Here is a 115,343-nt window from a genome sequence, read left to right on the forward strand (position 1 = left end):
CGCGAACGCGCCCTGCAATGAGATTGCTCCGCAGCGCCGGGGTCCTCCTTGGCATTCTGCTTTTCCTCGGCGCTCATGCCGCGGATCGCCCGAACATCATCTTCATCCTGACTGACGATCTCGGCTACGGGGACCTCAGCTGTTTCGGACAAACACGATTCAAGACCTCAGCCCTCGATCGCATGGCGGCCGAAGGCACCCGGTTGACAAACCACTACGCCGGCGCCCCCGTCTGCGCACCCTCCCGCGCCTCCCTGCTCCTCGGCGTCCATCAGGGCCATGCCAATGTTCGCGACAACCAGTTCGACAAGGCCCTGGAGAACAACCACACACTCGCCACCGTTCTCCGTCAGGCGGGCTACGCAACGATGGCGATCGGCAAGTGGGGGCTCCACGGCCAGCCCGTCGGTGGCGGCCCGACCGGCGCCGATCCCCACGCGCCCGCCCATCCGCTCAACCGGGGCTTCGATCACTTCTATGGTGTGCTTCGCCACATCGACGGACACGAACACTACCCGAAGGAAGCTCCCTACTTTGCAGCCAAGGCGAAAGTCCGTGGTCCGGTTTTCGTCTGGGACGACCGAACCGACGTCAGGTCCGACCTCGACCGTTGTTACACAACCGATCTCTTCACGGCCCGGGCGAAAAAATACATCAGCGAGCACGCGGCCGCGTCACGCGAGAAACCGTTCTTTCTCTACCTCGCGTACGACACGCCACATGCGGTGCTCGAACTGCCGACTCAGGCCTACCCCGCGGGCGGCGGACAGAAGGGAGGGCTTCAATGGCTGGGCAAGCCCGGCCACATGATCAACACGGCCACCGGCACAGTGGACTCGTGGACCAATCCTGAATTTCTCCCTGCCCGCACAGGGCAACCGTGGCCTGAGGTTTATCAGCGCCAGGCCACAAGCGTGCGCAGGATCGATGACTGTGTCGGGGATATTCTGCAGCTTCTCGCTGACCTCCACATCGACTCTCAAACGCTGGTGGTGTTCTCGTCCGACAACGGTCCCGAGACGGAATCCATGCTGCCCGGGCAGCCCTTCACGCCGGAGTTTTTCCGCAGCTACGCTCCCTTCGACGGCATCAAGCGCGACCTCTGGGAAGGCGGTTCGCGCGTGCCCACGATCGCGCGCTGGCCAGCCCACATTCCAGCGGGGCGGGTCGTTGCGGAACCGAGCGCGCAATGGGACTGGCTGCCCACCTTTGCCGTGGCAGCGGGGATGCCTCCGCCTGCGCGAGCCGATGGCATTTCGCTCCTGCCCGCGCTCGCGGGTATCAAACACCCAAGTTCAACCCGCGCGCTCTATTTCGAGTACTTCGTCACCGGCACCACGCCCGGCTACGCGGACTTTGATCCTTCGCACCGCAACCGCCACCGCAATCAAATGCAGGCTGTCCGGCTGGGCGATCTGATCGGAGTCCGCTACGACGTGAAGACCCCGGCCGATCCGTTCGAGATATACGACCTCACCTCGGATCCCAGGGAAACCAGGAATCTCGCCAACAATCCCGAAAACGCGGCCATGCAGGCGCGCCTGCATGCGATTGCGCTGGGTTCGCGACGTCCCGACCCCGCTGCACCTCGGCCCTACGATTCCGCACTCATTCCTGCAGTCGACGCTTCAGCGCCGCGTCAGGGACTGGAATGGAATGCGTACAAAGGCGACTTTCCCTGGCTGCCCGATTTCAATGCATTGAAGCCCGTGGCATCCGGACGCGCGTCCCGCGCCGATCCTGATGCTGGAGAAATCACCGATGGGGACGGCGTGCTGTTCACGGGATTTCTAAAGGTTCCGGAAGACGGCGAGTACACCTTTCACCTCGCATCAAACAGCAAGGCGCTGCTGCGTCTGCACGACGCGACCGTCATCGACGCCGACTACGGCTATGAATCAGGTGCGGAAAAGAGCGCGACGGTTCGTCTTGCGGCCGGCCTCCACCCCATCCGCCTTTCCTGCCTGCGCAGCGCCCTTGGCCTCTCGCGGTTTCGGCTGAAGTGGAGCGGCCCAGGCTTTTCCTCGCAGACCATTCCCGACTCGACCTGGTGTACGCCTTGACGGAGCATGCGTGCAGTGTGAGTTGGATGTTCCGTCGCACTGCAGAACTTTCCTCACATCAGCCGTTCGGAATGTCGGGCTCCGTGAGATTGGCGAGCTGCACGAGTGATTCCTGCCAGCCAAGATAACACATTTCCGCCGGTATCACCGCGGGCACTCCCGCCTGTTCGATGCTCACGTCAGTGCCGCACAACACCTTCTTGAGCGCCACTGTGACAACTATTTCACCGGGAAGATTCGGGTCGTCGAAGGTGTCGGTGTAGCGGAGTTTCTCACCCGGGACGAGTTCCAGGTACCGTCCGCCGAATGAGTGGCCATGGCCGGTGCCAAAGTTGGTGAATGACATCCGGAAGCTGCCGCCGACCTTGGGATCGATCGAATGAACCTTGCAGGTGAAGCCAAAGGGAGGAAGCCATTTGGCGAGTGCATCGGCATCGAGGAAGGCCTTGTAGATCTTCTCGGGACTCGAGCGCATGACGCGGTGCAGGCGGATGGTGTGAGTTTTTGCGGACATCGGGTTGGTTGTTCGAAGGGTTGATTTGAATCGTTCACTGTCTCAACGAACGGTGCTCTCGGAATCAGACACGCGTCGCGCCAATGGCAGCGTTCAATCGGGAACCATCACATACAGCCCTGGCAAACAGGCGGCCCGGATCAGGCGTCGACGACGGCCTTGAAGCCGCCGTAGAGCATGCGTTTGCAGTCAAACGGCGCCTTCTTCGGATCGCACATCGCGGCCACGCGCGGATCCTTCATGAAGGCCGCGTTCACCTTGTCGCGATGGGCGCGCGACTTGTACACGATGTAGGAAAAGACAACGGTCTCGCCGGGCTTTGCGCGGATGCCCTTTGGAAACGCCAGGGCGAAACTGATGGCAAGATCGTCGCCAACACACTCCTTGTATTCGAGCGCGCCAAGTTCGCGGAACACCTTGGACGCCTTCCTGGCCAGGGCGAAATACTCCTTCAGTTTTTGCTTCCTGACAGGGATGACAAATCCATCGACATACTTTGGCATGGGATCAAGAGATTGAGGATTGAAGAGAGAGGATTGATGTTGGGAGAAGCGTCTACTTCGCCTCGACGAGCGACTTGAGACTGGCGAGTCCCTCCTCATAGTCGCCGCCGATCATCTTGTCCATGCTCATGAAGACACACATGAGCTTGCCTATAAATTTATTGGGACCGGACATGCTCCAGGTCAGGACTGTTGCGCTACCTTGTGGCACGAGGGTGAATTCTGTCACGCATTGGGACTCCCATGGCTTGAGGAATTCCAGCCGGATTCGAATGAGATCCGACGGACGACTCGCCGCGATCGTCATCCGCCGGATCCGACCTCTTGTTGCCCTCCATCCATAGATGCGCGCCAATGCCGGACGCCGGTCCCTCGAATGTGCGCTTCATGGCTGGGTCCAGCTTTTCCCATGGCGACCAGGCCTGCCAGTGGTGAAAGTCGTTTATCTCGGCAAATATGGCGGAGGCCGGCGCGGCAATTGTCGCGCTGCGTGAAACGCGGAATTCCGCGGGCTGAAAGGCGGCGAGCGCCAGAATGATCACAACAATCGCCGCGAGGGCGAGCAGGATGACTTTAAGCATTGGGGGACGTGGGGGGAGCTTGAGTGGATCTAGACCGACACCCCCGACAGATCAAGCAGCACCGGCAAGTGCCAGAATGGGCCATGGGTTGTGCGGTCAATGAGTTCAACGAAGCACACTGCTCCTTCCGGACACGGGGATTGAAGATTGTCCAGTCTTGAGCTTGGCTCATGACCAGCCAAGCCGCGATGGTTCGACCCAGAAACACATCCCACCATTCGACCCCTCGGTCCGCAAATCAGCCACTTTTCACGCCGGTGTCCAATTTGCCTGCCAATGTTCGTTGGAGGATTTGAAGCAACTCTCCAAACCATCATTGACCCATGTCCTCAAAAGCAACTCCCCTGCCCTACATGCTCTTCTTCCGGAACTCCGGTCCGGAAACGCACGCCCACCTTTCGGCGGAACAACGCCAGCAACTGATCACGCGATGGAACGCCTGGTTCGAGGGGCTCGTCGCCGAAGGCAAGGCGACCGAAGGCCAGCCGCTGGAACTGGATACACGCATTGTCTCCGGGAACGGCGGAACGCGTGTGGTGGACGGTCCGTTTCCCGAGGCCAAGGAAGCCATCGGCGGTTATGTGAAACTCTTGGTCACCAGCCTTGACGAGGCCACCGAAATAGCCCGGCGCCACCCCGGGCTCGCCTACGGGCTGATCATTGAGGTGCGCCAGCTGACGCCCACCTGCCATCTCGGAGTGAATACCAAGCCCAGCGACTCCGAGAAAGTGCTCGTGCACAGTTGAGTTGCCGGATTCGAAGTCCTTCCACTCCACACTTCCGGCGCATGCCAGACCCAGTGATTTCCGCGACGGATCTGCCGCGCCCGCCGCCGGCGGGCGCCCAACCGGCGCAACTCGTCGAGCATTTCTTCCGGCACGAAACCGGGCGTCTTCACGGGGCGTTGGTACGCCTGCTGGGCGTGCACAACCTGTCCCTAGCCGAGGACATCACCCAGGAGGCAATGCTGCGTGCATTGCGGACTTGGTCAATGGGCGGCATTCCGCCCAATCCTTCCGCCTGGATCACTCAGGTGGCAATGAATCTGGCGAGAGACCACCTGCGCCACCACCGCATGGCGTTCGGAAAGGAACAGGCCATCATCACCCACCACGAGCAGACAATCCCACGCCCGGCGGTCGCGGGGGATTCCGCGCACGCAATCAGCGACGACACCCTGAGGCTCATGTTCGTTTGCTGTCATCCATCCATCGCTCCCGACGCACAGGTCATTCTCGCCCTGAAGGTGCTCTGCGGTTTCGGCACCTCCGAAATCGCCCGCGCCTTTCTCAGCAGCGAGGCCGCGATCGAAAAGCAGATCACCCGCACAAAACAACGCATCCATGATGCAGGCATCGGCTTCGACGTACCGGAAGGCGAGGACCTCACGCCGCGACTGAACGGCGTGCTGGCGTCCATTTATCTGCTTTTCAACGAAGGTCACAAGGCCACCGCCGGCGACAACCTTCTGCGTGAGGAGCTCTGTCACGAGGCCATGCGCCTGCTGTCCCTGCTCCTCGCTCACCCCGCGGGCAAGGTGCCTCGCGCACACGCATTGATGGCCCTGATGCTGCTGACGGCGGCCCGTTTCCCCTCCCGCCTCGACGAACACGGCGCGCTGCTGCGGCTGCATGACCAGGACCGTTCGAAATGGGACCACCGCATGATCGAGCAAGGCCTGCTGCACCTTGCCGCGGCAGCCGATGGCACCGACCTGAGCGAATACCACCTTCAGGCCGGCATCGCCGCCATTCACTGCCTTGCACCTGATTACGCCTCGACCGACTGGGCCCGCATCCTGCGCCATTACGACGAACTCCAGCGCATCAAGCCTTCACCCATCGTCGCGCTGAATCGCGCCGTCGCTGTCGCCCACCTGCATGGCCCGCAGGCGGGGCTCGACGCCATTGAAGGTATTCCCGGCCGCGAGAAAATCGAGTCGCACTACCTGTACCACGCCGTCCGGGGCGAACTCCATTGGCGCCTCAAAGACGAGTCCGCCGCGGCCGCCTGTTTTCGCCGCGCCCTCGCCCTCGCCCATGTGGGACCTGAACAAACCTACCTTACACGCATGCTCGAACGATCCGTCGACGACGCCACGTCGTCCGCGAGTTAGCCAAAGAAGCCCGTCTTGACGGCGTACATTCTTCGGCAATCTTTACCGACATGACGTTGCTCCAGTTGAAGCAGGAGATCTCGCGCCTTTCGCTGCGTGAACGGCGCGAGTTGAACGCTTACATGATTCGCTTGCGGCACGAACGGCCAGAATGGAAGAAGATGGCTACCCGTCGGATGCGCGACATGGACGCCGGAAAGAAGGTCTCCATTGCCGAGTTGGAACGCCGGGTGGCAACCCGTGGGTAATACGGGTTACAAGCCTGTGTTTTCCGAGGGAGCCGCGGACTACTTGCTCCACCTTCCCAAGCGCCGTCAGCGCCAGGTCATGGATCTGGTTTGTCAGCTGGCGGATCACCCGCACGTTCGCAGCGACTACTCGACGCCCGATGAATCCGGTCGACCGATTGAAAACTTGATGATCGACAACTACGTTTTTGCCTACTGGTTGGACCACGGTGAGCGTGAGATTCGAATCATCGATATCGATGACGCGTCGTAGGCCGGCAAGGTGCTGGAGGTCGCGACATCAATGCCGAATCAATGACTCACACCTTGGCCAACTCATGCTTGTACCTGTCATGGTGGCGCAGCCATTCCATGCCGTTCATGCCCTCCTCGTCGCGTCCTTTCGGAACAAGATCAAGCAGGTGGTAGGTGGCGAATATGACCTCCACGCCGCGGAAATAGGTGGAGTAGGTGTGATAGATCGCGCCGTCGTCACCTCGTGCAAAGACACTAATCCCGGGCATTTCCTCGGCGTCGCGCACCTCCTGCTGCGCGAAGTTGTAGTACACCCTACCAGAGGCGGCCAGCTTCGGATCAAACGACACATGATAGTCAAAATTGAAATCAGTGCCATGCGATGAGACCCAGTTTACATTCCACCCCATGCGTTTCTTGAACGGCAGGATTTCAGAAATCGGCGCATGGGAAATGGCCGCAAACGACACATCCCGGGCGGCCAGATGCGTAGTCGTGGAAACGAAATGATCCATCATGAACGAGCAACTCGGACACCCTTCCTTCCAGCCAGGCCCAAACATGAAATGCTGGACGATCAACTGGCTTCGGTTCGTGAACAAGTCCGAGAGAGTGACGCGCCTTCTGGAGGATGCGAATGTGTATTCCTTGTCGACTCTCACCCACGGAAGCTTGCGGCGGCGCTCGGCGATCCTGTCCTGCAGGCGGGTGAGCTTTTTCTCTTCGCGTAAAAGCGCGCGACGGGCGGCAAGCCACTGCACCGGGGTGGCTGTTCTTGAATTAAGGGACTTCTGAGAGGACATGATGTCTAAGGGTTGAGCACTCACCTGAACTGATTCGCGAGGCGCCGCTCGTACTCGGGCTGCAACCGCGCGTGTGTCGCCCAAAAGGGCGGGGGCAGATTTCCTTCAAGCAGCGCGGTGAGCAGCGCAACGTGCGTATGCCAGCCGGACGCGTAGTTGCTCAGATCGGGCAGATCCTCCCCTTTCGCACGATGCGTCAGGACGAGCAGGACGCTTCCGCCCTGCGGCGTGAGCTCAAAGGTCACCTCCGAATCATCTCCGCCGAACGTGAAGACCAGCAGCCGCGGCGGCTCGCAGCGCAGAACGCGGCCCTCGAAGGTCACCCCGGGGTCCTGAACCTGCCTGTACCGCTCCGGCGGAGTCTCGCCCGGCGACAGGTTCGCGTGGCGCATGGCAAACACGATCCTTCCACCTGCGCGAAGCTCGGTGATTCCCCCGGCTATCCAGCGGGCCCGCTTCTCAGGATCGGTCAGGTACTGCCAGACGCGTTCGATCGGACCGGGTAGCAGACGTGTCAGACGAACCTCGCCCCGGTCGATGAATTCGCCGTGAGCGTCGTTGTTGGGGTCACTCTCGCTGTTGGATTTCGATTTCATGATTTGGTCTTCCTTTTCTGACGCTCGTCCTCGGCCCTCAGTTCGCGCTCGAGGGCATCGAGCCGCCGGCTCCAGAAGGAGCGCGTCTTCTCAATCCAGGCGTCCACCTTGTCCAGGCCCTCGGGATTGAGCGACTGGATGCGCAGCTGCCCCTCGTCCCGGGTCGTCACCAGCCCCGCCTCCCGGAGCACCTTGAGATGCTGCGAAATCGCGGGCGCGCTGACGTCGAACTCCTTCACCAGTTCGCCCGCAGTGCGGTCGCTCCGGGCAAGGAGTTCGACAATGCGGCGTCGCGTGGGATCGGCCAGGGCTTCAAGACTGAGCATGCCGATATAATTCAAACATTACTTAATTAAGCAATCACTAAATTAAACGTCGCATGAACTCCAAATGCCCGAAGCCTTCCAGGACAAGTGCCTCGGGGATCGTTTGAATCCCATGCTTCAGGACGTGGTTGGCACCGGGCTCTGTTCAGCCTTCCTGGATGGCAACCGCCAGCTTCCGTCCCGAACTGACCAGCCACTTCAGTAATGAAGCCGAATCTGCGCGATGAACAGCTGGCGCCCCGCCATCTTGTAAACGATGCGATGCTCTCCATCGATCCGCCGGGACCACCAGCCACGGAGGGCATGTTTCAACGGCTCCGGCTTGCCGATGCCATCAAAAGGCGAGCGGCAGATTTCTTTCACGAGCTGATTGACCCGCCGAAGTTGCTTCGGATTTGTCTGCTGCCAATGCAGGTAGTCCTCCCAAGCCTGCTCGGAAAACACCAGCTCCATGAAGTCGGCCCGGCAGGCGTCAAGCCTCCATCAACCTGCGTGTCCTGCCCTTGCCAGCTTCAAGCTGCTGGATGGCGCTCAGGATTCTGCGTGCATTGGCCGGGCTGCGCATCAGGTAGGCGGTTTCTTCCAGAGCCCTGTATTCATCGAGCGACAACATGACCACCGCCTGATCGCGATTGCGAGTGATGACAACAGGCTCGCAGCTCTCGCAGACCCTGTCCATCGTAGCCGCCAGATTTTCCCGCGCCATTGTATAGGTGATCGGCCTCATATGGACAGGAAGTTGTCCAGAAGAGAAAGCAAGTCAAGCCATGTGCGGCTTCCCGGACACCCTACTCCACGAGAAACTTGTAGATCGTGGTCGTCTGGTAGCGTTCGCCCGGACGCAGGATCGTAGAGGGAAAATCGGGGTGATTGGGCGAGTCGGGGTAGTGCTGCGTTTCCAGACACAGTCCGCCGCGCGGTTGATAGGGCTTCCCGGATTTTCCGACCTTTTTCGGAGTCAGATGATTGCCACTGTAGAACTGGACTCCCGGCTCCTCCGTCCACACTTCCATGAGGCGGCCCGACTTCGGCTCGTGCACGCGGGCCGCAAGCCTCAGGTCACCGGGCTTTCCATCGATCACCCAGTTGTGATCGTAACCGCCGCCGAACCCAAGCTGTGGATGCGCTTCATTGATTCGCTCGCCGATGGCGTGCGGGGTCGTGAAGTCCATCGGCGTGCCGGCCACCGGAGCCAGTTCTCCCGTCGGGATCAAACCCGCATTCACCGGCGTGTAACGCTTTGCGTGGAGCGTGAGCACATGATCCAGAATGTCCCCGCGCCCCTCTCCCTTCAAATTGAAGTACGAGTGCTGCGTCAGATTGACCGGCGTGGCCTTGTCGGTTGTCGCCGCGTACTCGATCTTCAGCGCATTGTCGTTGCCGAGCCAGTAGTGGATAGTGACATCGAGATTGCCTGGATAACTTTCCTCCCCGTCGCGACTGAGATAGTGCAGCCGAAGACCCGGGACATTGTCCCGGAGCAGCGGCTCCGCCCGCCACAGCACCTTGTCGAATCCGGTTTTCCCTCCGTGGAGGTGACACGGGATTCCGCCGGGCTCATTGTTGGTCACCAACTCATAGGTGCGGCCATCAAGCGTGAACCTGCCGTGGGCGATGCGATTGCCATATCGGCCGACGATAGCACCGAAAAACGGGGAACCCCGAACGTATTCCTCCACGGAGTTCAGTCCCAGCACAACATCGTCGAGATGACCGTTGCGATCCGGCACCAGCAGACGAACAAGGATGCCTCCGTAGTTGCTGATGTCCGCGCGAACGCCGTTCGCGTTGACCAAGGTGTACAAGGCGGCCTCGCGACCGTCGCCCAGTTTGCCAAACGAATTCATGGTGATCGAAGAAGTCCCTGCGGATGCCCCCGAGACCGGGAGCATGGCGCAGGAGACGATGAGAAAACGAGTGAAGATTGACATGATGAATGAAGAAAAGGCACTGGTTTCAATGACTTCACGCAGCGCGTCTCGATCCTTCACCTGGAATGCAAAAGCATCCAGTCATAGAGATCCTGGCCGGCATAGACCCGCCTCCAGACATCATGGCCCATGTCGGCCTCGATGGTGAATCGCACGTCGTTGTGACCGAGCTTCTCGAGTTCATTCAGCGCCGCATAAAAATAGACCAGCTTCACCGTCGTGTCCCGCCCGCCCGCAAAGACCCACAGGGGCGTCTTCACCAGTGACGGCGCAACCGCCCTCGTGCCAAATCCCGCCACGGGCGCAATGGCCGCGAATCGATCCGGGTGGAGCGATGCCAGCCTCCAGGTGCCAAAGCCTCCAAGGCTTATGCCGGTGAGATAGACGCGGTTTCGATCGCCCTTGTATCGGACAAGGACGTCGTCGAGGATGTCCATGACGTCGTCTGCAAGAAGGCTCCATCCCTTGCCGGAGGTCAACGGATCACCCAACCCAGCTGGAATCCCGTCCGGCTTCCCCTCCGGAATTTCCTCCGCAGGCCGCCCCTGCATGATATCACTGCCTCTGTAGTGCGGTGGATAGGGATGACGCCCGGAGGCCAGTTGCCGTGGAATGTCGGCCGGTTTTCGATTCTTGATGTAGCTGACCTCGCCCTGGTCCTGCATGGGCATCTGCGGCGAAATGATGATGAACGGGAGATCACGACGCTGACACCAGGCTTCAAAGAGCGGCCCATGCATGAGGAGGTAGTCGAGGTCACCATCTCCATCGCCACGTTCCCCATTCCCGTGCAGAAAAAGGATGACCGGCCAATGAGCACGTTCTTCATGCCTAGGCGGCAGGTAGAGCAGGTATCCTCGCTCGGCGTTCAAGGCCGCACTGTGGTATCTGGGGCGGAGCAATTGTGGCTCGGACGACGCAGCAGCGAGACAGAGGATTACGTGACAAACCAACAGAGCGAGCGTGCATCCTTTCATTGGACAATGAGCGGGTGAGGGCCTGGCGATGCAGGGGCTGTTTATGGAAAAGGGGGCACTCCTGACTGGCGAAGCCGCGACCGGTTGGCAAACGAAACAAATCCCCGGAGGGAATGCGTTCATTCGGTTTGCGCTTCAATCGCACATACCTAATTCAGTTTGAAACGCCACACATCGCCTCCGCAGAAGCATCATCCATGTCCAGCCAAACCATCGAGAACGTCGTCATCATAGGTACCGGCTGCGCCGGTCTCACCGCCGCCATCTACGCGGCACGAGCCAGCCTCAACCCGCTCGTCCTCGAAGGACCTCAGCCCGGCGGCCAGCTTACCACGACAAGCGAGGTCGAAAACTATCCCGGTTTCCCCAATGGCGTGGATGGATTCGAGCTCACCCAAAACATGCGGGAGCAGGCCGCCCGCTTCGGTGCCCGTTATGAACAGGCGCTTGTGACCAGCGTTGATTTCTCCGCCCAGCCCCGACGCCTCGTTCTGGGCGACCGCACGCTGCTCGCGAAGACCGTCATCATTGCGACCGGGGCATCGCCCCGCATGACCGGCATTCCCGGCGAGAAGGAACTTTTTGGGGGCAAGGGTGTGACAACCTGTGCGACCTGCGACGGAGCGTTCTACCGCAACATGGAGGTTGCCGTGATCGGCGGTGGTGACAGCGCGGCCGAAGAGGCGCTCTTTCTGACCCGCTTCGCCAGCAGGGTTTATCTGGTTCACCGCCGGGGCGAATTGCGCGCATCAAAGATCATGGCTGAACGCGCCACGACGCACGAGAAAATCGAGATGGTCTGGAATTCTGTGCCTCTTGAGGCCTTGGGTGTGGCGGAGGGTGCGGTCAGCGGGTTGAAGGTTCGGCATGTTGAGACCGGTGCGGAGCGCGTACTTCCGGTCAAGGGCATCTTTGTTGCCATCGGCCACATCCCCAACAGCAAGGTGTTCACCCCGGCCCTGGAGGTGGACGAGAACGGTTATTTCAAGCCACAGCCCGGATCCCAGGTGCGAACCCGGGTACCGGGGGTGTATGTGGCTGGCGACTGCTCCGACCATGTCTATCGACAGGCGATCACCGCCGCAGGCATGGGATGCCAGGCCGCCATCGAGGCCGAACGCTGGCTCGCCGAACACGGTGCCTGAGCGCTGAGGCCCGGCCGACTCACCGGAATCGAGATTCGGCACCTCGATTTCAATCAACCCGGTCGGTTGCAATAGCCTGTCCCTATTGGGAGCTCGTTTGCTCGAGCAACCGACCAATAATTAGAATTATTCTAATTATTGCTTGCAACTTAGACCCAGTCTCATCCATTGCTGGAGTCAATCTATGATTCCTTCGGCCCAGATCACTCCAGATTCCCTGTCACAACGATTGGCTGGCAGCGGTCTTCGAAACACGCCCCAACGGGAAATGGTCTATGATATTCTGATCAAACGCCGGGATCACCCCACTGCCGATGAGGTTTTTGCCCGGGTTAAGGCCGAAATGCCCACGATCTCATTGGCAACCGTTTACAACTGTCTCGAGGCCTTGGTCCAATGCAGTCTGATTCGACAGGTCAATTTTGAGCGCGGACCCACGCGCTATTGCCCGAATCTTCACCCGCACGCCCACTTTCACGATGAAGCCTCGGGATCGACCTACGATGTCGATCTTCCCCCGGGTATCGTTGAACAGCTCAAGGCACTTCTGCCGCATAGCTATGCCGTGTCGGACGTCGAGATCATGTTTCGAGGCAAGACTCACGCCCAGCATCTCGCTCCTACCGACACTCCTTCCAACTGATCCGGCACCCATTTCCACACTCATTACTTCATGTCCTCACTAGAAATTCGCGACCTCCACGTAGCCATCGGCGAAAAGTCGATAGTCAAAGGCCTGTCCCTGACCATCAACCGGGGCGAGGTCCATGCCATCATGGGTCCGAACGGAACCGGCAAGTCCACACTCGCCAAGGCAATCGCCGGTCATCCGGACTACGCCATCACGCAGGGCGATGTCCTGCTCGACGGCAAATCCATCCTCGAACAGGAGCCCGATGAACGCGCACGCGCGGGAATCTTTCTCGCGTTCCAGTATCCTTCTGAAATTCCGGGCGTATCCATCGCCAATTTCCTTCGCGCCGCCGTTCAAGCTCGCATGGGCGAGGACGAGGAGCTCGACGCCACCGCCTACTACAAGCGCCTCTACCAGAAGATGGACCTCCTCAAGATCGACCGGAAGTTCACCTCACGCTCGGTCAACGAGGGTTTCTCCGGCGGTGAGAAGAAGCGCTGCGAAATCCTCCAGATGGCCATGCTCGAGCCCAAGTTTGCCCTGATGGATGAAACCGACTCCGGCCTCGACATCGACGCCCTGCGCATCGTCGCCGATGGCGTCAATACGCTCCGCGGCCCCGGTCTGGGAGTCCTCCTCATCACCCACTACCAGCGCCTCCTCAACCACATCGTGCCCGATTTCGTCCATGTGATGTACGACGGGCGCATCGTGAAAAGCGGCGACAAGTCGCTCGCTCTCGAGCTCGAATCGCGCGGCTACGACTGGGTCAAGCAGGAGCTGGCCATCGCCTGACAATCAGGCGCCGCCACCCGCCAGTCCGTTCCATCTCCTGAATTCCACACTTACTCTAGGCTGCCATGAAAACTCCCACCGACCTGGAAACCGAACCCGCCGAAACGGTCATCGAAAACCCGACCGTCGGCATTGATCAGGCCGTAGGTGACTTCAAGTACGACATTTACTACAAATACGACGCCGGTGTCGGTCTGAGCGAAAACACCGTGCGCTACATCAGCGCCATCAAGAAGGAGGCTCCCTGGATTCTCGACTTCCGGCTGGCCGCTCTGAAGACCTTCCTCGCCAAGCCCATGCCCACGCACTGGGCCACCAGCGACCTTCTCAACGTCGAATTCGACAGAATCCGTTACTATCTTTCCCAAGGGCAGAAGCCCAAGCGCACCTGGGACGAGGTCCCCGATGACATCAAGCGGACCTTCGAGCGCCTCGGCGTCCCCGAACAGGAGCGCAAGTTCCTCGCCGGTGTCGAGGCCCAGTTCGATAGCGAAGCCGCGTACTCCAACATCAAGGACATCGTCGCCAAGCAGGGAGTCATCTTCCTCAACTCAACAGCCGCCCTGCGCGAGCACCCGGAGTTGTTCCGAAAATTTTTCGGCAAGGTCATCCCGACAGGCGACAACAAATTCTCCGCGCTCAACAGCGCCGTGTTCTCGGGCGGATCGTTCATCTACGTGCCCAAGGGCGTGAAAGTCGCCCAGCCCCTCCAGGCCTATTTTCGCATCAATGCGGAGAACTTCGGCCAGTTCGAACGCACGCTCATCATCGCCGACGAGGGCAGCGAGGTGACCTACATGGAGGGATGCACCGCGCCGAAGTTCTCCACCTCCACTCTTCACAGCGCCGTCGTCGAGCTCGTCGCTCTGAAGGGCGCGAAGATCCAGTACATCACCGTCCAAAACTGGGCCCCCAACGTTTTCAACCTGGTGACCAAGCGCGGCGTCGCCCACGAGAACGCCGAAATCAAGTGGATCGACTGCAACATCGGCAGCCGCCTCACGATGAAGTATCCCGGCGTGGTCCTCAAGGGACGCAGGGCCCGCGGCGAGGTCATCTCCATCGCGCTCGCCAACGACGGCCAGCACCAGGACACCGGCGCCAAGATGATCCACGCCGCCGACGAGACGACGTCGACCATCATCTCCAAGTCGATCTCCGTGGGCCAGGGTCGCTCCACCTACCGCGGCCAGGTCCACATCGGCAAGCATCTCAAGAACTGCAAGAACAACACCGAGTGCGACGCGCTGCTGATCAACACCAACAGCCGCACGGACACCTACCCGGCCATCACCGTCAGGGGCGACTCCCACGCCGTGCAGCACGAGGCAAGCGTCTCCAAGGTCAATGAGGAGCAGATCTTCTACATGCAGCAGCGCGGCCTGACCGAGGCGCAGGCCATGAGCCTCGCGGTCAACGGATTTGTCAACGACCTGGTGCGTCAGTTCCCGATGGAGTACAGCGTCGAGCTCAAGCGTCTCATCGACCTCGAAATGGAGGGCTCCGTCGGCTGACGCACACCCATGAACACATCCCTTTCTCCCTCTCCCACTCCCAACCTTGTCGGCGACTTCACGAGCGAGCGATTCAACGCTCATCTCGCAAGCCTTCCCTCCTCGGTTCCCGCCTGGTGGATAGACCGCAAGCGCAGCGCCTACTCGGTCTTTGCCTCCCTGCCGATGCCCCCGCGGACGGACGAGTCCTGGCGCTTCAGCAGCCGCGAGCACCTGACGCTGTCCGGCTTCTCCTCCAGCTCGGCGGTCTCCGGCGGCTCGACCAAGGCATCCAGTATCCAAATAGAGGATACGGCGGCCCAGTTGACCTTCACCGATGGAAGACTCACCGGACGCACTCCGCTCGCGGCGGGCCCTGCCTCCTCGGGCATCATCGTTGCAACGATCCTCGAGGGTCTGACGACCCATTCGGAGCTGCTGCGCAAGCACTTCATGGCGCAGCCGCAGAAGCTCGGCTCTGAAAAGTTCGCCGCGCTGCACACCGCATTCATTCCCGACGGCGCCTTCATCTACGTCCCACGTGGCGTCGAGTTGAAGTCGCCCATTGTGGTGACCCACGCGTCCACCGGAGCCGGATCCGCCGTTTTTCCGCACACACTCGTGATCGCGGAGGAAAACTCCAAGGTGACGGTTGTCGACGTGTTCGTGACGGCAGACGGCGACTCCTCTCCCAAGCCCGCCAACCCCGCCGTCTCATTCGATGCCTTTGCCTGCGGGGCGAACGACCTCTACGCCGGACACGGTGCCACCCTCACCTACGTCGCCGCACAGCTTTGGTCGTACAACACGCTCTCCTTCCAGCTCAACTCCACCCTCGTTCGCCGCGACGCGCGCGTGCAGTCGCTCAACCTCCACCTCGGCGGAAAACAGGCGCGCCACGAATCGCTCTCCCAGCTTCAGGCACCCGGTGCGCTTTCCGAGATGCTCGCGATCACGGTGGCCTCGGGCGACCAGGAGTTCGATCAGCGCACGCTTCAGATTCATCAGGCGCCAAACACCAAGAGTGACCTCCTCTACAAGAACGCCCTTCTGGATACAGCGAAGACGATCTTCTCCGGGCTGATAGTGGTGGATCCGGATGCCCAGAAGACCGACGCCTATCAGAGCAACCGCAATCTCATGCTCTCCGACAGCGCGGACGCCAACAGCCTTCCCGGTCTCGAAATCCAGGCCAACGACGTGAGGTGCACGCATGGCGCAACAACCAGCCAGGTCGATCCGGCGCAGCTTTTCTATCTCGAATCCCGCGGCATCACCCCGGTGGTTGCGAGGGAGCTGCTCGTCTTCGGTTTCTTCGAGGAGGTCCTGAACCGCCTCGAGAACGAGAAGCTTCACGCCGTCCTGATCAAGCTGATCGAGCTGCATTTTCGCAGCGCCTTCAACCAGCCCAAGCATTAGCAACAGCCAGACCATGTCCAAGGCCAGCAAGGAACGCACACTGTCCCGAGAAGTCATCGCCACCCAGATCCCCAGCGGCGACAAGCAGATCCTGCCCGCAGGCACGCGCCTGTTCATCCACCAGACGCTCGGTGGAAGCTACACTGTGCAAACCGACTTCGGGCTCTTTCGCATCGATGGCAGGGATGGCGACTCCATTGGCGAGGCGGTTGCCGCCGGCGCGGTTGCCGCAACTCCATTGACCGACGGCGCCCCGGATCCCGCCGCCGTCTGGGATCAATTGAAGAATGTCTATGACCCGGAAATACCGGTGAACATCGTCGATCTTGGCCTCATCTATTCGATGGACATCGAGAAGATCGAGGAAGGCCAGGGCGGTTATCGAGTGAGCGTTGCCATGACCCTGACCGCACCCGGCTGCGGCATGGGCCCGGCAATCGCTGAGGATGCAAAGACCAAGGTGCTGCTCGTCCCCGGCGTCGCCGATGCCGTGGTCAACATCACCTGGGAGCCACCCTGGAACCAGTCCATGATCAGCGAAGAGGGCAAGATGAAGCTCGGCCTGATCTGAGCTGGCCCTGCTGCCCGCCCCGACCCGGTTTTCGCGGGCGAGACCGCCCAACCCTGGAAATCCGCGGAGTTACGGATTGCCTGAAGGCTGGCATGCCTACACCGATGAAGCTGTGTCGCCTGCAGACCCGTCCCCCTGCTCCGCAACGCAACTGCAACCACAAGCTTCAAAGATGATCCCCAGCCGCCCTGCCGCCACGCCTCTGAACTTGTTGCCCATTGCCGCGCCTGCATCGGTGCTGTCGCGCCAATCATAGCGCAGCCCCTGTGCCGGCATCATCAATCAAAGCTTTCGATTCACCGACGTGAACATCCTGTTCGTCAACTACGGCGACTTCACCACCAACAGCGTCAACCACATCTCAGCTTTCGCACGAAAGCTGACCGAGGCGGGGCACGCTTGCATCGTCGCCGTGCCTGCGGGAAAGGAAACGCTTTCAGTCGTTCGCGAGCCGGAGTTCGGCGCTGCGACATTCGACGAACTGCTCGAGAATCCGGCCCGGTTTCCCGACGGCCGCGCCGCTGACATCGTGCACGCCTGGACGCCGCGCGAAGTCGTTCGCCGTTTTGTCATTGCCTACAAGAGGCGCGTCCCCTCCCGGCTCGTTGTGCACCTCGAGGACAACGAGGAATACCTGGTTGAATCGTACATGCAGACTCCCATCGGGGAACTGCGTGAATCGCTGGAGTCGGAGTACACCAAACCACTCGTCTCGGGACTGCCGCATCCGCTGCGCTACCGCACGCTGCTGCGCCTCGCCGACGGCGTTTCTGTCATTGTGGATACGCTGCGCCAGTTTGTTCCCGTGGGCACGCCTGTCCTGACGCTGCCTCCCGGCGTCGACTTCGCTTTCCATCGTCCCACCCCCCCGAGCGCGGCGCTCAAAACGGAGCTTGGCCTTGGCACCGAAGAAAAGATCATCGTCTTCACGGGCAGCAACACCTTCGCCAACGAGAGCGAAATCCTCGACCTCTACCTCGCGGTCAAACTGCTCAACGAACAGGGCACCGCCACGCGGCTCATTCGCACCGGGTTCAACAGCCCGCAATTCATTGAAGCGCTCCCCGCTGGCTGGCAGGACTGGACCATTGATCTGGGTTTCATCGAAAAGGCACGCCTGCCCGGATTGCTCGCATTGAGTGATGTCCTGGTGCAACCGGGGCATCCCGGGCGTTTCAACGATTTCCGCCTCCCGTCAAAACTTCCCGAATACCTGGCTAGCGGTCGGCCGGTCATCACGATCGCATCCAATATCGGACTCGAGCTTCAGGACGGAAAAAACTCCATCCTTCTCTCGGATGCCACTCCGCAGTCCATCGCCGATGCCTGCAGACGCGTCTTCGAGGATCCGCGGTCCGCGGCGACAATCGGCGCCGGCGGCGTCACCTTCGCAAGGGAGCGATTCGATCTCACGAAAAACTCCCGGCGCCTCGAGCAGTTCTATGCCGAACTCGCGGCGCGGCCGATAAAGCCTGCGTGGACGGCGGTCACCGACGGCGGCGATGTCACGCTCCTGGCCCGGAATCTTCAGGATCAGCTCGCTTCGCTGGCGGCACCAGCCACTCCGCTCTGGAGCGACATCATCGCTCTGACCGCGGATTTCACCCGGCTCTCGCGCCAGCTCGAGGTGTCGGTTGAACAATCCGAGCAGACCCTGCGCGCAGCCTGCGATCAGTTGGAGCGCGACCGCGACGAATGGAAGCGCGGCTGGATGCTGACGGACCAGCATGCCAAAAATGTCGAGGCGACGCTTCACGCGACACAGACGCACGTCGAGAATCTCGAGAAGACCCACGCTGCGCTGAAGCACGACCACAATCGCGGGAATGCGCATCGCGAACAAACCGAAACCCTGCTGCGTTCCGCGCGCGCCCAGGCGCGGGCATTTGAAGCCGCGCTGGTCAATTCTGAAAAGCGTCTCAGCGAGAGTGCAGTCGAGCTGACGCAGCTGAAAGAGCGCGTGGAAGCCACGGAGAATCACGCCAGGAACCTCGAGAACGCCCTCGCCCTGACCCGCGAGCATCTGGCCCAGAATGACCAGTGGAGGCAGCGGATCGAAGCGGAACTCACATCCGCGCACGGCAGGATCGTCGCACTCGACGGATCGCTGGCCAGGACCAGCTACGAGCTGACGCAGACGCGCGCTCGGGCGCTCGCGCTGGGGGAGCGCTCTCGAAGCGAGATCGCCCAGCTCAGGGAGTCCATCCAGCGCGGCGCGGACCTGGTTGCGCAGCGCGAGGCGAAGATCCGCGCCATGCAGTCGTCTTTCTCCTGGCGTGCCACCGCGCCATTGCGCGCGCTGCGGCGACTGGTCGTCGATCCCCTCCGGAAACGGAAACCGAAGCACCCCGCCGCTGCGGCTGCCGCCATCCCCGACAGCACGCTCGCCTTCAACCCGGGTGACTTCACCGAGCCCATCACATCGTTTCATTTCAGCGTCGATTATCCCCAGGCCTGGAGTTTCTCGATCAGCAGGATCGTCGTGCGCGGATGGTGCCTCACCCGCCAGCCAGTTCCGCTCAAGAAGGTGCGCGCAAGGATCGGCAGCCGTGTGCATGAGGGCGTCTATGGACTCAAGCGCATGGATGTCCTCGCGGCGATGCGCGATCTCCCCCAGGCGGAATACTGCGGATTCAAGATCGATGTGGCACTGGAGGAAGCCGACCAGGAAATCGTGCTCGAAGTGGCCGACGAGCATGGCGCCTGGCACCGCTTCTTTTCAACGGAGCTGAAGGTTGGCCCCCAGCATGGCCAGCCGGAGTTGACGAGTTACGAGCGGTGGGCCGCGACCTACGACACGCACACGCGCGAATCGCTGGAGGGATTGCGCAGGCATGTCGATTCCCTCGCCGCCCGGCCGCTCATTTCGATCGTCATGCCGGTCTACCACCAGAAGCCCGAGGACGAAAAGTGGCTCCGCCAGGCAATCGGGAGCGTGATCAACCAGGCGTATCCACACTGGGAACTCTGCATCGCGGACGATGCCTCGCCGGCTGCACACGTTAAGCCGCTGCTCGAAGCGTTTTCGAGAAACGATCCCAGGATCAGAACGGTTTTTCGCTCGCAAAATGGCCACATTTCAGCGGCCTCAAACTCCGCCCTGGAGATCGCCACCGGGGAATTTGTCGCGCTGCTTGATCACGACGACGAGCTTGCGCCGCATGCACTCTATGAAGTGGCCGCCCTGCTGTCGGCGCGACCCGACACCGATCTGGTTTACAGTGATGAAGACAAGATCGATGAGGAAGGCCGCCGGCATGAACCGTATTTCAAGCCCGACTTCCTCCCCGATCTCTTCGTCGGTCAGAACTACCTTTCACACCTCTCCGTGTACCGGACGGACATCGTGCGGGCAGTCGGCGGATTCCGAGCCGGCTACGAGGGAAGCCAGGACTGGGACCTCGCCCTTCGCGTCACCGAACGCAGCTCCCCGGGCCGCATCCGGCATATTCCCAAGGTGCTCTACCACTGGCGCGCCATTCCGGGTTCAACCGCCATGCTGCTGAGCGAGAAGAATTACCCGATTGAGGCCGCGCGCCGTGCCCTGGCCGACCATTTCTCCCGCATCGGTGAATCAGTCGAGCTGAGTCCCGTTCCCGGCGACCACTGGCGCGCGAAGCGGACAATTCCAGACCCCGCTCCGCTCGTCTCGCTCATCATCCCGTCGCGCAACAGCCTCAAGCTCCTGTCGCGCTGCGTCGACACGATCCTCGCCAAAACCGATTATCCGAACTTCGAAATCCTGATCGTCGACAACGGATCTGACGATTCCGATACCCTGGCCTATCTCCGAAAAATCGCCCGCGAAAACGTGTCGGTGCTCCGCTACGACACACCCTTCAACTACTCCGCGATCAACAACCATGGAGTGAAGCACGCGCGCGGTGAAATCATCGGCCTGCTCAACAACGATCTTGAGGTCATCCACGGCGACTGGCTGCGGGAGATGGTCAGCCAGGTCGTTCGCCCCGCGATCGGATGTGTCGGCGCCATGCTCTACTACCCCAACGAGACAATCCAGCACGCCGGGGTGATTGTGGGACTCGGTGGCGTGGCCGGCCACGGTTTCCGCGATTATCCGCGCGGCACTGAAGGTCGTTTCAATCGTGCACGCCTGGTGCAGAATTACAGTTCAGTCACCGCCGCGTGCCTGCTCGTGCGCCGGTCCGTCTTCGAACAGGTCGGAGGTCTGGACGAAGGCCTGGCCGTTGCGTTCAACGACATCGACTTCTGCCTGAATGTGCAGGCGGCGGGTTACCGCAACCTTTGGACGCCATTCGCCGAACTCTACCACCATGAGAGCGCAAGCCGCGGCGCCGAGGACACGCCTGAAAAGCACGAGCGTTTCCGTCGCGAAGTGGAAACCATGCTCCAGCGGTGGAAGGCGCAGATCGAGCACGATCCGGCCTACAATCCCAACCTGACGCTGGAGCTCACCGACTTCTCGCTGGCGGCGCCGCCGAGAAACTGGGCTCCCTGAGAGAAGCCCCGACCGCGCTCAGATCCGGTTGTCCTTGATGTAGGGATCCTCGAGCAGGGCGTCGATGCCCCGGGCAGCGATGAACTCCTTGAGCACGGGATCGTCTCCATGGCGCTTCTTGGCGTTCTCCAGGAGAGCGCGCGCATCCTTCTCGCGATCAAGCAGAAGAAGGATGTGGAATTGGGGAATGAGGTTCACGATGTTTTTCGACTTGTCGTAGCGATCCTCATGTATCGCCAGCGCCTTCCTGTAGCTCGCCTTGGCATCGCTCGAATTGTTCAGCCGTTTCTGGGTCGCCCCAAGATCAACCCACCACTCCGGAATGTCACTGCGCAGCTTGGTCGCCTTGGTCAGCGACTCGACAGCCCGGGGATAGTCCTTCATCTGCAGGGCAAACGCCGCGTCCTCCACCAGGCCCTGGGCTTCGGCCGCCACGGCACGGGAGACCTCTTTCGGCTGTGGCATGGAGCTTCCGGCAGCCTCAGTCTCTTTGCTGCACGCGGTGGCACCCATCAGCATGACGAGTGCAACACCAAGGGCGCGGAATACGCTGCGACAGTGTTCAATCAGGAAAGGTTTCATGGAAACCTCCCAGACTAGAGGGCTGGTTCGAGTTTTGGAAAGCTTCAAAAAGAGCCTGTTCAAAACGTGCTGCACCACGAATCGCGCAATCCACGCACCCACCCTCCGTTGGAGGGGCGCGCATCGTCGTGCCCAGGGGACGTATGTCGCAAAACACCGCCAGTTCAACGCCCCCTCGGCAACGCACAATTTGATTTTCAAGTTGTACGAAAATGCCTCAGCCCCAAAGGGGAGAAACAACCCCAGGCCATGGCAACGCCATGGGTCAAACATGCAGCCAGGATCCGGAGTCCTGAAAGGGCGCCCCAAGGCCCGACCGCATCGCAAACCTCAACTCTCCCCTCATTCGACCAACGGACATCTCGGCGACTCCAAACAATTGGCAAAGCACGCCTGTAACTCTTGTCGGGAATTCCCGTAGAACGCGGTGACTGGAATCCACGCTTTCGTCTCACCCCTCGCTTGGCAACGACCCGTCCCTCCTCCCGCCCTTTCCCGCTCACTCTTCCCATGAAACCAATCCGTTTGATCATCGTATTGCTCCTTGCGACAGCGGGGGTCGCCCGTTCCGCCCTGGCTCAGGGTCTTCCGAAAATCAAGGCGTTCTCCCAAAGTCGCAACGTTGTCCTGACCGGTGGCGAGATGTCACTCAACGTCCTGGCCGAAGGACAAGGACCCCTGCACTATCAATGGGAACACAATGGCAGGAAAATACCCGGCGCCACCCTGCCCACACTGACAATCGCGGCTGCGAAGGCGGAGATCGATACCGGCTGGTACCGGGCAACCGTCTCCAACCCCTACGGCTCGGTGTTGAGCAAGGTCGCTTTTGTCAATGTGACGGTCACCCACCCGCAATTCACGATTCTGCCGGAAAATTCGCCCATCAAACTTCGCCTCCCGCCCGATCTAGCCGCAGTCACCGCGATTGCCGTGGGTGAAAAACATGCCCTGGCTCTTCTGCCGGATGGCATCGTGCGGGCTTGGGGCATGAACGACATAGGACAACTGAATGTTCCTGCAGGGTTGGACAACGTCGTGGCGGTGGCCGCGTGCAACCAGACATCCTTTGCCCTGCGGTCGGACGGAACCGTCGTGGGCTGGACTGTCGGCTGGGACAGATTGCCCATTCCAACGAATTCGTCGAACGTGGTGCAACTCTCCGCCGGTCAGGCGCATCTTCTGCTTCTCACTTCGGAGAATCGCGTGCTCGCCTGGGGCTGGAATGGAGTGGGACAAACTGAAATCCCCAAAGACATGGGCAAGGTCATCGGCGTCGGAGCAAGTTACAACACCTCCTTCACATGGACCGAGGCCGGAAAGGTCTACGGGTGGGGAGACAACGTGTTTGCCCAGATTTCCGACGCCATGCGATCGATCCCCGAAGGCAGGCAATTGATTTCGATCGGCGGTGGTGAGGACTTCTGTCTGGGCCTGCTCGACAATGGTCAGGTTGTCGGCTGGGGACGCGGTTACTCCCATGCAGAACGGCATCCTTTGAAACCCGAGGAAAAAGCGATAGCCATAAAGGCAGGGCTGTGGAGTGGAGTCGCGTTGCTGGAGGATGAGACCGCCGTCGTGTGGGGGCAGGTGGACAAGCAGGTGATTGATCCCATGAAAACACGCATCGCGGATGCGCATCTGATCGATAACAGCGACGACACCATTGTCATTGTCACAGCCGACCCATCCAACGCCCCCTTCCCGCTTCACGCCGGATTCAGCGCGGATCCGCTTTCTCAAATCGTTCCCGCGCACTCCCGGGTCAAACTGACGGTCGGGCCGGGTGCCTCAGCTCAAAGCTACCAGTGGATGAAAAACGGACTACCGATCTCTGGAGCAAACTCAGCCTCACTTTCCGTTTCGATGGAATCTTCCGACGACGAAGGCATCTTCCGCTGCGTGGTGGGCAGCGGCAAGGATGCAATCACGAGCCATGAGGCAGTGGTTCGATTGACGGAACCTGAACCTCCCAGCCGCCTGACAAACTTTTCAGTCCGTGGTCGTTTGGGCAGTGATTCGGAGACCCTCAACCTCGGGCTGGCTCTGGCAGGAGATTCAACCGGTGCCGGAGGCAAACAACTGCTTGTGCGGGCCGTGGGCCCCTCACTCAGCCAGTTCGGTCTGACGCAGGTAGCGGGTGATCCTGCAGTGGAATTGATCTCCGCGGGAAAACTCCTGGCCGGCAACGATGACTGGAAGAGCGACGCCGGTCCTCCCAATTTCTGGAGAGCGCTGGGCGCATTCGATCTCCTGCCTGGATCCAAGGATGCGCTTGTATTCGGGGACTATGGCGGAGTTGGAACGTACTCGGTTGTGATCAGAAACCGCGGCTCGGCAGGCGGAATTGGGTTGGGAGAAGTCTACTTGGCAAACTCATCGGGCCAGCCGCAAAGCCAGCTCCCGCGCATGATCAATCTCTCCGCCCGCGGACTCGCTGGACGCGGTGAAAATCAGATCATCGTCGGATTCGTCATCGCTGGCACGCTCTCAAAAAACATCCTGGTCACGGGGATCGGGAGTCCACTTGCGCAGTATGGAATCGCGAACCCGTTAACAGACCCGCACATCGTGATTTTCAAGGGCGGCTATCAGGTATTGGCCGAGAGCGACAACTGGTCGACCGAATCGGACCGTGCCATACTCGGACAACTCTTGCCGTCCGTGGGGTCACTGGCTGCGGTCGGCGAAAAGAATGCAGCCTTGGCGATCACCCTTCCTCCCGGAGCCTACACCGTGCTGTTGAACGGGGTCGGAGATGGAACCGGGGTGGGTCTTGTTGAAGTTTTCGAGATTCCCTGAACGAAGTCCGAAACTCAACTGAACGTACGCACCATGCCGGAGCCATCCGCGAACCAATGATTTTCAGACGAAACTCCCGGTTTCGAAAATCATTGAACGGCAAACCTGTCGCGACTAAGCCTTGCGCCATGTCCGCGCCGGATCCCCCCGCTGACAGCCAGGCGCCGCGCTCGTCGCAGTTTCCGAGCACGCATTGGTCGGTCGTGCTGCAGGCGGGACTTGACGATACGGACGAAGCCGACTCCGCCTTGGATTCGCTCTGTCGACTGTATTGATTTCCCCTCTACAGTTATGTCCGGCGAACGGGGCGGACTCATCATGAAGCCGAGGATCTGGTCCAAGCTTTCTTCACGCACCTGATCGCCACCGCCGCTCTGGCGCGGGCCTGTCCCACGCGCGGGCGTTTCCGCACCTTTCTGCTCACGGCCTTGCGAAACTTCCTCACCACCGAGTGGCATCGGGCCAACGCCATCCGCCGCGGCGGCGGAACGCGGCAGGTGCCAATCCCGTCCTGCGGCGGCGACAGTCGATTCTCCCGGGAAGTCGTCGATGCAAGCCTGACACCCGAGCAATCATACGACCGTCAATGGGCCCTGGAAATGATCGAGCACGTGGTGGCGGACCTCCGCGCCGAGTACGAGTCCAGCGGTCGAGGCGGGCTCTACCATTCCCTTGCTCCACTCGTGTGGGGCGGAGGTCCCAGCCTTCCGGTATCGACCCAGGCCGCTTCGCTCCGACTTTCAGAGTCCGCGTTCAAGGTCGCCCTCCTTTGGTCGAATCCACGGACGTCACTGCCGCGGGAGCAGCGCAGACTCCTCCGGGGGCCCGCGCCCACATTCAGCCGCGGCCGCCATTTCCCGCCAGTCGTTGGCCTGCAATTTTCATTAATTTTCAGAATGATTCTTGCAGCGGAACCCATAGGATGGATTTTTGACCTATGACCAAGACCTACCGCGCCGCTCTTGTTGGCACTGGTTCCATTGGAGACGCCCATGTCCGGGCGGTTGAGTCCACACACGGACGGGTTGTTCTCGAGGCCGCGGTCGACATCGACCCCGTCCGCGTGGGCGATTTCGGGAAACGTCACAAGATCCCGCACACCTACACCGACTACCAGGTGATGCTGCGCGAGTTGAAGCCGGATATTGTCATGATCGCGACGCCCCCGTCGCAGCACATGCCCATGAGCATAGCCGCCATGGAAGCAGGAGCCTGGGTTTTCTGTGAAAAACCCCTGTGCGGTTCGCTGGCGGAACTGGATGCCATCCAGGCTGCCGAGAAAAAGACCGGTTGTTACACCGCGTGCATTTTCCAGATGCGGTTTGCCTCCTCGACCGCTCATGTCCGCCGCCTCGCCGACCTAGGCCAGCTCGGGCGTCCGCTGGTCGGTGTCTGCAACACGCTCTGGTATCGCGACCCCGCGTACTACGCCGTCCCGTGGCGCGGACGCTGGGAAACCGAGCTCGGCGGTCCCACCATGGGGCTCGGCATCCACGCCATGGACCACCTGCTGCACCTCTTCGGAGACTGGAAGGAACTGCGCGCAATCGCCGCGACACTCGACCGCGCAATCGAGGTTGAGGATGTCTCCATGGCCCTCGTCACATTCGCAAACGGTGCCGTCGCCTCCATAGTGAACAGCGCTCTCAGCCCCAGGCAGGAGACGTATCTGCGACTCGACTACCAGCGTGCAACGCTGGAGCTCACCCACCTTTACGGCTACACGCGCGACAACTGGAAGATGACTCCCGTGCCCGCCACCCAGGACGACGGTCTCATGCAGGCCTGGCAGAGTTTTCCGCCGGACGTGGGTTCCACCCACGGCGCTCAGCTCAACGCCTTCGTTGCCAGCCGCGACGCCGGCCGTCAGCCACTGACGTCCGGGGAGGAAGCCCGCAAGACCCTCGAACTGCTGACAGCCATCTACAAGTCCGCATTCACCGGTGAAATCGTTGCCCGCGGATCGATCCGCCCGGGCGATTCATTCTACACCGCGCTGCACGGAAACCGCGCCCCCGCGCGGAGCAAGAACCAGCCGCCCTCAATCCACTAATCACTCCAATCATGAAGGCTCTGATCACCCTCATCCTCTTTCCCCTGTTCGCCACGCTCGCACTTGCACAGGCCCCGTTTCCCGGCCTGAAGGAGGTGATGACCGAGTCGGAATGGAAGCGAGCCGGGCTCGATCGCCTGACTCCCGACGAAATCGGGGTGATCGACGCCGCGATCATTCGCCACCAGCGCCTGACGACCTCCAATCTCCTGCCCGCCATCACCGAGGCCCGAAAGAAGGCGGAGGAGGAAACGGTGGTCATCGCGCCCATGCCGGGCAAGGCGCAGGGCTGGGCTGAGCGCATGGGCCTGCCCTTCAGCGGCGCGGACTGGAGGTCGCAGCCCGCCCTGAAAGCCAAAGTGGTCTCCATGGAGGGAGCCAACCGCTTCCGCCTCGATAACAATCAAGTTTGGGAGGGACAGGAGCCGATCACCTACGAGCTGGTCGGAAGGAGCATCGAAATTCAAGCCCGCCCTGCAGGCAATTTCGCCCTGATCGTCGATGGAATCAACACAACGCTCCGTGTTCGCCGGATTCACTGAAAATCGCATGCTTTCGATCGAAAGCGATCAACTGATCGCGGAAATCCTGGATCCATCGACCAATCGCGACAGGCTTGGAACGCGTTATTGCGCGGGTGGCTATGTCTGGCAGGTCCGCAGCCGGATCTCCGGGCCGTTGTTCACGGGTCCTCAATGGCCATCCCCGACTCCCACGACCTTCAATGGCCAGGGTCTGCCCGAATCGTTCCGGCACCACAGCCGCAACGGGCGGTCGCTGACCTGGAACGGCGACAGGGGCATCGCTCTGGGAATTGGAGAACTCGCCCGAAGCTCAGCCGGTGAAATTGAACTCGTCTCCCCCTGTGTCTGGTCAAACAACCGTGACGCCTCGCGAGTCGACTTTCACACCGAACACGCCGCCGCAGGCTTTCACTACGACTTGGTGCGCACCGTGCAGTTGTCCGGTCGGTCGCTCACCTCGACATCCCAGCTCACCAATCTCTCGGAAACGCCGCTCGAACTGGAATGGTTTGCACACCCGTTCTTCGCGCTGTCCGACCGCCTGATCGAGGTGCGGCTCCCGGAGCAGACCAGACTAGCCGAGAACCCCGGCTTTTCCCTCGCCGGACGGGAGCTCCGACTGAAGCGCCGCTTCGAGCACGAACGAGACGGACACATGGACTTGCTTCACCTCCCGGCGGGTGCGCACCTCGACGCCACACTCAGTCATCCGCGGCTCGAATTCGTTCAAGTGTCGACAGATTTCCCCCCGAGTGAAACGGTCATCTGGGGAAACGACGCCACATTCTCCATCGAGCCCTACAGGAGCATTCGCCTTGCGCACGGCGAAACGCAGTCCTGGTCGATATCCTACCGAATGGGAATGGAGAAGCGGGCCGCGCCCTGAGGAGGCAGGGCGCGAAGTGCGAACTACCTCACGCCTGAGCGCGCCGGCGCGACGAGGAGCTCGTCGATCGAGTCGCCCGGCGCCAGCGCGCGCACAGATCCCTCGCGATAGAGCCAGCCAAGACCGACGGAAAACGTCACCTTGCCGCGATGCAGCCGTGCGAATGACGCATTGCCAAGAGCCAGCACCGACTCTCCTGGATTGAACGCCAGATAGCCCCTGATCTTGGCGGAACGTCCAGAGAACTCCGCCTTCTCCGCCGGGGCAGGATGATGCGGATTGATGACCGCTGGAAATATCCCCAGCGCATTGCGCGTGGGAACATCCGCCACGGGAAAGTCATTCGTCGTGCCGATCAGCAGGCCCGCCACATTCGCGCCCGCACTCGTCCCGCAGTACGGAATCCCGGCGAGCGTTCGTTCCCGCAGGACCTGCAGCTGACCGGTTCGATAGAGTTCGGCGAGCAGGACAAAAGTCTCCCCTCCCCCGACAAAAATTCCGTCAGCGGATTTCAAAAGCGCTATCTGGCCCTTCGCGTCATGGCGGTGCAGGGACTCCGCCTCAAACGGGCCGAGGTGGGCAAACGCCTCCTTCAACCGGGCCTCCATGCGATCGCGGTCCTTTGGAAGCGAGGCATGCAGGACCAGCGCTATCTTCCGGCAGCCGGCATAATGCTCCCGCATGATGGCAAGCGACGGGTCTCCAAAGTGATTCCCGTTCATCATGCTTCCGCCGCAGACCAGGACCGACGCCCGTTCGCTCGTGAAAAACGTGGCGCGAGGCGCGGCGATGACCGCTGCCGCCAGCATCAGGAATGCGAATCCGGCGGGACAAATCTTCTGTTTCATGAGAATTCCTCCGCTCCTTCAGCTTCCAATCAGCAGCACTCCCTTGAAGAAGAGCAGGATGCCGCCGACCAGCGCGCAGCACCCGAGAAATCCAAGAAAGTCCTGCCGGTTCCATTTCGTAAACTCCCAGTTGGTCCGGGGAAAAAGCTTCTGATGATCGAAGCGCGTCGGGTTCGCATACGACGCCTCCACCGCTGCGGCATCCTCCTCCAGTGTCGCACCCACCGGAGTCTTTAGACGCACATAAAACCGGTCGAGCCGGGACTTCTCCGTGGGCCGCGTCAGCAGACTGATCACCAGCAGCGTGAAAATGGGGAACAGTGCGTCCACCAGATAGCGGGTCGTGAGCAGTTGCGCCGGCGAGAATCCGGCGACGTCGAATCCGAGTAGTCTCACCAGATAGACCTCGACAAAAAACAGCCCGCGTCCCGTTCGCGGTGAACTGAGGTCCTTCGGATCGAGGTGCACGACGCCCTCTTCAAAATAGATGGAAACCGGATCCATGCGCTGCTGGCGCGTCACCGTTTCGCCCTCGCGGGCCGCCCGACCCGCGGCGACGTCCTCAGCCGACGCATGCACCTGGACCGTCACCACTCGCTCCCGCGTCATCGCGGTCAGGGACTCCGAGCGGGCGAGCGCCGGAATGCTTGGCACAACCCACGGAATGACCGCAACCAGCACGATCGTCGAAACCACCTGGATGCGAACCGCGGTCTCCGTCAGGCGCCGCCAGATGAACATCAGCGTGATCGGCACGCCCCAGATCACCAGAAGCACGATGGCAAATTTTAAAAGTGCGATCACGCTGTTCAAATACAGCCCCACCGCAACCCCCGCGCCCAGCACTACAGGGACCGTCAATCGCGCAACGACCATGTAATGCCTGGTGGATTTTCCCGGAAACATCGGCTCATACAGATTTTTCACGACCAGTCCGGACAGAACGACCGACAAGGCGCCAAGCAGCGCGAGTTTGCCGCCCAGAATTCCGATGATCATCACGCCGATCAACCCGACCGGAAGCAGCGCGCTGGTCAGAAGTCCCCAAGCCTGATCCGGATCCGAGAGGCCGGGGCCGAACAAGGCGAGGGCGATCAGTCCGCAGTAGCACCACGCGATCGTCACAAAGCGCTTGCTGAAGCCGCCTGTCACCGCGCCGAGCCGTGCGGCCAGTTCGTTCTTCGCCGAGCCCGCGATGGTCATGTTGGCCTGTGACCCGACGATGCCGACGAACTGGACAAACAGGAGCGCGGCGATCGAATACCAGGTGTATTCGCTCCGGCCTCCCCCGCCGAAGAGATTGAGCATGACCGCCGGCACCTTTTCATGCAGCGCATCCGCCCCCCCCAGCTTGAAGAGACCAAAGGGTATCAGAATTATGGATATGAGGATGACCAGCACCGCCTGCATCGCATCGACAACCGCCGACGCCTTGAGCCCCCCCAGCATCACAAATGTCGCCACCAGCACGGTCGATATCAGATAAAACGTCACCGGGTGCAGATACGTCACGTAGGGCTGGAGTTCACCACGGTCATAGTAGCCCTTGAGCACCTCATAGCGTGCGCTCTTTTCCTCCGGCAGCACAGATGCCTGGCGCAGCTTGCGCAATTCGCTGAACTCATGAAAGTCGCTGACCCGCTGGCTCTCGACCACGGAATAGATCGCGGGATCCTTCACCATCAGCGGCTGAAGCGTCTTCAGGGCGACAACGTTTCCGCCGGCAATGCTGACGATCGCCATCATGATGGTGGTGACGGCATAGAGCGTGGCCAGGAAGCGGCACCCGAACCGATCGTCGAACAACTCCGCCGTCGTGGTGAGCCGCACCCGCCGAAACCACACGTTCGTGAACCAGTAGTACGGCGTGAGGAAGAGCGTGATGAGCGTCAGCCAGGCGCCGCCCACTCCCTGCCGATAGACCGAACTCGCCGTCGTCGTGGCCTGCCCGGGATCGGTCATGTTTCCGAAGCTCAGGAAGAATTGAAACCACTTGCCCAGCGAGCGTCCGCCCAGGAAGAAATCGCTCTCGCCCTTCACCCCGTGGGCAAAAAGCTTTCCGATCAGGAGCACGGCGATGATGTAGGCGACGATGACCAGCGCGTCGAAAAGGTGGAGACCGAGGACTGTCATGGAGGGAGTGATTTTGGGGGTTGAAACGAAATATCTATGGCAGCGGAACGCCGATTACGGAAAATTCCAGGTGCCGCTGCCTTTCATGCGCCGCTCGAGACCAAACCGGGTGAACAGGGCCTCGGTGTCCTCTGACGCGCGGCGAAAGGGCTTGAGCTCGGTGTCATTCACGAGCGCAAGAACAGCGTCGGTTATGATCTCGGTCGACTCCACAACGACTTTCTCCGGCAGCTTGTCGATCGTGTCGGCAAAATCATGATAGTAACGGACAGATTCCCGGTCGATTGGAGCGTTGAACGTCACCGCCCTCACACCCGCCAGTTGGTATGGCGTATGGTCGCTCCCGAGCCAGTTCACATTTTCCACGCCTTTTGGAAGCTTCCTTGCACGGTTGTTCTGAAAGCGTTCGAGCGCCGGCACCAGACTGTCGTCGCCCAGTGCGTTGATCCCGATCGGAACACCCACCATGTCGAGATTCACCATCGCAATGACCGGATCGTCACCGAGCTGTTTCGCCGCGTGACGCGATCCCCAGAGTGCCATCTCCTCGCCATTGAACCACACGAGCTCCACGGTGCGCGCCAGCGGCAGACCCTTCAGGGCATGGGCAAGCGCATACACCTGCGCGATTCCCAATCCATTGTCGATCGCCCCTTGTCCGAGGTCCCAGCTGTCGAAATGGGCGCCGACAATGACCTTGTCCGCGGTTCTGCCTTCCAGTCTCACCACGAGATTGGCGGTCTTCACATTCACGCACCGGGATGTCGCTTCCACCCTGACCCTGACCGGCTGTTTGCGCGCGAGCAGGCGTCCGATCCAGAGCCCCTCCTCCTGCGTGATGGTAAACACGGGAAGCGGCAGAGCCTCTCCCACCGCGGAGCCGGTGCGCGTCAGCAGCTGCCCGCCATTTTCTCGGTTGATGAACAGTATCGCACGAAGCCCGCGCTGGCTGGCGATTGAAACAATCTCCCGCGCCTGGAGCGGCGTTCCTGCTGACAGCAGTCCCACCTTGCCCGATGACCCGGCTGGATATTCGTACGCGGCACCATTGCCAATATCGACAACATCCGCGTCAAACGGTGAAGTCGGATTTGTGTAGGAGAGCGCCGCCACCCGGAGCGATCGTTTGAAGGGATTGAGCAGCGTCACAGAATCACTGCGGCGCTCCCAGCCCGGCATTGAAAACCACTGGTACTCAGGTTTGAGCCCAAGCGCCGCCAACTCCTCCGCAAGACGCTCCAATGCCCGCATGTTCTGGCGGGAGCCAACCAGGCGTCCTCCGTAGTCATCGCACAATTTCACGAGCATCGCAAGGCCCGCACGCGCGGATGCATCCCATCGCGACTCGCCGGCCGGCGCGGAACCTCCGTGAAGAGACAGCGCCGTCAGCAGCAGTGTGAATTGAAGCAGTGTTCGTCTTGACATGCGCTAGTGGCTGGATGCGTCGGACCTGCCGGGAATCACCCTGTCAACGATCGACAGCGTGTTGAAATCAAGGATGCGTTCGAGTTCTCCGTGCGTGATGGCCAGCCGTCGCGATCCCTTTTCCGCATTGAGATAAGGGCCCTCGAACAGCTTCCACTTGGAGTAATCAACGCGCCTCCCGTCCACCGAGGGATCCTGCCCGTACGTGAAGCGGAGCACATGGCCGCGAAGCGACTTGAATGTCACGCTCGGCGTGGGCTCGAGTTTGAACGACAGCGGAAGCGCGCGGATCGCCGCCTCAAAATCGGCGAAGCTCTTGAACTCATCCGCACTCGCGGCCTGCACAATCGTGCCGTTCTTCAAATGCGAACTGACCAGGCGGCGGTCCCCCTTGTCCTTGTCCTTCGCCCAGGACCAGGTGGTTCCCCACTCATAGGGTGCCAGCGGGCGGTAGGCGAGGTAAGTGTTGCCTCCCTGGGCAAAGATCCATCCCGAGGAGTCCTCCGTCACGTTCTTCAGATCCTTGGAGAAGAACCCGTTGATGTGCCCGAAACGCGTGCCCGGCGGAATGTCATAGAGCGCAATCACCGTGTCCAGATCCTGGAACACCCGCTCAAAACGGGAGCTGCCCAGGAGCTTGTCCGGCGAATCGTACGAAGGCTTGTTCTCCCGCGTCACGCCACGCGTCATCCAGTCCGGCATCTCCGCAAAGTACATCTGCATGTCCTGCGAGGATGAAATGGGATGCATGGAGAACATCGTGTTGTTCACCCCGCGCGGATCCGGCACCGCCCAGGTGACATCCCACACATGCGCCTGAATCGGATCGGTGATGCCACCCTGATACGAACCCACGGCATAGTCCCGGCGCATGTAGTTCGTCTTGTACACGGGGGCATAGTCGACATCGCTGAAGCGCCAGCGGCGGCGGCTGCGCTTCAGGTCGCGCTGAATGTAGTCGCGATCGCGATCCACGGCAATGCGATAGATCACCTCTGGCAGGGTGTAGCTCTTCGCCACCGCCGCAAAATAGACTCCCCAGCCTCCATAGTTTGCGGGAGGCGGCGTGTTGCCGAACATCAGCCAGCTGAAAAACGATGCCAGCGCGTTCCAGCGCTCCGTCACAGAGACATCATCCGTGCGCGCATTGGCCCCCCGCAGCACGCCATTGAGCGTGCTGGCCGCATGGTCGGCCATGATCCAGTCGATCATCATGTGACCGCGGATCCTCATTTCAGGATCCTTCGCCCACGCGGTGAGAAAGAGCATCGGAATCATGTACTCCCCGATGTAGTGCGTCGGATTGAACTCACCCTGACCCAGCGTCGTCGCGAGATTCATCCAGTGAATCAGGTAGGCCTTCGACTCAGCGAAATTTTCCTCCGATGACTTGCCCGAATACCAGGTCGATCCTGCTTCGTTGGGATAGAGCTCCGACATCAGGTACAGCGAAGTGTAGTACATCGCCCAGTGATTCTCGGTGTCGCCCCGCATCTGAAGCTGCCTGCTCCAGGCCGTGCGAATCGACGCCCGGGCTTCTGTCGAAAGCTTGTCATTCCCAAGGCAGGCCACGGCCACGGCGGGAAACATCCAGAACGGACCGGTCCCGGGGTCCTTCATCAGCTCAATGACACGCGCCGAGCAGAGATCGAGATCCTCGTTCCTCACGAGTTTCACGCAAATGGCCGCCATGTCCATGGTGGCGGGGTTCTTGCGATCCACCAGGCCCGCGCGCCAGTTCAGGACTTCATCGACGCGTTTTACGTAGGCCTCCCGGCGGTAGTCCTCGCGCGCAACAACCGCCCTCGACGGCACGGGGCCGGCGTAGGAAGGCTGCGCGAGCGCGTTCGAGGAAGAAAATGCCGCGAGCGCGGCAAGCACGGCCGATCCCGCGCATGAACTGAGAATGGAGGCACGCACGGACATCACTTTCGGTGAAACAGAAGTCTTCATTTTTTTGCTCCCTTCGCGACATACTCAAAGTTGTAAACGGTGCCGCCATCGATGCCGTCGAACCTCCAGGTCCGGCCAAAATCATCCGACGCATAGAGTCCGCGCCGCCAGATGTTGAAGTACAGCCTGCCGTTGTCCGGATCGACACTGACACGGAACGCACCGTCCACAGAATCCAGACCCTGGTTGCGCACCGTCCAGGATTTTCCCGCATCCTCGGTTGTGAGGATGCCATACTTCCATCCGCACACCGCCCAGCGCGCGGCATTCGTCGGATCGAAGGCCACGCTGTACCAGGCATTCTCGTTCGAGAGGCCGTTGATTCGACTCCAGCTTCGCCCGCCGTCCCTGGAAATGAGCACGCCATCGACCTGCGTGGCCGCCAGCCAGAGCTTCGGATCATGGGGCGACTGCTGGATCTCGGTGACTGTTGTTTCCGTGACATGCACCCTGCGCCACTTGCCGGCGCCATTATCCGTCAGATAGATACCCGATTCGCAGCCCGCGAGCACACGTCCCGCCTTCGTGCGATCCACCTTGATCGTCTGCGTGTATTTCCCGCGCGCAGGCAAACCCTTCTCGCGACGCACCCAGGTGGCGCCTCTGTCATTCGAAACCGCGATACCATCCGGCAGCGCGAGATAGACGTCGTCGGGGGAATTCACATCCACGCAGACATCCTTCGGCTCCGTCATGTCCCAGCTCGTGCTGATGCGCCAGGAGTCCCCCCCGTCGGTCGTCTGCACGCAGCCGTTGATCGTGGCGGTGTAGAACACCCTGCGATCCCGCGGATCGAACGAAATCGAGAAGATCTGCGGGTAGTTCACCCCGAAGTGCTCATAGGTTCCCGCATCGGTCCTTCGATAGAGTCCGCTGAAGGTGACCAGTTTCGCACCGACAATGTAGTCGCGGTTGACCGACGCGCAGAGATACATGTCGTGCCCGCCCGGGGCCGCCGACAACGGAGTCTCCAGGCCCGCCAGGCACAGGGCGGCGAGCACCGCCGCGCAGCCGGACCGCCGAATCGACGGAAACCGGCCTTTCTCATTCGGGTGAAGTTTACGGATTGCCGCTCGCAGCACGCGAGGTAGTGGTGAACACATGATCATAAAGACGTTCAGGATTGCGGGTTTGACGGCGGTTCTCGCGGCGCTGGCGCTCAGCGCCTCCGCTCAGACACCGGAGGAAAAGCTGGCCGGAATGAATCTCACGCTGCCGGCGCCGAATCGCTCGATTGCGAACTACGTGCCGGCCGTGCGCACGGGCAATCTGCTTTTCCTCGCAGGTCAGCTCGGACGCGACGCCGCGGGCAAGGTCGTCGTCGGCAAGGTGGGCGCAAGCGTCGACGAAGCCACCGCCGTCGAGGCCGCCCGCGGAGCCGCGCTTGCTTTGATCTCCACGCTGAAAGCCGAGCTCGGCGACCTCAGGCGGGTGAAGCGCATCGTCAGGGTCGGCGGATTCGTGAACTGCGCCGATGACTTCACCCGCCAGTCGGGCGTGATCAACGGATGCTCCGACCTGCTCGTCGCCGTCTTCGGCGATGCCGGACGGCACGCAAGGGTCTCCATTGGCTCCAACTCGCTTCCACTCGGCGCGGTCGTTGAAGTTGAGATGATCGCCGAAGTCTCGAACTGACACCCCTTCAACGCCAGCCGCGCGGCCGGAGCCGCAGACATGGGGGAGAGGCTTCGATTGCATGGTGAATCTCACAGCGTTCGCACAAACGCCCGCACTCCCTCGACCACGCGGTCGCACTCATTCGCATTGTTGAAGACGTGGGTCGATACCCGCACCGCCTGAAGGCCGTCCTCGGTCACCGGCCGGCAGCGGAGCTGATGGTGGTTGAGCAGGTATGAAAATACCGCGGCAGCCGTCGTTCCCTCCACGGCAAACGTGGTGATGGACGCCCGCAGCTCCGGCATCGCCGGAGTGAGCACCTTCACCCGCTGAATCCCCTCCAGGCCGTGGTGAACCCGTCGGGCCAGCGCGGTTCCGTAGTCCAGGATGCGCTGGCGTCCGATTTCATCCTGGAAACGCATCGCCTCGGCGAGGGCCACGATCGACGCCGAGTTTCGAGTGCCGTACTCGTGCCGCCTCACACCTTCGACATAGACGAGTTTCCCCGAGAAACTGAAATCATCGCTCGTATAGGCTCCGACAAAGGTGGGAGCCACCTCCTCGATGCGATCGCGCCGTATGAACAGCAGCCCCGTCTCACGCGGCGCACCAATCCACTTGTGCCCGCTCGTAGCATAGGAGTCACAGCCGATTTCCCGCAGCGAAAAGTTCAGCATTCCGGCCGACTGCGCGCCGTCGACATGGAACCAGCACCCCTTCTCGCGGGCCAGTTTGGCAATCCCCTTAACCGGCATGACAATCCCCGTGGGGGCCGTCACATGACTGATCTGAATGACCCGCGTACGCGGACCGATCAGCGCGGAAATCCTTTCCAGATTTCCCTCCGCAGACAAGGCGTCCGGTTCGAACGTGCGCACGACAATTCCCTGCTGGCGCGCGCGGTTGAGCCAGGGAATCGATCCTCCCGGATGCGCATGGGATTCAAAGATCACCTCGTCTCCGGCCTTCAGTTCCAGCCCGCACGCCACGATTGAGTTTCCCTCCGTCGTGTTGCGCACAAAGCAGACTTCGTCTCCAGTGACACCCAGAAAAGCCGCCGCCACCTTGCGCGCCGGCTCGTGCAGGGTGTGTCCCGTCTCCACCTTCAACTCCAGGTCCGCGGTCACCTGCCTGTATTTCTCATGAATGGGAAGCGATGCCGGGCCGAGTCCGCCGCAGTTCAGATAGGCAAAATCACCGTGGCGCCCATACAAGGCTCGCACTCGTTCCCAATACGCATCCGGTTTCCCGGAATCGAACGGCGCCAGCTTCAGGTTCTTCGTCGACGGAGCGGACCGCGCCGCTTTGACCACGGATGTCGTGGACACGCCCAGTGCCGCAGCCCCGAGTCCTTTCAGGAATTCTTTTCTACCGAGTCTCATAAATCGGAAAACGTCAGCGTGTGATCCACGTTCAGAAGCCCTCCGGAAGGAAGAGGGAGAACCTCATCAAAATGGAGCGGCAGTGCGGCCAAGGGATAACTCCGCCTTACAAAAAGATGCAAGGGCCCATTGCCATTCTCAAATCGGACGGAAACCCGGTTGAGCGTCTCGTCCCGCTGTCCGCGCCACTCCATCCAGCGCAGCGGCATCCCGTGAACAGCGGCCTCGCCTTCGCGCCCGCCCTCCGCGAAAATGCCGATGGAGGCATCGCCATGGTCGTCGAGCAGTTCCCTCGCCCCACGAAACTGCAGGCCGCTGTAGTGCGACCCGGTCAATCCTTCGGGCGCGCGATAATGTCCCAGCGCCAGCTCGCGGCCTGAGACATTTGTCAGCGCCGCCTGCCAACGCAATGACCAGGCCGTGTCATTCACGCGACTGAACCGCAGGGACCGCTCCTCCCGCAAAAGCACCTCGCCGTCGTGCCCGGCCCTCCAAAGAAGCGCATGCGCGATCCGCTCCGGGCTCCGCTCCACCCAGGCCTCATGCACCTGGCTGCCCTGATCGCCGCGATGCACATAGCCGTCCGCCTTGCGATAACTCGGGCCTCCCCAGAAATTGTGACCCGATACGGAGGTCAGCGTGAAGCTCAGAGCGTGATGCCAGGGATGATCGTTCGGACGAAACACCGTGAGGCATTCGCCGCGCAGTGTCCGAACCGGATGCGCAAACGGCCGCGGCGCCTCCGTGGGCGGCGTCTCGGGCACGACGACATATCGAAGCAGCAAACCGCCCCCCCGCTGGTGAAGCTCCACCGATTTCCCATCCGGCGGAACAATCAGCTCGAAGGCATGGCTCATGTCAGGCTCACCTCGAACTTTCGTCGGCCGCCGTCGGACTCAAAACGTGCGCCACCTGGAAGTCGCAGATTCACTGGAATCCCTTCGGGTGACCGAATCTCCAGCGCAAAGTTTCCGCCTTCCATCCTCCAGGAAACCTCGACCATGCCCTTCGGCGTGCAGACGGAACCCGAGGCATGCTTCAGCCCACAGAGGTGCGGAGTCACCTCAATGACCGCAAAGCCCGGCTTGGCCGGCGTCACACCCAGAATCCGGGTCGCGAATTCAATCGCCGGATGGGCGCTCCACGCATGGCAAAGCGACCGCCAGTAGCTGTTTTCCTCCACAAACGTATCGAGCCCGTAGTCGATCATCTCATGCCACGGCCCGAGAAACTCCGGCATGCGATCATACACGCCGCTGATGGCGAATGCCCGAAACACCGCGTGCCAGCAGAAGAATGAACCGGGCGCCAGCTTCGGATCCGTCGGAAACCGCTTCAGCAGGCGCTCCCTCTGCTTCGGTCCAGCGGCGCCACAGACAACAGCCCATGCATTGCCATACTGGCTCACCTCCGGTCCACCGGGCCTGTCAAAATAGAGTCCCTCTTCTTCCGACCAGAATCGTTCGTGCACGACACTGCGCAGCGCCGCCGCCTCGGTCGCACACCCATTGGCCTCTCCCTCCCGACCCACGAGCCGCAGCAGATCCGCGGTCTCATCGAGCGCCACAATGTACTGCGCGGAGATGATGCACGTGGCGCCGGTGTCCGCACCCGGCACTACTCCGCGCGGCCACCAGGGACACCAGTCCGTGATGTTCCAGAACGGCAGTTTCGACGGCAGCCCATCGGCGTCACCATGCCTCTCAAACCACGCGAGCACCGCACGCACCCCGGGCAGCAGCTCGCGCAAGGTCTCGAGATCGCCCGTCAGGTACACGTAGTCCCGAAAGGTCGTTATCCAATGGAGCGACCACGACGGTATCACCTGCAGCAGTCGGGATGGATAGCGGCTGTGGGTCAGCCCTTCGGGCAGCCGCGACCAGTCGAAATGGTAAAGGGACTGCCGCGTGAGCGAGCCATCTCCCGAAGCCAGCAGCCCGACCTTCGAGGTGATCATCGTGTCACCCGCGTACTGCATCTGCTCATAATGCGGGCAGTCCTCAAAGGTCTCGTGCGAACACAGGCGCATGGTCGCAAGCGAGGCCTTCCAGATCTTGTCGAGCCGAGGATCCGAACAGGTGAAGCTCGCCCGGATCCTGTAGGGAAACGCCGTGAAGCGATGGTTCACCCCGCGAATGTGCAGCGGCTCATCGCCCGTGGTCACTGCAACGCTCATGTAGCGAAACGCCCGCCAGTGCCAGGGTTCGTAGGCTTCCTCCGCTGCACCTCCACGAGGTTCCCACACATCCGACCAGCCGCTGATCCGACCGCGACGGTCGAAAGTCCAGCCCGTGGATTCGTCGGCGAAGTGGGAGGCGAGATTGGCCAGCGATTGGGGGCGACCCAGCAGCGTGGCACCCGGCGTTCCCCACGGAAGCCTCAGCGCCTCGGCATACGTCAGCCGAACCACCGCGCCCGCACCGCCACTGGCCACGAGCTGCGGATATGCCGTTGTCAGTTCGCCGGCATCGAGAATGACCTCGACGGTCTGTCGCGGTTGAATCGTGACCCCGCCGCTCCCCCGCCCCAGCATGCCCCACTCCCCCGGCGGATTGCCGCCTCCCGGAAGGAAAGCATCCACGAAGGCCTTGGGCTCATGCTCCTCCAGGGGCGCAATCATGCGCGGCATGAGTCCGTAGGGACTGGTCGGATCGCGGCGATTCTCGATGCGTTCCGCCAGAAAGAGCGTCGTCGCTTCAGGCCAGCCCGTTGCGTCGAAACCGCGGTCGTTCCACCCAACCGGGAGCTCCCGCGAAACCAATCGCTCAAAGTACCCGTGGTATCCCTCAAACCGAGTGTTGTCGTTCTGAAAGCGGTACGCCGTGTCCACCTTGACCCGCCAGCCGGCAAGTCCGGTGTCGATCCGCTCCACCACGCCATCCGCACTCACTCGATCACCCTCCAGCAGAAATCCGCCCGCATAGGTCATGATCGCGCAAGGCGCGCCAAGCGCGGTTGGACGATGCGCGACGCGCGACATGTCAAACACGATCGCCGCGATGACATTGTCCCCGTCGCGCAGACACCCGCTCAAATCCACGCTTTCATAGAAATGGTGGTGAATGTCACCCCGGGCAGGACCGCGCGCCACACGCTCCCCGTTGCAATACAGAATCAACCGGCTGTCCGCGGACACATGCACCGTCAGCTTGTCCCCCGTCCGGGCCTGAAAAGAACGCCGGAAAAGGCGCACTTGATAGTGCGATGGCGAGGACGCCCCCACCGGCGGCACAGCGTGCGTACCCTCGGCGGACCAGATCCAGGATGAACGTTGAATGAACGGAAGGGGAGACATGGCAGGGGATGCGTTGAAACCGGCAGCCAATGACAACCGGTTCGGCAATGGTCCGATGAAAATGGGCTGGCCATCTGTGATTTTTCAACATCTGTTTTCAGATATTTTCAGTCACTCCATGAAAATTGTTTCAGAACCACCCCGTTTGATCGTCTGTGCCACACCCTGGTCCATGGTGGGACAGCCTTCACCGCGTCGGGAATGGAAAATGCCCCGGCAGTTGCTCGAAATGAAGAGGGAGGGATTCGACGGCGTCTGCGCTTTCGTTTCCCCGGAAATGGCCGCCGAGGCAAACCGGCTCGGCCTGCTCATGATGAGCGGCTTCGACTGTGGTGATCTCGCGGTTGCCCGGACCAAACTCGAATCCCAGCGGGCACTCGGAATTCGTTTCATCAACATCCAGTTGCTGGATCATGACACCCCTCCCGCCAAAGCCGCCGCGATGGCAGTCCGGCTGATCGCACTCTCCAAACGCATGGGCCTGTCCGTGCATATCGAGGTCCACCGCGACACCGCGACGGAAACACCCGAAAAATTCTCGGAAATCAACGACCTGTATACAAGGGAAACCGGCGAAATCATGCCGGTAACCTGGGACCACTCCCATTTCGCCGTTTCGAAGCACATTTTGCCGCGGGATTACTCCGCCCGCCTGCTCCTCTGGCCCAAGTCCATCCAGCATTCCCAGATGTTCCACCTGCGACCATTCAACAGCCAGCATTGCCAGGTGCCCGTCACCAACGGCATGGGTCGCCTGACCCCGGAATTTGTGGACTATATCGCGTTCGTAGAGGACCTCTTCGCACTCTGGCTCCAAGGTCCCCGACCGGGAAACACCCTATGGATCTGCCCGGAACTGGGAACCACCGTCGGCTACAATGTCAGCACAAATCCACCCGTCTGGCCGGACGCCGTGCGCTCCAGAAAAGAAATCCTCCTCGCGTGGCAGCGCGCCCGTAAGCGCGTGTCCGGAAAAAAGCAATCTTCCTGAATTTTGCTGAAAATCACTTGACCTCCACGCATTCCGTTTCATTAGGCTTACTGAAATTCTCAGTAGTGGCAACACCCCATCGATGCTGATCACAGAGATAGCCCATAAAGCACAGGTTTCACCCGCCACGGTGTCCCGTGCCATCAACCAGCCCGAGCTCGTCGCCGCCGAGAGCCTCGCGCGGATTCGCGCGGTCATGCAGCAGCACAATTACGTGCCGGCACCGCTCAACCGCCGCCGGGGACCCAAGGCTCGCCTGCCCGAGCAGCGTCGCATCGGCGTCTGGTTTGTCGGTGCCAAGGCCAACAATCCCAGCCTGAACTGGTTCCAGGACCAGTTGCTGCAGGTTCAGTCCACCGATCCCCGGTATCGTGTGGACCTTCGGGTGCTTTTTTCAAACAGCCCGTCCGAACTTCCCAGGGTTCTCGTCGGTGAGCGACTCGACGGCGTGATTATTCAGGGAATGGAGCCATCCCCGGAGTGCATGGCACAGATGGCCACCCTTCCCCATGTATGGTTCATGACCCGGCGCTCGACGTCGTTCATGGGGGACTACGTCGAGCCCAACAACGAGGAAAACGGCCGCATGGCGGCGGACTACCTCCGGCAGCGCGGACACAAGACGGTCGCGGTCATTTCAACCGACCCTGAATACAGCGCCATCGCCCGCCGTGCGAATGCTTTCTCCGCCCGGGCAAAGGAGCTGGGCATGACGCTCCACACCATCCTGGGCGCGCCAAATCCCGGAGTGAGCTACCTCGAATTCACCCCGCTCCACACGGAAAGCGCCGAGCTCGTTCGCCGGCTTCTGGCCTGCACGCCCAAGGCCACCGGCCTCTACCTGCCGGTCGATCATTTCTGCGGCGCGTTTTTCCGCGCACTGCGCGAAGCGGGAAAGAATCCCGAACGCGATTTCGACACGATCCTCGGCAACTACAACCCGATGATCTATCACAATCTCGACCACCACCCGGCGGCGATCGACATCAACCTTCCGCTTCTTGTGAGAAAAGTCATCGATCACCTCCTCTGGAGAATCGAGAACCGGGATGTCGGCGGCCGCATCGGCCTGACCATCTCGCCAAAGCTGATTTCCCGCGGGGACTCGTCCGCCGCTTCATCCAAACAACAATAAACATCGACGCACAGAGAAACGACGCAAAACTTTCCGCTTGGGAGCGTCACACGCGCCCAAAGACAGGAAACTCCAACATAACCAAAATCATGAATCAATACCCGCATACCCGACTTGACCGCGCCAGAACGCTTCTGGCGACCGGTCTGACGGCATTGCTTGTCGCCACCACCGCGTCTGGACAGACACCAAGTCCGGACGCCGTTCGTCGGCTCCAGGAGGAGAACGCCGCCCTGCGCAAGCGTCTCGCCGAAGCCGAAACCCAGCCCGCGGTCCAACAGGCGGGTTCCGGTGTCCGTCCTGCCCGCAGCACGGAATCGGCTCCCTTGGACACCATCGTTCTCTCGCCCTTCGAGGTCTCGAGCGAGCGTGACTTCGGATACCTGAAAACCAATGCCGCCACGGCAACCCGTATCGGCATGAGGATTCAGGACGTCCCGATGAACATCAATGTGATGAGCGAGGATTTCATCAAGGACGCCGGTCTTCTGAAGGTGATGGACATCTTCCGCTACACGGCGTCCGGTGCTCCTGACGGCCGTTTCGCAATGCGCCGCCCGGCGAATAGCGCCACCCCGCAGGGCTCGTTCACCATGCGTGGGTTCACGGTCAACACCCTTCTGCGCAACGGCGTGTTTCGTTACACCTCGTGGAACCTCGACAACGTTGATCGCGTTGAAATCGTCAAGGGTCCCGCGGCCGTCTTCTTCGGCCAAGGCTATCCCGGCGGCGTCATTAACTACGTCACCAAAAAGCCTTCGTTCAACCACATCCCGACCAACATCAGCTACCAAGTCGACAACAACTGGGGCGAAAAGGTCACGGTGGATACCAACGTGAATCTCGGCGAAAAGGCCGCATTCCGCGTTGTGGGTGCCTGGCAGGCCCTTGGTGGCGACCGCAGGGGAGAATTCGATGACAACTTCAATTTCACGCCGAGCCTGACGCTCAACCCGTTCAAGAGCGGCAAGTTGAAAATCAACTTGGAGATGGAGTATCTCAATGAGCGCTTCAACTACAATGACGGCGGCTGGATCTATCCACAGGGATGGTTCGATGCCTACAAGAATCCATCCACGGCGCTCCTGACTGCGGCAGGCAACATCACGGCCGACGCTTATCGGACCCGTATCTTTGCCAACCTCGGCCAATACATGGCCGACTACCGCAATTCAATCGGAGATCCGACCATCCCGCTCTACACATCCAGCGTCATCCAACCCTATGCCACCATCACGAACAAGGCTGGCAACAGGGTGGTGGACAAGCGGTTCAACTTCTCCAATTCCGGTGCATACACCCACAATGAAGTGGAAACCTTCCAAGCCACGGTCGACTTCGCCCCTGTGGACTGGCTCGATATCCGCTACGTTTTTACGCGTGACAACGATCGTTACGACAGCATCGAAGGTGGTAATGCCGCGAACGCTGACGGCGTGACATGGAACGCCGCATCCGGTGGCAACGGTGCCGGCTACTACCTGCGTGCCAACAACCACCAGCTCGACGCCGTCCTGAAGGGCGATTTCTTCGGGACGAAAAACAAGCTCATCCTTGGCGGAGTGCTTTACAGCCCGTTCCAGCAATACATGGCGACCGCCGGTGCGGTCTACTATGCTGTTCCCGGTTACAACTATCCGACCAACAACCCGAACAACCTTCCCAATCCGGGAATCATGGTTCCCAACGCTCAATACCTGACCAACCGCAACGGGCAGATCCTCACCGCCCAGCAGGTCTATTCGCAATGGGATCCGGGCATCCTGGTCAATCCCCCGGTCAGCAAGATCTACAATATCACGCGCAACCTGCTCGATGGTTACAACGATCGGCGCAATGCTTGGTATGCAAACTGGCAGATCACGGCCCTCGACGACAAGCTGACCGGCATCCTCGGCTACCGCAAGGAAACCGCCAAGTACCGCGGTCAGTGGCTCGTGGCCAATGATCCGTGGTTCATCCCACCGCCAAGTGCTCCATTCAATCAAAGCGCTTATCCACCGTCAGTCTGGAATTACAGCCCGGCCTATTCCGCAAGCAACTTCCAGACGACCTCCGGGGATGCCTACATGGTAGGCGCGACATACGCCATCACAAAGCAGATCTCCGTGTATGGCACGGTCTCCTCAACGTTCCGTATCAATACAGGCCGCAAGGGTGACTTCAGCGCCATTGCCAGCACGCCCGATGAAATCATCAACGCCCTGCTCGCGAACAATCCAGGTGGATACACTTGGAAAGGCCATAGGATCACCTCGCTGCAAACCGGCTTGGATGCATTCAACGCCGAAGGTGTGTTGGACAATATTCCAAATGAAAGCGGCAAGAACTACGAGGTTGGTGTCAAGATCTCAACCGATGACAACAGGCTCGTCGGCACCTTCTCCCTATTCAAGGGTGAGCGCAAGAACCAGAAGATCGACGATGGTATTGCTCAGGCCAATACCCAGGAGCCCCTGAACTACTCGCCCTCGCCATTCGCCCTTGGCTCAGTGTTCAACCCCAACGGTGCCGGTGCCCGTGTGTTCCGCTGGCGCACCGTGGGCTTGAAGAACGAAGTCGAAGGTGCCGAGTTTGACATCACTTGGACTCCGATCCGTAACTTCCAGCTCATCGCCAATGGCGCATGGCTCTGGGATGCACACACCGTGTCCAGCCCATCGTATGCAAAACCCGGCTCCACCGCCTACAACGCCTACTCGGTCTTGAACAAGGCTAACTCGGACATCATCTATAACAGTCGCCTCGTCAATGTGCCTGAGTACCGCCTCAACCTCTGGGGCAAATACACGTTCGACGATGGTGCCGTCCGCGGCCTGAGCACTGCACTCGGTGCACGATACGCCTCCAAGGAGGTCGTCTCCCAGTCGGTTGACTGGAATCCCCTCAAGGGCGGCTTCCAAGCTGGCAACTACGTGGTGTTCGACGCGAATATCAGCTACCCGTGGGAACTGTTCGGCTACAAGCTAAGCACCTCGTTGGGTATCAATAACCTGCTCGACAAGACCTACTACGAAGGCACCTACGTCCCCTCGGATCCCCGCACCTGGCTGATCCGGACGACTGTCACCTTCTAAACTGTCCTACATGACTCTTTAGACGCAAGGGCGGAGGCATGGCCTCCGCCCTTTTTTCAATCCGGCTCCGTCCTCTCGCATTCGAGCTCAGCGTACATTCAGTCTCGCCGGGACCCTTTGGCAACCGTCTTGAATGCGTCAGATGGAGGTCATGACATCAATCCGCAGCATGTAGCGGGTGCATCTACCGGGTTGCAGTCTTGGCATGTCTTAAACGCAGCTTTGACCCCGGGCATTCCCGAAAGAAATCCCGAATAATCCCGACTTCTCGCGGTCCAATCACCTACCAACCGCCACCCCCCTCCATGCTTCGGCTGCATAGCTTGTCTCTTTCGCTGCTCCTTCTGCTGCCACTCGCGGATTCCATCGCAAGGAGACCCCTTTCGCCCGCAGATGACGATTCATGGCGTTCACTGGCATCCACCACCCTCACACGTGACGGAGCATGGCTGGCCTACTCCTACATGCCCCAGGTCGGCGACGGCGAAATCGTGCTGCGCCGGCTGGCCGACGGACACGAACAGCGCGTGCCCATCGGTGCGCTTCCTCCAGCTCCCACGACTCCAAATGAGGAAAATCCCGAACGCCCTGCCCCGCGTCGCGAGGCGACGATCACCTTCACGAGCGACGGCCGTTTCGCCGTGGCAACGCGGTTTCCCGACCTGTCCGCCACGCTCGCCGCAAAACGCGCCAAAAAGAAGCCCGACGAACTCCCCCGCGAGGGAATCGTCATAATCAATCTCGAAACGGCTGAAGCGACGCGCATCGACGACGTGAAGAGTTTCCAGGTTCCGGCAAAGGGCGGCTCATGGCTCGCCTACCTGAAGAACGCTCCACCCGATTCCACCCGCACCAAGGACGGGGATTCAGACGACACTTCCGAAACCAAGAAGGACGGCGCAAAGAAGACGGGCACTGACCTCGTTTTGCACGACCTCGTCGCCGGCACCGAACGCACTTTCCCTCACGTGCTCGAATACTCCCTCGCACGCGACGGCCACACATTGATCTATGCCGTCGCTTCAAAGACACCTGGAGAAAACGGCGTCTATTGTGTGACCCCAGGCGACGCCACCGAGCCCATCGCGCTGGCACGCGGACCAAGCCGCTACGAAAAACTCACCTGGGATCGCAAACAGACCCGCCTTGCTTTTCTCACCAACCGCGCGGAAGCCGACAAGGAGCACCCGCGCTTCACCGCATGGCTCTGGCAGCGCGGAGCGAATGCCGCTGCAGCAGTGGCGGGCCCATCAACTCCCGGTCTGCCCGCAGGCTGGATAGTCAGCGAGAACGCCAGCCCTTCCTTCGCATTCAACGGCTCCAAACTTCTGATCTCCACGGTGCCGGCTCTTCCGGAGCCCGACAAACGCCTCTCTGAATTGCTCGACGAGGAAAAAGTCACGGCCGATCTCTGGCGTTGGAACGACGACTATATTCAGCCGCTGCAAAAGGCCCGCGCCGCGCGCGAACGCAAGCGGGCCTACGTCGGCGCCTGGGACCTTGCCGAAAGTCGCTTCACCCAACTCGCCGACGAAACCCTCGCAACCGTCACCCTTTGCGACGACGGTTCCCGCGCATTCGGTCACGACGACCGCGCCTACCGCCGTCGCTACGACTACGACGGCACCTGCCAGGATGCCTGGCTGGTGGACACATCAACCGGCCGGCGCAGGCTCATCGCACGGGAACTCGGAGAACGATCCACGCTCTACTGGTCTCCCTCCGGCCGCTGGATCGTTTGGTTCGCCAACCGCCAGTGGTTCGCCTTCGACACTTCCAAGGCAAACGTTGCACCGCTCACCGCAAATCTTCCCGTCGCCTTCCACGACGAACTCGCCGACATGCCAGGTGAGCCGCCGTCCTACGGTTTTGGCGGATGGACGAAGGACGGCGGCTCCGTGCTCCTCTACGATCGTTTCGATCTCTGGCAGGTGTTCCCCGACGGCCGTCCGGCGAGAAACATCACAGCCGGCTACGGCCGCGCCCAGAGGATTCAATTGCGCCTGCAAAACATCGAGCCTGTCGACCCCGATGACGATGAACACGGCGTCGATCCCGCCAAACCCATCATCCTGCGCGGAGAAAGCGAAGTCACCCGAGCAACCGGATTCCTTCGCACAACCTTCACCGCCACCTCCGCGCCTGAACGGCTCCTGTGGGAGGACAAGAACCTCAGCTACGTCGGCCGCGCCGCGGACACCGACACCCTCCTGCTGACCGCCTCGCGCTTCGACGAATTTCCCGACCTGTTGACCACAACCTCTGACTTTGCCTCGCCCGCGAAGGTGTCCAACGGCGGCGCACAACTGGAAACCTTTGCCTGGGGCAGCGCGGAGCTGATGACCTACCGCAACGCTGATGGCATCGAACTCTCAGCCGCGCTCTACAAACCCGCCGACTTCGATCCTTCGAAAAAGTACCCGCTCATCGTCTACATCTATGAGCGCCTGTCGCAGATCGTGCATGTCTTCACACCCCCCGCGCCCAGTCAGCTCGTCAATCCCACGATCTACACCAGCAACGGCTACCTCGTGCTCATGCCGGACATCGCCTACTCCGTCGGTCAACCCGGATCGAGCGCCGTAAAATGCGTGCTTCCCGCTGTCGAAGCCACCCTCGCGCGGGGCTTCCTCGACGAACATGCCATCGGCATCCAGGGCCACTCCTGGGGCGGCTACCAGATCGCCTACCTGGTGACGCAGACGGGGCTCTTCCGCGCCGCTGCCGCAGGCGCGGTCGTCTCCAACATGACAAGCGCGTACTCCGGCATTCGCTGGGCCTCGGGCCGCGCCCGCCAGTTTCAGTATGAGAAAACCCAGAGCCGGATAGGCCGGCCTTTGAACGAGGCTCCCCAGCTTTATCTCGAAAATTCCCCGCTTTTCGGCGCCGACCGCATAACCACGCCGCTGCTCCTGCTGCACAACGACCACGACGACGCCGTTCCCTGGCAGCAGGGCATCGAGTTCTTCCTCGCCCTGCGCCGCCTCGGCAAGGAGGCCTACCTTTTCAACTACAACAATGCCCTCCACGGCCTGCGCCGCCGCGCCGATCAGGTGGACTACGGAAAACGGCTGCGGCAGTTCTTCGATCACTTTCTCAAGGGCGCACCCGCACCGGAATGGATGACCAGGGGCATTCCCTACCTCGATCGGGACGCCGAAAAGCTACGATTCCGCGACGCGCCATGACACCGATTTTCACAATGCCTCGATCACGTCTCCTCCTATTGCTCGGTTTCCTCCTGCCTATCGCCTCCTTCGCCGCCTCGCCGCTCGACGGCCGCTGGCGGCTAGACACCGCGCGCAGCTCCGCGCTCGACGGCTGGAGCCAGTGGGATCTCGTCATCACAAGCGAGGATCCGCGCGTGAACCTGCGGCATGACATGCAATGGCGGACCACGCGGTACTCCGCCACCAATACAATCGACACCACGAAAGACGAAAACATCGCCGGATTCTTTCGGGTAGAACAGCGCCACATGGCGCTCTATCCCGCGAAGGGAGGCAAAACCACGGTGCGCGCCGCATGGATCGACAGCGGCCGCACGCTTCGCCTCGAAGCCGATACGCCGGTCGAAATCTCCCAGGGCGAGGCCATGATGCGCATCTACAGCGAATACCGGCTGCTTGAAGGCGGCCAGTCGCTCGTCCTCATCGAGCTTCACAGCTCGCGCCCCCAGCCGCTCGTGTACCGCTTCACCAAGGTCAACCCGGAGAAATAAGCCATGCGCCGTCTGCTTGTCATCGCCCTTCTCTCAATCTGCACCAGCCTTCCCGCCGCACAGGCCGAGCGCCCCGCGTACGTCATGCACTGGGACCTCGACTGGAAAGTCGCCGGCGGGCTCCCGGAGAAAGTCATGCTGCTCAGCCTGCAGGGGCTCGCCAACCGGCAGTCACCCCAGCTCTACGTCGTCCATCCTCCCGAATACCAATGGGAGATCACCGCGCCGCTTTTCTCCTTCTACGAGCGCAAGCACGGCGTGAAGTTCACCGAGCTCAAGACCGCGGCCGACGCACTCACCCGGTTCGCCAGCGCCGCACGCGGCTACGTCGTCTGGGATCCCGCGGTCCCGGCGACAATGAACGTTGCCTTCACAATCGCCGGGCTCGACGACGCACTCGTTGTCACTCCGGCATTGATCACGGCCGCCGAGAGCCACGGCCTTCAGAAGATCGACGACCTGCGCGGTCGGTATGACGGCCAGAGCGACGCCGAGATCTACGGCGACGCTGCGCGCCGCTACTGGGCGCGCTGCAATCACGACGCCTTCATGCTCATGGGCGGCCACGCCGGCGCCGTGCGCATGCCCGGCATGGCGGACTGGGGCGTGCGGCAGCGCATGTTCTTCAGCGATCTCTCCGCCAATCCCAAACACGCGGAGGAACTCGCCCTGGCGCAAAAGCTCCTCACCCAGCTCAACGACGGCGCGACCGTCTTCGGCTGGCACTCGTACGGAAAGGACACCGAGGAGCAATGGACCACGCTGCTGTCCAGCTACGGCCTGAAGATGGAGGGACTCCACAATCTGCCCAACCTCTCCTTCAACTGCCAGTTCACCTTCACGCCCGGCTTCAAGTTCACCAACAACCACAACGTCGCAAGGAACGCCCGGCTCGTGGCTGAACAAAAGGTCTACCTCTCGTTCGTCCAGTCCGACAGCATCGGCATCGGCGTGTGGACCAAGCCGGGCCGGGGGAAACTCCCCTTCGCCTGGCAGGTCACCATGAACTGGACGAAGTTCTCACCCGCCGCGCTCGAATACTTTCATGAGAGCGCCACGCCGAATGACTACTTCATCGGCGGACTCAGCGGACCCGGCTACATGTATCCCAACCACATTCCCGCGGACAAGTTTCCCGGTCTCATGCGTGAGGCGCGCAGGCTCATGGCCGAGCTCGACGAGCAGGCGCTGGAGATCATGGACAATTCCGCCGCCGATGGAAATGTCGGCAACGCCGATCTTACCAGGGAAACCGTCGACCGCTACTACGCCGCATTTCCCGATGTCATCGGCTTCATCAACGGCTACGGTCCGGCGCGCACGCGCGACCTGCGCGACACGCGGCCGATGATCTCGTACGAGTACTACATCGACCCGCGCCGCCCCAGGTCCGAGGTTGCGGCCGATCTCAACGAGCTCATCGCCCTCAACGCGAAGCGCCCCTACTTCCTTCTCGTTCACGTCCGCGAATCCAACGACGTCAACAGCCTCGTCGAGGTCGTGAAGCAGCTCGACGGTCCCGTCGAGATCGTTCCACTGGATGTCTTTCTCAAGCTCGCCGCGAGCAGCAAGACCTACACCACCCGCTACCAGGACCCCGAGGATCCGAAGCATTTTGAAGGCTATCGCAAGTAATCCTGTTTCCCCCCGAACAACATGAGCTCCTCCCGTCGCACGTTCCTCAGAAACTCCGCGGTCATCACCGCTTCGCTCCCCCTCGCCCGCCTCAATCTGCCCGCCGCTGAATCCGAATCGACCGCTCCGTCATCCACCCGGGGACTGCTGTTCGACGAGTCGGACCTGCCGCGCATCCGCGCCAACACCCGCCACCCGCGCTTCACCAGCCTCTGGGCTGAATTGACGGGTGCGGACCTCGCGGCGGACACCGAATTTCTAAAGAATCAGGTGCGCTTCAACAACCACGTCGCCGACATGATGCGCTGCCGGCTGATTGCCGAGCGGTCCTCCTTCGTGTATGCCGTCAACCAGGATCCAGCGCACCTTGCCGTGGCAAAGCTCGCGATCGGCAAGATCATAGAGTATCCAAAATGGGACTACTTCCTGGAGGGCGGAAAAACCGTCATGGGTCTGCAGCGCGCTCCTGAAGCGACCATTTGCCTCGCCTACGCCCTGGATTTCCTCCGCGGCGCGCTCACCGAAAAGGAGATCGCCGACATCGAGCATGCCATCGCGACAAAGGGCGCGCCGGCCTGCTTCACCACGCTCTACGGCATGAAGTTCCCCGACCGCGTCAAGGGCTGGGGCTTCGATCCGGAGGATGACTATCCTCAGGCCTTTCGCGTCAGCCTCGCACGCTGGCCGCTCATCCTGAACGCCACCAACCTGAAGATCATCCCCGTCGCAGCCCTCGGCATCGCCGCGACCCTGCTGCACGGCCGCCACCCGCAGGCGACACAATGGCTCGACATGGCCCGCTCGAGCGCCAAGGCGTTCTCCACAATGTACGGCTCCGACGGCGCGTACGATGAGGGCGCCAGCTACTGGGGATACACCACGATGCACCTGGCGCTCTTCGCCGAGACACTCTGGCGGCGGCTCGGCATCGACGACCGCAATCTCATCAACTACCCCGGCACCATCCGCTACGCGCTCGCCTTCTCCATGCCGACCAAGGGTGGAGGGTTCAACCCCGCACGCTCTCCAAACAACATCGTCACCCCAACGCTGAAGGTCGATCCCGCTAAGGATATCGTCAATTTCAGCGATGCACTCACCACCAGCGACTTTGCAATCGCCTCCTGGGTCAGCCGCACCCACCACGATCCCCTCGCCCAATACTGCGCGCTGAACATCGGGGCGATGACCTCGCACTTCGGCTTCATCTGGTTCGACGCCAAGGCCCCCTCCCGTCCGCCCGAGCCAGCGCTGCTGAACATCCGGCTTTCCAACGACATTGTGATCTCGCGAACCGGCTGGACCGCCAGCGACTGCGTCGTCGCGCTGCGCAGCGGCGGCCCGGGAAACCACGAGCACGCAGACCGCAACAGCGTCATCTTCATGGCGTACGGCGAACGTCTCTTTCACGATCCCTTCCGCGCCGGCTACTCCTACACCATCCCGCGCTGGAAGCTGCGCCTCACGGCTGCCCACACCGCCGTCCTGCTCAACGGCCAGGGACACCAGTACCACGACGGCCACGAGGGCACCAACGCGTCCTGGGCCTGGGCGCATGTCCAGTCCTTCATGACCGGACCCGACTGGATGACGGTCACGAGCGACGCCACGGAGGCCTATTCCCTCGTCCTGCCCGAGGTGCAGCGCATCGATCGCACCCTCGTCTACCTCAAGCCGGACGTGCTGCTCATGCTGGATCGCGTCACGCTTTCCAAGGCCGAGCCTGTGCAGCTCCGTTATCAGGTTTACAACGACGAGGGCAATGGCTCCGCCACCGCCAGCGGCAGCTCCTTCCGCATAACACGCCCGTTCGCCAGCCTTGACGCCAGTGTTCACTCCCGCGGGTCGATCGCCTGCTCTTCTCTCAGGCTCGACCTGCCGGAGTCCGAGGGCGTGTTTCCCTTCGTCGAGGCGGTCTCGGCACCCGCAACCTCGCACGTCCTCCTCACCGTCGCCGCCGCGCAGCCAACCGGCGACAAGCACCCGTCCGAAAAGCTTCGTGCCGTCGAGGAACGCGGGATCTGGCGGGTGACGGGATCCCATCGCGGTCGCAGGATCGACGTGACCATCGACCCTGCAACCACGCTCCCGGTCATAACCATCGCCTGATCCAGGCGGACCGTATCCGCCAAGGCACTACAATCCAAAACATTCGTACAGGAAATCAACGACCATCATGTCCCGTCCCCCCCTCTCGTCCTCCGTCAAAATGCTCGCCGGCCGTCCGACGCTGCTGATCAACGGCGTCGCGCACGCCCCGCTGATCTACGCGCTGACCGACTGCCCCGGCGGCCGCCGCTCGTGGGAGGAGGTCCCCGGTCGCAATATTGAGCTCTTCGGACAGCAGGGCGTCGACCTCGTGGAGCTTGACCTGTGGATCGACGACATGCTCGCCGGTCCCGGGGCGGCGCTCGACTTCACGATCGCACGGAAACAAGTGGCTGGCGCTCTCGAGCGGAATCCCAAGGCAGCCGTCATGTTCCGGCTTCACCCCAACGCCCCGCGCTGGTGGATCGAGCAGAACCCCGACGAGTGCGTGGGCTACGCTGACGGACCGGTTGAGGAGCCCGCGCCCTGGGGACTGCAACGCCCCATCGCCACGGACGGCGGCAGGCCGGCGCGCGCGAGTTTTGCCTCGCGCAAGTGGCTCGACTGGGCGAACGGACACCTCGCGGACTTCTGCCGTCAGTTTGGCGCGACGCCCGAGGGAGGAGCCGTTTTCGGCATCCACCTCGCCTACGGTCTCTATGGCGAATGGCACCAGTTCGGCTTCCTGCATCACGACCCCGACACCGGCGTCGCCGCCACGCAGTCCTTCCGCGCCTGGCTGCGCAATCGCTACCAGTCGGATGAAAAACTTGCGCTCGCATGGAATCGCCCCGGCCAGCGGATCGATGCCGTCGTTCCGCCGGACTCGCCGTCCCGCGAGCAGGCCGACCTGGGTCCGCTGCGCGATCCACGCACGCGCCGCGACTTGATCGACTACTTTACCTGGCTGCATTCCACAATGGCGGACGCGCTTCTCGATCTCGCCACCACGGTGAAACGCTCGTGGCCGCGTCCGATTGTCACGGCAGCGTTTCAGGGCTACTTCTACGGCCAGTTTGCCCGCAACGCCGCCGGCAGCCACCTCGCCCACGACAAGGTCCTCGCCTCGCCGCACCTGGACTGTCTCTGCTCGCCCGCATCCTACACCACCTCCGTGCGCGCCATGGGCGGTTCCGGTCACGGCCGCGGGATCACGGGCGCGGTGCGTCGCGCGGGAAAACTCTGGCTCGACGAGAACGACCACGGCACCTCGCCTGTCGGCTGTCCCTGGGACCGCAGCCTGCGCTCCACCATCGAGGACGACATCGCCTTCCTCCGCCGCAACTCCATCATGCCGGTGCTGCGCGGTGGCGGCCAGTGGTGGTTCGATTTCGGGATCATTGGAGGCACGCCCGATTTCGTCGGCTACGGCAATGTCGGCTGGTGGGACCACCCCCGTTTCGCGGCGGAAATCAAGCTCATCCGCCAGATAGCGCAGGCGCGCCACGGGCAGCCCTTCCATCGTCCGACCGATGTCCTGGTGATCCATGATCCCTGGTCGTTCTGCCATACCGTGGCCAGACGCTGGTCGCTCGAGGGCTTCAAGTTCGGCGACCAGCCTCCCGTTGGACCAAATCCCTTCACCGGGCGCGGCATGGACGGCCTGCTTGAGGGACTCTATCGCTCGGGCCTCATGTTTGACGAGGCGCTGATAGGCGAGCTGGCCACGATCGATCTCTCCGCCTACAGGCTCGTGATTTTCGGTTCGACCGTCGTGCTCGACGACGAGCAGCGCAAACTCATCCTTGCCCGCGTGGCTGGAAGCGGCCGCCATGTTGTCCTGACCGGCTATGTCGGATGGAGCAACGGGAACGAAATCGGCGCACATCTGGCCACAGCCGTCAGCGGCATTCTCACCTCCGGCCGCGAACTCGCCGAGCCAACCTCGCGTCTCTCACTCGACGGCGCGGCCGAGGACCAGACGCTCGAACCGCCCAAGTTCGTGCCCGCCTACGACGTTCCCGAAAGCCACGTTGCGGGCCGCTGGTCCGACGGAAGCGCAAGCGCGGCCTGGCGCGAGGAAGCCGGGGTCACCTGGTGGTCGTTCGGCATCTGCCCCAATTCGCCGGGTGTCCTGCGTGCACTGGGACGCCGCGCCGGCTGCCATGTGATGAACGATCACGACGACGCTACAATTCACGGCGATGGGCTGCTCATGGTGCACACGGCGGACGGCGGCGCACGCACGCTGCGACTTCCCAACGGCAAGATCCTTCCAATCACCCTGCCTCCGCGCAGCACCACAATCTTCGACGCCCACTCCGGAGCCGTTCTCCTCGGAAACTGACAACACCGCTGCGACCGCGCGCCACCCGGCGCCGTCACCGCGCCTTCCCGGCCCACTCACATGCATTTCCTCAACTTGTACCGAAGCCTCCAGCTTCTCCTGTTCGCCTCCCTGGCCCCTTGCCTGCAGGCGGCAGTTGCGTCGCCGCTTTCCGGTTCGTGGCGCATCGATCCAACGCAGAGCACCGATCTCAGCCCATGGAAGGAGTACGACCTGACGATTCTGATCGCCGGGAAATCGGCGACTGTTGAGCGCCGGTTCGCCAACGGCCGTCGCGTGTTCGAGGACAAGGCCGCCTTTCCGACCACCGGAAAGCTAGTCACCCTGCCCTTCAACTACTGGCCGGACAACCGACACCTGGGAGCCGCCGTCAGCGGCGGAAAGAAGAAGCGCGTGTCGGCGCACTGGGTCGACGACGGGCGAATCCTGCGGGTGACCTCGGACTTCGTCCTCAGCACGCAGCAGGGTGATCGTGCGCTCAACGTGCTCAGCGACTACAAGGTCTCGATCAACGGCGAGGAACTCACGCTCACCGAACTCCGAAGCACCCGGGACCGGCCGATCGTCTACGTCTTCAAGCGCGTCGCCTCCTCACAAACCAACCAGTCCGCGCCATGAATCGACCGACCTTCCTTCGCCTCTGTCTCACAACCGCGCTTTTCGCAGCCACCTGGTCCTGCTTCGGCCAGCACGCCCCGCACCGCGTCGATCGCGCCCCCGCGTCGGCGACCATCGTGCCGCTCTCCGGGAACTGGCGTCTCGACGGCGACCTCCCGGTGCACACGCTGCTGATTTCGCTGCAGGGACTCGCCAACCGAGAATCGCCCCGCCTCTATCTCGAATATCCCGCCGACTGGCAGTGGGAGATCGTCAGGCCGCTGGAAGGATTCCTCGAACGCCGTCACGGCATGAAGTTCGACCGGCTTGGACTCGATGACGCTGACGCCGCGCTTTCAAAGTTCGCCCGCCATGCAAAGGGCTGCGTCGTCTGGGACAGGAATGTGCGCACATCCCTGATTGTCGCCTTCACGATTGCCGGCGTCGAGGATCTGCTCGTCGTGAACGAGGATCTGCTGCCGCTCGCGGCGAAACACGGCCTGAAGCCCGTCGTCGATCTGCGCGGCCGCTTCACCGGCCAGCCCGATCATGTCATCTACGCCAGCGTGTATGACGAGTACGGTGCGCGCTGCTCGCGCGACTACTACGTCGTGATGGGCGGACATTCCGGCATGGAGATGCAGCCAGGCATCGCCGATTTCGGCATCCAACAGCGCGCATTCTTCGCCGACCTCTCGGCAAATCCAAAACACCCCGATGAGCTGGCTTTGCTGAAAAAGTTTCTCGGCGCCCAGAACCCGGCCAGCGTCGTGCTGGGATGGCACTCCTACGCCAAGGACACCGAAGGCCAGCACACGACCCTGACGAGCAATTTCGGCCTGATCATGGAGGGACTCCACAACCTGCCGAATGTCTCGTTCACGTCGCAGATTCCCCTCACGCCGGACTTCCATTTCGCGAACAACAATCATGTCAAGGCCGACACGGTTCTGAAGGCAGACAAGAAAGTCTATATCTGCGCCGTCTCCACGGACTCCATGGGCATAGGCGCATGGACCAAGCCCGGCCGTGGAAAAATTCCCTACAACTGGCAGGTGTTGATGAACTGGATCTGGATCAATCCCCCGGCGCTCCAGTACTTCTACGAGAGCAAGACTCCGAACGACTACTTCATCGGCGGACTCTCCGGTCCCGGCTACATGTATCCCCAGGCCATTCCGGTCGACAAGTTTCCCGCACTCATGGCCAAGGCGCGGAATCTGATGTCGCAGCTCGACCTGCACGTCATGGAGATCATGGACTACTCCGAGGGCAATCGTCATGTCGGCAACACCGACCTGCCGAAGGAACTCGTCGACCGCTACTACCAGCAGTTCCCCGATGTGTTCGGCTTCATCAACGGCTACGGATCCGCCCACACCTTCGATCTGAGGAATGGAAAACCGTTTCTGAGCTACGACTACTACCTCGACGTCTCCCGTCCGCTGGAGGAGGCCGCGGCGGATCTTGAGGAGCTGATCCGCATGAATCCGAAGCGGCCCTACTTCCTGCTCATGCATGTGCGGGAAACCAACACGGTCGAAAAGGTCGCCGACATCTTCGGGCGTCTGTCGGAAAAACCGGAAGTGGTGCCGCTCGACACGTTCCTCAAGCTCGCCGCGAGCGACAAGACCTACAAGACGCACTTCCAGGAACCCGGTGATCCCATCGATCACAATCCCTGAACCGGCACCCAACAGCATCCTGCTCTGACGTCCCCCTTTCATCATCCCTCGCTCCGCCACACCCCGCCATCCCCATGCCGACCTTCAATACGGTCAATGCCTACGACTACGCATTGATCGGCCTCTACTTCGCGATCGTGATTTTCGTGGGTTTCTATGCCGCTCGAAAAAACCGCGGCACCGACGACTACTTCAAGGCGGGTGGGCAGATCCCGTGGGTGCTCGCCGGCCTTTCCAACTGGGTCTCCGGCTTCTCGGCATTCATGTTCGTCGCAGCCGCGGGCTTCACCTACAAGACCGGCATAGGCGCGGCCCTCGTCTTCACGATGGCAACGTGGGCCTACATCGTCGGCTACTTCTACTTCGCGCGGATCTGGCGCCGCGCAAGGCTCGATTCACCGCTGCAGTTTCTGACGCGCCGTTACTCCCCGTCGACGACCTACTTCTACTCGGTCACGGCAATCGTTCCCCAGGTCGTCGGCATCGGACAGGGACTCTACATCCTGTGCATCTTCATTTCGACCGCGCTCGGTTTCGGCGGACGCGAATTCAATGTGCTCGGATTCGAGCTCAGCGGACTTCAACTCTCCATTCTCTGCACCGGCGTGATCATGGTGGTCTACACGGTGGTCGGCGGGCTTTGGGCGGCTGTTCTCTCGGATGCCGTGCAATCCATCATCATCCTCGTCATGACGGTCATCATCTTTCCCGTTTCCTACAGCTACCTCGGCTCCGGACATGGCGGTGGCATCCTGAAGGGATTCGAGCGTCTGATTGCCGAGGTGCCTGAGGGCTTCTTCACCCTGCAAGGGAACGCTGCCGACCCCTGGTTCCTTCTCGGCTTCTTCATCAACTGCATGCTCGGCTACAATGTCGCCTGGCATCTCGGGCAGCGCTACTACAGCGTGCCGGATGAACAGGGTGCGCGAAAGATGGCGCTGCTCTGCGCCGTGCTTTCCCTGCTCGGCCCGCTTCTCTGGATCCTCCCGGTCCTCGCAGCACGCGTCATCTTTCCCGACATCGGCAAGCTGTGGCCAACGCTCAGCGATCCCTCGGAGGCCTCCTACGTTTCCCTCGCCCTGCTGCTGCTTCCCCACGGGCTGATCGGCTTTGTGGTTTCCGCTGTGCTTTCAGCCACGCTCGGACAGGCCAACGATGCGTTCAACTGGCTCGCCGCGACAACCACGCGCGACATCTATGTCCCGCTCCACAAGCGTTGGAAGGGCACCACGCCCGGCGACCGCAATCAACTGCGTGTCGCCCAGGCCACGATGGCCGTCGTCGGCATACTCGGCATCGCCGTGGCGTTCTACATTCCCCGCTACGGCGGTGCGTTTGATTTCGCACTGCAGTACTATTCGCTCACGGCGGCATTCATGATGCCCGTCGCCCTCGGCATGATCTTCCGCAAGACCCCCTGGTGGTCCGGCATGGCTTCCTGCAGCGCCGCGCTGATCGTCGCCATCACGCTCATGCTCCTCGGCGTCTGGAAGGAGAACCCGCTCGCGAGAAACATACTCTGCGAGGCCGTGGTCACCTCGCTCGTCTTCGGGATCTCGGCGCGCTGGTATCGAGCCGAGGATCCCCGCCACGCCGAGCTGCAGCGACTCGACGCCGACCTGCGAACTCCCGTGCCACCGGTGCCTCACCATTCGTCCGGCAGCCTCTCCGTCTATGGCGTCATAGGCGTCACCTCCCTCGTGCTCGGCGGCGTCCTGATCGCGTGCACCTTCCTCCCTTCCTCGGAACTGGCACCCGCGCGGCACAATCTTGTTGCGGGACTGCTCCTCGTCGCCACGGTTGGCTGCGCCGCCCGGCCGCCTCGGGCGGGCGACACCATCGTGACATGGCCGCGATTTCCCTTTCCACCGACTACTACCAGCAGTTCGACGCCAATCCTTCCATTCCTGTCCCGGCGGAAGGCTACGGCGGCTGGCGGCGCGGCGTCGTGGAGGTCTCCCGGGAACACACCGCACTCGTCGTGATGCACGCCTGGGACTGCGGACTTCCGGGCGAATATCCCGGATGGGAGCGGGCTGTCGAATACCAGCCGCGGGCGAGGCAGATTCTGCAGGATGTCTTCCCTCCCCTGCTCGCTGCTGCGCGCGCCGGAGGCATGCCGGTGATGCACGTCGTGGGCGGCCGAGACTACTATTCGCATCTGCCCGGATACCAGGGCCGCAACGCTGCCGCTGTGGATCACGTCTTGCACCGTGCCGTTCCCGATCGGGTTTCGATTGAATTGGAGGCGTTCCGTTCGAAAAATGTGTTCACAGGCGATCACAACCGGGGGGATGTTGAAGCGGGATTCGCCCGGATGGATTTTGCACCGCAGGCACACCCGGTCGGGAGCGAATGCATTGCTGAGAACGGAGTCCAGTTGGCGGACGCGTGCATCCAACGAGGCATCAATCATCTCATCTACATCGGCTTCGCCATCAATTGGTGCCTGCTGATGTCGCCAGGCGGCATGGTCGACATGCGCAGGTATGGCTTCATCTGCTCGACGGTTCAAGAGGCGGTCACCGCGGTGGAGAACCGCGAAACCGCGAGGGACGAGCTCGAAAACGCCGCACTCTGGCGCGTTTCCTCGAGTTCGGTTTTGTCTTTCACACCGACAATCTTGTTGCCGCCCTGCAGCGCTCCTCGACCAGAGGAGTCAGCCTCTAATGTTTGTGGTTTCACCAAACATTAGGCTGACCCCTAACTCCGCCATGCAACACTCCGGAATCCTTCTCCCTCCGTGACAACCCTCCGCCCACGCCCCCAGCCCGGACTCGGTGCCGCCGCCATCGGAGCGGAGGAGGAAGCCGCTGCCCTTGAGGTTCTGCGACGCCAGGAGTTGTTCCGTTACTACGGCAATGATCCCGCGCGCCCACCCGCTGTGGCGGCAACCCTGGAACGCGAGGTGTGCGACCGCTTCGGCGTTTCCCACGCCCTCGCGGTCAGCAGTGGAACCGCGGCGCTGGAGATTGTGCTGGGGGCAGCAGGCATCGGCCCCGGGGACGAGGTCATCGTGCCGGCCTGGAGCTGGATTTCGTGTTTCACCGCCGTTGTGCGCTGCGGCGCGCGTCCCGTGCTGGCGGAGATCGATGCGTCGCTCTGCATTGATCCCGCGGAAATAGCGCGCCTGCACTCCCCCCGCACCAAGGCCGTCATCGTCGTTCATTTTCAGGGAGCGCCGGCCGACATGCTCGCGATCGAGCACGCCGCCCATCGCCGCGGGCTGTTCGTGATCGAAGATTGCGCCGAAGCTCCGGGAGCAACCTTCAAGGGTCGGCGGGTCGGAACCTGGAGTGACGCCGCCATTTTCAGCTTCCAGCACAACAAACCCATGACCGCCGGTGAGGGAGGTCTCGTGGTTACCCGCGACCTTCGCTTGTACGAACGAGCGGTGCGTTTGCACGATCTCGGACTCTACCGGAATCATCACGCCACAATCCTTCCTCCCCGCGAGCCCGCCTTCGTCGGCGGCCAGTATCGCATGTCGGAACTCACGGCCGCAGTCGCTCTCGCCCAGCTCCGCAAGCTGGATCGGATTCGCGACCATTGCCGCGCCCTGAAGGCGCGCATCGCGCCACGGATCCAGGCGCTGTCCGGGCTGGAGCAGAGGCCCATGGCTGATCCGGATGGCGACTTCGGATTCGAACTCTATTTCTACACGAAATCACCCGACTTCAGCGCAGCGTTCCGCACAAGGCTGGACGCACTCAACGTCTGGTGCCAGCAGCGCACCGGAACCTACCCCCAATATCGCCGCGACTACGTCAAAACCGGTCTCGCGGCACACCCGGCCCTTTCCCCCTTCCGGGAAATGACCCCCTGGCCGGCACCCGGCTACCGGGTGGAGGACTTCCCGCGAACCGAAGACCTCACCTCCCGTTTTGTCGCCCTGCCTCTCGGCTGGCGCACCACCCTCGATGATGCCGATTACATCGCGGCTTGCATCGAGCAGGTTCACCGGGAGCTGAAACTCGGTTGATCCGCTTTTCCCGATCCACGATTATCTGGGGACAATTGTCGGGACTTGAGGAAATCACGCGGATTTCCGTAGACCCCGTATCGCACCTGCCATGCGCCAGTGAAACGGCTTTTCGGGTGGAAGGATTGGTCTCGAATGCCTCTGCGCCTCTGCTATCCTGCGCATCTCGGACCCATGCACGAAATTCCCCAGACCTGCGAAGCGCTTCTGACCCACATGGTGTCATTCGATACCGTAAATCCCGATCATGGCGGACCGGCGGACGGGCAGGCGCGCCTGGCCGCCCATCTCGAGAGGATCGCACACGCGTGGGGCATGCACACCACAAGGCGGGAGGTATCCAAAGGTGAATACAATCTTATCGTCACCCTGCCCCCACTGCCCGATGCCGCATGGCTGCTTTTTGAAAGCCACCTGGACACCGTAAGTCTGGAGGGAATGACCATCCCTCCCCTGCGGATTACGGTCAATGGCTCGCGGCTTCATGGCCGGGGCACCTGCGATACCAAGGGCTCCGGAGCAGCCATGCTTTGGGCGCTCAAAACCTTCGGAGCGCAGCCAGGACGTCGGCTGAACGCCGGCGTCGTTTTTGTTGTTGACGAGGAGGCTGGCATGTCCGGCGCACAGGCGTTCGCGGCACATGACCTTCAGTCCTTCTTTCCGCTGATTGGAATTGTGGTTGGGGAGCCCACGCAATTTCGCCCCGTTGTTGCGCACAATGGAGCGCTTCGCTGGAGAACGATCACGCGCGGAGTCGCCGCCCACTCGTCGGATCCCACGAAGGGCCGCTCCGCGATTCATGCCATGATGGCCGTTGTTTCGGCGCTTGAATCCAAAATGATCCCCCTGGCGGTCCGCGAGTTCCCGCTCACAGGCCGCGCCGCCGCCAGCATCAATGTCATCCGGGGCGGAAGCGCGGTGAACATCATACCCGACTATTGCGAGATCCTGTGTGATCGTCGCCTGATTCCCGGTGAAACCTTGGCGCAGGTGCTGGCGGAACGCGATCGCGCCCTCGAGGGGCTGCAGGTGGAGAATGACCAGGAATTTCTGGCACCACCGCTCCCGCCCGAGAACTCCTCCAGGCTGCATGGATGGATTACTCCTGCGCTGGAAAAACTGGGTATCGACGCCACCGCCATCGGCCTCTGCGCGGCCACCGATGCCAGTCACTACGCGGCCGCAGGTGCCCAGGTTGTCGTCCTGGGTCCCGGTGACATCGCGCAGGCTCACACCAAGGACGAGTTCCTCGACCGCCAGGAACTCGCTCGTGCCACCTCGCTCTATCTCGAATTTCTGCGCCTCGCCCCGCCGGCATCACAGTGACCAATAAACAAGCGGGTCGCTCATGACATTCATTGGCCGGATGACGCGCTCGCCCACTCGTTGACAGCGATTTCACCGCAAGGCTAGCCTAACGCAATGGAGAAGCCCGTCTATACGCTTGAGTTTGAAAAGCCTCTGCGTGAATTGAGCGCGCAGCTCGACCAGCTCCGACAGCAGTCATTGGAGAACAATCTTGATGTCGCCTCTGAAATTGCGGCCATTGAACGCAAGATAGCGGCAACCCAGCGGGAAATCTATTCGAGCCTCACGGCCTGGCAGCGCGTGCAGATCGCGCGCCATCCCAAACGTCCCTACGCGCTGGATTACGTCGCCGCCATCAGCGAGGGGTTTCAGGAATTCCACGGCGACCGGCAGTTCAACGATGATCGCGCCCTCGTCGGCGGCACTGCCTTCTTCAAAGGCAGCGCAGTGATGATCATCGCGCAGCACAAGGGCAGGGACACCAAGGAAAAGGTCAGTCGCAATTTCGGCATGCCCCAGCCCGAGGGCTATCGAAAGGCTCTGCGACTCATGAAAATGGCGGAGAAATTCGGTCTGCCCGTTCTCTCTTTCATCGACACCCCTGGCGCCTATCCGGGCCTCAGTTCAGAAGAGCGGCACGTGTCGGAAGCGATTGCAGTCAACCTGCGTGAAATGGCCCTCCTCAAGGTTCCCACGATCGCCATCGTTGTGGGTGAAGGCGGCTCCGGTGGTGCGCTCGGCATCGGCGTGACAGATCGCGTGCTCATTTTCGAAAACAGCTATTACTCGGTCATCTCACCCGAAGGGTGCGCGGCCATCCTCTGGAAGGACGCCTCGTCCGCTGAAAAGGCTGCCAAGGCGATGAAGCTGACGGCCGCCGATCTTGAGAAGTTTGGCGTTGTCGACGAAATACTCCCGGAACCCTTCGGCGGCGCGCACAACAATCTGGAGCAGACGGCAAGAGGGCTCGGCGAGGCCATTCAGCGTCATCTCGACGAGCTGAGTCAGCTCTCGCTCGACAGTCTCCTTGACGCACGCTACATGCGCCTGCGCTCACTCGGCCTCTATGAGGAGGCCGGCGTCGTTCACAATTGAGGCGCAGACAGGCTTGCGACGAAGCGCGGCTCAGGGTCCCCAGACACTGGCCTGCAGCACGCGGCTCCCGGCGCCACTGATGAACGTGGACTTGCCGGTCTCCGTATCCAAAATCGCAAGACGCGGACCGCCTGAAACCCGCTGCGTATAGACGAGATGGCGGCCATCCGCCAGCCAGCTTGGCTCCACGCAGTCACCCGGCCCCTTGGACACCACGCGCGTCGGTGTGCGTCCGCTGAGATCGTGCACCGCAATCTTCAGGCTGTTTCCCTCGCGAATCGTGAAGGCGATCATGTTGGGATTGCCGCGACTCCAGTCGGGCTCCGCGCAGTAGCGGCTGATGTTCGTCGACAGCCTGCGTGAGGGCCCGCCAGCCGCAGGCATCACGAACAATTGAGGACCACCCAATTGGTCCGACACATAGACGATCTGAAGTCCATCCGGGGAGAAGCACGGACCCGCCTCGCCCGAGGCCGTGCGCGTACGCCGCGAAATCTGACGGCCCTGCGCATTGCTGACATAAACCTCGGGGTTGCCCTCGCCACTCAGCACCATGGCCACCTGCTGGCCGTTCGGGCTGTACCGCGCGCTCATGTTCGTGCCCTTGAAGCTCACAAATGTCGATCGCTGCAGCGAACCGAGATCGAGAAGGAAAACGTCAGGAAATCCCGTCCTGAAATAGCTTGTGTACAGGAGCTTTCGTCCATCCGGCGACCAACGCGGCGTCATCGCCTGCGAATTGTCGCGGGTGATTTGTCTAACCTCTCCGAAAAAAAGATCGCCCGTCGCCACTTCCATGGCCTTGCCGCTCTCCACGATGAAGGCCAGCCGGCTAGCAAAGAATCCCTTGAGGCCACTGGTCTTCTCAACCGCAAAATCCGCCGCACGAAACAAGGCGTTGCGCGCACTCGTTCCCGAAAAAACCTGCGAAGCCACTGGCGCGGTGCCGCGCGCAATGTCCACCTTCACCTGGTTCGCTCCGACGGGGGAAAAATTGATCGAGAACATCCCGCCGCTGCCTACGAGCCGAAAACGGCCATGGGCGCCGAACGCGGTGTGAGCCAGGCGTTCGACCTCCGGGTTCGCCCCTGTGACATGAATCGCAATCGTTTTCACGTCTGCGGAGATGACGATTTCGCCGAGTTTGGTGACTCCCTGCGCGAGAGCGCCGCCCGACGCGGGCGACAGCATGACACAGATCAGGAAAAACCGTTGGAAGATTTGCATGGATGGAAAAAACGAGGAAGAACAGTGCAGGAACGGCATTTCTATTTACAGCCTCCGCTCTCAAAACAACGTCAAAACCTTTCCGTTCCAGAAAACCTCGCATTTGCTGTGACATCCGACGCGATCAAAGAACACCTGAAGCAAGTAAAGTATCCTGGTTTCAGCCGGGATATCGTTTCGTTCGGCCTGGTCCGATCCGCCGCTTGGATCGACGGCACGGTCAAGGTGGCGCTGGAGCTAACCACAAGCGACCCGAAGATTCCCCTGCAACTGAAGGGTGAAGTCGAGAAGTGCCTGCGTGTCATCCCCGGTGCAAAGGACATCATCATCGATGTCGCGGTGAAACCCGTGCGCCCGCCATCCGGCGGCGCATCCGCGGGTGTTGGAGCCTCGACCCGGAAGACCAGCCGATATTCCGTGGCGATTGCCTCCGGCAAGGGTGGCGTCGGCAAGAGCACCTTCTCCGTCAATCTCGCCTGTGCACTCGCCCAGGTCCTCAGCGCCCAGGGAAAGCCTGGACAGGTTGGGCTTCTGGACTCCGACATCTATGGCCCAAGCGTACCCCTGATGATCGGCGCACACGGCCGGCCTGAGCTTGAGGGGGAAATGCTCATTCCGCTGGAGGCTCACGGCGTGAAGGTCATGAGCATGGGCTTCCTCGTGGATGACAACACCCCGGTCGTCTGGCGCGGCCCGATGATCATGAAAACAATCCAGCAGTTCGTCCAGAATGTGAAATGGGGCGATCTCGAGATCCTGCTTGTGGATCTGCCCCCGGGCACCGGGGACGCGCAGCTTTCCCTCGTGCAAACAATCCAGCTCGATGGAGCCGTGATCGTGACAACGCCGCAGCCCGCCGCAACCAATGTCGCGCGCAAGGGCGCGTTGATGTTCAAGAAGGTGAATGTCCCCCTGCTCGGTGTGGCGGAAAACATGAGCTGGTTCATCGATTCCGCTGGGAAGAAGCAAATGCTGTTTGGAGAGGGCGGCGGCGCACGCACCGCGGAGAACCTGGAAACCGTGCTGCTCGGGCAGGTTCCCCTGCACCCGGACATCCGCAGCGCCAGCGATGAAGGTCGCCCGCTTGTTGTGAGCGAACCAGACCATCCCGCGAGCATCATTTTCCGCTCCATCGCGGAAACACTTCTTCATCAACTGGCCGGGAAGCAGGGCTGACCGCTGGTGTATCGCAAATTGAAACCTTTCGGCATATGCGCAAAAACATGCACTAAGGTTGACAGGAGGAAAAGTGACCCTATTTTTACGGTTGCTGAAGGATCTATGACGTTCGTGATCGTTTCAACTCGACGGGACACATTCAAACGCCCTGCGCCGAGTAATTCCGCCAGATTATTGCGCTGGTGTCTTTCACCGAAAAATTGATCCAGCCGTGGTAGCCATGACGTCCTCCTCCTACTCGTCAGAACACACCGGATCTCGCGACTTCGTGAAGAACTCGTCGCTCTATCAGGAGTTTCTTGCCGAAAGGGAGGAGATACTGAAGCACAAATGGCTGGAGTCGGAGCGCCTCGGCTACGACATCGGTTTCGAGCGCGCCCTCTTGGACTGGATTCGCAAACATCGCGAAAACTGGCGCGCGCACCGCCGAGCCCAGAGCCCGCAGCAGTCAAGCGCCTCGGCGGGCACACGCTGACAGTTTGCTCCGTGAATGATGCCAGGCTGTCCGATTGGGAGGCAATCATGCGCATCCGGAGGAACTCACTGACGCAGTTTGGATCATCCGCTGCCTGACCCATCAGCCGCTGGAGTGCCGCCTCGCAATCCGCTACTCCGCTCCCGCCATTCGGAGTCCCCGCTGACGCATCACCGGGCTGCGGGCGTAAAAAAACCGAGCGACTGCTCGGTTCTTGCATTTTGGCCGGCGCGGCCGTGCGGCGAATTGTTTGCCGCTTATTTGATTTCCTTGTGAAGCGTGTGGCGCTTGAGGAAGGGGTTGTACTTCTTCTTCTCGATGCGCTCGGTCACCGTCTTCTTGTTGCGTCGGGTGAGGTAACGGGAAACGGGCTTTCCCTCCTTGCGGGCTTCAGTGCACTCCAGTGTGACAACTTCTTGCATGTTATATGGCGATTGAAGGGTTAGCTCAACCGCCGCCAATGCCGGGCGCAATCCCAAAATGCCACTGAAAAGACCCCTCCATCATTGCTTGCATCCCCCTCCGTTGGCAGGGGCATGCTTTGTCATGCCCTGGCGACGCGCGTTGCCCCACAACGCCGGTCAATACGCTCACCAACGCATTCCTCCCCTCCCGTTCTCCCCTCTTCTCCTCTTCTCTCTCCTTCGCGCCCTCGCGCCTTCGCGTTTAAACATCCGGTGAAATTTCGCCTCGCCAGTCTCCAGGGCACGACGGAGCGCGCACCTCCAAAGTTGGCCCCGCCGCTACGCCGGGGACATTTTCCGCTCGGTCAGCGGCAGCATGACGCCGCGCCGGAAAAGGTTCACCTGCCCGGTGCTGGACGAAACCACGATTGAGATGCATTCGGTAGCCACGCTGATCGCGGCGGCGGCCGCGTGGCGGCTGCCGAGGCCGCTCGGAAGCGCATGATCGGAATCGGTTGCCTGAAGCAGACTGCCCGCGGAAAGCACGACGCCATCCCCGCGGATGATGAAGGCGCCATCAAGGAGGGAATACTCCTTGATCGTTTCATCCATGAACGGATTCAGGATGTTCCGGTCCTCCTCCTTGTATCCGAAAAATGGATTCAAGACGAGCGGCTTGATCAGCTTCTCGACCTTCGCGGTGTCGCCAACGACGAACAGGCATCCCACCGGCCGCCCCTCCCTTCCCTCAACCGCAAGCTCCGTGGCAACCGCGATGACCCTCTCGAGAACCTCGGGTCGGACATCCGGCGGGAGAAGCTCCGCATGGCCCGTCAGCAGCGTCTGGAACTCACGCTCGACATCCACCACCACCAGCGTGTCGAACTGGTTGCTGCCCGTGATGCCGGCGATGCAGCACACACGATCGTTGAAGGATATGATGCCGTGGGTCAGCCCGACAAGCATCGCACTGCGCAACTGCGCCAGGCGCGCCTTGGAAAAGGACCGGACCTGGATGGTGTCAGCAAACGCCGAATGGTCCTCCCCAGCCTCAATCGGGTTTCGCGTGACAAGGATCGTTTTCAGCTTCGGCTGTATCATGCCAGCCTCGATTCCACCCACAAAGGTGTCCCCAAAAACCATCAGCGCCCCGCAGCCGGCGCCCCTGGCCACACGCTCCGCCTCCCGAAGCATCAGGCGGTTCACGCGGTTTTGCTGCGCCTGAATCGGCCGCCCCGCAATGCCTCCCAGCCCGGCGATCAGCTTTGTGTAGAGATCGTCAAGATCCGGTGCGATGAGCAGACTGTCAATGAACTCGGGCTCCTTGAAAAGGCGGGCGAGCGACGCCAGGACCGGCAGGTAGCTGCGCGCCCTTTCCCCGGCAATCAACATCAGGATGAAATGTATGCGCTCATCGCTTGCTCCTCCATCATGCCGGATTCCCGCCTTGCTGCGCCCAACAGCGAGGACGTATGGACGCGACATCTTGACCCGCGCGTGCGGCAGGGAGACGCCATTGCCCAGATAGGTCGTCATTGTGCCCTCCCGCTGCAAGAGGCTGCGAAGCAGGACCTCGGGTTTCAGGTCGGGAAATTTCGCCACCGAGACATCCAAGAGCTCCTGAAGCGCCCCCTTCAAATCCGAGCTCTTCAGCTCAACGAGACGGCTTCTGGCTATGATCTTGTCGAGACGCATGTTGAAATGGCTGTGGTCAGCGATTCGAAATCAATCGACTCCCTGGAAAGGCTGGTGACCCCGATGCCATTCCAGCATCCGCGACGCATCCCCGGGCGCCGCCGGTCCAGCCTCGTTCACCGTTCCCATTCCAATGCCCCTTTCTTCACCTCGTAGTAAAGTCCCAGGACTAGAACGAACAGGAAGAAGGAGATTGGGCCGAGAATCGAGATATGACTGGCTAGGAACTCCCGATAGATGAACGTCCAGGGTATCAGGAAAACCACCTCAATATCGAAGATGATGAAAAGCATCGCGGTCACATAGAATTTCACCGCGAAACGCGCATGCGTGATGCCTTCCGGCTTCACTCCGCATTCGTAGGCGGAGTCCTTGATCGCATTCTTCGCGGAACGCTGGCCAAGGAGCTGACTGATACCGACAATGGCGCCGGCCAGGCCGGCAGCAAGCAGCACCTGCACAAGAATCGGCAGGTAGTCTGCGGACGTATCGACGACAGCGGATGTCATGCGACTCCAATTTGTTGCCTGTTGTCTTCGATGGGCAAGGGATTTCCCTCCGGATTCTCGCGAAATTGCTTCCGGCAGCCTCCAGCTGTGCGTTGCGGCATGGCTGCGGACCGATCCGCTATTCGTTCAACTTGAACAAGCGCGTCGGCAGTGATCGCGAAGTGCCCACGCCCAGGATTTCCGCAAACTCGAGCGTGCGAATCTCCTCGGAGATGGGCTGAAATCCCGATCGTTTTCTCCAGTAGTTGATCTTTTCAAGCGCCAGTGAATCGAGTGCCACGGGATCGGCGCTCATCCACAGCTTCGGCTCTGAAACCGTATACAGGGAGTTGAAGTAGGGGCCGCCAATGAACTGATAGCGCTCTAGACTCGCGATGGTGAAGGCCCATGTGGCGCGCAGTTCCGGAATGGCGCTCATTTCAGCCACCGCCGCGGGCGCATTCGCCGGCGAGCGGAAGAAACGCGCCGTATTGGAGGCATTCCACAGCGTGGCATTCACCAGTGCTCCATTCACCCCAAGAATCGGGTGATCGGTGAAGACCGGCAGATTGATCCAGAAATCCGCATCGAGAAAAAGCGGGGTTGCCAGAAAACTCTTGCGATCCTGCTCCGTGCTCGTGTTCGCATCGACCCCCTCCACCTGCTTCTCCGCAAGCACCGGGTCGAAACGATTGGGGAGCGGGCTGTCGTAAAACCACACCGGGTCAAAGAAGCGGCCGGATTCGAGCACATAAACGGGATGCCCCTTGTACGCACTCTCGCCGGTCACCAGCGAGGGAAGAAAACCCGTGAGACGCAGGCGGAGTTGGTTCAGCCCCACCAGGAATATGCCCGAATCCTCGAACCCACGCCGTTCAAGCGCATGGATCACCGCATGAACCAGCGCATGGGGTGTCGAAAGCCCCTGCCCGGAATCGGCATAAATCTTAAGTCCGACCTTCTTCTTGACAGTCGGCTGTATCCTCTTGCCGGTCGCGGCCTCAAACTGAACAAAGAGCCTCTCCACTTCCCTGTCATAGATCGCCTGATCAAAATTCTGGAGCGAAGTTTCCCACACGGGCAGCAAGGGTGCCGGCGGCGGCAGTGGCATCGAAGGCAATGCATTGGCATTCTGTCCCTTGGCGACAACGACCATCAGGTTTGGCAGGGCGAGCGCACCAAGGGCGGAAACAAGAATGCTTCGAAAAAGGAATCGCATGGTCTATCTGTCGCCGGGCGGCCGGCAAAGTTTCGTGAGATCTTTGTAGAGTGAAACGGGCAAACTTGACAGAGCCCACCTCCGGCAGAAAGTCCATTCTCTCCGCATCGGAGCAAGTCGGCAGAGAGAATTCTTTCGTCAAACCGCCTCCGCATCCGCGTTTTCGCCATGTCCGTCATCAAACCCACCTGCCTGCGCGACATCAAGTTGCGGGTGAACATAGTCGATGTCGTTTCCCGTGTGATCACTCTGCGAAAGGCTGGCGCTCGATTCAAGGGTTTGTGTCCGTTCCACTCCGAAAAGACACCCTCGTTCAATGTGGATGCAGACAAGGGCTTCTTCAAATGCTTTGGCTGCGGGAAGGCGGGCGACGTCATCACGTTTGTGCGGGACACGGAGCAACTGACCTTCACCGAGGCTATTGAGGCGCTCGGCAAACGTTTCGGTGTCGTTATTGAATACGAGGAAGGCACGGGGCCGACGAAGGAGGAACGCACGCTTAGACAGGAGCTGTTCGACCTGCACGAATTTGCCGCCGACCACTACTTTCAGAAATTCAAAGGGAAGGATCACGAAGGGGAATTCATCCGCTCCTATTGGACGGACAAGCGGCGTTTCCTTCCTGAACTGGCGGACGAATTCAAAATCGGCCTTTCAGAGACTGACGAAGGCGGACTCGGCTCCGCGGTTCTCAAACGTCGGTTTTCCGAGGAGGCCATCCGGCAGTGCGGCCTGTTTTTTGTCCGCAGCCCCACCGTGATGACGATGGTCAGCCTGCGCCCCCGTTTTCGCGGACGCCTGATGATTCCCATCCGGGATCACCAAGGGCGCGTCGTCGCATTCACCGGCCGCCAGACGGAGCTCACTCCCAAGGACGACCCCGCTTTCGAAGCCAAGTACGTCAATTCGCCGGAAACGCCCATTTTCACCAAGGGAAATCTGCTCTTCAATCTCGACCGCGCGCGCGATCCCGCGAGCAAGGAAAACCGCCCCTTTGTCCTGGTCGAGGGACAACTCGACGCGCTCCGATGCTGGAGCGTCGGACTCAAGACGGCTGTCGCCCCGCAGGGCACGGCCATCACGGAGTCCCAACTGCTGCTGCTGCGACGCTACCAGCATCGCGTCGAGTGCTTCTTCGATTCCGACGATGCCGGGCAAAAGGCATCACTTCGATTTCTGCCGCTCGCACTCAAGACAGGTTTGGAGGTTCGTTTTCTTGGCGCTCAAGCGACCTCGAAGATCGATCCCGACATCCTGCTCCTGGAGCGCGGCCTGGCCGCCTACGCAGAATTGGAGAAAACCTCGCTCTCGGCAATGGCCTACGCCTGCGCCTCCATTCTTCCGCAACCGGATCGCGCCTCCTCCGAAGAAAAGACCCGGGCGGCAGCCCAGGTTCAATCAATCATTGCCGCCGCCGATTCCGAGGTTGCCCGGTCCCAGTTCCTCGCCGAGGCCGCGGCCTGCCTGAAGCTCCCGGTCGCCGCCCTGCAAAAAGACTTCCAAGCCAGTCTTGCCAGGCAGCAACGGTCTTTTCGACGCGAGGACACGACCGCCGCGCCAAGTGCGGCACCGTCTTCGCCAGACAGTGCCTGCAATCGTGATATTGCTCCAGAACAGCATTTGCTGTTGGTTTGCCTTCATTGGGAGCAAATGGGGAAGTCCCTCGCTCATGCTTTCCCCCACGATTGGATCGACCTCTCCCACCCCTGCGGAGCGCTGCTGAATCGTTTTCTTGCGGAATTCGAACACGACAACTGGCCAGGACGCGAACACCTCGACATCCTCCTCGAAACACCCGAGGAAAAGGCACTCATCGCTTCAATGTTGTTTGATGCACCAGCGCTGGACGATCCCGTAAAAGCATTGCAGGAGGGCATCCATCGGTTGCGTGCCCGTTCACTTGAGCCTCGCCTCAGGAAAATCGACCTTGATTTAGCAACCCACCATGCGGAGAGTAGCGTGGACGCAATTTCACTCTTAAAACTCCGTTCCGAACTTCTGCGACAGCTGCGCCAGCCCATCACTCTGGTGCCGCTTTGATTGTCGCTGACTTTGTCTTTTTCCATTTTCCATGCCGCGCAGCAGTAAAGCCAGTTCAGCATCCATTGACGACCAATCCGAGGCAGTCGAGTCAGTCCTCAACAAGAAGGGCGCACACGCGCCCGCCTCCGACGGAGTCAGCATTCCCGATGTGCCCGGTGGCGGAAGCATCAACGAGAAGATACGTCAGCTCATCCGCCAGTCGAAGGAGCAGGGATACCTGACGTTTGACGACATAAACGAGGCGCTTCCCGACTCCATCGAAAATCAGGACGAGATCGACAATGTCCTGTCCATTCTTCAGAACCTCGACATCGAGATCATCGAGTCGGAGGAAGTGGAGTCCTTCAAGCAGCGGCAGGAGGAGGCGGAGGAGGAGGAAACCCGCACTTCCCAGAATGACATTCTGGACGATCCGGTGCGAATGTACCTCAAGCAGATGGGCCAGGTCCCGCTGCTGACCCGCGAGCAGGAGGTCGATATTTCCAAACGAATCGAAAACGCCGAACTGAAGGCGCAGGAAGCGCTGTTCGATGCCGCAAACGTCGCACGGTACATCATCGCACTCGGCTCCAAACTGCTCAGCCGCGAGGAGCGCTTCGACCGCATAGTCATCGACAAGAAAATCGAGAGTCGCGACGCGTACTTCAAGGCGCTGCCCAAGCTGGTCGAGATCACGCAGAAGAACGAGGAATCCGTTTCTGAATCGTGGGCGGAATATCTGGCGGCCCGCAACGAGGCGGAACGAAAGAAGATCCTCTCAAAACACAGGAAGCGCGAATCGACGCTTCGTTCAAACTTTTCGAAATTCTATTTCAAGCTCAAGGTGTACGAGGAGTACCTCGCCGAAATCCGGCCGGTGCTGACTGAAATCCAGGACCTGAACTCGCTTCTGGAGCGTGCCAGGCATCCCAAGACCCGCAGGGACGCCGCCATCGACACCAAGGTCATCGCCGCGCGATTCAAGGCGCTCGAACATGAGCACCGCATCGCACCGCAAGCCATGCTCGACATCGTCGCCAAGACAAACGTCCACATCCGCGAGGCGCACCAGGCCAAGACGGAAATGGTCGAGGCCAACCTGCGCCTGGTCATCTCCATCGCGAAGAAATACACCAACCGCGGCCTGTCCTTCCTCGACCTGATCCAGGAGGGAAACATGGGGCTCATGAAGGCGGTGGAAAAATTCGAGTACCGGCGCGGCTACAAGTTCTCCACCTACGCAACCTGGTGGATCCGCCAGGCCATCACCCGCTCGATCGCCGACCAGGCGCGCACCATCCGCATCCCGGTCCACATGATCGAGACACTGAACAAGGTGATGCAGGTGCAGAAGCAGCTCCTACAGGAATACGGCCACGAGCCCACCCCCGAAGAGGTCGCCGACGAGATGAACCTGCCCGTGGAGCGCGTGCAGCAGATCATGAAGATGGCGCAGCAGCCCATCTCGCTTCAGTCGCCCGTCGGCGACGGCGATGACACCAGCTTCGGTGACTTCATCGAGGACAAGAGCGCCGAGAATCCCTACGACATGACAGCCTTTTCGCTTCTCCGCGAAAAGATCATCGATGTTCTCGATTCGCTCACCGAGCGCGAGCGCCGCGTGCTATCGCTCCGCTTCGGTCTCGTCGACGGCTACAGCCGCACCCTTGAGGAGGTGGGCAAGCAGTTCAAGGTCACCCGCGAACGCATCCGCCAGATCGAGGCCAAGGCTCTGCGCAAGATGCGTCACCCGACGCGTCTTCGCCAGCTCACCGGATTCTTCGACGCTGAGCAGCCGGACAACGCGCAGAACCTGCTCAAGCAGGCCCAGGCGGGGCAGATCAAGCCGCCACCCCTGGTGCCGCACTGACACATCTCCGCATGATCTCGCATTCTCCGATCATGCGTGTGTCCGGCGCGATCGCCACCGCCCTGTTGATTGCGGTTTCGTGCGCCGGCAGTGATGCGCCGCCGCGCAAGCAGTCTCCCTTTCTTCCGCCCGCAACGGCTCCGGCAGCCGCAACCGCCGAAGCTTCCGCATACGAGTTCACCGGCGTGATCATCGCGGGGAAAAGTGTCATGGTGAACATCACGGACGTTGGCGCGAAACGAAGCACGTGGGTCACCATCGGCCAGTCAGCGGACGGCCTGGACGCACTCAGTTATGACGCGAAGATCGAGAGCGTCGTCGTTCGCATCGCCAGTCAGACAAAAACCTTGTTGCTGAAGAAGCCGGCGGTTGCCGCCAGCTCGGGCCCCGTGGTCGCCACCGTCGCCGTCGCCCCACTCGTCCCGCTCCCACCTCCTTCAACTCCCCAGGAGGCGGAACGCGAAGCACGCATGCTGGTCAGCGACCTTCTCGAAATCGGAATCCAACAGCGAAAGGCCTACGAGGAGGCCCAGCGAAAGGCCGCCGAAGAGGCGGCGCGCCAGTCCAGCGGCCGCAAGTAGGTCAGCCCGCTCCTGTGGCTGCCCCCAGGGCACGACAAAGCGTGCCCCTCCAGGTGTTTTGAAACTTCGCTGGAGATGACACGCCTTGTCATATCCGGAGTTCGCCCAACGGTCGAGTCACCAGCCGGCATCTACACCTCCACCGGAATCGCCGGAGGCGTGGATTCGCGGTGGGATCCCGCCCGTGCCAGCGCATTGCCAAGCTCTTCCTTGCGCAGTGGCTTGGTGATGTAATCGTCCATCCCCGCCTGGATGCATTTCTCCCTGTCGCCCGTCATCGCATTCGCAGTCAGACCGATAATCCATGGCTGGCGCCCAGGCGGCAATTCACGACGAATGGCCAGCGTCGCCTCCAGTCCGTTCATCTCAGGCATGTGCCAGTCCATAAGCACGATGTCATAGTCGCGCTCACGCACGGCCGAGAGTCCCTCGCCACCGTGATTGGCGACATCGGCCCCGTGCCCCAGTCGCTTGAGCATGGTCAGCGCAACCTTCTGGTTCACAAGATTGTCCTCAACGAGCAGTATGCGCAGCCCATCGCCGCCGATCGGCACGATCGGGACCACCGGCTGCGGCGCAACGGGAGCAGGGGCCGCCGTCGCAACAGGAGCGTCTACGATCTCCGCCAGAATGCAGAATGAGAAGGTTGACCCGCGCCCAAGCGTGCTCGTCACCCAGGCGTCACCTCCCATCAGCTGGGCCAGCCTCCGGCAGATCGCGAGTCCAAGACCGGTTCCTCCAAATTTGCGCGAAGTCGATGCGTCAGCCTGTGTGAACGGCTGGAACAGCAGGGCCTGCGCTTCAGAAGTGAGGCCGGGTCCGGTGTCGCGAACCGAGAACTGGAGCTTTGCCTGCGTGACATCGCCGGCAAAGCCCGGGGGTTGGCGGGAAACCTCGACAACCACTCCGCCGTGTTCGGTGAACTTCACCGCATTGCTGAGAAGATTCGAGATGATCTGCCGCACGCGGGTGACATCGCCGCGAATGCGGCGGGGAACGCCCGGGTCGATGCTGATCTTCAAATCAAGCCCTTTGGCCGCGGCCTTTCCGGAGAACAGCGTCACAACATCGTCGATCGCGCGCGGCAGATCGAACGGAAGCTTTTCAAGGTCCAGCCGGCCCGACTCGATCTTCGAGAAGTCGAGCACGTCGTTGAGAATGACGAGAAGCCCCGTGCCGGAGGACCGAATCGTCTCCAGACTGTCGCGATGCTGGTCCGAGAGCTCGCCGTCGAGCATCAGTTCGGTCATGCCGATGACTCCGTTCAGCGGCGTGCGGATTTCATGGCTCATCACCGCCAGAAACGCGCTCTTGGCCTGATTCGCCACCTCCGCGGACAGCGCGAGCTCATTCGCCCGGGCTATCGAATCCTGAAGCTGGCGATTGGTCGCCTCGAGCTCGCCCTTGGCCTGGAGCAGCGTCTCCTCCGTGCGCCGCCGCTCCCGGATCTCACGCGCCATCTTTCCCTGGGTTTCAAGCAGCACCTGGCCGCTCTGCTGAAGCAGGGTTTCGGAGTGACGCGCCCGCGTCAGCTGCTCCGTGAGCTCGCCCTGCTGCTCGACCAGCCGCTGGCGATTTCGGCGCTCCGACACGATGTGGCGGCGGATCAGCCATGCCCCCATTCCAACAATCAACACATGCACAAGCATGATCGACCCATGCGTGATCAGCCTGCCGGCACTCGGCTCCGGAATCTCAAAAAAGTAGCGGGCCAGCCCCTTGTACTGATCGATGAACAACACCCCATGCTGGATCAATACGCAGAGTGCAACGGGCCAGAGGCAGCGCCAGTCAGCATAAACGATCAACACTGTTGAGCTGGTGAAAAACAGAAAATGAAGTGGAGCCAGTCCTCCGACCTGGTAGATGTGAAACCCAAGCAGGACTTGAAGCAGAACACCCGCGCATGCGCGCGTGACAAATGCACCGGGATGCACTTTCGTCATCACCCGGAACAATACCGCAGTGACGGAGGCAATTCCCAGAGTCGCCACCCACGTGTCCCTGACCGGCGCAAGCAGCATCGCAAGCCCGCAATGGACGATCAGGAGAAGGCCGGCCCACCTGTCACCACGACGATGAACTGGAGCAAGGATCTGCTCGTCCGAAAGAACCTCCCCCGTTGGCGAACTAATCTCACCGGCCGGCAGGATTGATGATTCCGACAGCAGATGATCCCTCAATCGCTGATAGAGTGCCTTCACAAACTTTCCTCCCATTCGACAGGATCGCCACGCCCCTCACCTTTGTCGCCGGGTTTGCTCAATCGCTTCACAACAGGCATGGAATCTCCACGGATCATCGCCCGGATTACATCGACCCACTCCGGGCCCAGTTAAGCAGTTGTCCAAACGGCCTGCTCCGATCAAATCCTTTCGCAGGCCAACTACATTTCGAGCGACACACATCGTTTCAGCGGCCGGCGGAGAGCACCCATCTTGGCGTGCATTCAGGCACGCGGTTCATCGAGCGACTCCCGCAGCAGCCGACCCAGTTCATGCAGGCGATAGGGTTTTGAGATGAACAGGCGCTGGCCCTGTTTTTCCAGACCGGCCTTCACCTCGGGCGCAATGTTGCCGCTGACCACAATCACCTTCGCCTTGGGGCGGATCCGCCTGATCGTCGTGAAGACCTCGACGCCCGAAACCTTCGGAAGATTCAAATCGAGAAGCACCGCGTCTATGGTTCCCGGATTTCCAAGCAGAAATTCCAGCGCTTCACCTCCGTCTGAAACGGTGCGCACCTTGTAGCCGCGCATCTCCAGCACAACGCGCAGCAATGTGCGCAGGCTGCTTTCATCCTCCACAACAAGCACGGTCTCGGTGCCGACCGGAATCTCAGTCGCGGCGCCGTTCTCATCGATCAACCCCTGGCTGTCCGCGAGTTCAATCGGCAGGTACACCAGAAACGTGCTTCCCTGACCGGGCGTGCTTTCAAGGTCGATGAACCCCTTGTGATTCGAGATCACGCCATAAACCACCGACAGCCCGAGTCCGGTGCCGCCAGCCTCCTGCTTCGTTGTGAAGAATGGCTCGAAGATCCGCTCCCGCACCTGCTGCGGTATGCCGCACCCCGTGTCGGTCACCCTGATGCAAACATACTCGTGGCGGGCGTCGGCGTTCAGACGGCTGATTGACAGCCCGGACACCTTGCAGGTGGAAACCGTGATCCTTCCCCCGTCGGGCATGGCGTCGCGCGCATTGACGCACAGGTTCATCACGACCTGCTGCAGTTGGTTCTGGTCTGCTGCTATCAGAGGCAGCCCGTCGGCGAGTTGAAGTTCGAACGCAATCGTGCGCGGAAACGTTTCGGCAAACATGCCGCCGAGGTCGCGGATCAGACGGTTCACCGAGACAGGACGATAGCTCACCTCCGCCTTCCGGCTGAACGTGAGAATCTGCCGCACAAGTCCGACCGCGCGCTGCGACGCATTGTAGATCTCCTTCAGGAAGCGCTGCTGGTCCTCGTTGCCGGCCGACCTTGCCATCGCGATCTCCGTGAATCCGCTGATGATCGCCAGCATGTTGTTGAAATCATGCGCGATCCCCCCCGCAAGCGTGCCCAGGCTCTCCATCTTCTGGGCCTGGCGAAGCTGGTCCTCGAGCTTCTTGCGTTCCGTGATGTCCTCGCGAAGGCACAGCAGGTGGGTGATTTCGTCAGAGTGGTTGCGGATGGGTGACACCTGCACGAACTCCCACACCTTCCTGTCGTTCTTGCACGGGGTGCAAAGCTCGCCGCGCCACTCCCTGCCCGCGCTGACCGTCGCAAAGAACCGCTCGTAGTCCGAATCATTGCTGAATCCCGTGCGCAGGACCTGGATGTCCTTTTCGAAAATCTCCTCGAGCGTGTAGCCGGTGATCTGCGTGTAGCGCGGGTTCACGTACTGCACCAGCCCCTCCGGTGTCGTGATGACCACCGCCAGGGGCGACTGCTCAACCGCGTTGGCCAGCTTGTGGAAGTGCTCCTCGGAAAGCCTGCGCTTGGTGACGTCCCGTCCTATGGCGCGGAAGGCGACAATCAGTCCCTCCTCATCGCGAACGGCATTCTCCTCCCATGCAATCCAGCGCCAGCCCTGGGCGGTCAGCCACCGGTCCTCATGGGAACATCTGAACGGCGCGTGGGCAAGCCGCTGGGTGCAGTGCTTCCAGCTCTTGAGGTCATCAGAGTGTATCAGCACGCTTGGATCGGAACCGCACCAGTTCTGCACCGGCACGCCAAATTTCCTGGCGAAAGCCTGGTTGACAGCGACAACCCGCCCGTCCGGTCCTCGCACCAGGGCCAGCTCAACGCTGAGCTCCCACGGGGCGACCAGCGAGTCGGTTCGGGTGACTGGCGCGGTTGGAATCATGACGAGGCGCCGTGACCTCGCCGGTCAGACGAGACCGCTCAGAACGGTCGGCAGGCGCTGCACGCTGTTTGAAAGCGCAGCCCGTGCAATTCTGGTCTCCTTCTCCCCGTCGCCGTAGAGGATGGTCCAGCCTGACAGCTTGAGCCAGGCTTCATCGGGAATCGAAGCGACCTTTTCGAATCCTCCAGGAATGCCCGCATAACGAACCAGATGATCGGCCACCTGCACGGCGGCCGCGTAGAATCCATGATCGGGCGCGGATTCCGGAGCATTGTGGTAAAGGACCGCATCCGTGATCTCCGCCGAAAGCTGGTGACGCTGGAGATAGTAGCCGCCAATGCGCGCATGATCCCATCCGATCAACGAGCGCTCGGCCGCACAGACATCCTCTGGAGACGCATAGGTCTGCTCGACGATTTGTCCGAACTCGGTGGGAAAGGCCGTGGCCAGGACCACCTTGCCGACATTGTGAAGCAGTCCGATGATGTAGTCGGTGTCGTCGTCGATGAGCAGCGTGGTTGTGGCAAGAATCTCGCGCGTCATTATCGCCGCTCCAATCGAGTGCTTCCACAGTTCGCGCCAGGGCAGCCGAAGCGGGGAGCGCGAGATTTTTTCAAGCTCCTCGATCACGGGAGTGGCCATCGACAACTCACGAATCTGCCGCAGCCCGAGATAGAACACCGCCTCCTCTATGTTGTTCACCTTCGCCGTCAGTCCAAAGTAGACGCTGTTGACCATCCTCAGGAGACGCGCCGTCAGCGACGGATCCCGGCGTATGATCTCGGCAATCTGGGAATTGAAACTCTGTTCCGAATTCACCAGCCCCGCGAGCGCCCGGTTGATGCTTTGCAGCGACGCCAGCTTGGGACACGCATCGACCCGCTTCATGATTTCAGAGTCACTGTAGGTCTGCGTGGACATCAGGGTTGGACCTTGCGAGACGGTGGTGGACATGTTGGCGTCGTTGCGCGGGCTTGGCGGAAATGGGCGGTGTATGCCGTGCACAGGGAATCGGCGGCGCACGCGGGAAGTTTAGGGGTTTTTTGCCGCGCGACAGGGGAAACTACTCAAGCGCCGCAGGCACTTGCCGAAGGATGTCAACAGCCCGGCCTCATGGCTCACAACAAAACACACGTTCAGCTCCAAGCTGCCTTGTCACACCATCGTGCGGGGCGCCTGCGGGAGGCAGCGGACCTCTACGCCCGGCTGCGGCGGATCGATCCGAGGCATTTCGACGCCTGCCACCTCGGGGGAACGGCTGCGCTCCAGCTGGGGAATCCGCTCGAATCCATCCCGCTCTTCAAGCAGGCGCTCAACATCGATCCCCGTTCCGCCGTCTGCGGCATGCGCCTCGGCCTAGCCTGGCTCGCATCCGGACACGCGAGCGAGGCGGTGAAACAACTTCGCCTGATCACTGAGAGGCACCCGCAGTTTTTCGAGGCGTGGGACAACCTTGGCATGGCCTTGAAATCGGCCGGTCTGATCAACGACGCCTTCGCCGCGCATCACCACTCGGTTGAAATTCAACCGCGGTATGCGTCCGGTTGGTACAATCTGGGGCACACACACTCGCTGCTCGGCCGCAGCAGCGAGGCGCTTGCGTGCCACGATCGCGCGCTCGCCATCGATCCCGGACATGCCCTCGCTCACTTCGGACGCGGCCAGGCCCTCCAGCAGCTTCACCGCATTGAGGAAGCCATTGCGGCCTACGACCGCCAGCTCCTGCTCAATCCGGATCACCACGAATCTCGCAGCTCCCGCCTCTTCGCGCTCAATTATCTCCCGCTCCGTCCGAGAGAAACCGTTTTCGCCGAACACGCCGAATTTGGCGAACGGATTGAGGCTGCGGTCAGGCGCGCCACAGCCCTGACCGACACAGTGTCTCATGACGCCCGGCCTGGCTCCGAACGCCGACTGCGAATCGCCTTCGTCTCCCCCGACCTGCGCACCCACGCAGTCGCCTGCTTCCTCGAGCCGCTGCTCGCGCATCTCGACCGCACACGGTTCGAAACCGCCCTCTATCACGATCACTACGTCGTGGATGGCATGAGCAATCGCCTGCGCGCGCACGCCGCGATCTGGCGGCACATCGTCGGCATGCCTGACGACGCCGTTGAGCGTCTCATACGCGACGACTCACCGGACATCGTGATCGATCTCGCCGGACACACCGGACTCAACCGCCTGCCGCTCTTCGCCCGCCGGCTCGCCCCCATGCAGGTCACCTTTCTCGGCTATCCCAACACCACGGGACTTTCGACGATCGACTGCAGGTTCACGGACACGCTTGCGGATCCCAGTCCGGAATCGGACGCCTATCACACGGAGCGGCTCGTGCGATTCAGTCCCTGCGCCTGGGCCTTCCAGCCGCCGGCGGATTCACCTGAAGCGCCACGTCTGCCCTGTTCCGACGGACGGGGAGTCGCATTCGGCTCCTTCAACAATTTCTCCAAGATCTCCGACTGCACCCTGGCACTCTGGAAAAGGATCCTCGACGCCGCGCCCGGCTCGCGACTTGTGCTGAAAAGCTCGACGGCGACGGACTCCGCATTCCCGAGGCGACTCGCCCGCTGCGGACTCGATGCCAGCCGGATCGAAATGCTCAGCCCCGCCAGTTCCATCAGGGACCATCTCGAGATGTACGCCCGCATGGACATCGCGCTCGACACCTTCCCCTATCATGGCACCACGACGACGTGCGAGGCGCTGTGGATGCAGCGGCCCGTGGTGACCCTCGCCGGTGACCGCCATGCAAGCCGGGTCGGCGTCTCATTGCTGAGCGCCATTGACCGTCGTGACTGGATCGCCCGCTCAGAATCCGAGTACGTGGAGATCGCCGCGCGGCTTGCGGCTGACCGCCCTGTATTGGAAACGACGAGTGCGCAGCTGCGGGACTGCCTTCGCAAGAGCATCCTCTTTGATCATGCCGGACAGGCCGCTCGATTCGGCGCCGCGCTGCAGGCGTGCTGGAACGAACAAAACAGAGCGGCAGAACCCTCCGCACCTGAACATGCGCGGCAGACCGCCACCACATGACTCCCGCGAAGATCCAGAACGTGCTGCAGACCGGCCTCGCGCACCACCGTGCGGGTCGCCTGGAGCAGGCCGCCGCCTGCTACGACCAGGCGCTCAAGGCCGTGCCAGGACTCTTCGACGCCGCGCATCTCGCCGGCACGGTCGCGTATCAACGCGGCAACTACACGGATGCGGTCAGTCTTCTCTCCCGCGCACTCACGCTCGATCCGCGCTCCGCGCCCTGCGCCATGCGCCTGGGAATGGCCCTGTTTTCCCACGGGCAGCCGGAGCAGGCGGAGAGACACCTGCGTGCATCCCTTGCCCGACAGCCGTCCGCTGCGGAAACCTGGAACGGACTCGGGCTCGTGCTGCGCGCACTCGGGCGTCCGCCGGAGGCCATCGAGGCATTCAAACGCGCGCTTTCCCTCCAGCCGGCCCTTGCCGAGGCCCACGACCAGCTGGGAGCGCTCATCGCGGACACCCAGGGGCTCTCCCACGCCATTCCCCATTTTCAGAAGGCAGTCGAACTGGATCCGAATTTCGCCCCGGCCTGGTGCAATCTCGGACTTGCCCAGGTGCAGACCGGTGACACCGGGGCGGGCATGGTTTCACTCGACAGGGCGCTTTCAATCAATCCACGCTTCACCCAGGCCCTGCTTGGCAGGGGGCTCGCCCTTCAACGAACCAACCGCATTGAGGAGGCGATCGCAGCCTATGATCGAGCGCTCGAGGCCGATGCCGGGAATTTCGAAGCCCGCAGCGCACGCCTGCTCTGCCTCAACTACCTCGACGGCATGGATGCGGCGCGCCTCTTCGAGGAACATCGGGCTTTCGGCAGACTGCTGGAGACGGAACACGCCGTGCATCTTCACACGCAAACCTCCACCGTCGTGCGCGCGCGCCTCCGTGTCGCCTTTCTCTCACCCGATCTGCGCGCCCACTCGGTCTCGTATTTTATCGAGCCGCTTCTGCGGCACCTGAATCCCTCGCAGTTCGACGTGATTCTCTACCACGATCACGCCGTTGCGGATGCAGTGAGCTCGCGGCTGCGGCAGCATGCGGCTCTCTGGCGAAACTTCGCCTCACAGCCCAATCGCTGGGCCGAGGAACAAATACGAAAGGACGGCCCGGACATTCTCGTCGACCTGGCCGGGCACACCGGCTTCAACCGCCTGCCGATGCTGTCCAAGCGGCTCGCCCCGGTCCAGGTAAGTTACCTGGGATACCCCAACACGACCGGCCTGCAGGCAATGGATTTCCGTTTTACGGATGATATCGCCGATCCTTCCCCCTCGAGCGACGCCTTTCACACTGAACGACTCGTGCGATTTTCACCTTGCGCCTGGAGCTATCAGCCGTCCGCCACCGCACCTGACGTGGCCCCTCCGCCGTGCGTGACTTCGCCGGAAGTCACCTTCGGTTCGTTCAACAACGCCGCCAAGTTCTCGCCGCACACGCTCGAGCTCTGGGCCGCGGTTCTGTCCGCTGTTCCAAGGTCCCGCATCTTCCTCAAGGGGCACGGCATCGACGATCCTGCATTTCAACAGCGACTGCACTCTTTCATGGAGAAACACGGAATCTCCGGCGACAGACTCTCATTCGCCGGACGAACAGCCGGGCTCGAGGCGCATCTTGGGCTGTACAACAGGATCGACGTCGCCCTCGATACCGCCCCCTACAACGGCACCACTACGACGTGTGAAGCGCTGTGGATGGGGCGGCCCGTCATCACGCTCGCCGGGAACCGACACGCCAGCCGCGTCGGCGCGTCCCTGCTCGCCGCCATCGGCCACTCCGAATGGACGGCGCGCACCGTCAGCGAATATGCCGGACTCGCCGTGCAACTCACCCGTGACAGGCAGGCCCTCGCCGCACAAGCGGACCGCCTTCGCAATCAAATGCTCGGGAGCGTGCTCATGGACCACGCAATGCAGTCAAAACGATTCGGAGACGCCCTGCGCCAGTGCCACGCATCAATGACACAAGCAGCCGCATGAGCAGGCGCATTCCCAAAGACCAGCTCGAGGCAAATTATGCCGCCTGTGCGCCCCAATGAGGAAAACCCCCTGATCGCTCCGACTATATTCAAACTATTGTTATTGTTAGTTACTGTTGCACCGCATTTTATACCACTAGTTTTGGCATCGGCCTACAACATGCTTTACGACGATCATGCTTCCTGGCTCCACTGACATTTCCCCCTCTCCGAGTCCTGCATCAGCCAAACAGACCCTGCCAGACGCCGCGGTGTCGTCCCTGTGCGAAGCGCTTCGAAACGGATTGAAGGATCTGCTCGCAGGAGCCGGCACACAGTCCGCCCGGATGGCCGACACGTTCCATGCGTTGCGGCAGGACTGCGCCACCGCGATCGCCCATCTTCCAAAAAAGCAGATCAAGAGCCCGGTAGCCGACGAAATCCGCGCGCTGGTCAGGGCGGTGTCGGATTCGGGTATCCAGGATTCCCCTACAAGCGCGCCCGATCTTGAGCTGGCGGGAAAATTCGCATCCGAGTTCCCGGGCGGCCCGGGGCTGCTCGCGGCGATGCTTCTGACCGCCGCATGGCAGTGGCCCGAGGCACCGACGCTGAGCCGCGTGCCGGACGAGCTCTGGGGCGACTACACCGCCTGGCTGTTCGCGCCAGTCCAGGGATTCTGCGCACCCGGTCATGTTGAAACACATGCCGCGCACACGCTGCGCCGCCTGGAGGATCTCATTGCGTGGACCGACCGAAACCTGGGGTCCAGGACGGTGCGGGCGGCGCTGGACGCCTACCTGAACACCGCCACCTGCATTCCGCTCTATTTTGCCGAGGGCAGCCTGCGCATGCACGCCGAACTGCGCGGCCGGCTTCTGACGAAGGCCATGAATGCGCATCGCGACGTGCATGATCCCGCCCCCGAACTGCGCTTTGGGCGCAGGCTCAGGATCGGTTTTGTCAACCGCCACTTCGGGCCGCAGACCGAAACCTACACCACGCTTCCGACGTTTGAGCAGCTCGATCCCGAGCGCTTCGAGGTTCACCTTTTTGCGCACAAGCTGACCGGATCTCCCCTGGAAGCCCATGCAAGGGAGCACGTCCGGGAGCTTCATCTGCTTCCCGAGGATTTCTCCGAACAACTGGCCAGCCTGCGCGACGCCCGGCTCGATGTGATCGTCTTCGGCACCAACGTGACCGCCGTGTTCAACGAGGTCGCCCGCCTGGCCCTCTATCGCAGCGCCCCGCTTCAGGTCGTCAACAACTCCTCCTGCATCACCTCGGGCCTGCCCCACATCGACCTCTATGTTTCCGGGTCGCTGACGGAATCCGCTGACGCACAAGCGCACTTCAGCGAGCGCCTCGGCCTGCTTCCGGGCGCCGCGCATGCCTTCAACTACGATGCCGACCGCCAGGAGCCCACAACGCAATGGACCCGCGAGGCTCTCGGCGTGCCGGACGACGCGGTGCTCTTTGTCACCGCTGCCAACTATTTCAAGATCATCCCCGAGGTGCAGGAAGCCTGGGCGCGGCTGCTCGCCGCAGTTCCCGGATCTCACCTGCTTGTCCACCCTTTCAATCCGAACTGGGCCTCATCGTACCCGATCGACCGCTTCTGCGCCGCATTCGACCGCGTCCTCGCCGCACACGGCGTCGATCCGGCACGCCTGAAGGTGTCAACCGCGCGCTTCCCATCGCGTTCGGATGTGAAATCGCTCCTGAGCGTGGGCGACATCTATCTCGACACCTATCCGTTTGGAGGCGTCAACTCGCTGATCGATCCGCTCGAGCTCGGCATTCCAACCATCGCCTGGGAGGGCGGCTGGTTCCGATCGCGCATGGGAGCCGCGCTGCTGAGGAGCCTCGGGCTCGAGGAGCTGATCGCCACAGACGAGAAATCCTACATCGAAATCGCCACCCGGCTCGCACGCGATCCTGGTGCGCGTCTCACGCTGAGAACCTCGATTTCACAATCGATGGAGCGCACGCCGCAGTTCCTCGATCCCCTGGCCGCGAGCGATGCGTTCGGAGCCCTGATCGAAACAGCGTTTGACGAGTTGGCGGAACTGGGCCCCGCATCCTTTCGCGCCAGCCCCAGCCCGCTCCTGGCGCGTGAGTCCCCGCCGCTGGACTCCGCCAGCCGACACCGTCACGGCCTCGATCTTCTCGCCGCGGGTCGCTATCCGCGTGCGGCCGCCTATCTCTCCTCCGCAGTCCAGCACGATGAATCGAATGCGGGACTCTGGTACGACATCGCCCGAGCCTACCGCGCCGCCGGCGGCCCGCAATCCGCCGTCCAGGCGCTGGAGACAAGCCTGCGACTCGATCCCTCAAGGGTCGACTCGTGGATCCTGTTGTTTGAACTCGCCGAAGCCGCGGGCTCAACGGAACTCGCACGGGAGGCACTGGGGTGCGCCATGGAAATCGCGCCCTCGGACATGCGGGTGATCCAGCTCGCCGGCAGGGTCAACGTGGCCTAGGTTCACCGCATGAACGTCGTCATTGTCGGCGGAGGCATTGTTGGCCTCGCGACCGCACTGGCTGTGAAAAACCGCCAGCCCGGAGCGCGGATCATCCTGCTTGAAAAGGAAGCGTCACCCGGCCTCCACCAGAGCACCCACAACAGCGGCGTGCTTCACGCGGGCCTCTACTACCGTCCGGGTTCCCTGAAGGCCAGACTTGCCGTGGAAGGCATCGTCCGCATGACGCGCTTCTGCGAGCGGCACGCCATCGCCCACCGGATATGCGGCAAACTCGTTGTCGCCACAACACCCGAGGAGGTGCCCCGACTGCGCTCCTTGCACGACCGGGGCGCAGCCAACGGCCTCCGCGGACTTGAATGGCTGGCGCCGGAGGCGTTCCGCGAAATCGAGCCCCACGCAGCCGGTCTCGCCGCGGTGCGCGTTCCCCAGGAGGGCATCGTTGACTACGCCGCGGTCTGCGACGCGATGACAAGGGAGTTCACCGCCTCGGGCGGCACCCTGCGATCACGGACGCGCGTGACCCGGATTCAGCAGGACGGAAGGGCATGGATGGTCATGACAACCGCCGGAGAATTTCGGGCCCACCTTGTCATCAACTGCGCCGGTCTTCACAGTGACCGGGTCGCCGAATCCTCGGGGGAATCCCGCGATGTCCGCATCATCCCGTTTCGCGGTGAGTACTACAAGCTGCGGAAATCGGCCGAGTATCTCGTCAAGCATCTCATCTACCCGGTGCCCGACCCCACCTTCCCCTTCCTCGGAGTCCATTTCACACGCCTCATTCACGGAGGCGTGGAGGCGGGGCCAAACGCAGTTCTCGCCTTTGCCCGCGAAGGCTATTCGAGGTGGAGGATCAACCTTCGCGACCTCATCGATGCCCTTGCCTTCAAGGGGCTCTGGGCCTTCACCCACGCGCACAGGAGCATGGCTCTCGACGAGCTTCGCCGATCCTTCAGCAAAAAGCTTTTCTGCCAGTCCCTCCAGAAGCTGGTCCCCGCCATCCAGGAGTCCGATCTCGAAACCGGAGGCGCGGGCGTGCGCGCGCAGGCCATGCGTCCCGACGGCACTCTGGTCGACGACTTTCACATCATCGAGCGCCCCGGCATCATCCACATCCTGAATGCCCCCAGCCCCGCCGCAACCGCCTCGCTTGCGATCGGCGAGCATGTCGCGGAGCGGGCGCTCGCGCAGCTACCGGTCCCCAGTGCGCCCGTTCCAGTCGCGGCTCACTCGTGATCCGCGTCTGAAGCGGGACTAGGCGAACGTGAGTTCGCGCAGCGTGCGGCCGCTCGCGCGGTCAACCTCCATGGCGACCCAGCGCTGCTCGCCGGGCTGCCTGTGCCGGTTCCTCTCGCTGACGAGCCGGGCGACATGCGTGAGGTCGGGATCGCTTTCCTTCGGCGTCACGCGAAACCCGTCGCGATTGATGGCGTAGAGATGAAACAGGCGCTTCATGGGGCGATCATGATCCGGGCAATGTGTCGTTTCCGCGGTTCACATCCTGCGTATCCATTTCTCCATCACAAGCGGTTTTCCAGCCGCATTATCACCTACGCGCAACTACGGACTGCTTCACTCCGCTGCTGACAGTGGTCCAGGCTCGTCGGCCGCCGCCCCCTTTGAAACCAGCACCGCGCACACCAGGTCACCGGTCACATTCAGCGTGGTCCGGGCCATGTCGAGAAACCGGTCGATGCCGAGGATGATCGCAATGCTCTCCCCGGGCACCTGGATCGAAACCAGGACACCCACCACGAGCGGCAGCGATCCGCCGGGCACGCCCGCGGTGCCGAAACCCGCCATGATGCACATCAGGGCAACCACGACCTGCTGGCCGAGCGAGAGATCGACACCAAAAACCTGGGCCAGGAAAAGCACCGTCACGCCTTCATAGAGCGCGGTTCCATTCTGATTCGCGCTGGCGCCAACCGTAAGGACGAAGCGGCTGATCTTCCGGGGCAGCCCGAGATTCTCCTCAGCCACACGCATGGAAACCGGCAGCGTCGCATTGCTCGAAGATGTGCTGAACGCCGTTATCATCGCCTCCTGCGTCTGCTTGAAAAACTGGAGCGGCGACTTTCCTCCCACGAATTTCAGCAGAATGGAGTACGTGACAAACTGGTGCAGCAGCAGACCCAGCACCACGACGCCCACGTAGAACGCCAGGCTCCTGACGATGTCCATGCCGAGCGTCGAGGTGAGCGCGAAGCCGAGGCAGGCGACGCCGACAGGCGCGAGCAGCATGGCGAAGCCGATGATGCGCATGCAGACATCGAAGACCCCCTGGAAAACCTGCACCAGCGGTCTCATCCTCTCGGGCGGCGCCATCGCCATCGCGACACCGAAGAAGAGGCTGAACACCATCACCGAAATGAGCCCGCCACCAGTGTAGTTGGGCGTGAAGGCATTGACCGCCTCCTGGAGCGGATTCTGCGGAACGAGCGCCAGCAGGGTCTCAGCCAGCGGCGCCTTTTTGGTCCCCTGCTCGACCTTCTGCGCAACGGCGCCGCCGTACTTCGCGGTGAGTTCGCTCCTGGTCTCCGCAGGCAGATGCGACCCCGGGGAGAACACGTTCACGAGGACCAGGCCGAGCAGCACGCTGGACCCCGCCAGCAGCAGCGTGAAAAGGACCGACTTCAGGCCGACCTTGCCGAGTTCCCGCAGGTCCCCCATTTCCGCAATGCCCAGGACAATCGCGGAAAAGACGAGCGGGATCACGATCATGAAAATGAGGCGTATGAACAGGGAACCGACCGGCTTGATGACGTTGGCCAGCCACCAGTCGAGCTGGGCGACCGCACCCGCCTCCGTCACGTTCTGTTCGACGATCAATCCGGCCACGGCACCAATGAGCAGTCCGACCAGAATCTGATTGGCCAGCGGCCACTTCCAAGGTTTGAGGGTCACGCCATCAGCTTGCTGTTGGGAACGGAACACCCGCAACCCCATTCTTCGGGTACAATGATGGCGCACGCTTTGAAACCCGCCAGTCCACCGTTGACACCCCGACGCTTGATGTCACCTAACCCACCTTGAGCCCGGACTCGCGTTTGAACCACCGGACTCCCCAAAACATCAGACCATCCTCGGAATTCGAAACATGAAAAAACTATTGATGAGTTTCCTCGTCGCCCTCGCCCTTGCCGGCGCCACGGCCACCTTCGCATCTGAAACATCCCCCAAGAGCGTCATCCACGTCGTGACGGTTGCCTGGAAGAAGACAGCCACGCCGGAGCAGATCCAGGCCGCCATCGACGGCGTGCATGCGCTGCCGGCCGCCTACAAGGGAATCACCCGCGTGTGGACCAAGGCCATCAAGGTCCAGAACCCCAAGGGCGCGGAAGTCGCCAAGACCCACGTGCTCGTCATGGAGTTCGCGGATGAGGACGCCCTGAAGAACTACACCGATTCGCCCGCGCAGAAGGAGTGGTACAAGTCCTACATTGCGGCCCGGCAGACCAGCACGACCTACGACATCACAAACTGAGCCCGCACGGCTGATGTCCTTTCAAGCCGCCCCTTTGCCGGGCGGCTTTTTTTTCGCCGCACACCAGCCGTTCAGGCGGTGAAGGGATGCCTCCAGGGGGCGCGGTATTCACGTTTCAGATACGCCGAGGCGCCGGCGTTCCCCACGATCTGCTCCCTGCCGGCATCCCAGGACAGCCTGCCTCCGGTCTTGAGGGCGATCATCGCCAGCTTCACCGCCGTCGTCGACAGGTGGGCGTCCGCGATGGTGCAGCTCGCCCGGCCCCGCCCGCGAACGGCGTCGAGAAATTCCGCCATGTGCGCCATGCCGGCGTCGGTCCGGGTCTCGGTCACGACCCGCTCCGCTCCCTTCTTCGCGGGCACATGAACCCATTTGTTGTCATTCACCCAGACCGTGCCGTTCTCACCGAAGAAGGTGACTCCGATGTTGATCTCGGGAGTGTATTCCTCCGCCCCCCAGATCCGGTGCCGCCAGCTCACAGGGCATCGATCGTACTCGAAATGCGCCGTCAGGGTGTCGGGCGTGGTGATCCTCCCCTTGAGCTCATAGAGTCCGCCTGCGGCCGAAATCGTCGAGGGGGCGGCAAGATTGAGTATCACCCGCGCGGCGTCGATCATGTGAATGCCCCAGTCGTACAGATGCCCCTGCCCGACGGCTTCCTCGAGTCGCCAGCTGACGTGCCCCACCTGCTCACTGTACGGAATGAGCGGGCCCGGGCCGCACCAGAGATCCCAGTCGAGGCTGGCCGGCGGATTCTTGTGCGAGGGATCCTTCAAGCCGACCTTCGTGTTGATCTGGGCCTCGGCCTGCACGACCCTGCCCAGCCGGCCCTCCGCAATGAACTGCCTGACCGCCTTGAACGCCGCGCTCTGCCGGCGCTGGAATCCGACCTGCACGACCTGGTGCGGGCGCTTCGCGGCGGCGTCAACCATGGCTCGCCCTTCGCGCACATCGTAGGACACCGGCTTCTCCAGATAGACGTGCAAACCCTTGTCCAGCGCAGCGAGGAACGGCAGCGCATGCCATTGTGGCGGAGTTGACAAAATGATCGCCTCCAGTCCCGGGGTTTCCAGCAGCTCCGTGTACAGCTTGAAGGTCCTCGGCCGCGAGCCTTGGAGCTTCTCGATCTCCTGCGCGCTCTTCTCCAGATGCTCGCTGTCGACATCGCAGACCGCCAGCACTTCAACCCCGCCCGCCTTGAACGCCGCGCGCGCATTGACCATGCCGTACCAGCCAACCCCGATCAATCCAACCCTGACCTTCCTCGGGGATGGCTGGCTCGTCGCAGGCGAAGACGCCTGCGCAATCAGTGAGCGAAGAGGTGCGACCGTGGCGGCTCCAGCCGCAACGGTGCCAAGAAACCGGCGTCGATTGAGGGGGTTCATGCCTCCAACCTAGGGGCCGGCCCCGCGGTAACCAGTCAAATCCTCACCTCCAGATCGTCTCCCCCCGGCAGCTCCAGCCCCTGGTTCCTTTACGAGTATAAGGTCGGCAGGCGTGACGGATCGCCGGGAACTGCATGAATGCGAACCCAACTCCCGAATGGCATCGTTGCTGTCCCGATCTCTTGGCAACCAGTCAGAATCCAATGATCGATCCGAAACGGTCTGCGGGTCAACACCGGCAGATCCCTGCGCGGAGGCCTTGTGATCGCCCGACCAGACTCATTCCATATCCGGAACCCAAGTCATCATGACAACCCCCATCGGCAGCCTGCATTGGATTGATATCATCATCATTGCCGCCTACCTGTGCGTCGTGGCGGGAATCGGGATCTTCTTTTCCCGCCGCCAGAAATCGCTCAGCAGCTTCATTCGCGGTCGTGGAAAAATCGGCTGGGTGGCGTTGGGCATGTCCCTCATGGCCGCTCTCAACAGCGGGCTGGACTATGTTCAGGCCCCGGCAATGGGTTTTGCGATCGGACTGGTTTTCGTCATGGCATTTCTGTCCTGGATCCCTCTCTACCCCTGGGTTTCCCGGGTGACGCTGCCGTTCTACAAGCGTCTCGACGTCTATTCCGCCTATGAGTACCTGGAGCAGCGCTTTGGCGCCGGCGTCCGCACCCTGGCCGCCGGCATTTTCATACTCTGGCGCGTGGGATGGATGGGAGCGGCCATCTACGTGCCATGCCTGGCGGTGAAGGCGGCCACGGGCGGCGGGCTGAGCATCACCACGATGGTCGTCGTGCTGGGTGTCGTGGTTACGATCTACACCATGCTCGGCGGAATCGAGGCGGTCATCTGGAATGACGTTGCTCAGTTCTGCATCATGTTTGGCGGACTGGCGGTCACCCTGTACACAGTGGTTGCCATGATCCCCGGCGGCATGGGCGAGGTCCTTCAGGTCGCCAGCCAGACAGGCAGGCTCGATCTCATCGGCATGCATGCGCATCCCGGCGGAGGGCCATGGAAACAATTCACGACGTTCATGACCACCGAGGTCACGATCGTGGGCATGGTGCTCATGGTCCTGCTGGGACGAGCCGCGGCCTTCACCTCCGACCAAATCGCCATCCAGCGCTTTCAATCGGCCGAATCCCTGGACCAGGCCCGGCGCTCGTACATCGTCAACGCCGTCACTGACACCGTCTGGATGGTGGTCCTTGGGTTTGTCGGACTGGCGCTCTTCGCGTACCATCGACACTTCCCCTTCCCCGAGGGCATGCAGAACGACCGCATTCTGCCCTATTTCATGCAGCATCACTTTCCCGCGGGCGTCACGGGTCTGGTGATCGCCGCCATCTTTGCAGCGTCGCTTTCGAGTGTGGATTCCGCACTCAACTCGAGCGCGTCCATCATCGTGGTCGATTTCTACAATCGCCTTTGGCTTGGACACCGGCGGCCGCCGGCGAACCTCTCTCCACTGGAGGAACGGCGGCAGGTGCAGGTGTCGCGAGCGGCGACCGCGTGCCTCGGAGTGCTGATGATTGTCATCGGCATCAACATCGAGCGCATGGGCGAAATATACCAGTCGACCAACAAGCTGATAGGCGCCTTTTTCGGTCCGCTTTTCGGCATCTTCGTCCTCGGCATGTTCAGTCGCCGGGCTCATTCCGTTGGCGTGGCATTAGGGGCGCTCGCAGGCCTGATGTGCAGCAGCTTCGCCTCCTTTTTCAGCGAAGTGGCCTGGCTTCAGGTGGTTTCCGGTCGCCTCTTTGGCGACGGGTTTGTCCATTTCTTCAAGCACTTGAGCTGGCAATGGCCTCCGCCCATCGGAGTGACCGCCACCCTCGTGGCAGGCTACGCCCTCAGCCGACTCCTGCCATCCGGGCGCGCCGGATCGCAGGCCCTCACTTATGCGGAAGTGATGAAGCGCCCGCTTGCCGAGGCAACGTGCCAAGTCGTGCCGCCGCAGTAGCCCGCCGCGGAAACGCAGTTTCACAACGAGCCGCCGGGCGGCACGCGAGGTCGGGCCTTCAGGAGTTTTTCCCAGGCGCGCGTTGCGCCGGATCAAAATATCGCACCAGCTCGGAAGTGTCGCTCTCGCCGAATCCAGCGGCCAGCGATGACTCGAACACCTCGTGCAGGCAATCCGCCAGATGAACCTGGCCGCCCGCAGCGTGGACAAGCTGCGCAAGGTAGCGAACGTCCTTTTCCCCCAGCTTTTGCGCAAAATTTCGCGAGAAACTCCGCGCCTCAAGCTTGGGAAAGGCTCCCTGAAAAGTCGCGCTGTTTCCGCCGCTCGCCGAGATCGCATCAAAAAACGCCCGTCGATCGATGCCCTGCCCTTCCAACAGGGGCCACACCTCGCAGAGACCCGCGAGGGCGAGCAGTCCAAGAAAATTATTGATCAGCTTGGCCGCATGCCCGGAGCCCGTGTCCCCAAGGTGAAACACGCGGGCGGCGAAACCAAGCATGACGGGCCGCGCCTTTTCGAAGGCCGCGAGCGGACCCGCGCCAAGAACATTCAGCGTGCCCGCATCCGCCTGCGCACGGCTCCCCGTCAGTGGCCCGTCGAGCAGCGTGACTCCACCAACGGCGAGTTCCTCCGCCAGGCGCCGGGTGGAGGCGGGATGACTGGTGGAACAGTCGAGGACAATGCTGCCAGCCCGCAGATAGCGCTTCAATCCATCGGGACCCGTCAGAATCGATTCCACTGTCGGCGAGTCCGGGAGGCAGAGGATGACAACGTCGCTCGCCCTGGCGAGCTCCGCGGGATCGCCGGTGGGTGTGGCACCAGCCTGCGACAGGCGCTCACGGGCTGTGCGCCCTCCCGCAGTTTCCCGGGCAAGGAACATCACCGCGAATCCGTTCCTTCGCAGGTTCATCACCATGCCCTGCCCCATTGTGCCCACACCAATGAAACCTGCTCTCAACGGCCGTCCAGTGTTCATCGGATCACGCAGGGTCGTGTTCATGTCCGCGATGTCAGAAGCGTTGCGCTCGGGTCCGGTGCATCATAGATTGAGCGATCCAGCCTGTCGAGGATCGCGTCGATCCGATATTCTTCCTCGGAACTGAGCGTCGCAAACGGTGCGGTTGACGTGCTCGTGCTGAAAATGCCGAGACGCTTCAGGGCGTGCTTCTGCGCTGAAGGCCAGAGCGGCCAGGACTCGCCCAGGTAGATGTCATAAACCTCCTGCACCTGCCGCTGCAGGCGCTCGGCCTCGGCCAGGTCGCCCCGCCGCGCGCTCCACCAGATCCTCGAGCAGAGGCCGGGCAGCATTCCCGCGATGCCCACCAAGGCGCCGATGTCGTGCTGCCCGGCAAAGGCGATGTCACGGGCGTTTCCATTGTACACGGGGTGCGACCCTCGAAAAGCGCCGGCGCATCGCAGGCAGAGATCGCGATCGGGTGTCGTGAACTTCAGTCCATGCACATTGGGTATGGCCATGATGCGCTGAAGCTCGTCAAAGGTGCTGCGCACGGGGGTCATGCCCGGATTCTCATAGAACCAGAGCGGAACCGGAGAGCGTTGCGCCGCCGCCTCCACAAGCCGCTCGGTGTCCCTGCGATCGCGCGCGGGAAAAACCAGGCGCGCGGTTGTGACGATGCCATCCACCCCTGCATCCGCGATCCGGCTGATGCCGTCGAAGAGGCGAAGCGTGCTCGCGTCGGAAATTCCCGCCAGTACGAAGGCCCGGCCGCGCACAAGCCGCACCGTCTCGCGAACCAGCCGCTCGCGCTCGCTGTCACGCAAGGCCAGGCCCTCGCCCATCGTTCCACCAACAAAGAAGCCCCCGAAGCCGCCCCCAAGCACCCACTCCACCAGGCGCTCAAGGCTTTCGACGTCGAGGCTCTCGTCAGCCTTCAGCGGAGTGACGATTGCGGCGATGAGTTCAGGGACCTTCTTTCTTGAGGAGGACATGGAGGGATTGTGCATTTCGGCCGCCAATTTCCGGGATGCACCCCGACGCCTGCCGCCACGCGGGATCGCATGGCGCCGGCATCGGGATGGAACACTGGATGACTGAAACGGGAAGGATGGCGATCAAGCCGCCAACGTGCCGCAGCCGGCGCCGCAGTCCGAGATATTTCAACCTTTACATGTAAAGCCGCAATTCGACGCCGTTCAAGCCTGCCGCCGGAGAGTCCGTCCCTCCGCCCACACGCCTTCAATCATGACCGACTTCGGATTCGACGGCACGCCGAGTTCATTGTTGTAGAGCTGCTCAATGACGACATCCACCGCCGCGGCTGCGATCAGCTCGTGATTCTGGTTCACACCCGCGCAAAACGGCGTGTTCTCCAGGAGATCGAGCATGGCGTAACCCACGTCCTCCGGTGCACGGATGTTCTCTTGGCGCAGCATCGCCAGCGCCCGCCCGTCGATGCTGAGAATGGCATCGGGCGCGGCCCGCCGGAACCAGCGCGCCAGCGGCTCCGCATCGAGCCTGTGCGGAAGGTGGATCGGACACTGCCGCAGCAGGCAGCCGTGCCGCTCGGCGGCGAGCCGGAAACCATTCCGCCACCAATGCTCGCATCGCTCACTCTGCTGATACTCCGCCACCAGTCCTATGCGGCGATAGCCCCGTTTCCACACCCGCTCAAAGGCGAGCAGCACGCTGTGATACTGGTTGTTGTGCGCGCGATGCAGCTCGGGGGACTTCAGTGAGCGCGCAATGGTGGCGCAGGCAAACCGCTCCCAGGGCATGACAAACCGGTCCTCAGGCTCCGGAAAAGGCGCGATCACCAGGCCTCGTATGCCGCGACTCGTGAGAATTGCAGCCAGCCGGGCCGGCGACACCTGTTGATCCGCAAGGGAAAACACCCTGATGACATAACCGAGCTGCGAAGCACGAGCCTGTGCGCCCGCGATCAGGCGCTTGATGCCGATATTGAACTCCGCCTCCGGATATACCGTGACAAATGCAATGATCGGCGGGGCCTTTGTCACACGTCCCCGGCGCAGGTTGGCCATGAGGGCGGAGACCAGGGGATTGGGTGTGTAGCCAAGCTTGCGGGCGTGGGCGACTATCCGCGCGCGAGTCCGCACCGAGATGCTGGGATGGTTCCGCAACGCGAGAGAGACCGTCATCTTGGTCACCCCCAGCGCATCCGCCACGTTCTGCATGCTGATTCGGGATGAACTGGATGACGGCATAGATTTCAGGCATAGGGCGACACCGCCGGATTGCCACTCAGGAAACAGCAAATATCGCAGTCAGCCGCCGCTATCGTCTGTCCGCATTCACACCCAGACCAACCAGCCGAAGGGCGGCGGCTTCGCATAGTTTCATGCGCCTCTTCCAAAGTCCATGGCTTTACGAGTATAGGAAACATTGGCTTCGCCTGCGGGAACCACTGCCCATGCTGGGTGACTGCAACCCCGGATTCGTCCCATCCCCGCTCACACTCGATGCAAACTGCCATGAAAACACCAGGAATCTCCCCCCTCCAACACCTGCTTTTCGGACTCTGCCTGAGCCTCGCCGGGATTTCAAATCTAACGGCTGGAACGATCAACGGACAGGTCAGCGACATCAACACCGGCTCCTCGGTCACCGGCGCGACGGTCACCAACAGTGCGACCGATCAGGTGATATTCGCCGACCGCGAGGGCCAGTTCCGGCTGGACAATCTCCCCGCCGGCACGGTGACCCTGACGGTCACGGCAATCGGTTACCCGGACCGCTCGCAGACCGTCCAGGTGCCCGCCACTGGCACCGTTCCGGTGACCATCTCCATGGGAGAAAAGGCAATCCGACTGGACCAGCTTGTTGTCGAGGGCTACCGCGAAGGGTGGTCCAAGGCGCTGCAGCAGAAACGGAACGCGACCAACATCATGGACGTGCTCTCCACCGATGCCGCCGGCAAGCTGCCGGACAACAATATCGGCGAGGCGCTCGCCCGCCTGCCGGGCGTTTCGCTCGACGTCGACTATGGTGAGGGGCACTTTGTCAGCATCCGCGGCATCGGCCCCAACCTGAACACGGTCACCATGAACGGCGCGAGTCTGGCAACGCCGGGAAACCTCGGACGTGATGGGCGCTCCACGCCAATGGATCTTCTCGGCACGTCCATCATCAGCCAGGTCGAGGTCATCAAGGCGCTCACGCCCGACATGGACGGCACTTCGCTCGGAGGCACGGTCAATGTGCTCACGGCGTCCGGCTTTGATCACAACGGAAGATTCATCGCCGGTGCCGTCCAGTACGGCCGCAACATGGCGGGAAGCCTGCCGATCTACGCGGGTGACTTTACCTACACGGATGTCTTTGCGACCCAGGCTGGCAGGCTGGGCACCGCCTTCAGCATGAACTATCAGAGCCGGAAAACGCGCCGCGACCTGTTCATGGGGCAGTGGGATCCGGATTCGAACGGCAAAGCCGTCCTCTATGAGCCCCGACTGGACTACAATGTCGATCACCGTGTCAAACGCGGTGCCACGCTTAACCTCGATTATCGCCTCGATGACGGCTCGCGGATCTATCTGCAGACCTTCTTCAATCGATTCACCCAGGAAAACAACAAGAACCAGCAGCTCTACACGGCACGCGGCACGGCGACCCAGCTCTCTCCGACACGGGTTTCCTACCCGCAGGTTCGTTATGACCTGCGCATGATCAGCTTCAACCGCGAAGCGGAGATGCGGAACGTGCTGCTGGGTGGATCCAAGGTCATGGGCGACTACAAGATAAGCGGAGAAATTGGCTACTCGCATGCTCCCGATGAAATGCCCACCTACCGCAATCTCTCCTTCCGCTCGGGAAACGTCACCGTGCCGGGCGGCTACATTCTGGACTATGGCACGTATTTTCCGACGTTCGACCTGAAGAACTTGATTGCGACCGCCAACCCAAACGTGCGCCGCGCGCGGGCCGACTCCGCAAAGAACGTCGAAAAGACCAGGACCGGACGGGTCGACGTTCAGCGCGACTTCAAGAACTGGCTGGGTGACAAGGACGGTTTCATCAAGGTCGGAGCCAAGTATTCCAACCTTCATCGCAACATGGTGCGCGACGTGCGGATCTACGCGGCATCAGGCTACACGCTCGCCGATTTCAACAAGCCGTCCCCGCTGCCCGCGGAAAAAGTGATGGATGACCGCTACACCATACCTGTTCTGATAAACCCCGACGGCGCGCGCAAGGTCTTCGATGAACTTCTCGGACAGAACAAGCTGCAGTACCAAAAGTCCGACTCGATGGCGAATGCGGGAGATGACACGTATGACGTCAATGAAAAGATCTCCGCGGGATACGCCATGGCCAAGGTGAACCTGACGCCGCTGGTGACACTGATCGGCGGGGCGCGCTATGAGCACACAAAGTCAAAGCTGACGGGGCCGTTGTTTCTCGTAGATCCGAAAACGGGCGAGCCCTCGTTGATCTCAAAGACGGTCGATTTCAACTACGGGGAGTTCCTGCCAAACATCCAGCTCAACTACAAGGTGACGCCTGCTGCGGTCGTCCGGGCGGCGCTCACCCGCACTTTCGGCCGGCCGGCCTATGGAGACCAGGTGCCATCCTCGTCACTCGACGAGGTTGGCGGCTCGCTCACGACCGGCAATCCCCAGCTCAAGCCCTATGAGTCGCTGAACTTCGACCTGTCGCTCGATTACTATTTCAAGTCTGGCGGAATCATCTCGGTGGCGGCGTTCTTTAAGACCATTGAGAATCCAATCTACACCTACAGCTACGTTCAGAAGGACTACAGTTATGGGGGATACACCTTCCCGACATTCACCGTCACCTCAATGCAGAACGGTGATTCGGCACGGATGAAGGGTGTGGAGTTGAGCGCCCAGGTGCCCTTCTCGATGTTCACGAGCGGATTTGCGAACGGCTTTGGCGTTGATACCAATGTCACGCTCATGGATTCGAGCGTGAAGGTCTCCACGCGACCCGACAAACTCAGGCTCTATTCTTCGCCCAAGTTCCTGGCCAATGTGGGGCTCTTCTATGAAAAGTACGGCGTTTCAGCACGTGTCGCCTACAACTATCGCGGCGACTCCCTCGAGTCGATTGGCGCCGGCACCTTCACCGACGTCTACATGAACTCGCGCTACTTCATCGACGCCCAGGTGAGCTACAGGGCCACGGAAAACTTCTCGGTGTTCCTCAACTGGCAGAATATCACCGACCAGCTCTCGACCAGCTACACCGGAGGCAGCAAGGATGTCATTTCGGAAAGCTACTGGTTTGGATCCAACATCCGCGCTGGCGTAAAGTTCAGATTCTAGACCCGCCGAGATTCCGCATCTGAAAAACCTGGGTCCAATCAAGAGATGCTGATTCCCCTTAGACACCCACGAAGGACAACCGCCGCCCGCACAATCCTGCTGCTTATCATCACAGCCGCCTGCACCCGCGCCGCGCCGCGCATGCCGCTGCTCATGCCCGACGATTTCGAAACGTTGGAGCTTGCAGGATGGCGGGTCGAACAGGCCGCGCCCGACCCACACAATCCGCTTCTCGAACCTGCAATGCCGTGGGACGCAGGAGGCATCATGGGACATGGCACTGTGCTGCACGATCCCATTGATGGGCTTTGGAAAGCGTGGCAGGTTTCAACGCCGGCCGAGACGGAGCTGGATGGCTTGAAATCCATGCATGAGGCCAACCGGCGGCTCACCTACCTCGAAAGCAAGGATGGCGTGAAGTGGTATCGCCCGATGCTGTCACTCGTCTCCTGGCCGGGTTATCCAAAGACCAACATCCTTCTCGATTTTGATTCGGGCGGCACGGCGCAGTACGCCTCGGTCATGATCGATGCCTCGAACAAGGCCGAGCCCTATGAGATGTTCATCTTTCGCTCGCCGAGCAGAAATGGGACTGTGGTCTCGCAACTGGGCCCTCAGGGAAAGGTTGGATTCCTTCCGGGTCCCCATGAAAAGTACGGCCTGTACCGGTATCGATCGAAGGATGGCAAGGACTGGACGCTGAAGGAAGGTCCCCTCCCCATCAAGGGTGGCACCGATGTGTGCTATGTCTATCGCGAGGCCGATGGCTCGTATGTCGCGTACTTCAAGATGTACCCGCCCCGCGAACCCGGAGACCGGATCATTCCCTATGACAACAACGGCAAACAGCTGCTGCGCCGCGTTGGTCGTGCGACGAGTCCCGACGGGACGCATTGGAGCGATTCCAAGGTGGTCCTTGGCCGCGATTTTCGCGAATCCGGTTTCGCGCAGTTCCTGGAAATCTGCCCCATTGCCGTCGCGGGCGGCTATGTGGGGTTGGTCAACTTCTATGACGCCGCACTTCAGACCATGTGCCTGCAGCTTGCGGCCTCCCGCGACGGAATCAAGTGGTGGCGGCCCGACCTGAGACCCGCGCTTCCGAACGGCCCGTTGGGCGACTACGGAGGCGGCCTGATCTGGCAGATGAAAGAGCCTCTGATCGACGGCGGCCGGATGTATGTCTATTACTCCGGAGCTGAAGGTCTGCATTCGACAATCATCGACACGCGTTTTCAGCCCCAGATTGAAGTGGGTGGCCAGTCAGTCCTTGGCTCCCGAACCGGAAAGCTCAAGTCGACGCTGCCCTATTATGGAGCGCTGTGCCGCGCATCCTGGGAACCAAATCGCTTGTGGGCGCTGGTGCCTTCAGCCGGCGGTCCATTGCCGGCTGTGGCGGTGACCAAGCCGGCCGAGCACGGCGGTCAAGGTATCGCGGTAAACGTTCACGTCAAACACGGCGGCGCGATGACGGCCGAGTTGCTCGACGCAGCCGGCAATCCGTTTCCGGGATTTGCAGCCGCAGACTGCCTGGCCGTCACCGGCGATCATCGATCCGTCGAATTGAAATGGTCCGGAGGAAAGCGCGCTCCAAGCACCACTGCAAAGATCCGCTTTGTGCTTCGCCGTGCGTTTCTTTACGGTTATCAATGGTCTGATCAGCCGTCGCACTGACACTTTCCCCCTCGCAGCGCCGCCTTGATATCGCGACCACCCGCACTCATGGAGGGGCACAATCGAAACACAAGGAATCACCACACCAGAATGAGCATTGCAAGACCCCTCGCCCTAGGCCTCCTTTCACTCTGCTCCTTACTGACGGCTCCTGCCACCGAATCGAGGAAGGTGCTGCTCCTCGATGCATCCCGAATCGAAAGCAGCGAGAACATTCGCATGTCCGTCGGCAAGGTGGTCAAATCCAGCCACAACCCGCTCTTCACGAACGACCGGCGCTGGGAACCGCGTTTCGACAACCTCTATCCCAACATCATCTGGGACGAACAGGCCGGCCTGTACAAATGCTGGTACAATCCATTCCTCGTTGAAGTCGAGGACTGGATGGGGTCCACACCCGAGCGCAAACGCTGGCTCTACCTTCGCGATTCGGGGCTCTGCTACGCCGAATCGAAGGACGGCATCCACTGGCGGAAACCCTCGCTCGGCGTATACACTTTCTACGGCGAGCCGTGCAACATCGTGATGCGTGACGTGCATGGCATCGGCGTCTTTCTCGACAAGCGGGAGACGAATCCCGAACGCCGGTACAAATCATTCTTTGTGAATCAAAAGGCGGGAAAACGCACCACGCTCGCGGTCGCCTTTTCCGCGGATGGCATTCACTGGGGCCGGCAGACGGTGCTCAACAACGTCAAGGTCATGGGGGATACCCACAACAACGCTCTTTGGGCGCCCACACTCAATCGTTATGTCGCCTTCACGCGCGACTGGTCGCCCAGGGAATGGCAACGCGACAGTCAGGGCAACATCCCCGCGATTCGGTTGGCTTCGCGAATTGAAAGCAGGGACTTTGAGAATTGGAGCGATCCGAAAGAGGTCATGCGCGGGGTCGACGACGATCACCAGATCTATGAGATTCTGGTCTTCTATCACGGAGGTGTCTACCTGGCTTTTCCTGTCATCTATGAAGTCAGCAGCGGCCATGTTCATTTCGAGCTCGCCTGGAGCACGGACACCATCAACTGGCACCGCATCGAGCCGGGACAGGCGGTGATTCCCCTGGGGCCTGAGGGCAGCTTCGACTGGGGCTGCATCTATCCGTCAGCCTATCCTCTCTTCGAAAAGGACGGCATCAAACTGTATTATAGTGGCAGCAACGGGACTCACTCAGCGGAGAGGAAGAGTTATCTGGCCTTTGCAACCATGCGTCCGGACGGTTTTGCCGCCGCCACACAATCGAACGCAGACAAACCGGGTGTCATCGTCACCACACCCATTCGTTTCTCCGAAGGCGATCGCCTTCTGGTTAGCGCGGATGTGGAGACGGGAGGCAGCCTGATCGTGTCCGCACTCGACGGGCAGGGACGCGAGATTGCCCAGTCCTACCCTCTGCCCGGCTCCGTTTCCGGCAAGCCGGTAACCTGGCGAAAACAGAATTCAAATCCCTTGTCCGGCAAGACCAGGCTGCAATTCAGCCTGTCGGGAGCCCGCCTCTACTCGTACGATATCATACCCACGGGTACAGGAAACTAGGCGGCGCATCTCCTGGTTTCGCTGTGTCGATCGTCCGTTCGATCCGGGCGCGGCCGATGCCCGGTCGACCGTGGCTCCGCTATCCCTTCGACAGCAGCACAAACGTCCCGCGCTTGTTGGAGATCGCGAAGTCCGCGCGTTTGTCGCCGTTCACATCGCGCGCGTCAAACTGCGTGCCGATGCCGCTCGCGTCGTCGATCAGCATCGGTGAAAAGGTCACTTCCCCTCCCGCCTTCTTGCCGACAATGAACGCATACACCACGGGCGTTCCCATCGGATCCGGATCCTTGTCCGGACCATGCGCCCACCAGCGTTTGCCCGTGACGATGTCGGGTGTCCCGTCGCCATTGACATCCGCCAGGGTCACGGCGTGCAACTGGGAGAACTGGACGTAATTCACCCTCATGTTCGCATCTTCCGAAAGGATCATGTGCTCCCGGAACGAGCGTACTCCATCCCGTCCGCGAACCTGCTCGAACCAGGACAGCCCGTAACCGTGCGCCTCCTTGGATGTCACAACATCGGGAAGGCCGTCGGCATTGAGGTCGACCACGCACATCTGCGCTCCACCAGCCCTCGAAAAGGCGAATTCGTGTTTCTGCCACACGGGGTCGCCCGCGAGGGAAGCGGGTTGCCGCCACCAGCCGCCCCGCTCAAGCAGATCGTTCCTGCCATCCCCATCGACATCGCCCACGCCCAATCCATGCGTGAAACGCTGGAATGTGTTCGAATGCGACGAAATCGCATGAAAAACCCAGGGGCGCGTGGGATCGCTGGGATCCGGAGTCGCATAGCCGTACTTCCCCCCCGACGAACACACAATCTCCCGCCGCCCGTCACCGGTGAGGTCAACGTACATCGCGGACTCGTTGTCGACCGGCGAGTGCGCAACATGCCGGACCCAGCGCCCCGCGCCACTTCCGGGATTGCGATACCAGGAAGCTTCAAGTCCCGGAAATCCGATCACCACAATGTCCGTCCATCCGTCACCATCCAGGTCATCCGCCGCCGCAATGAAATTGTCAGAATACTTCAGCGGATCAAAGGGCTTCGGTTCATAAATCTCGTGTCGAACCTGATATCCCGGCCCTTCATACCACCAGGGTCCGGCGGCAACATCCATCGCACCATCACGGTTGATGTCCGCGAAAACGGCACCCTCCGCATAAAACTTGTCGTCCAGCTGAAGCCGCCGATATGACGGGCTCTCCGCCAGTCCTGTCGAGATTGAGGTGATGGCAGCGCCCAAAAGAAGCAGACTGCGCAATACGGATGTCTTGGGGTGCGTCATGATTGAATCAGGCGAAAATCAATCCGGTGCAGCGCGAGGAATCAAGCGTCGGAAAACGTGCACGCGGGCCTGAGAACCGCGCCCAGGCGAGGAGAGTCCAACCGGCAGGTGACCCCGTCCGACGTTTCGCCAGTCATGCAACGAATGACCCGCATCCGTTTGATTCGGCCCCGAAGGCTTGACAACGAATTCGACGGAAACACTGATATTTTGCAGTGAACTCAATCCTGCAACGACGCGAACCCCGCAAAGCCCGCCAGCAACTGGCGGAAGGGGCGTCGTTGCATATCTGCCCTGCGCAGCCCGGCGCCGCAAACTGACGGTCAGCACGAACCCGGTACGTGCGCTGACCTGAAGCACGGCACCGGGCAAGTCACACTCACTCATTCCCAATTCGACGCCCGCGGGCCCGCAAATGCCCGCAATCCTTCATTTCCCCGGCCAGCGCATGCTTGATGTCCTGCGCGCCGGTTCAAACGCTGCGACATCAGAAAGCATGAATTCTTCATCCGTCCATCCCTCACCCAAGCGGGTATGACGGAAATCCATCAACCCAAGACTCACTGATCATCATGAATCCAACAGCCATCTACATTTCAAGCGAGGACCACTCGAAGCTGCGCCTGCTGCTGGCGGCGGCGCTGCGAGCCAACGCCACATCCTCGCTTCAGAAACTCCGCGAGGAGCTCGACCGCGCCATCGTCGTCGATCCAACAGCCCTTCCCGCTGACGTCGTCACGATGGGCTCAACCGTCCAGTTCGAGGATCTCAGTACAGGAGAGATCGAGGAATACACGCTGACGTTTCCCGATCAGGCCAACATCGAGCAGAAGAGACTCTCAATTCTCGCCCCCATAGGCACTGCGCTCATCGGTTTTCGCGCGGGCGACACCGTCAACTGGACAACGCCGGGGGGCGTCCGCCAGTTGAAACTTCACCGCGTCACGCAGCGTCAGGCCGCTTAGGCCGCGCGAAAAGTCGCGCCCGCGGCGTACCCAAACGCTGATGGACCATTTCACGCTCGTTCACGACTTTGTCATCCTGCTGCTGGCGGCGGGGCTCGCCGGCATGCTTTGCAAGCGCATCGGCCTGTCCGCGATCGTGGGTTACCTGCTCGCGGGCATCGCCATCGGACCGTACCTGCCGTTCTCTCTGATCGAGGACACGGAGCATATCGCGCAGCTCTCACAGGTGGGACTGGTGTTCCTGATGTTCTCGATCGGACTGGAACTCAGCCTTTCCAAGCTGCGGCGCATGGGGCTGCCGATCATCATGGCCACCTTCATCGGCGCGGCCTTCATGCTGGTCTTTACGCTGCTGCTGGGGCGCGTGCTGGAGTGGTCGCCGCTTCAAAGCCTGTTTGTCGCGGCGATGCTCATGGTTTCCAGCTCAGCCGTGATCGCAAAGATCATGAGCGAGCTGAAGCTCAACCACGACCGTGCCGCGCAAATGGCACTGGCCATCACGATCGTGGAGGACGTCGTCGCCGTCGTCATGCTGACCGTGCTCGCCACCCAGGGGGCGCACAAGTCGGTTGGACTCGCTTCCGTGCTCACCGGGTTGACTGCCTTTGTCGTCCTCTTCGTCTGCCTTGGCCTGCTCCTGCTGCCCCGTCTGCTGCGCTGGCTCGACAAGAAAGCCGACACGGAGCTCCAGACACTCGTGGTGGCCGGCGTGCTTTTTCTGCTGTCGCTCGCGGCAATCAAGGCCGGCTACTCGATCGCCCTGGGCGCGTTCCTCTTCGGGGCATTGATGGCGGAGATGCCGCAGAAACAGTCCATCGAGGACTCGTTCGGCAGCCTCCGCAACCTCTTCGGCAGCGTTTTCTTCGTGTCGATCGGCATGATGATTGATGTCCGCCTCTTGAAGGACATCTGGCTGCCCGTTCTGACCCTCAGCCTCTTTTCGCTGCTCGTGCGCCCGATCGCCTGCGGAATCGCCCTCATGCTCGTCGGCGTTCCGCCGAAGCAGGCGCGGCGCGGCGGACTGCTGCTGACCCCTCTTGGCGAATTCACCTTCATCATCGCGCAGGCGGGCATCGCGGCGGCCATTCTGCCGGTCTCCTTCTATCCGCTGTCCGTCGGTCTTTCCGTTCTCACGGTGCTGGCCACCCCCATCCTCAACCGATTCGCGGATCCCATTCTTCATTTCCTCAACGCCATCGAACCCGCGCCTGTCGCGCGGTTCATCGCAGCCTATCAGAGCTGGCTTCATCAACTGGCCAATCGCGACACCACACCGCTCGCATGGAAACTGATCCGCAGCCGTCTCGTGCAGGTCGCGGTCGAGGTTCTTTTCGTCGCGGGTGTGCTGATTTTTTCACTGCCTCTCCTGCACCGCCTTGAGGAAACGATGCTTGCCTCGATGATGGGCATCAAGCTCCTCCGCATCGCGTATTGGATTGGGATCGGACTGCTTGTCCTCATCCCGCTGTTTGCCGCCTGGCGCAACATCGGTGCCCTCGCGGCGATTGTCGCCGAGGCCTGGCACATGCCCACACTGACTCCCCGGTTCATCCGGACGAGCCTGCAGACAGCCGCCGCCGTGGCGCTGGGATCCTTCCTCTACGGGCTCTTCCCGGTGCAGCTGAGCCCGCTCGGCTGGCTCTTCCTCGGCCTCGCGGCCATCACGGTCGTGACCATTTTCTCGCGCAAGCTCATCTACTGGCACAGCACCTGGCAGCACTCCATGAACAAGGTGCTTGCGGGGCCGCCGGGCCCGGCCGGCCAGGAGGGCGGAACAAATCGCGAGGAACTCGCCCACGGACTCGAGACCTGGGACCTTCAACTTCACGAGTGCACGGTCCCCCCCGGCGCCGCCTACGCGGGATGCTCGCTTTCCGAACTTCAGATTCCGTCGCGATTCGGCTGCTTCGTCGTCGAGATCGAACGCAACAACTTCATCATCGCCCATCCCTCTCCGAACATCGCCTGCTATCCGGGCGACAAGCTTCTCCTCCTCGGAAGTCCTTTACAGATCGAGAAAGCCTCCGCGTTTCTGGAGGGACAGGAGGCCGATGCCGCGCATCCCGCGGATTTCGACCGCGCCGTGCTCGATTCGTTCACCGTCCCCGAAAATGGTCCGACCGGTGTGCCGCTCGGCAAGCTCCAGATTGCGCGCAAGACGGGTGTTCGTGTCCTTGGCATTGGACGCAACGGCTCCCAGATCCTGGTTCCGCAAGCCTCCGAAGTCCTTCAACCCGGCGATCGCCTCCTCGGACTGGGATCCCTCGACCAGCTCCGCGACTTTCGCGCCTGGCTGGAAATCTCTCCAACCGGCAGATAGGAACCGCATTTTCGCTGTCGCGCCCACCGACTGCCGCCAGCGCATCTCATCAGGCACTCCAATGCGCGGGTGCCGATCACCGCGCAGAGACATCAAACAGCCGTGATTCCCGCAAGGGGTGACGCCCACTTCTCCGGATCCACACCCGGTGCCGGATGACCCATGAGCTTTCCCTGCGGGCGTCCGAGAAAATGCGATGTCACCAGACGCTGAACCAGGTTCATGGAGGGCAGTGCGCTGTGAAACCCGAGCTTGCTGAGCAATTGATCGCCAAATTCAAAGAAGCCAAAATCCCCTGGCGTCACGCACACAACCTGATTGGCAGGAATAAACGCACACCTCGAGCCAAGATACGGCACGGTGTTGTCGCCGGTGTTCAGTCGATCGCCACTGCGCCATTCATTCCTTGGATCGCCCAGTTCGAACCGTGGTTTTCCAGCAGCGTCCGGCCTGATCGTCATTGAGACGCGCGTGTCGGCATCGACGCCAACAATGCAGAGCCATTTGCCTGTGTCTGGAAGCCTCAGTCGTTCAATGCGCCGTCGATGCCGCCACGCCTGGTCCAGCATCGCCTTCATCAGGCTTGTGGCCTTGACCTGCGGATCGTCGGGGCGGAGACCATACCGCGTGATGAAAGTTGCCAGCGTGTTCAGGATTCCCGGCTGCCAGGCCTCCGGCAGAAAAATATCCTCCGGCAGCCCGCCTTCGGCGGTGACGGCCTCATCGAAGGACGGCAGCAGGTGATACAACGCCGGCGTCAGGCGCGCCGCCTCGCGTTCCCGCGATCCACCGCTGGAAAGACTGAAGCCGCCAACGCCGATCGCGACCTTCGCTATGGACTCCAGGGAACCGCGGAAAGGCGACGCCAGTGATGCCACCTTGTCGACCGACTTCATGCCGTTTCGAGAGACATAGCCCGCGACAATCAATCCCCCCATCGAATGGCCGACGATGTTCACCATGCCGGTTTTCGTCGAATAACCGTCGGCGTGGTAGTGGCGCATGAGGCTGCACATGGCCCAAATAGGTGGACAGCTCCGGTAACCGACGGTCCACTGGTTCTCTCGCGCGATACCAGCGCAACAATGTGTTAACTGCAAATCGATGCCGGAACCCTCTCTTACGCCACTCTCTTTACCCCAAGCCCCGCCACGCTCCAAACCCGATCCTTCAGACCACTGTCGCTCCCACCCTGACCAAATCCACTTCCGTCTTCAGGAAACCCCGTGACGCGGGACACCGTTTAGCTGGGTGGACCATCAGTTCTCGAGCTGACGTCTGACTGCCGACTTCTGACCTCTAACTCAGAACGCATACCCCAGCGTGCTGCTGATGCGCTGATCAGATTTGCCCGCACCTTCGACGATCGTGTTGTCGAATTCATATTCATAGCGCAGATTCATCGATATCCTGTCGGTGACCTTGCCTTGCAGCGTCGTATTGAAGCGAATCCGGTAATTTTGGACGCCGCCCGCGACAGGCACGATCACATTGTTTCGGATGATGTACTTGTTCTGTGAGTCGGGGGAGTACTGGGCGAGGAGGTCCTGAAGGAAGGTCAGACGTCCGTTGATCTTGTAGGTGTAGTCCTCGAAGATCTCGGCCAGCGCGGCAAATTCGCTGCCGATGCTGGCTGCTTCACGGAACTGGGCGGTGACTCCCCCTCCCACATTGACTACATGGTGATCGCGCTTGTAGAGGGCAAAACCCACGCCAGCATTCTGTTCGTAGTTCTGATCGATTTTCTTGACGTCGTCCGAAAGGAAGCTCGTCAGTGACTGGGCAAACATCCGGGCGGACAGTTGATGACGCCAGCGAAAGCTCGCATCGGCCCGATCCGTGCTGACCCGGTCTCCCTGCTCACCGTACAGAATTCTCCCGCCTGCCTTGTAATGATTGCGGCCGCTCTCGCGCTCGGCATCGAGGCGAAGGGAGGTGTTGAGGCTGTCCAGGCGCCCCGATTGTTGATAGAATCCGAATTCAACCTTGCCTCTCCAGCGGGTTGGCTGCGGCTTGGCACCTGTCGATGAGGCGTGCTGCGCGGGAGGCTTGGACGTGGAGGAGGCTGGCTTTTCGTTTGCAAGAACACCTTGCGTCGATTTTTGACCCGTGGCTTCGGGAACCTTGGTCGCTTCCGCGGCCGGATGCTCCTTCTGGGGGGGGGGGAGCCCGGCGAGGCTTTCCACAGGAGTGTCGACTGTCTCGATCACAACTCCGTCCGTTTCCAAGAGGACGATGTCGCCGACGAGGCTGGACCTGAAGTAGATCTTTCCATCCACCCGCTGCAAAAGTTCGCCGGTAATCCGGTCGCCGTTCCTAAGATGCAATTCAGCGGCGTGGGATTCCTGGGAGGCAATGCCAAGGAAAAGCAGCGCAAGGTTGATGAGGAGAGTGAACCGGTTGCTGGGCGATGTGTCTGACGAAGAACTCACGACAAGAGGCTGAAAAAGAGGATGAAATGTGCAGGCGGCCAGAACGAATTTCGACTAAATCCGCGCAACTTTGTGCCGAAAACTTTTGTGCGCCCTGGGGTGAATTCCGTATTTCATATAGGGATATATATTTACGTGACAGTTTACATGTTATTGACGTCAGTGATTCTTGCGTCGTGACGATAAAGCGGTGGACTCGAATCACGCTCAACTTGAGCTCAATATCATCCGATTATATCACTGCATATGAAAATCAATACTCGCTCCACCAAGGGCTTCACCCTTGTCGAAATCATGATTGTTGTCGTCATCATCGGCCTTCTGGCCGCGATGGCGATCCCCGCCTTCCAGAAGGTTCGTGAGAACTCGATTGGCAAGGCGATGGAAAACGATGCCCGCCAGGTTGCCTCGGCGGCCCAGCAGTACTTCCTTGAGAATGCTGGTGTCACCACGATCCCCTTCACTGTCGCCACCGCGACTGGTCTTGTCGACACGAGCACCCCGCTGGCTGTGTACGTGAAGCAGATCTCAAAGGGCACTGCCGTTTCGGCCAACATCGTTCTCGACACCGACTTCACCATGACGAACGCCCAGTACAAGGCGGCCGCCGTGCAAAGCTTCAACTCTGAAGGTAAGAAGAAATAGGCCATATTTTTCATTCAGCCGCGCCCTGTCGAAAGGGGCGCGGCTTTTTTGTGCTTAATTCTGGCGGGTTCAGGATGGAGATTTTCCTCCACACGGCTTCCTTCCGTGCCGAAGACTTTTATGAACCAGAGCCAGACTGGCGCCTCTGATTGGGCCCGGACTCGCCAGCGTGAATGCAATGCCTGAAAGGAAGCCGAAAAGCGCCCTGTATGTGAGTCCCATCATGAGGGATGCCGCCGCCTGCGGGTTCCTGGGACTGGCTGTGGTCATGATCTATGCGCAGATTGGTGGGCATCGGCCGATCGCGTTCGATGATGCTCTGTATCTCACGGACAATGCCTGGGTGCTTGCGGGTTTGAAGTGGGACAGCCTGGTCTGGGCGTTCACCAATTTCGATTCGGCCAACTGGCATCCGTTCACCTGGCTGAGCCACATGGCTGACCAGCAGGTCTTCGGAGAGCATTGGGGCGGCCACATGATCGAGAACTTGTTCTGGCATGCCGGCAATTGCATGCTGGTCTATGCCTTGCTGAAGCGGCTGGGATTCTCGCGCATGCTGGCGTTTGCGCTGGCGTCTATTTTTGCCTGCCATCCGCTTAATGTGGAGTCGGTGGCCTGGTTGTCGCAGCGAAAGAATCAGCTCAGTACCTTTCTGCTGCTCGCGGCGATGATAACCTATTTGGATTGGCGGCGCGAAGGGAGGAGGCTGACCCTTGTCCTTATGACAGCTGCCTACGTCGCGAGTCTGATGTCAAAGGCGATGGGCGTGACTTTGCCGGTGATCGTTGTAGTCTTCGAGGCGGCCATCGCCGTCCATCTATCGGAAGGAAAGATCCTGCGTTCCGCAGGTGCTGCCTGGGCCTGGTTTCGCGAAACGTTCGTTCGCGTGCTGCCCATGTCCATTGCTGCGGGGGTGATGTGCGTGGCGACGATCATTGCGCAGCGCAGCGTCGGAGCGGTTGCGTCGCTCGACACTCTTTCCTTTCTCGATCGAATCAGCAACGCGACCCAGGCGCTGGGAGTGTACCTGGAGACATTTGTGTGGCCGGAGAACCTGAGCTTTTTTTATCCGCTTCGCGAACAGACGGACTGGGGGCTGATCGTCGTGGCGTGCCTCTTCATCCTCGGCACCACCTTTGTCACCATCTGGAGCACGAAACGCGCACCCCTGCTGACTTTTGGCGCCGACTGGTTTCTCATATCGCTGCTGCCTGTGATCGGGCTGGTTCAAGTGGGGAGTCAGAGCCACGCTGACCGCTACATGTATGTTCCGATGATCGGGCTTCTGATTGGGATCGGAGCGGTTTTTGAGTGGATGGCCGGGCGAAATATTGTTCGGATGGGCATCCTGGTTTTTGCGACAATCGGTTTCGCCGGCGCATTGGGAGTCAAGGCGTATGCCTATACTATGCTATGGAAAGATGGGGAGACTGCATATAGAAATGCCATTCGTGTCGGTGGCCATTCCTATACGATGACAGTCAGCCTGACTGCGACGCTCATAAATCTGAACTACCTGAAAACTGCTGAACCCTATGCGAGGCTGGCAGCGGAAAAGTGGCCGGACCGGCCCTTGTCTGTTGCCAATCTGGCCACTCTTCTTGCCAGGGAGGGGAAGTACCAGGAGGCCGAACCCTGGTTTCGCCGCGCGGTGGAAATCGAACCGGGCAATCTCCGGTTCCGCTACATGCTTGGACTCACGCTGCTGCACCTTGGCCGTGAGGCCGAAGCTGAGCAGGTGCTTCAGACGGCACTGAAGCTTGGCGGGCAGGGCGAGGGCTGGAGAACCTCGGATCGTTTTGCCAGATCGGTGCTCATGCGGAAGCTGCCGATAAAGCAGAACGAAGTGAAGGATCTCATGGAGAAAGCGGCTCCCCGGGAAATTAAGGTCGAGTCCACTGCGGAGGGCACCGAAGCGAAATCCTTGGGAATGGGCCCGGAAAAATAGAGAATGTCTGTTTTGGCAGACGAGAATCCACCTGGGCTTGCCTCGAAAAAATGCAAGGGCGTCCAAACCACTCTAAAGAACGATTGCGGAATAGCGAAACTTGGGAGCGACAATGCGCGATTGGAAAGGGCTTCAGAGTGGCCTCGGGGATTGAGTGGCGGTGGGTAATCTCGTTGTAGAGGCAGAAAGACGCCCGGAAAATTGTTTAAACTTATGCTTTGAAGATGCATTGAGGGTCAGGTTGGGGCCCCATATGGAGCACATTTCTGATCCTGTATTGAGGAAGACGTTTTTCGCGCCCTTGAGCAATGCCCTGGCTGCGTCGCTGCATCAGCAGGACTGCTGGCGTTCACGGACGCCGAGTTTCTTGAACCCGGCGCGACCTGGTGATTTACGATCCACGCAGTGGTCGAGGATCCTTCAGCAGATTGGCGTGCACATTGAATCGTGCCCGCAGCGGAGCAGCTTTTCGAGCAACTCAAGAGCATGCGGCGCCTGCAGATGCTCTCCGACGTGACCGAGCGGGTTGCGGCAACGATGGCGCCACGGGCGGAGATGCCGGAAGAGCTCGCCAATCACGAACTGTACGCCGGCGATGGTCATTGGCACGGTGCCGCCACGCATGATGCGAAGATCGATGATCGGCGCTGGGCGGTCGGCCATGTTTACGCTCTGAACCTGGTGCACCCGCGCCCTGCATCACCTTGATCTGACTCAGGGCGTGCGAGCACGACATGTCTGTGCTCAAACGGCTCGGCGCGGACATGCTTCGAATGGGTGCGAAGAAGCGTCAGCGCGTCATCTGGGTGTGGGACCGTGCTGGCATAGACTTCGAGCTCTGGCAAAACTGGAAAGCCCTGTCCCGCGTCACGGAGTTTCCTGAAGACGGGAGTGGATTTGGTCAGGGTGGGAGCGACAGTGGTCTGAAGGATCGGGTTTGGAGCGTGGCGGGGGTTGGGGTGAAGAGAGTGGCGTAAGAGGGAGAGGAGGGATTAAGAGGTTGGGGAATGCAGCGGATCCACCCCACGGCGCTGAGTCCTGAGCAATACATCGAGACGGAGGCCCATCGGCAGGTGCGTGGTGAAGGATTGTGTCCGCGGTGTGGAAAGGGTCGGTTGCAACGGCATGGATTTTACAGTCGTGGCGTGACAGGGGTGGCGGGGCAGGAGCTGCGGGTGCTGGTGGCACGATTCATCTGCGCAGCGTGCAGGGGTACGGTGAGCTACCTGCCGGGATTCGCGTTGTCGTACCGGCTGGTGCAGGTTTCGACGTTTGAAGCGTTTCTCGAGGGGGAGTTCTGGCGAAGGGAAGTGCAGCGGTGGCTGTCGGTGCTGGAGGACTATCGTCGGCGGATGCCTTGGCTACGCGACGGAGCTTTGGCGGCGGGTGGGATGCGGCTTGGGCCGCACCTCCGGCGAGCAGCAGGGCGATGTGGCCCTGGCTGAAAGCGGCGTGCGGTGGATTGACCTCCGCCGCACGCCGACTGGTGGCCGAGTTCAGGACAACCCTGTTTCGGCAGTACCAGTGCCATCAGCCAGCGGGGTGTGGTGAACACTACGGCTGGCCCGAGAGACCGGGTCTGAACGTGAAGGGGTAGCAGCCCACACAACGAAAATATCGCGATCGTGAACCGGAGCGGTGAAACGCTTTCAGGGTATGAAAATCACTCCTTCGGAAGAGGAATCACGGGAAGCGAGGGCGCTGGCGCGCTTCGCCGCCGTTCAGGCGGTGATGCAGGCGGTCCGGAACGGACCGCCGTTGATGCAAGCGGCGCAACAGGCCGCGCAGCAGGCCTGGGACGGGCAACTGTGTTCTGGCCGCGACGATCGAGGACTGGTACTACGACTACACAGGCACGGCCAGTTTGCCGCGCTGCACAGTCAAAGGCGTTGTGACTGGGGAAAATCGAAGGC

At 61.2% G+C, this 115,343-nt stretch carries 88 protein-coding genes and 2 pseudogenes (1 of these 90 cut by a window edge); 54 read left to right on the forward strand and 36 right to left on the reverse strand.

The annotated features are described in order from the left end of the window. Window positions 1–21, forward strand: the final stretch of a protein-coding gene (locus tag HS122_02805) for an arylsulfatase (protein ID MBE7537329.1). It extends 1,452 nt beyond the left edge of the window; the window shows 21 of its 1,473 coding nt (coding positions 1,453–1,473); its start codon lies beyond the left edge, outside the window; its stop codon occupies window positions 19–21. Further along, a complete protein-coding gene (locus HS122_02810; GenBank protein MBE7537330.1) occupies window positions 18–2,063 on the forward strand; it encodes a sulfatase-like hydrolase/transferase in 2,046 nt (681 codons plus the stop codon). Before HS122_02805 ends, HS122_02810 begins: the two co-directional genes overlap by 4 nt. A 58-nt stretch (window positions 2,064–2,121) precedes the next feature. On the opposite strand, the gene HS122_02815 is transcribed toward HS122_02810, so the two are convergent. From HS122_02815 to HS122_02825, 3 genes and pseudogenes are all read right to left on the reverse strand, one after another. Continuing rightward, window positions 2,122–2,577, reverse strand: a complete 456-nt coding sequence (locus HS122_02815) for an SRPBCC family protein (GenBank protein ID MBE7537331.1) — start codon at window positions 2,575–2,577, stop codon at window positions 2,122–2,124. A 140-nt stretch (window positions 2,578–2,717) separates the two neighbouring features. Next, complete coding sequence (locus tag HS122_02820) at window positions 2,718–3,080, reverse strand: DUF1428 domain-containing protein (GenBank protein ID MBE7537332.1); 363 nt, start codon at window positions 3,078–3,080, stop codon at window positions 2,718–2,720. Window positions 3,081–3,132: 52 nt separating this feature from the next. Continuing rightward, window positions 3,133–3,661 (reverse strand): annotated as a pseudogene (locus HS122_02825) (SRPBCC family protein). Window positions 3,662–3,984: 323 nt separating this feature from the next. Here HS122_02825 and HS122_02830 point away from each other — a divergent pair. From HS122_02830 to HS122_02845, 4 genes are read left to right on the forward strand one after another with little or no spacing between them, the layout of a single operon-like run. Beyond that, entirely contained in the window at window positions 3,985–4,407 is a 423-nt protein-coding gene (locus HS122_02830) for a hypothetical protein (GenBank protein ID MBE7537333.1), read from the forward strand. A 41-nt stretch (window positions 4,408–4,448) separates the two neighbouring features. Beyond that, entirely contained in the window at window positions 4,449–5,777 is a 1,329-nt protein-coding gene (locus tag HS122_02835; protein ID MBE7537334.1) for a sigma factor, ECF subfamily protein, read from the forward strand. A 50-nt stretch (window positions 5,778–5,827) separates the two neighbouring features. Continuing rightward, entirely contained in the window at window positions 5,828–6,025 is a 198-nt protein-coding gene (locus tag HS122_02840; GenBank protein ID MBE7537335.1) for a hypothetical protein, read from the forward strand. Beyond that, window positions 6,018–6,278, forward strand: a complete 261-nt coding sequence (locus HS122_02845; GenBank protein ID MBE7537336.1) for a hypothetical protein — start codon at window positions 6,018–6,020, stop codon at window positions 6,276–6,278. Before HS122_02840 ends, HS122_02845 begins: the two co-directional genes overlap by 8 nt. Before the next feature lie 46 nt (window positions 6,279–6,324). Here the strand turns inward: HS122_02845 and HS122_02850 are convergent, their stop codons facing one another. The 7 genes from HS122_02850 to HS122_02880 all read right to left on the reverse strand — a co-directional run bounded on the left by HS122_02850 (window position 6,325) and on the right by HS122_02880 (window position 10,718). Further along, window positions 6,325–7,062, reverse strand: a complete 738-nt coding sequence (locus HS122_02850; GenBank protein MBE7537337.1) for a DUF899 domain-containing protein — start codon at window positions 7,060–7,062, stop codon at window positions 6,325–6,327. Between the two features lie 20 nt (window positions 7,063–7,082). Beyond that, the gene (locus HS122_02855; protein MBE7537338.1) at window positions 7,083–7,658 is read right to left on the reverse strand and encodes an SRPBCC family protein; all 576 of its coding nucleotides are present in this window, start codon (window positions 7,656–7,658) and stop codon (window positions 7,083–7,085) included. Then, window positions 7,655–7,984: a winged helix-turn-helix transcriptional regulator gene (locus tag HS122_02860; GenBank protein ID MBE7537339.1), complete on the reverse strand. Its 330-nt coding sequence runs from the start codon at window positions 7,982–7,984 to the stop codon at window positions 7,655–7,657. The genes HS122_02855 and HS122_02860 overlap by 4 nt, the downstream gene beginning before the upstream one ends. A 198-nt stretch (window positions 7,985–8,182) precedes the next feature. Beyond that, window positions 8,183–8,437, reverse strand: coding sequence for a Txe/YoeB family addiction module toxin (locus tag HS122_02865; protein ID MBE7537340.1), 255 nt, complete (start codon window positions 8,435–8,437; stop codon window positions 8,183–8,185). Between the two features lie 19 nt (window positions 8,438–8,456). Beyond that, window positions 8,457–8,711, reverse strand: coding sequence for a type II toxin-antitoxin system prevent-host-death family antitoxin (locus HS122_02870; GenBank protein ID MBE7537341.1), 255 nt, complete (start codon window positions 8,709–8,711; stop codon window positions 8,457–8,459). Between the two features lie 61 nt (window positions 8,712–8,772). Further along, window positions 8,773–9,915, reverse strand: coding sequence for a galactose mutarotase (locus tag HS122_02875; GenBank protein ID MBE7537342.1), 1,143 nt, complete (start codon window positions 9,913–9,915; stop codon window positions 8,773–8,775). Window positions 9,916–9,971: 56 nt separating this feature from the next. Beyond that, window positions 9,972–10,718 carry a prolyl oligopeptidase family serine peptidase gene (locus HS122_02880; GenBank protein ID MBE7537343.1) on the reverse strand — a complete coding sequence of 249 codons (747 nt, stop codon included), beginning with the start codon at window positions 10,716–10,718 and terminating at the stop codon, window positions 9,972–9,974. Window positions 10,719–11,089: 371 nt separating this feature from the next. Between HS122_02880 and trxB the strand changes: the two genes are divergently transcribed. The 7 genes from trxB (at window position 11,090) to HS122_02915 (ending at window position 21,429) form a co-directional block, all read left to right on the forward strand. After that, on the forward strand, window positions 11,090–12,037 hold the full coding sequence (trxB, locus tag HS122_02885) for a thioredoxin-disulfide reductase (GenBank protein ID MBE7537344.1): 948 nt from the start codon (window positions 11,090–11,092) through the stop codon (window positions 12,035–12,037). Window positions 12,038–12,221: 184 nt separating this feature from the next. Further along, window positions 12,222–12,680: a transcriptional repressor gene (locus HS122_02890; GenBank protein MBE7537345.1), complete on the forward strand. Its 459-nt coding sequence runs from the start codon at window positions 12,222–12,224 to the stop codon at window positions 12,678–12,680. A 30-nt stretch (window positions 12,681–12,710) separates the two neighbouring features. Next, complete coding sequence (gene sufC, locus HS122_02895) at window positions 12,711–13,466, forward strand: Fe-S cluster assembly ATPase SufC (protein MBE7537346.1); 756 nt, start codon at window positions 12,711–12,713, stop codon at window positions 13,464–13,466. Between the two features lie 65 nt (window positions 13,467–13,531). Beyond that, entirely contained in the window at window positions 13,532–14,980 is a 1,449-nt protein-coding gene (sufB, locus tag HS122_02900; protein ID MBE7537347.1) for a Fe-S cluster assembly protein SufB, read from the forward strand. A 9-nt stretch (window positions 14,981–14,989) separates the two neighbouring features. Continuing rightward, entirely contained in the window at window positions 14,990–16,378 is a 1,389-nt protein-coding gene (sufD, locus tag HS122_02905) for a Fe-S cluster assembly protein SufD (protein MBE7537348.1), read from the forward strand. A gap of 13 nt (window positions 16,379–16,391) precedes the next feature. Then, complete coding sequence (locus HS122_02910) at window positions 16,392–16,949, forward strand: DUF59 domain-containing protein (GenBank protein ID MBE7537349.1); 558 nt, start codon at window positions 16,392–16,394, stop codon at window positions 16,947–16,949. Window positions 16,950–17,253: 304 nt separating this feature from the next. Further along, a complete protein-coding gene (locus HS122_02915; GenBank protein ID MBE7537350.1) occupies window positions 17,254–21,429 on the forward strand; it encodes a glycosyltransferase in 4,176 nt (1,391 codons plus the stop codon). An 18-nt stretch (window positions 21,430–21,447) separates the two neighbouring features. Here the strand turns inward: HS122_02915 and HS122_02920 are convergent, their stop codons facing one another. Then, a complete protein-coding gene (locus HS122_02920) occupies window positions 21,448–22,011 on the reverse strand; it encodes a hypothetical protein (GenBank protein ID MBE7537351.1) in 564 nt (187 codons plus the stop codon). A 510-nt stretch (window positions 22,012–22,521) separates the two neighbouring features. On the opposite strand from HS122_02920, the gene HS122_02925 reads away from it, so the two are divergent. The 6 genes and pseudogenes from HS122_02925 to HS122_02950 all read left to right on the forward strand — a co-directional run bounded on the left by HS122_02925 (window position 22,522) and on the right by HS122_02950 (window position 28,276). Beyond that, window positions 22,522–24,813, forward strand: a complete 2,292-nt coding sequence (locus tag HS122_02925; protein ID MBE7537352.1) for a hypothetical protein — start codon at window positions 22,522–22,524, stop codon at window positions 24,811–24,813. A gap of 128 nt (window positions 24,814–24,941) precedes the next feature. After that, window positions 24,942–25,088: a hypothetical protein gene (locus HS122_02930; GenBank protein MBE7537353.1), complete on the forward strand. Its 147-nt coding sequence runs from the start codon at window positions 24,942–24,944 to the stop codon at window positions 25,086–25,088. 6 nt (window positions 25,089–25,094) lie between these two features. Further along, window positions 25,095–25,754: pseudogene (locus HS122_02935) on the forward strand (sigma-70 family RNA polymerase sigma factor). Further along, window positions 25,751–26,866: a Gfo/Idh/MocA family oxidoreductase gene (locus tag HS122_02940; GenBank protein MBE7537354.1), complete on the forward strand. Its 1,116-nt coding sequence runs from the start codon at window positions 25,751–25,753 to the stop codon at window positions 26,864–26,866. The pseudogene HS122_02935 and the gene HS122_02940 overlap by 4 nt, the downstream one beginning before the upstream one ends. An 11-nt stretch (window positions 26,867–26,877) precedes the next feature. Further along, window positions 26,878–27,408, forward strand: coding sequence for a hypothetical protein (locus HS122_02945; GenBank protein ID MBE7537355.1), 531 nt, complete (start codon window positions 26,878–26,880; stop codon window positions 27,406–27,408). Beyond that, window positions 27,368–28,276, forward strand: a complete 909-nt coding sequence (locus HS122_02950; protein MBE7537356.1) for a hypothetical protein — start codon at window positions 27,368–27,370, stop codon at window positions 28,274–28,276. The genes HS122_02945 and HS122_02950 overlap by 41 nt, the downstream gene beginning before the upstream one ends. A gap of 23 nt (window positions 28,277–28,299) precedes the next feature. On the opposite strand, the gene HS122_02955 is transcribed toward HS122_02950, so the two are convergent. From HS122_02955 to HS122_02975, 5 genes are read right to left on the reverse strand one after another with little or no spacing between them, the layout of a single operon-like run. Continuing rightward, the gene (locus HS122_02955) at window positions 28,300–29,124 is read right to left on the reverse strand and encodes a Type 1 glutamine amidotransferase-like domain-containing protein (GenBank protein ID MBE7537357.1); all 825 of its coding nucleotides are present in this window, start codon (window positions 29,122–29,124) and stop codon (window positions 28,300–28,302) included. Between the two features lie 18 nt (window positions 29,125–29,142). Further along, window positions 29,143–31,257, reverse strand: a complete 2,115-nt coding sequence (locus HS122_02960) for a sodium:solute symporter family protein (protein ID MBE7537358.1) — start codon at window positions 31,255–31,257, stop codon at window positions 29,143–29,145. A gap of 54 nt (window positions 31,258–31,311) precedes the next feature. Continuing rightward, the gene (locus tag HS122_02965; GenBank protein ID MBE7537359.1) at window positions 31,312–32,682 is read right to left on the reverse strand and encodes a M28 family peptidase; all 1,371 of its coding nucleotides are present in this window, start codon (window positions 32,680–32,682) and stop codon (window positions 31,312–31,314) included. Window positions 32,683–32,685: 3 nt separating this feature from the next. Then, complete coding sequence (locus HS122_02970; protein ID MBE7537360.1) at window positions 32,686–34,635, reverse strand: hypothetical protein; 1,950 nt, start codon at window positions 34,633–34,635, stop codon at window positions 32,686–32,688. After that, window positions 34,632–35,738 carry a hypothetical protein gene (locus HS122_02975; GenBank protein MBE7537361.1) on the reverse strand — a complete coding sequence of 369 codons (1,107 nt, stop codon included), beginning with the start codon at window positions 35,736–35,738 and terminating at the stop codon, window positions 34,632–34,634. Before HS122_02975 ends, HS122_02970 begins: the two co-directional genes overlap by 4 nt. Between HS122_02975 and HS122_02980 the strand changes: the two genes are divergently transcribed. After that, window positions 35,737–36,270, forward strand: a complete 534-nt coding sequence (locus HS122_02980) for a RidA family protein (GenBank protein MBE7537362.1) — start codon at window positions 35,737–35,739, stop codon at window positions 36,268–36,270. The genes HS122_02975 and HS122_02980 overlap by 2 nt on opposite strands. Before the next feature lie 71 nt (window positions 36,271–36,341). On the opposite strand, the gene HS122_02985 is transcribed toward HS122_02980, so the two are convergent. Genes HS122_02985 through HS122_02995 form a run of 3 tightly spaced genes read right to left on the reverse strand, consistent with a single transcriptional unit; the run spans window position 36,342 to window position 40,929 of the window. Next, complete coding sequence (locus tag HS122_02985) at window positions 36,342–37,634, reverse strand: aminotransferase class V-fold PLP-dependent enzyme (protein MBE7537363.1); 1,293 nt, start codon at window positions 37,632–37,634, stop codon at window positions 36,342–36,344. Next, window positions 37,631–38,491: a PmoA family protein gene (locus HS122_02990; GenBank protein ID MBE7537364.1), complete on the reverse strand. Its 861-nt coding sequence runs from the start codon at window positions 38,489–38,491 to the stop codon at window positions 37,631–37,633. Before HS122_02990 ends, HS122_02985 begins: the two co-directional genes overlap by 4 nt. Next, window positions 38,488–40,929, reverse strand: a complete 2,442-nt coding sequence (locus HS122_02995; protein ID MBE7537365.1) for a hypothetical protein — start codon at window positions 40,927–40,929, stop codon at window positions 38,488–38,490. Before HS122_02995 ends, HS122_02990 begins: the two co-directional genes overlap by 4 nt. A gap of 118 nt (window positions 40,930–41,047) precedes the next feature. On the opposite strand from HS122_02995, the gene HS122_03000 reads away from it, so the two are divergent. The 14 genes from HS122_03000 to HS122_03065 all read left to right on the forward strand — a co-directional run bounded on the left by HS122_03000 (window position 41,048) and on the right by HS122_03065 (window position 64,530). Continuing rightward, window positions 41,048–41,920 carry a xylose isomerase gene (locus tag HS122_03000; GenBank protein MBE7537366.1) on the forward strand — a complete coding sequence of 291 codons (873 nt, stop codon included), beginning with the start codon at window positions 41,048–41,050 and terminating at the stop codon, window positions 41,918–41,920. A gap of 82 nt (window positions 41,921–42,002) precedes the next feature. Further along, on the forward strand, window positions 42,003–43,055 hold the full coding sequence (locus HS122_03005) for a LacI family DNA-binding transcriptional regulator (GenBank protein ID MBE7537367.1): 1,053 nt from the start codon (window positions 42,003–42,005) through the stop codon (window positions 43,053–43,055). Between the two features lie 89 nt (window positions 43,056–43,144). Then, window positions 43,145–46,132, forward strand: a complete 2,988-nt coding sequence (locus HS122_03010) for a TonB-dependent receptor (GenBank protein MBE7537368.1) — start codon at window positions 43,145–43,147, stop codon at window positions 46,130–46,132. A 305-nt stretch (window positions 46,133–46,437) separates the two neighbouring features. Beyond that, entirely contained in the window at window positions 46,438–49,320 is a 2,883-nt protein-coding gene (locus HS122_03015) for a S9 family peptidase (GenBank protein MBE7537369.1), read from the forward strand. Window positions 49,321–49,334: 14 nt separating this feature from the next. Next, entirely contained in the window at window positions 49,335–49,853 is a 519-nt protein-coding gene (locus tag HS122_03020) for a hypothetical protein (protein MBE7537370.1), read from the forward strand. A 3-nt stretch (window positions 49,854–49,856) separates the two neighbouring features. Further along, window positions 49,857–51,488 (forward strand): hypothetical protein, encoded by a 1,632-nt coding sequence (locus HS122_03025; protein MBE7537371.1) that lies wholly within the window; start codon window positions 49,857–49,859, stop codon window positions 51,486–51,488. 21 nt (window positions 51,489–51,509) lie between these two features. Further along, window positions 51,510–53,597, forward strand: coding sequence for a heparinase II/III family protein (locus HS122_03030; GenBank protein MBE7537372.1), 2,088 nt, complete (start codon window positions 51,510–51,512; stop codon window positions 53,595–53,597). A gap of 67 nt (window positions 53,598–53,664) precedes the next feature. Further along, window positions 53,665–55,863, forward strand: coding sequence for a hypothetical protein (locus HS122_03035; protein ID MBE7537373.1), 2,199 nt, complete (start codon window positions 53,665–53,667; stop codon window positions 55,861–55,863). A gap of 60 nt (window positions 55,864–55,923) precedes the next feature. Beyond that, a complete protein-coding gene (locus HS122_03040; GenBank protein MBE7537374.1) occupies window positions 55,924–56,481 on the forward strand; it encodes a hypothetical protein in 558 nt (185 codons plus the stop codon). Next, window positions 56,478–58,145, forward strand: coding sequence for a hypothetical protein (locus HS122_03045; protein ID MBE7537375.1), 1,668 nt, complete (start codon window positions 56,478–56,480; stop codon window positions 58,143–58,145). Before HS122_03040 ends, HS122_03045 begins: the two co-directional genes overlap by 4 nt. Before the next feature lie 74 nt (window positions 58,146–58,219). Then, on the forward strand, window positions 58,220–60,130 hold the full coding sequence (locus HS122_03050) for a hypothetical protein (GenBank protein ID MBE7537376.1): 1,911 nt from the start codon (window positions 58,220–58,222) through the stop codon (window positions 60,128–60,130). 758 nt (window positions 60,131–60,888) lie between these two features. Further along, on the forward strand, window positions 60,889–62,127 hold the full coding sequence (locus HS122_03055; protein ID MBE7537377.1) for a DegT/DnrJ/EryC1/StrS family aminotransferase: 1,239 nt from the start codon (window positions 60,889–60,891) through the stop codon (window positions 62,125–62,127). A 174-nt stretch (window positions 62,128–62,301) separates the two neighbouring features. Further along, a complete protein-coding gene (locus HS122_03060) occupies window positions 62,302–63,453 on the forward strand; it encodes a M20 family metallopeptidase (GenBank protein ID MBE7537378.1) in 1,152 nt (383 codons plus the stop codon). A 96-nt stretch (window positions 63,454–63,549) separates the two neighbouring features. Next, a complete protein-coding gene (locus tag HS122_03065; protein ID MBE7537379.1) occupies window positions 63,550–64,530 on the forward strand; it encodes an acetyl-CoA carboxylase carboxyltransferase subunit alpha in 981 nt (326 codons plus the stop codon). A gap of 30 nt (window positions 64,531–64,560) precedes the next feature. On the opposite strand, the gene HS122_03070 is transcribed toward HS122_03065, so the two are convergent. Then, a complete protein-coding gene (locus HS122_03070) occupies window positions 64,561–65,757 on the reverse strand; it encodes a PD40 domain-containing protein (GenBank protein MBE7537380.1) in 1,197 nt (398 codons plus the stop codon). A gap of 108 nt (window positions 65,758–65,865) precedes the next feature. Between HS122_03070 and HS122_03075 the strand changes: the two genes are divergently transcribed. Beyond that, complete coding sequence (locus HS122_03075) at window positions 65,866–66,933, forward strand: Mrp/NBP35 family ATP-binding protein (GenBank protein ID MBE7537381.1); 1,068 nt, start codon at window positions 65,866–65,868, stop codon at window positions 66,931–66,933. Window positions 66,934–67,156: 223 nt separating this feature from the next. Further along, entirely contained in the window at window positions 67,157–67,411 is a 255-nt protein-coding gene (locus tag HS122_03080) for a hypothetical protein (GenBank protein MBE7537382.1), read from the forward strand. A 257-nt stretch (window positions 67,412–67,668) separates the two neighbouring features. Here HS122_03080 and rpmG read toward each other — a convergent pair whose 3' ends face one another. From rpmG to HS122_03100, 4 genes are all read right to left on the reverse strand, one after another. Beyond that, window positions 67,669–67,833 carry a 50S ribosomal protein L33 gene (gene rpmG / locus HS122_03085; GenBank protein ID MBE7537383.1) on the reverse strand — a complete coding sequence of 55 codons (165 nt, stop codon included), beginning with the start codon at window positions 67,831–67,833 and terminating at the stop codon, window positions 67,669–67,671. A gap of 321 nt (window positions 67,834–68,154) precedes the next feature. Continuing rightward, window positions 68,155–69,510, reverse strand: a complete 1,356-nt coding sequence (locus HS122_03090; protein MBE7537384.1) for a DNA integrity scanning protein DisA nucleotide-binding domain protein — start codon at window positions 69,508–69,510, stop codon at window positions 68,155–68,157. Between the two features lie 116 nt (window positions 69,511–69,626). Continuing rightward, a complete protein-coding gene (ndhC, locus tag HS122_03095) occupies window positions 69,627–70,019 on the reverse strand; it encodes an NADH-quinone oxidoreductase subunit A (GenBank protein ID MBE7537385.1) in 393 nt (130 codons plus the stop codon). Between the two features lie 118 nt (window positions 70,020–70,137). Continuing rightward, a complete protein-coding gene (locus HS122_03100) occupies window positions 70,138–71,217 on the reverse strand; it encodes a DUF362 domain-containing protein (GenBank protein ID MBE7537386.1) in 1,080 nt (359 codons plus the stop codon). Between the two features lie 168 nt (window positions 71,218–71,385). Here HS122_03100 and dnaG point away from each other — a divergent pair, with 168 nt between their 5' ends. The 3 genes from dnaG to HS122_03115 are packed head-to-tail and all read left to right on the forward strand — an operon-like array spanning window position 71,386 to window position 75,690. Further along, window positions 71,386–73,257, forward strand: coding sequence for a DNA primase (gene dnaG / locus HS122_03105; protein MBE7537387.1), 1,872 nt, complete (start codon window positions 71,386–71,388; stop codon window positions 73,255–73,257). 31 nt (window positions 73,258–73,288) lie between these two features. After that, window positions 73,289–75,109: an RNA polymerase sigma factor RpoD gene (gene rpoD / locus HS122_03110; protein ID MBE7537388.1), complete on the forward strand. Its 1,821-nt coding sequence runs from the start codon at window positions 73,289–73,291 to the stop codon at window positions 75,107–75,109. 11 nt (window positions 75,110–75,120) lie between these two features. Beyond that, entirely contained in the window at window positions 75,121–75,690 is a 570-nt protein-coding gene (locus tag HS122_03115) for a hypothetical protein (GenBank protein ID MBE7537389.1), read from the forward strand. 131 nt (window positions 75,691–75,821) lie between these two features. Here HS122_03115 and HS122_03120 read toward each other — a convergent pair whose 3' ends face one another. From HS122_03120 to HS122_03130, 3 genes are all read right to left on the reverse strand, one after another. Then, window positions 75,822–77,909, reverse strand: coding sequence for a response regulator (locus HS122_03120; protein ID MBE7537390.1), 2,088 nt, complete (start codon window positions 77,907–77,909; stop codon window positions 75,822–75,824). A gap of 230 nt (window positions 77,910–78,139) precedes the next feature. Further along, window positions 78,140–80,038 (reverse strand): PAS domain S-box protein, encoded by a 1,899-nt coding sequence (locus HS122_03125; protein MBE7537391.1) that lies wholly within the window; start codon window positions 80,036–80,038, stop codon window positions 78,140–78,142. A gap of 24 nt (window positions 80,039–80,062) precedes the next feature. Then, the gene (locus HS122_03130; GenBank protein ID MBE7537392.1) at window positions 80,063–80,992 is read right to left on the reverse strand and encodes an HDOD domain-containing protein; all 930 of its coding nucleotides are present in this window, start codon (window positions 80,990–80,992) and stop codon (window positions 80,063–80,065) included. Window positions 80,993–81,151: 159 nt separating this feature from the next. Here HS122_03130 and HS122_03135 point away from each other — a divergent pair, with 159 nt between their 5' ends. From HS122_03135 to lhgO, 4 genes are all read left to right on the forward strand, one after another. Further along, window positions 81,152–83,074 (forward strand): tetratricopeptide repeat protein, encoded by a 1,923-nt coding sequence (locus tag HS122_03135; GenBank protein ID MBE7537393.1) that lies wholly within the window; start codon window positions 81,152–81,154, stop codon window positions 83,072–83,074. Beyond that, complete coding sequence (locus tag HS122_03140) at window positions 83,071–85,050, forward strand: tetratricopeptide repeat protein (protein ID MBE7537394.1); 1,980 nt, start codon at window positions 83,071–83,073, stop codon at window positions 85,048–85,050. Before HS122_03135 ends, HS122_03140 begins: the two co-directional genes overlap by 4 nt. Window positions 85,051–85,225: 175 nt before the next feature. Further along, on the forward strand, window positions 85,226–87,508 hold the full coding sequence (locus HS122_03145) for a tetratricopeptide repeat protein (protein ID MBE7537395.1): 2,283 nt from the start codon (window positions 85,226–85,228) through the stop codon (window positions 87,506–87,508). Between the two features lie 9 nt (window positions 87,509–87,517). Continuing rightward, window positions 87,518–88,747, forward strand: a complete 1,230-nt coding sequence (lhgO, locus tag HS122_03150) for an L-2-hydroxyglutarate oxidase (protein MBE7537396.1) — start codon at window positions 87,518–87,520, stop codon at window positions 88,745–88,747. Window positions 88,748–88,765: 18 nt separating this feature from the next. Here the strand turns inward: lhgO and HS122_03155 are convergent, their stop codons facing one another. Both HS122_03155 and HS122_03160 read right to left on the reverse strand, forming a co-directional pair. Beyond that, on the reverse strand, window positions 88,766–88,966 hold the full coding sequence (locus HS122_03155) for a hypothetical protein (protein MBE7537397.1): 201 nt from the start codon (window positions 88,964–88,966) through the stop codon (window positions 88,766–88,768). A gap of 117 nt (window positions 88,967–89,083) precedes the next feature. Beyond that, the gene (locus HS122_03160) at window positions 89,084–90,460 is read right to left on the reverse strand and encodes a dicarboxylate/amino acid:cation symporter (GenBank protein MBE7537398.1); all 1,377 of its coding nucleotides are present in this window, start codon (window positions 90,458–90,460) and stop codon (window positions 89,084–89,086) included. 151 nt (window positions 90,461–90,611) lie between these two features. On the opposite strand from HS122_03160, the gene HS122_03165 reads away from it, so the two are divergent. Then, window positions 90,612–90,998, forward strand: coding sequence for a Dabb family protein (locus HS122_03165; GenBank protein MBE7537399.1), 387 nt, complete (start codon window positions 90,612–90,614; stop codon window positions 90,996–90,998). A gap of 71 nt (window positions 90,999–91,069) precedes the next feature. Here the strand turns inward: HS122_03165 and HS122_03170 are convergent, their stop codons facing one another. Then, complete coding sequence (locus HS122_03170; GenBank protein MBE7537400.1) at window positions 91,070–92,383, reverse strand: Gfo/Idh/MocA family oxidoreductase; 1,314 nt, start codon at window positions 92,381–92,383, stop codon at window positions 91,070–91,072. A 307-nt stretch (window positions 92,384–92,690) separates the two neighbouring features. Between HS122_03170 and HS122_03175 the strand changes: the two genes are divergently transcribed. After that, on the forward strand, window positions 92,691–94,355 hold the full coding sequence (locus tag HS122_03175) for a sodium/solute symporter (GenBank protein ID MBE7537401.1): 1,665 nt from the start codon (window positions 92,691–92,693) through the stop codon (window positions 94,353–94,355). Between the two features lie 58 nt (window positions 94,356–94,413). On the opposite strand, the gene HS122_03180 is transcribed toward HS122_03175, so the two are convergent. The 3 genes from HS122_03180 to HS122_03190 all read right to left on the reverse strand — a co-directional run bounded on the left by HS122_03180 (window position 94,414) and on the right by HS122_03190 (window position 97,541). Beyond that, window positions 94,414–95,355 (reverse strand): NAD(P)-dependent oxidoreductase, encoded by a 942-nt coding sequence (locus HS122_03180; protein ID MBE7537402.1) that lies wholly within the window; start codon window positions 95,353–95,355, stop codon window positions 94,414–94,416. After that, window positions 95,352–96,305 carry a dihydrodipicolinate synthase family protein gene (locus HS122_03185; protein MBE7537403.1) on the reverse strand — a complete coding sequence of 318 codons (954 nt, stop codon included), beginning with the start codon at window positions 96,303–96,305 and terminating at the stop codon, window positions 95,352–95,354. The genes HS122_03180 and HS122_03185 overlap by 4 nt, the downstream gene beginning before the upstream one ends. 204 nt (window positions 96,306–96,509) lie before the next feature. Continuing rightward, window positions 96,510–97,541 (reverse strand): LacI family DNA-binding transcriptional regulator, encoded by a 1,032-nt coding sequence (locus tag HS122_03190; protein MBE7537404.1) that lies wholly within the window; start codon window positions 97,539–97,541, stop codon window positions 96,510–96,512. 267 nt (window positions 97,542–97,808) lie between these two features. Between HS122_03190 and HS122_03195 the strand changes: the two genes are divergently transcribed. The 3 genes from HS122_03195 to HS122_03205 all read left to right on the forward strand — a co-directional run bounded on the left by HS122_03195 (window position 97,809) and on the right by HS122_03205 (window position 103,829). Next, complete coding sequence (locus HS122_03195) at window positions 97,809–100,622, forward strand: TonB-dependent receptor (GenBank protein ID MBE7537405.1); 2,814 nt, start codon at window positions 97,809–97,811, stop codon at window positions 100,620–100,622. A gap of 45 nt (window positions 100,623–100,667) precedes the next feature. Next, entirely contained in the window at window positions 100,668–102,293 is a 1,626-nt protein-coding gene (locus tag HS122_03200) for a hypothetical protein (GenBank protein ID MBE7537406.1), read from the forward strand. A 90-nt stretch (window positions 102,294–102,383) separates the two neighbouring features. After that, window positions 102,384–103,829: a hypothetical protein gene (locus HS122_03205; GenBank protein ID MBE7537407.1), complete on the forward strand. Its 1,446-nt coding sequence runs from the start codon at window positions 102,384–102,386 to the stop codon at window positions 103,827–103,829. A 79-nt stretch (window positions 103,830–103,908) separates the two neighbouring features. Here HS122_03205 and HS122_03210 read toward each other — a convergent pair whose 3' ends face one another. Continuing rightward, window positions 103,909–105,120 (reverse strand): VCBS repeat-containing protein, encoded by a 1,212-nt coding sequence (locus HS122_03210; GenBank protein MBE7537408.1) that lies wholly within the window; start codon window positions 105,118–105,120, stop codon window positions 103,909–103,911. Between the two features lie 572 nt (window positions 105,121–105,692). On the opposite strand from HS122_03210, the gene rnk reads away from it, so the two are divergent. Both rnk and HS122_03220 read left to right on the forward strand, forming a co-directional pair. Then, complete coding sequence (gene rnk / locus HS122_03215; GenBank protein MBE7537409.1) at window positions 105,693–106,085, forward strand: nucleoside diphosphate kinase regulator; 393 nt, start codon at window positions 105,693–105,695, stop codon at window positions 106,083–106,085. Window positions 106,086–106,125: 40 nt separating this feature from the next. Beyond that, window positions 106,126–108,405: a cation:proton antiporter gene (locus tag HS122_03220; GenBank protein MBE7537410.1), complete on the forward strand. Its 2,280-nt coding sequence runs from the start codon at window positions 106,126–106,128 to the stop codon at window positions 108,403–108,405. A 92-nt stretch (window positions 108,406–108,497) separates the two neighbouring features. Here HS122_03220 and HS122_03225 read toward each other — a convergent pair whose 3' ends face one another. Together HS122_03225 and HS122_03230 are read right to left on the reverse strand one after the other, a co-directional pair. Then, window positions 108,498–109,421 carry an alpha/beta hydrolase gene (locus HS122_03225; GenBank protein ID MBE7537411.1) on the reverse strand — a complete coding sequence of 308 codons (924 nt, stop codon included), beginning with the start codon at window positions 109,419–109,421 and terminating at the stop codon, window positions 108,498–108,500. A 288-nt stretch (window positions 109,422–109,709) separates the two neighbouring features. Then, the gene (locus HS122_03230) at window positions 109,710–110,837 is read right to left on the reverse strand and encodes a DUF481 domain-containing protein (GenBank protein ID MBE7537412.1); all 1,128 of its coding nucleotides are present in this window, start codon (window positions 110,835–110,837) and stop codon (window positions 109,710–109,712) included. A gap of 246 nt (window positions 110,838–111,083) precedes the next feature. On the opposite strand from HS122_03230, the gene HS122_03235 reads away from it, so the two are divergent. The 4 genes from HS122_03235 (at window position 111,084) to HS122_03250 (ending at window position 114,407) form a co-directional block, all read left to right on the forward strand. Further along, on the forward strand, window positions 111,084–111,482 hold the full coding sequence (locus HS122_03235; protein MBE7537413.1) for a prepilin-type N-terminal cleavage/methylation domain-containing protein: 399 nt from the start codon (window positions 111,084–111,086) through the stop codon (window positions 111,480–111,482). A gap of 178 nt (window positions 111,483–111,660) precedes the next feature. Continuing rightward, window positions 111,661–113,430 (forward strand): tetratricopeptide repeat protein, encoded by a 1,770-nt coding sequence (locus HS122_03240; protein ID MBE7537414.1) that lies wholly within the window; start codon window positions 111,661–111,663, stop codon window positions 113,428–113,430. A gap of 447 nt (window positions 113,431–113,877) precedes the next feature. After that, window positions 113,878–114,138: a hypothetical protein gene (locus HS122_03245; GenBank protein MBE7537415.1), complete on the forward strand. Its 261-nt coding sequence runs from the start codon at window positions 113,878–113,880 to the stop codon at window positions 114,136–114,138. Window positions 114,139–114,164: 26 nt separating this feature from the next. After that, window positions 114,165–114,407, forward strand: a complete 243-nt coding sequence (locus HS122_03250) for a hypothetical protein (GenBank protein MBE7537416.1) — start codon at window positions 114,165–114,167, stop codon at window positions 114,405–114,407. Window positions 114,408–115,343: the final 936 nt, after the last annotated feature.

This window comes from Opitutaceae bacterium, from assembly GCA_015075305.1.
Lineage (GTDB): Bacteria > Verrucomicrobiota > Verrucomicrobiia > Opitutales > Opitutaceae > UBA6669.

What these genes read in the sequence shown, in the direction of transcription:
- HS122_03045 (MBE7537375.1), top strand. Translation starts at nt 56,478, where the DNA reads ATGAATCGACCGACCTTCCTTCGCCTCTGTCTCACAACCGCGCTTTTC.
- HS122_02965 (MBE7537359.1), bottom strand. Translation starts at nt 32,682, where the DNA reads ATGTCAAGACGAACACTGCTTCAATTCACACTGCTGCTGACGGCGCTG.
- HS122_02850 (MBE7537337.1), bottom strand. Translation starts at nt 7,062, where the DNA reads ATGTCCTCTCAGAAGTCCCTTAATTCAAGAACAGCCACCCCGGTGCAG.
- HS122_02840 (MBE7537335.1), top strand. Translation starts at nt 5,828, where the DNA reads ATGACGTTGCTCCAGTTGAAGCAGGAGATCTCGCGCCTTTCGCTGCGT.
- HS122_02995 (MBE7537365.1), bottom strand. Translation starts at nt 40,929, where the DNA reads ATGTCTCCCCTTCCGTTCATTCAACGTTCATCCTGGATCTGGTCCGCC.
- HS122_03160 (MBE7537398.1), bottom strand. Translation starts at nt 90,460, where the DNA reads ATGGGGTTGCGGGTGTTCCGTTCCCAACAGCAAGCTGATGGCGTGACC.
- HS122_03050 (MBE7537376.1), top strand. Translation starts at nt 58,220, where the DNA reads ATGCCGACCTTCAATACGGTCAATGCCTACGACTACGCATTGATCGGC.
- HS122_03185 (MBE7537403.1), bottom strand. Translation starts at nt 96,305, where the DNA reads ATGTCCTCCTCAAGAAAGAAGGTCCCTGAACTCATCGCCGCAATCGTC.
- HS122_02820 (MBE7537332.1), bottom strand. Translation starts at nt 3,080, where the DNA reads ATGCCAAAGTATGTCGATGGATTTGTCATCCCTGTCAGGAAGCAAAAA.
- HS122_02910 (MBE7537349.1), top strand. Translation starts at nt 16,392, where the DNA reads ATGTCCAAGGCCAGCAAGGAACGCACACTGTCCCGAGAAGTCATCGCC.
- HS122_03120 (MBE7537390.1), bottom strand. Translation starts at nt 77,909, where the DNA reads ATGGGAGGAAAGTTTGTGAAGGCACTCTATCAGCGATTGAGGGATCAT.
- HS122_03200 (MBE7537406.1), top strand. Translation starts at nt 100,668, where the DNA reads ATGCTGATTCCCCTTAGACACCCACGAAGGACAACCGCCGCCCGCACA.
- HS122_02835 (MBE7537334.1), top strand. Translation starts at nt 4,449, where the DNA reads ATGCCAGACCCAGTGATTTCCGCGACGGATCTGCCGCGCCCGCCGCCG.
- HS122_02815 (MBE7537331.1), bottom strand. Translation starts at nt 2,577, where the DNA reads ATGTCCGCAAAAACTCACACCATCCGCCTGCACCGCGTCATGCGCTCG.
- HS122_03030 (MBE7537372.1), top strand. Translation starts at nt 51,510, where the DNA reads ATGAGCTCCTCCCGTCGCACGTTCCTCAGAAACTCCGCGGTCATCACC.
- HS122_02890 (MBE7537345.1), top strand. Translation starts at nt 12,222, where the DNA reads ATGATTCCTTCGGCCCAGATCACTCCAGATTCCCTGTCACAACGATTG.
- HS122_03145 (MBE7537395.1), top strand. Translation starts at nt 85,226, where the DNA reads ATGCTTCCTGGCTCCACTGACATTTCCCCCTCTCCGAGTCCTGCATCA.
- HS122_03130 (MBE7537392.1), bottom strand. Translation starts at nt 80,992, where the DNA reads ATGTCCACCACCGTCTCGCAAGGTCCAACCCTGATGTCCACGCAGACC.
- HS122_02975 (MBE7537361.1), bottom strand. Translation starts at nt 35,738, where the DNA reads ATGTGTTCACCACTACCTCGCGTGCTGCGAGCGGCAATCCGTAAACTT.
- HS122_03180 (MBE7537402.1), bottom strand. Translation starts at nt 95,355, where the DNA reads ATGAACACGACCCTGCGTGATCCGATGAACACTGGACGGCCGTTGAGA.
- HS122_03240 (MBE7537414.1), top strand. Translation starts at nt 111,661, where the DNA reads ATGCCTGAAAGGAAGCCGAAAAGCGCCCTGTATGTGAGTCCCATCATG.
- HS122_02960 (MBE7537358.1), bottom strand. Translation starts at nt 31,257, where the DNA reads ATGACAGTCCTCGGTCTCCACCTTTTCGACGCGCTGGTCATCGTCGCC.
- HS122_03025 (MBE7537371.1), top strand. Translation starts at nt 49,857, where the DNA reads ATGCGCCGTCTGCTTGTCATCGCCCTTCTCTCAATCTGCACCAGCCTT.
- HS122_03040 (MBE7537374.1), top strand. Translation starts at nt 55,924, where the DNA reads ATGCATTTCCTCAACTTGTACCGAAGCCTCCAGCTTCTCCTGTTCGCC.
- trxB (MBE7537344.1), top strand. Translation starts at nt 11,090, where the DNA reads ATGTCCAGCCAAACCATCGAGAACGTCGTCATCATAGGTACCGGCTGC.
- HS122_02875 (MBE7537342.1), bottom strand. Translation starts at nt 9,915, where the DNA reads ATGTCAATCTTCACTCGTTTTCTCATCGTCTCCTGCGCCATGCTCCCG.
- HS122_03060 (MBE7537378.1), top strand. Translation starts at nt 62,302, where the DNA reads ATGCACGAAATTCCCCAGACCTGCGAAGCGCTTCTGACCCACATGGTG.
- HS122_03100 (MBE7537386.1), bottom strand. Translation starts at nt 71,217, where the DNA reads ATGCGATTCCTTTTTCGAAGCATTCTTGTTTCCGCCCTTGGTGCGCTC.
- HS122_02925 (MBE7537352.1), top strand. Translation starts at nt 22,522, where the DNA reads ATGAAACCAATCCGTTTGATCATCGTATTGCTCCTTGCGACAGCGGGG.
- HS122_03035 (MBE7537373.1), top strand. Translation starts at nt 53,665, where the DNA reads ATGTCCCGTCCCCCCCTCTCGTCCTCCGTCAAAATGCTCGCCGGCCGT.
- HS122_03005 (MBE7537367.1), top strand. Translation starts at nt 42,003, where the DNA reads ATGCTGATCACAGAGATAGCCCATAAAGCACAGGTTTCACCCGCCACG.
- HS122_03135 (MBE7537393.1), top strand. Translation starts at nt 81,152, where the DNA reads ATGGCTCACAACAAAACACACGTTCAGCTCCAAGCTGCCTTGTCACAC.
- HS122_03250 (MBE7537416.1), top strand. Translation starts at nt 114,165, where the DNA reads ATGTCTGTGCTCAAACGGCTCGGCGCGGACATGCTTCGAATGGGTGCG.
- HS122_03175 (MBE7537401.1), top strand. Translation starts at nt 92,691, where the DNA reads ATGACAACCCCCATCGGCAGCCTGCATTGGATTGATATCATCATCATT.
- HS122_03015 (MBE7537369.1), top strand. Translation starts at nt 46,438, where the DNA reads ATGCTTCGGCTGCATAGCTTGTCTCTTTCGCTGCTCCTTCTGCTGCCA.
- HS122_03210 (MBE7537408.1), bottom strand. Translation starts at nt 105,120, where the DNA reads ATGACGCACCCCAAGACATCCGTATTGCGCAGTCTGCTTCTTTTGGGC.
- HS122_03080 (MBE7537382.1), top strand. Translation starts at nt 67,157, where the DNA reads ATGACGTCCTCCTCCTACTCGTCAGAACACACCGGATCTCGCGACTTC.
- HS122_02920 (MBE7537351.1), bottom strand. Translation starts at nt 22,011, where the DNA reads ATGAAACCTTTCCTGATTGAACACTGTCGCAGCGTATTCCGCGCCCTT.
- HS122_02945 (MBE7537355.1), top strand. Translation starts at nt 26,878, where the DNA reads ATGAAGGCTCTGATCACCCTCATCCTCTTTCCCCTGTTCGCCACGCTC.
- HS122_02970 (MBE7537360.1), bottom strand. Translation starts at nt 34,635, where the DNA reads ATGAAGACTTCTGTTTCACCGAAAGTGATGTCCGTGCGTGCCTCCATT.
- sufB (MBE7537347.1), top strand. Translation starts at nt 13,532, where the DNA reads ATGAAAACTCCCACCGACCTGGAAACCGAACCCGCCGAAACGGTCATC.
- rpoD (MBE7537388.1), top strand. Translation starts at nt 73,289, where the DNA reads ATGCCGCGCAGCAGTAAAGCCAGTTCAGCATCCATTGACGACCAATCC.
- rpmG (MBE7537383.1), bottom strand. Translation starts at nt 67,833, where the DNA reads ATGCAAGAAGTTGTCACACTGGAGTGCACTGAAGCCCGCAAGGAGGGA.
- ndhC (MBE7537385.1), bottom strand. Translation starts at nt 70,019, where the DNA reads ATGACATCCGCTGTCGTCGATACGTCCGCAGACTACCTGCCGATTCTT.
- HS122_02830 (MBE7537333.1), top strand. Translation starts at nt 3,985, where the DNA reads ATGTCCTCAAAAGCAACTCCCCTGCCCTACATGCTCTTCTTCCGGAAC.
- HS122_03010 (MBE7537368.1), top strand. Translation starts at nt 43,145, where the DNA reads ATGAATCAATACCCGCATACCCGACTTGACCGCGCCAGAACGCTTCTG.
- HS122_03195 (MBE7537405.1), top strand. Translation starts at nt 97,809, where the DNA reads ATGAAAACACCAGGAATCTCCCCCCTCCAACACCTGCTTTTCGGACTC.
- lhgO (MBE7537396.1), top strand. Translation starts at nt 87,518, where the DNA reads ATGAACGTCGTCATTGTCGGCGGAGGCATTGTTGGCCTCGCGACCGCA.
- HS122_03070 (MBE7537380.1), bottom strand. Translation starts at nt 65,757, where the DNA reads ATGCAAATCTTCCAACGGTTTTTCCTGATCTGTGTCATGCTGTCGCCC.
- HS122_02930 (MBE7537353.1), top strand. Translation starts at nt 24,942, where the DNA reads ATGTCCGCGCCGGATCCCCCCGCTGACAGCCAGGCGCCGCGCTCGTCG.
- HS122_02865 (MBE7537340.1), bottom strand. Translation starts at nt 8,437, where the DNA reads ATGGAGCTGGTGTTTTCCGAGCAGGCTTGGGAGGACTACCTGCATTGG.
- HS122_02810 (MBE7537330.1), top strand. Translation starts at nt 18, where the DNA reads ATGAGATTGCTCCGCAGCGCCGGGGTCCTCCTTGGCATTCTGCTTTTC.
- HS122_03220 (MBE7537410.1), top strand. Translation starts at nt 106,126, where the DNA reads ATGGACCATTTCACGCTCGTTCACGACTTTGTCATCCTGCTGCTGGCG.
- HS122_03190 (MBE7537404.1), bottom strand. Translation starts at nt 97,541, where the DNA reads ATGCCGTCATCCAGTTCATCCCGAATCAGCATGCAGAACGTGGCGGAT.
- HS122_03165 (MBE7537399.1), top strand. Translation starts at nt 90,612, where the DNA reads ATGAAAAAACTATTGATGAGTTTCCTCGTCGCCCTCGCCCTTGCCGGC.
- HS122_03140 (MBE7537394.1), top strand. Translation starts at nt 83,071, where the DNA reads ATGACTCCCGCGAAGATCCAGAACGTGCTGCAGACCGGCCTCGCGCAC.
- sufC (MBE7537346.1), top strand. Translation starts at nt 12,711, where the DNA reads ATGTCCTCACTAGAAATTCGCGACCTCCACGTAGCCATCGGCGAAAAG.
- HS122_03170 (MBE7537400.1), bottom strand. Translation starts at nt 92,383, where the DNA reads ATGAACCCCCTCAATCGACGCCGGTTTCTTGGCACCGTTGCGGCTGGA.
- dnaG (MBE7537387.1), top strand. Translation starts at nt 71,386, where the DNA reads ATGTCCGTCATCAAACCCACCTGCCTGCGCGACATCAAGTTGCGGGTG.
- HS122_03235 (MBE7537413.1), top strand. Translation starts at nt 111,084, where the DNA reads ATGAAAATCAATACTCGCTCCACCAAGGGCTTCACCCTTGTCGAAATC.
- HS122_03090 (MBE7537384.1), bottom strand. Translation starts at nt 69,510, where the DNA reads ATGCGTCTCGACAAGATCATAGCCAGAAGCCGTCTCGTTGAGCTGAAG.
- HS122_02990 (MBE7537364.1), bottom strand. Translation starts at nt 38,491, where the DNA reads ATGAGCCATGCCTTCGAGCTGATTGTTCCGCCGGATGGGAAATCGGTG.
- HS122_02980 (MBE7537362.1), top strand. Translation starts at nt 35,737, where the DNA reads ATGATCATAAAGACGTTCAGGATTGCGGGTTTGACGGCGGTTCTCGCG.
- HS122_02985 (MBE7537363.1), bottom strand. Translation starts at nt 37,634, where the DNA reads ATGAGACTCGGTAGAAAAGAATTCCTGAAAGGACTCGGGGCTGCGGCA.
- HS122_02870 (MBE7537341.1), bottom strand. Translation starts at nt 8,711, where the DNA reads ATGAGGCCGATCACCTATACAATGGCGCGGGAAAATCTGGCGGCTACG.
- HS122_03115 (MBE7537389.1), top strand. Translation starts at nt 75,121, where the DNA reads ATGATCTCGCATTCTCCGATCATGCGTGTGTCCGGCGCGATCGCCACC.
- HS122_03125 (MBE7537391.1), bottom strand. Translation starts at nt 80,038, where the DNA reads ATGATTCCAACCGCGCCAGTCACCCGAACCGACTCGCTGGTCGCCCCG.
- HS122_03155 (MBE7537397.1), bottom strand. Translation starts at nt 88,966, where the DNA reads ATGAAGCGCCTGTTTCATCTCTACGCCATCAATCGCGACGGGTTTCGC.
- HS122_02950 (MBE7537356.1), top strand. Translation starts at nt 27,368, where the DNA reads ATGGAATCAACACAACGCTCCGTGTTCGCCGGATTCACTGAAAATCGC.
- HS122_03020 (MBE7537370.1), top strand. Translation starts at nt 49,335, where the DNA reads ATGCCTCGATCACGTCTCCTCCTATTGCTCGGTTTCCTCCTGCCTATC.
- HS122_03205 (MBE7537407.1), top strand. Translation starts at nt 102,384, where the DNA reads ATGAGCATTGCAAGACCCCTCGCCCTAGGCCTCCTTTCACTCTGCTCC.
- HS122_02855 (MBE7537338.1), bottom strand. Translation starts at nt 7,658, where the DNA reads ATGAAATCGAAATCCAACAGCGAGAGTGACCCCAACAACGACGCTCAC.
- sufD (MBE7537348.1), top strand. Translation starts at nt 14,990, where the DNA reads ATGAACACATCCCTTTCTCCCTCTCCCACTCCCAACCTTGTCGGCGAC.
- HS122_02955 (MBE7537357.1), bottom strand. Translation starts at nt 29,124, where the DNA reads ATGAAACAGAAGATTTGTCCCGCCGGATTCGCATTCCTGATGCTGGCG.
- HS122_02860 (MBE7537339.1), bottom strand. Translation starts at nt 7,984, where the DNA reads ATGCTCAGTCTTGAAGCCCTGGCCGATCCCACGCGACGCCGCATTGTC.
- HS122_03000 (MBE7537366.1), top strand. Translation starts at nt 41,048, where the DNA reads ATGAAAATTGTTTCAGAACCACCCCGTTTGATCGTCTGTGCCACACCC.
- rnk (MBE7537409.1), top strand. Translation starts at nt 105,693, where the DNA reads ATGAATCCAACAGCCATCTACATTTCAAGCGAGGACCACTCGAAGCTG.
- HS122_03225 (MBE7537411.1), bottom strand. Translation starts at nt 109,421, where the DNA reads ATGTGCAGCCTCATGCGCCACTACCACGCCGACGGTTATTCGACGAAA.
- HS122_03065 (MBE7537379.1), top strand. Translation starts at nt 63,550, where the DNA reads ATGGAGAAGCCCGTCTATACGCTTGAGTTTGAAAAGCCTCTGCGTGAA.
- HS122_02940 (MBE7537354.1), top strand. Translation starts at nt 25,751, where the DNA reads ATGACCAAGACCTACCGCGCCGCTCTTGTTGGCACTGGTTCCATTGGA.